Consider the following 115,343-nt stretch of genomic DNA (forward strand, 5'->3'; position numbering starts at 1 on the left):
GGGGCGGGGAGGAAAGTGGGGGTGGGCAAATAACCCCTAAAACCCGTTACCTAGGAATCTGCCGAGAATTGTCCCGGCGCCTGTTAATGTCAATTAAAAGAAAAAAGAGGTGCAACCCCACAAAGGGTTACACCTCGAAAACAAAAATCTATCCGTCGGACTGGTCCCGCTTACGCTGGTTCCATTTCTCTTCCAAACCGCTCATGAACGGCGAATTTCCTGATCCCGATGGCTTGGAATTGGCCGGAGCTTTGATGCCACCGACTTTTCCTTCCGCCGATTTAGCAAGGGCCAGAAGAACGCCAGCGAACATGGCTGCGAATCCGATAACACCGACAATGATCAGCTGCTGGGAAATTCCAAAGATGAGACCACCGAGTCCCACGATGACCAGGAGCGCACCAAGCGCAATGTTGCGCGTTGAAAGACGACCAGTACTTGCTGGAGCCTTCATGCTGGAAGCGAAGCGACGATCCTCGTGCAGTTGCTTCTCCAACTGCTCCAATAGACGTTGCTCATGCTCTGATAGGGGCATCGCCTTCTCCTTCCAATCACTTCCGTAGCGGTCCACCACCGCCTACAGGTATAACGCACAACCACTTGGAATCGTTCCCAATCGGTATTTGCTACCTACTTATTAGGATAGTCTCTTTTGCCGCTCCCCTGCTAGTTGATCTTCAGCACTTTCAGGCAACTCCATCATTGTGAGTGGCAGACCTATTTTTCTTTAGGGCGCAAGAACCGAGCTGGAGACAAACCGAAGCCAGGAAAACGTTGGCTTATTTCGTCAGCAACTCTTTCAGCTTCACGGGTTTTGCCTTCTATAGGGTCCAGACTCAACTGTATTCCCAGTTCAGGATCGCTTAGCCTTTCCGCTTTGACACCCACCAGCCTGACGGACTGAGATAGCGGAGTCATGCGGCGCAACAGTTCGACGGCATGTTGACTTATAGTCGCCGAGGAGTCTGTCGGTACCGTCATAGCCCTACTTCGAGTCACTCCGGTAAAGTCCTGATACTTCAGTTTTAGCCCCACCCCTGACGCGGCCTTTCCAGAGGCCCTTAGGCGCTGTCCAAGCCGGTGGCCCAACCTCAGCAGCTCCTCCTCCAGCACCTCGACATCTTTCACATCACCAGCAAAAGTATGCTCAGCTGAGATACTTTTCTCCTGCCGGGTAGTTTGCACTTGACGGTTATCGATACCGTGGGCCAGCAGATGCAAAGAACGTCCATGTTCTCCAAAGCGTTGGATCATTCGGGATTGTGGCTCGGTGGCCAACTGCTCGATGGTTTCAATTCCCAGCGCGTGCAATTGTTCCCCGGTTTTCTTTCCCACTCCCCACATCGCTGACACCGGGAGCTGATACAAAAATTCTGTAGTTCGCTCTGGAGCGACGACAATGAGGCCATCGGGCTTCGCATGCGTCGAGGCGAGCTTTGCCACGAACTTGTTTCTCGCAATGCCCACGCTCGCAGGAAGATGCAGTTCTTCTGCCACATGCGCACGGATCTTATGTGCGATTGCTACCGGCCCACCATGCAATCGCATACTTCCAGTCACATCTAAGAAAGCTTCGTCGATACTTACCTGTTCGACCAGCGGCGTAATGGTCTCAAAATAGTTCATAATCTGTGCCGAAACTTCGGTATACACGCTATGTCGAGGTTCAATGATCGTGGCCTGAGGCATCAAGGCTATGGCTTGGCTCATTGGCATGGCCGAACGGACCCCACGTGCGCGACAATCATAGGAAGCCGAAAGTACTACGCTACGACCGCCAGGGAATCCCACGATGACTGGTTCGTTAAGTAGCTCTGGTCGGTCGCGAAGCTCTACCGATACGAAAAACGCATCCATATCCACGTGCAAAATTGCGCGATTTTCCAGATCTGCCATATCCCTAGTCTAATGAGCGACCCGACGGTTCTGCGGACCACGAACAATCCTGAGAAGTCCGCCGATCCAGTCTCCGTGAGCGCGGTACAAAGATGACTGTAGAGTTGACAGTATCCGTTAGTAGTTCACGCTTAGAAAATGGTTTTTCATGTCCTCGCTTGAACCTCTGTCAGCTCTGATATCCAAAGCTGAACAGATGAGTCGTACTTATACCGATGCGGTCGCCAAGCTTCTGGAACAATTCTTGTCTTCAAAAGGTGACGAAGTTGCTCAGATTACCTCCAGCGCCACTGAAATTGTCAGCAGCATCCAAGACTTAGTACGTGGCGGTAAACGCCTGCGTCCGCTCTTTGCATACTGGGGATACCTCGGTGCGGGAGGAAATCCAGATGACGAGAATATCGTTCGTTTAGGCGTTTCTCTGGAGCTCTTTCAGGGTGCAGCCCTGATCCACGACGACATCATTGACAACTCCGACACTCGTCGCGGACAGCCAAGCGTTCACAAGAGATTTGAAGCGCAGCACTCATCACTCGGTCTAACCGGTGACGCCGCCGCTTATGGAATGGCAAGCGCCATCCTAACTGGCGACCTATGCCTGTCTCTGAGTGAAGAAGTATTTGCGGAGATTGATGGGCTCAATTCAGCGACTCGATCCATTTTTAATAGGATGCGACTGCAAGTCATGGCCGGGCAGTACCTCGACGTCCTGGAAGAGTCAGCCGGCTCTGCCTATGATCCGGCAGAAGCCGTGAAGCGCGCTCGAACTATCGTGCGCTTTAAGTCTGCAAAGTACTCGACAGAGAACCCGTTTTTATTAGGTGGGGCATTAGCTAATGCCGGTGCAGAATTGCTAGAAAACTATAGCGCGTTTGCATTGCCGCTAGGTGAAGCCTTCCAACTTCGCGACGATGTTCTTGGCGTCTTCGGTGACCCTTCAGTGACTGGGAAACCAGCGGGAGACGATTTGCGTGAAGGTAAACGTACCGAATTGATCGCCCATGCGTTGGCAAAGTCCGCCCCAGCGGAACGAGACTTCATCCAAGACCGCCTCGGCGCCTCCGATATGAGCGACGTTGAAGTAGAGAAGATGAGCACAATTTTGAAAAGCTCGGGAGCCCTTGTGGAAACCGAAGCGAGTATTAGCGAACTGACGGAGCAGTCTCTTACCGCACTCAAACGCATCACCGCTGCGGACTTGTCGCTGGCAGGGATGCATTACCTCAGCGACATCGTCACCAAACGCAGTAAGTAAACAACCTTAAATTCATACGCATTTGGCAGTGGCCGACCACGAACTTCTTGTTCGTAGTCGGCCACTGCTATTTCCAGCTTCGTTTGCCGGGCACCGTCGATGTGTTTTCGCAAATACCCCAGCACGAACTAAGGTCCCGAACATGTGGTTATCAACAACACGTTCGAGACCTAAGTTTTATGAAATCTTTACGATTAGTTCTGCTCAATTACCAAGCTAGAGCTTGAGCCCTGCGTCGGATTTCTGTCTTGCGCCCAGTACGAAGGGCATTCATTGGAGTCCCTGGAAGCGATTCGTCTTCGGTGAATAGCCACGTGATGGCTTCTTCATCCGAGTACGCAGCATCCAGCAGGACTGACAACGTTCCCTTAAGACTTTCCACGACTGCACCATCAAGAACGAAGTCAGCGGGGATTGACCGCACGTTTCGCTCTCCGATTCGCACAGAGATAATGGCTCGTTCATCGAGTAACCGGTGTATTGCCCGGATATCGACATCAAGAATTTCGGCTAAGTCCGGAAGAGTCAGCCACTGGCCAACGGTTTTTTGAAGTTCATTCACCTCTTAAGGTTCCCACAAAAAGGTAAACCGTGCAGAAACTTCTTCCCGACTCGCCACAATGGTTTCCTTGCGCCCCACTAGTAGTGTAAATTTTCATGTATCACTTTGATAACAATTTCAACACGAACCACATTGGCCCCGTTGCCAACGAGGACGTGCGAACGAAGTTGTTACCTACTCCACTGATTTGAGGATTCACTCCATGCCCCACGAATCGAGCAATGCAGCTAAGCATGCGCTAGGCGTCGTAGCTGGCGCCGCTATACCTGCCGCGGTGATCGGCAGTCTGGCGTTAGCTCCAGCGGTACACGCGGCACCTGTTTCAGTTCCACAGAGCCCGAGCGTGCTTGCACCTAAAAGCGTCTCGCCAGCAAGTCTAAAAATTGCTGAAAGCCAAATCAAAGCTCACTTACTCGCTTCACGAGTTTCAACTCTTGGTCTGCCTGCGCAGCGCAGCACCAAGGAAATTAAAGTTGAACCGGGAGCTTCCTTGTGGAGCATCGCCAAGGAATACAACACTTCGATCTCCGAACTAAAGAAGATCAACAATCTCAAGAATGATGTGATTGTCGCCGGGAAGACGCTCAAAGTCCCTGGCAATGCGTCATCCTCGAAGAAAAAGTCTGCTCCGCAAACCCAGCAGAGTTCTTCTTACACCGTGCAGAACGGCGACACCCTAGGTGGTATCGCTGCCAAGCACGATATGAGCCTGTCTAGCCTGTTGAGCAAGAACGACATTTCTGCCAGCACTTTGATCTTCCCTGGCGATAAGCTCACCGTTGCAGGGAGCTCTAAATCATCTGCGCCAAAGAAAGATTCGCAGCGCAATAGCTCGAACTCGGGTCAGGCAACATATACCGTCAAGGACGGCGATACTCTCGGAGCCATTGCAGTCAAGCACAATATGAGCCTGTCGACTCTGCTTAGCAAAAACAATCTCTCAGCTTCGAAGTCGATTTTCCCCGGTGATAAGCTCACCGTTTCTGGCAAGTCAACAAGCAACAACTCAGACTCTAAGTCGAGCTCCCCTAAATCAACATCGGGTTCCTCGACCTACACGGTCAAGAGTGGCGATACCCTCGGGGGAATCGCAGTAAAGCACGATATGAGCCTGTCGACCTTGCTCAGCAAGAACAACATTAGCTCCGGTAAGCACATCTTCCCAGGCGATAAGCTCGTTGTTTCAGGCGGTTCCTCGGAATCGAAAAACACCGAAAAGAAGAGCTCACCGAAGAAGTCGGGCAACGCAACTTACACTGTCAAGAGTGGTGACACCCTCGGCGGCATCGCCGGTCAGCACGATATGAAGCTGTCTGCGCTGCTGAACTTGAACCCTCAGGTAAGCTCGCAGACTGCGCTGAAGATCGGTGAAAAACTTCGAGTCTCAGGTTCTTCGGTATCGCCTAATGGAAACATTGAAAAGAAGAAGGACCGTAAGATCGGTAATTCTTTCTTGGGCCGCACCTACCCAGATGCCACCGTGAACAGTGCCAACGAGAATAAGAATTACCTCGATTCCGTCTCGGTCCCAAGCCGCGACGAGATGAAAGCAATAATTCGTTCCACTGCGAACAGCATGGGAGTAGACCCGTCGCTCGCAATGGCACACGCCATGCAGGAGTCTGGCTTCGACATGCGTGCTGTATCCCCTGCTAACGCCCTTGGCACCATGCAGGTCATTCCAAGTACCGGCGAGTGGATGTCATCTCGTCTAGGACGCGATCTGAACCTTCTGAAGCCTCAGGACAACGTCGCAGCCGGTGTTGCTACGATTCGTTTCAACTTGGATAACACCAACAGCCTGGATGAAGCAATCGCATCCTACTACCAGGGCTTAGGTGGAGTTCGAAAGTACGGGATGTTCGAAGACACCAAGCGCTACGTTGCTAGCGTCAAATCTTTGATGAAGCAGTACAGCTAGACATAAGAAAATGCGGGTAGGTTCCTTTCGGAACTTACCCGCATTTTTTGTGCTCAGCCAAATTGTTTAGACACTATGATGATCTCTGCGATGTCGATGTAATGGCATCTCAATGACGACCTTGGTCCCTTGCGGTTCCGACTGCATCCACTGGATTTCACCAGATAATTCGCTAGTGACCAATGTGCGGACGATCTGTAGGCCCAAGCCTTCACGCCGTGGACCTGCCGGCAAACCATGCCCGTCATCCTGGATCACAACTCGTAGCCAGTCTTTACCATCGTGTCCGCTGTAGCGGTTAGCTAGCAGCCCGACCTCACCATCACGGTTCGCTAACCCGTGTTCAACCGCGTTTGTCACCAGCTCGTTGATGACCAGCGACAATGGAGTGGCTAAATCGGCGTCCAGCATCCCGAATTCACCTTCACGCCGGGTTGCTACACGCTGGCCGGGCGAGGCAATTTCGACGATCAGCCTGAATTGACGATCCATAAGATCATCAAATTTTACGGTTTCGTTCAGACCCTTAGATAGGAAGTCGTGTACCGAGGCGATGGTCGAGACACGACGCATTGCTTGTTCAAGGCCTTGTTTACCCTCGTCGGAGCTCATACGACGTGACTGCATACGCAGTAGGGCGGCAACCGTTTGCAAATTATTCTTCACCCGGTGGTGAATTTCGCGAATGGTGGCGTCCTTGGTGACGAGTTCTTTCTCCCGACGCCTAAGTTCGGTGACGTCTCGGCACAATACCAAGGCACCCCAACGTTTGGAATCATCACGAAGTGGAATGGCACGCAACGAGAGCGTCACTCCGGAGAACTCTACTTCGGTACGCCACGGCATTTTCCCTTGGAGTACTAAGGGCAAAGTTTCATCGACTACACGACGGTCACTAACCAGTGCCATCGTCAGATCTGCTAACGGTTGTCCTTGGAGCACTTCGGCTGCTCCCAAACGGCGGAAGGCCGACACAGCATTGGGGCTCGCATACTCCACCACACCGTCGACATTTAGTCGGATAAACCCGTCGCCCACTCGCGGCGCACCGCGACGCGACCCAGTGGGGCTTGCAAAATCGGGCCACAGACCACGAGTGCCCATGGTCAATAGGTCATCGGCGCTCTGCCGGTACACCAGTTCAAGATTTGAGGGGGTTCGAGCTTGATTTGGATCGAAGTGTGAAGTGATCACCGCAACCGATCGATGCTGACGCACCAATGGGATCGCTTGGACCGAGGTCAGGCCGGAGATCAGTTCTGCGCTTGGTTGCTCGGCAGATTTCTGCACCTTTTGGCTTTCCCAAGCCTGATCAACCATCATTCGCAGATCCTTGCGGATCCGTTCGCCCACAAAGTCGGTATGGAATACCGTGTGGGACGTTGACGGTCTTACGTGCGCGAGAGCCACGTAAGAACCGTCCCCGGTGGGGAACCAGAGAACCAAGTCTGCGAATGCTAGATCCGAGATTAGTTGCCAGTCCCCCACCAGTAGGTGCAGCCAGTCCTCATCACCGGGCCCGAGATTTGCGCGTTGACGTTGTTGCTCGGTAATGAGGGCCATTAGCGGGTGTTACCTCCGGACGATGGAACGCAGAAGGCGAAGGGCTACAGACAGCGACGCCATGTCGTCGCGTCCGAGGCTGTTTACTTCAGCAAACATTGTCTTCGCACGATCAAGGTTAGCCGCGTTTGCCTCTTCCCAGGCCGCAACACGCTCTGCCGGGTCGGCAATCTGTGCGCCGTTATCCAACACATTGCCTGTGAGGTCCACAAGCGTCGTGTACAGATCATCACGCATTGCCGCACGAGCCAAGGCCTGCCAGCGGTCTGAACGAGGCAACTTGGTGATTCGGTTCAGCAAATCATCGGCACCAAATTCGTTGTAAAGCACGAAGTAGGTCTCAGCGATCTGCTGCGCTGAATACTCTGAGCGACCCACTAGATCGGCAATATCTAGCAACGTGTAGGACTCAAACTGCGAGGCCCACATGCTGGCCCGATGCTCATCGATTCCATTGCTGACGGCGTCTAGCTGCCATTCGGTGTATCGCTCAAGATCCGAGCCCACAAGGAAGGTCGGCAAGCTTTTACGCAGCTGGCTGACAATCGGCTCGTAGGTGTGCACGATGTCATCTACCGGCTGCTGCTGATCGACGCGGTTGATGAACCAACGGGTCGTACGATCGAGCAGACGGCGCATGTCATGGTGCTGACGTCCCCAGTATTCGACGTCCGTGCCGGCCCGCTGGACGTTGATCGCAGCGAACTGACGGTCGAAGCCGTATACATCGCGCAGTGCGGTGAACATCTTTGCGATCTGGACCTCATTGGCACCAGTCTCTTCCATGGCACGGAAGACATAGGTGACGCCACCGATATTGATCATGTCGTTGGCGACAACCGTCGCAATGATTTCACGACGCAACGGGTGCGTCTCCAACTGGTCCCCAAAACGCTCAACGAGCTGTTCTGGGAAGTAGCGGCGCAACGTTGCAACGTAGTACGGATCATCTGCCAGGTCTGATTCGGCTAACGCGTGGGCGAGCTGAATTTTAGCGTAGGCGGCGAGCACCGAAATTTCTGGTGCAGTCATTACTCCACCGGAGTTCTTGCGCTCTTCGAGTTCCTCGTTATTTGGAAGGAATTCCAATTCACGATTCAGATCCGCGTGCTCCTCCAACCACTGCATGAGTCGTTCGTAAGCTGGAGCCCAAACTTTCGCTGCATGCTTCTCGTTGAGTAGCAATACGTTCTGATCGAAGTTGGTCTGCAAGACCAGGTCGCCTACGTTGTCGGTCATGGACAAGAGGAACTCGCTTCGTTCCTCAGCGGTCAGCTGGCCGGCCTTGATCTGGCGATCAACGAAGATCTTGATATTCACTTCGCGGTCAGAGGTGTCAACACCAGCCGAGTTATCAATCGCGTCGGTGTTGAGCACAACACCATTTTGCGCGGCTTCGATACGGCCAAGTTGGGTCATACCAAGGTTTCCGCCCTCACCGATAACCTTGACTCGGATGTCTCGTCCATCAACGCGGATCGCGTCGTTTGCACGGTCTCCAACCTGCCCATGAGTTTCGGCGCTAGATTTCACATACGTGCCGATACCGCCGTTATACAACAAGTCGGCCGGGGCCGACAAGATGGCCTTGAGCAATTCGTTAGGGCTCATCTTGGTCACCGAAGCGTCCAAGCCAAGAACTTCACGAACCTGTGCGTTGATTGGGACCGATTTCAGGCTGCGGGAGTAGACCCCGCCACCCTCGGAGAGCAAGTCCTTATTGTAATCAGCCCAGCTAGAGCGAGGTAGATCGTACAAGCGCTGACGCTCGACAAAAGCTGCCTCTGGCTCAGGATTTGGATCCAAGAAAATATCGCGGTGGTCAAAGGCTGCCACCAGCTTCACCGTGCGGGTTCGCAGTAGGCCATTGCCAAAAACGTCACCGGACATGTCGCCCACGCCTACGGCGGTGAATTCTTCACTCTGTGTGTCTACACCCAGCTCGAAGAAGTGACGCTTGACCGATTCCCATGCACCACGAGCGGTAATTCCCATGCCCTTGTGGTCATAGCCCACCGACCCGCCGGAGGCGAACGCGTCGCCTAACCAGTGGCCCTTATCTTGCGAGATCGAGTTTGCGATATCGGAGAAGCTTGCAGTTCCCTTATCCGCTGCGACAACAAGATATGTATCGTCACCGTCGCGACGCACTACATTCTCCGGGTACGCAACGTGTTCTCCGTTTTCATCGGTGATCAAGTTGTCCGTCAGGTCCAACAAGGTTTTGATGAAGATTCGGTAGGAAGCTTTGCCTTCTTCCATCCACGCTGCACGGTCCACGGCAGGATTAGGCAGTTGCTTAGCGTAGAAACCACCCTTGGCACCGGTTGGAACTATGACTGAGTTCTTTACCATCTGTGCCTTGACCAGCCCCAGCACTTCGGTGCGGAAGTCTTCTCGACGATCCGACCAGCGCAGGCCGCCACGTGCCACCGCGCCGAATCGGAAATGAACGCCTTCTACACGCGGCGAGTAAACCCACATTTCGTGTTTTGGACGTGGGAATGGTGCGAAGTCAATTTCTTCTGGAGCCAACTTGAAAGCGAGCGCCACACCATCAGTGAAGTAGTTGGTGCGCTTGGTTGCTTCGATGACCTTTACGAACCGACGAAGAAGGGTGTCGGCGTCCAGAGTCGGTACGTTCTCCAGTGCTTCGGTGATCTGCGCATGTGCTTGGTCGCGTGCCGAAGTCGAAGCCTCAGCGGACAAGGAAGGATCAAAGGTTGCCTGGAACAGTGCAACGATTCCGTGAGTTACCGCGGAATTGTTCACCAGAGTCGAAGCAATGAACCCCGTGGAGTTCGAGACGCCCAGCTGCAACAGGTAGTGAGCGTAGGCGCGAAGCATCGCCACTTCTTGCCAGGTGAGGCCTTCTCGCAGTACTAGTGCGTTTAGCTTGTCCGATTCAGCTGCCGAACGAACCACTGCCGAATATGCGTCGGCAAGTTTGCCTTCGATGGCAGAGAAATCAACGTCGGGATCAACCTGCAAGCCCATGTCATAGATATAGCGTTCCCCCAGACCGTCTGGGCTCAACTCGAATGGTCGTTCGTCGACGACATCCAGTCCCAGGTCTTGAAGCACAGGCAGGATACGCGAGAGCAGCAATGGACGATCAACAAAGATCTTCATGCGCTTGGTGACCGGAGAGCTCTCATCAAAAGGTGCGTCGTAGAACGAAACTACCGGACCCTGATGCTCCGGGGCATTCAACTCGGTGAGCAAGTCGATGTCGGCCAGTGCGTCTTCAATTTCGAATTGCACCTTGTAGGCCTCGGGGAAAGCACCGGCCCAAGCATTTGCCAGCTGGTTAGCGTCTCCCGAAGAAAGGCTCAGACGTGCGGTGTCGGTGATCGCATCGCTCCACGAACGAACAGCCTTAGCGATACGGTCTTCCAGCGCCTTACGGTCCACGACCGGGGCAAGCCCGTGGTGCTGCAGGCGCAGGCGGTAGAAGAGACGAACCAGCGCACCGGCACCAAGTTGTGCCTCGTATTCGGTGGATACCGGGTTGAAGCTTGAGGCAAGTTCCTTTTCAATACGCTGACGCACATCGGTAGAGAACCTGTCACGAGGCAGGTACACCATTGCGGTCACAAAACGCCCGTAGGAGTCGGTGCGTAAGAATACCGAGGTGCGTCGGCGTTCCTGCAGTCGCAGAATACCCAAAGCTATCTCGGTTAGCTCTTCAATCGAAATCTGGAATAGCTCATCGCGAGGGTACGCTTCCAGAATCGTGACAATGTCCTTGCCCGAGTGTGAATCGCCAGCAAAGCCAGTGTTTTTTAGTACTGCCTCAACCTTTTCACGAACCACCGGTACGGACTTAACGCTTGAGGTATAAACCTTCGAAGCGAAGAGGCCGATGAAACGACGTTCACCGTTGACCTCACCGTTAGCATCAAAGCTCTTCACACCCACATAATCGAGGTAGACCCCGCGGTGCACTGTGGAGCGTGAGTTGGCTTTGGTAATGATCAAAGCGCTCTTATCGCGGGCCATGGCACGTCCGCGTTTAGTCAAATGCTGTGGACCCTGATTCTCCACTTCACGCATCAGACCTAGACCGCTGCCTTCTCGGGCAACCAGAACATCTTCACCGTGCTCGGTGCTGAGATCGTAATGGCGGTATCCCAAGAAGGTGAAGCGGCCATCAGACATCCAGTTCAGCAGCTCAACGGCCTGATCTAGTTGCGCGATGTCCCCCGCATTAGCGGTCTGTGGCAACGTCGCAGCGATTTCTTTGGCACGATCAAGCATGGCTGGCCAGTCTTGGAATGAGATACGCACATCCGACAAAACCTTATTAAGGTTTTCGACGATGGTCGCGGCCTCTTCGTCGCTCAGGTCACGAGCGACCTCCACCGAGATCCACGATTCAACCTTGGTGTGCGTATCAAGTGAGGTCAGCGCGCTGAGGTCTGACAGTGCGGCAGTATCTCCACTGGCAACGTGCTGTAGTCCTGAGTGTGTCAGCTTCTTGATGAATCCGCTTTCGCGGTCACGCGAGACCACGAATGTCGGGTGAACAACTAGCTGGATAGGCGCCGAAAGACGAACCAGTTCCGCGGTGACGGAGTCAACCAGAAAGGGCATGTCATCGGTGACGATATGTACCACCGAAACGCCGTTGTTGCGGGTGATAGATACGTTAGCTGTGTCAACGTCACGGCCATATCCAATTTCTAGGTGTGCAGCCACACGCGCTTCAAGTTCATCGGGCGTATACGCCGCAACGTCCTCTTGCGCTGTTTGGCCATAGTACTCGCTCACCAACTGCGTGGTGAGTGTCGCATCCATAAATGATTCTGACATGTTGGATTCCGACGAGTTCAAGTGAACGCCTCCAAGAACGAAATTCTTATCAATCCGCGTCTTTGCGGATCTCCGATGTAATCCACACTACCGTGTTTTCGTTTGGTCAAGTTCATGCCTTTAGCCAAATCGACGACTCAACCGTTTCTTCCTCTTATCCAAAGATTTAATGCCCACCAAACCCTTGATTTCAGTACGCAATGCACTTTTAGGGGCGATTTCAGCCAAAGGTGATCCAGCAAGCAACGCGGCGTTACAGCTCACGATGTCCTGTGGAAGATAACCGGCAATAGTATGACGCGGTCCAAAACGGTCCCATGCCTCCAAAAGACGGCGTTTGGGACTGTGACCAGTATTGGCAGTGCCGAGCTTGTTGAAAAGAATTTGAAGATCAACACCTGGTATTTGTTCTTCAAACTCATCGATGGCTCGAAGTGCGCGAGGAATTCCCACGCTATCGGCAGCAACAACCATGAACACTTCATCGGAGCTACGCAGCATTTCTACGGTTACCGCATTGCGTTGGGGTGCTTGCGTGTCAAAGCTGAGTTGCTCGTCTAATTCGATGGGAGAGGCCACGTCCAGCACCACCAGATCATGATGTTCGCGAAGCACTTCGGTGGCACGGCGTAATGCAGACGCACGTACTTCTGGCCACCTGCTTGCACGAGGTAATCCGGTAGCCACTTTGATAACTACCGCGGCAACCTCAACACTAAGACACGTTGCAGCTAAACGGGCTGGTTCTTTGGATCCCGAATCAATGACTCGACACAATTGGGCGATAGACGCAGACTCATCCAACAATCCCAGCTGTATTGAGATCGAGGCGGCAAAAGTATCCGCGTCAAGTATCACCACTGATTGCCCTACCAAGGCTGCTTCGACCGCATAGTTCAAGGCAACGGTGCTTCGCCCTGGCGAACCTGGCGCTCCCCAAAAACACACAATTTTTCCGTTTGTACCATCGGAGTCCGTGCTGTTTGACGCTGCGATCCCAGCATCTGCTCTTACCGGATGGGTCAGTTCACGAAGTGTTCTTAGGACAAGTGGTTCTAATTCAATCATCGAGATGTTTGGTTCAACTTCCAGAAGACCGGTAATCATGTTCTCTGCCCGCGGAGTCTCGTCAAGGAGCACCAACACAGTGTGTAAAGCGGCTATCGCATCAATCTGTTCAACTGGGGGCAAAAGCTCGCGGCCCGACACCAATAGCACGTCGACCGCACCAACAGCACATACTGCGATTGCTTCAGCAATATCTTCACACACGCGCGTCACCATAAGTTCGCCTCGGTAGCCCTCGATTTGGCGCACCACATGCTCATCGTTTCCTAAGACAACAACGGTGATACTCATTGTTGGGTTCCGGCAGGATTGTAGATAACAATAATTCTTGATTCATTTGCTAGCGCTTGGAGCAAAGGTTCAAGGTGGGTCGGCTCAACGAGCAGTTCCAGGTTGGTTCCGGTTTGGTTCACCAGCCCGCCGGCTCTGGCCACCCTGGCAGATACCTCAACCATGCTCGCTAGTTGTTCCGGTACCCCATAGGTTGATCCTGCTTTTTCACGTTGCGCGATCCACACGTCCACAAAACTGCCTGGAGTGATAGCGGGCGTTAGGTCAGCGGGAAGTTCAATATTAATTGGACGGCGCGAGCCTAAGTCATTATGCGTGATCGAAGAGTTCGGGATGAACTCTCCTTCACCAATAAACGTATTGGCGCGTGCCTCACTGATCAATTCCGGGTTCGCTGCTAGATATTGTGTGCCTGACTCACCAAGCTGGACGTTTTCAATCCTGAGGTTTTGAAGCGTTAGCTCCTCCCCTAGTGTGATGTTGGCACCTGCGACATAGACCTCTGTCGTATGGTTCAGCTCGCGGACCAAATATACGGTACCAACCACCGAAGCGACCACCAGTACTGCACCCAGAGCGAGTCGAGGATCCTTCCAAGTAGGGCGTTTGACCCGGGCCGCTGTTGTTGAACGAGATGCGCTACTACTCTGTTCACCAATCATTGTTTATCCTTTGACCGCGCTAGTTGCTTGTTTCGCGAGCCTACGACAACTTGCGCACGCTGTGAACCCTTTGCCGTGAGGGTGTGGATTAAGTCGGCCCGGCGACTTGGAGCCATCCTATGGTTTCCAAAGGCAAAAGTTGATAGCCAGTGATACTGCGATCACGTGCATATTCATCGCGCGGATGAATAGCGATGATGAGGAAGTCTGCGCCTACCTGCGACAATGTTCCTTCGGCAACCAGCTGGCCGCTGACATCGTAAATAACGACTCGTTGCCGATCGCGTAAAACACCGCGAACTACGGCCGCAAATTTTACCGGGGAAAAGCGGCCACCCGGATTCAATTTCATCGATGGCATTCCAAGCGACCGTAATGCTAGCCAGCGAACCAACCACCGCGTCCCGTCGCTTTCCAAACAGAAGTACTCGGCGGCAACCGGTCCGAGTCTCGCATTGAGCTCTACTCCCCCGGTCAGCTTGACGTCCACGGTTGAGCTCTGCATCTCCAACAGCCGGTTGTGCATGCGTTCGGTAGCGCGCTCAACTCTGATACCTTCAGCTACTTCATCGCGTAATTGCGCTGCATGTTGCGCTTCCGCTTGCGCCTCAAGGTCTTCAAAGAAAGATTCCCACCGCATGCGCCAACTGTACGAGAGAAGAGTTTTTTGCGAAACCCTCTTCCTTAAATTCGCTTAAAGTGTCATGATCTATATCTAATGACATCAAATTGCATCTAATTCAACCTAACGAGGCAAAGCAATGATTCGTCACCGGAGGACCTTCGTCATTTGTCTGCTCGTCTCTGCTTGCTCTGTGCTCACCTTTGCAGCGCTCGATTGGGTGCGTTCCGCCCGTCCGCGCTTTGAAGGGAACGGGGATCTCTTGCAAAACTCACTAATTCTTTTTCTCTGCGCCGTAGGCATCTGTGTGTTAACGGGTCTTCTCACCTACGTGACGCTACGCATCGCCGTCTTCGCAGCACGACGCGGACATACCGGACTCTTAGCGCTCTTTTGCCAGATATCCCCCACGCTGACCCGCCGGATCTTGGGCTCGGTTGTAGGCACTAGCTTGGCTTTCGCCTCTACCGGGCTCGCCCAAACCGCAACCTCTGCTATTGCGCAGGTTTCCGCTTCTCCGAGCCAAGAACTTGCCGGATTTTCAGATGACAGATTGGCAGTGAACGCACAACCCAATACGACGGTCCCCACCCCTGGGTGGTTGCCCGGTTCGCTAAGTATTCAGATGAATCGGTTGATGGGTCCGGGAAAAGAACGCGACCGGCCAGTACCCGATAACGAAGTTGTGATCGTTACTTCGGGGCAAACGCTGTGGAGCATTGCCCAACAAATGTTGCGTAGCGGCGAGTCGTCTGCAGAGATCGCCAATTTGTGGCCGCAAATATACGAGATGAATCGCGAGGTGATTGGAGACGATCCCAATATGCTTCAGCTCGGTCTTGAGCTGAAACTGCCCGTTATCGATTAAGGAGGAAACCAAAGTGAGTATTCAATTAGAGACGGTCGCCGAGCCCAGGACTGAACCGGTGAACAGAACTTGCGCCAATGTTCCGATACGTATCGCTTCAGGACATCGTGAGAATAATAGAGCGAGATCGCCCCAACAAATTTCGTTGGCCATGGATCGAATCTTCCGCCGCCCTGCGGTGACTGCCTCGGAACGCAAGACCGTACTCGAACTTTCACACGCTGTATCTCGCGCCGTCTTTGAGATCATCGCCGGCTATCGCTCGGTGGGCCAACTAGCGTTTGTTATGGAACCCGAATGCGTGAAGAAACTTCGTGCCCAAGCGATTTTGCAAACCGGAGGATATACACTTCAACCCGAGCCCGGCACGAGCCATGGGCAGGTTAGGTCGCTACACCTTTGGCCCACACTCTCCGGAGCTTATGAATGTTCGGTAATCGTTGCGTTTAAACACCGCGTCCGCGCCGTAGCTCTCAGAATTGAGCCATGGCACGGACGGTGGCAGATCACAAACGTCGAAATGATTTAGCGGCGCTTGGCTTTCTTGTTTTTCTTGGCTGCCTTAGCAGGATTAGAAGCTTGTTCAGCCTGAGTACTAGCTTCACCGTCTTCGTCGGGCCCAGTGAACTGCAAGTTCTTTGGAGAAGCTGGCGCTTGCACGGGCGCAGGGCCGCTCGTGTTGGCCTCGCTACCGGCAGGAACTTCAAGGTTGAACAACGTTCCGATGCTTTCCTCACGAATGGATTCCATCATGGTCTGGAACATTGTGAAGCCCTCGCGCTGGTACTCAACCAATGGGTCACGCTGTGCCATGGCTCGAAGGCCGATGCCTTCCTTGAGGTAATCCATTTCGTAGAGGTGCTCTTGCCATTTACGCCCAATGGTGGAAAGCACTACACGGCGTTCAAGGTCACGCAGGACCTCGGAGCCAATGGCGTTTTCACGAAGTTCATACTGGTACTTAGCATCGGAAAGAATTTCCGTCTCCAAGAACTTAGGCGTTAGATGCCCCAGGCCATTGACCTCTTCAACAACCTCATCAATGGTCAAACCGATGGGATAGAGCTGCTTGAGGTTTGTCCATAGCTGCTTCAGATCCCAGTCATCAGGATTACCAACCAGAGTTACTTCATTAACCATGGCGGTCACAACATCTTCGAGGAAGTGACCTACCTTCTCATCGATATTGGCACCTTCTAGGATGGCACGACGATCAGCGTAAATTGCTTCACGCTGACGGTTCATCACGTCATCGTATTTCAGCACGTTCTTACGCTGTTCGGCGTTTACGCCTTCAACCTGAGCCTGAGCAGACTCGATTGCCTTAGAAACCATTTTTGATTCGAGTGCCACGTCATCTGGCATCGATGGGTTGTTCATGATGCGTTCGGCCATACCGGAATTAAAGCGTCGCATCAGGTCGTCGGTCATCGACAAGTAGAACCGTGATTCGCCCGGGTCACCCTGACGTCCGGCACGTCCACGAAGCTGATTGTCGATACGACGCGATTCGTGACGCTCGGTACCGAGTACGTAAAGCCCACCGAGTGAGGTGACCTCTTCTGCTTCGCTGGCAACGGTCTTTTTGGCGTTCGCAAAGACCTCGTCCCACAACGTGTTGTACTCTTCGGGATTATTCTCTGGATCGAGTCCGCGACGTTCCATCTCCGCCACGGCGAGGAACTCGGCGTTACCACCGAGCATAATATCGGTACCGCGGCCAGCCATGTTGGTGGAGACGGTAACGCCATTTTTACGACCTGCCATAGCAACTACGGCCGCTTCACGGGCGTGCTGCTTAGCGTTGAGTACCTCGTGGCGGATGCCGCGCTTGGCGAGCAGACGTGAGAGGTACTCACTCTTTTCCACGCTGGTGGTACCAACAAGGATGGGCTGGCCACTTGCGTGACGTTCAGCAATATCCTCGACAACGGCGTCAAATTTAGCAATTTCATTCTTATAGATCAGGTCGGCCTGATCGTTTCGAATAGCCGGGCGGTTAGTGGGGATTTCCACCACGCCGAGCTTGTAAGTGCTCATGAACTCCGCGGCTTCGGTCTGAGCCGTACCGGTCATGCCCGAAATCTTTTCGTACATGCGGAAGTAGTTCTGCAACGTAATGGTTGCCAAGGTCTGGTTTTCAGCCTTGATGCTGACATTTTCCTTGGCCTCGATGGCCTGGTGCATACCTTCGGAATACCGACGACCTTCAAGCGCACGTCCGGTATGTTCATCAACAATCATGACTTCGTCGTTGACGACGACGTAGTCCTTATCTTTTTTGAACAGTTCCCTTGCCTTGATGGCGTTATTCAGGAAACCGATCAGTGGGGTGTTGTTTGACTCGTAGAGGTTGTCGATGCCTAGGTAGTCTTCGACTTTTTCGATGCCTGCTTCGAGCACACCGATGGTGCGCTTCTTCTCATCAACCTCATAGTCGTCATCGCGGTCAAGGCGCTTCACGATTTTAGCGAATTCGGTGTACCAACGGTTGACGTCACCCGAGGCCTGACCCGAAATGATCAGTGGCGTACGCGCCTCGTCAATCAGGATCGAGTCGACCTCATCAACGATGACAAAGTTGTGGCCGCGCTGAACAAGTTCTTCCTTGTTCCAGGCCATGTTGTCGCGCAGGTAGTCAAACCCGAATTCATTGTTTGTACCGTAGGTAATGTCGTTTTCGTACTGCTTACGACGGGCCGCAGGATCCATATTCGACAGGATGCAACCGCAGCTCAAACCGAGGAACCGGAACACTCGTCCCATAAGCTCTGATTGGTATTGCGCGAGGAAGTCATTGGTCGTCACCACGTGGACGCCCTTACCGGTCAGCGCATTGAGGTAAGCCGGTGCTGTCGCAACCAAGGTCTTACCTTCACCGGTACGCATTTCAGCGATATTACCCAGGTGCAATGCGGCGCCGCCCATGAGCTGCACGTCAAAGTGCCGCATGCCAAGGACTCGGTCGGAGGCTTCTCGCACCACGGCAAAAGCTTCCGGAAGCACAGCTTCGAGCTTTTCGCCTTCGGCTAGACGAGCACGGAACTTATCGGTTTCGGCTTTAAGCTCCTCATCCGACATTTCGCGAAATTCGTCTTCCAACGTATTGATCGTGTCGGCGTAAGTTCGAAGAGTCTTTAAAGTCTTCTTGTCGCCGGTACGTAAAATACGTTCTAGCAATGATGCCACGTGGTAGCTCCCAATATCTCAAGCACAGTAAATTCTGGCGTCTTTAGTCTACGTGAGGAAAACAGCACAATCTGCTATTTCCCGGGGCGGTTTGATGTTCTACAAGCGAACAAGAACTGCGCTGACAGCCTGTTCACAGAAAATATTTCACTTCGCCTAAGCCGAGCCAGCGGGCCATCCGCGCAAGTTCAAAATCGAGGGCAGCAGAAACGTCAGTCGGTGCATGACTCTCGTAATGCACTGAATTTACCTGCAATCGCCCTCCCGCGCGGTCCGCTTTGAGATCGACCCTACCAATGAAGCGGTCACCGTAAAGCATTGGAAATACGTAGTAGCCATACCGCCGCTTCTCTTTGGGGACATAGATTTCGACACGATATTCGAAATCAAAAAATAGTTCGAGACGTCGCCGGTTGAAAACCATGGAATCAAATGGGGCCAATAAGCGCAGATCAGGCAGGATATTTCGCTGAATTTTTGTCTCTGGCAACAGATAGCATTGTTCAGTAATGTCCTGAACTTGCACCTTCTGGACTAGTCCTTGCTGTGCTAGAGATTCTAAAGCACTTCCTACTTCCTTTAGCGGGAGTCGGAAGTACTCTGCAATGCAGTGCTTGGTTCCGATCCCCTGGGCCGAAAGGGATTCCAAGACTAGCCTTCGCAGTGCTTGTTCTCTAGCTCTGTTTTCAACATTCTGAAGAGAAGGCAGGACTACTTGTCCTAAAGCGAACAATCGTTCAAATCGTGAGTTTCTGCCTAGTGCGAGAATTTTTCCCTGAGCGAAGAGCGATTCGGTGACAATCTTGGTGTCATTCCAATTCCATCCCCAATGTTCTCGATCTTTCATCGTCGCTACGTCCAGAGCAATACTCAATTCACGAGCACTAGTACCTGGATGTGCTTCGAGGTAGATAAGCACTCGGTCTGCCAACGCTCTGAGCTCACTATCAAAACTCTCAGAACGGTCTACCCAGCGCCGGCGTTGCCACGGTATAAGGTCTGGCACCAGGTCGCTACGCACATAACTTGCCTCATGAGCCCAGTATTCGGTGATTGAACCATGCGGTTGCGACACAAGCGTGTCTAATAGCGTGGTGTCGTAATAACCTAATCTGGCGAACAGTGGAACGTAGTGCGCTCGTTTGACCACATTGATGGAGTCAATCTGTAGTTGCGCAATTCTGCCAAGTGCTCTCTTGAGATGACTCGAGGAGATTCTTGCTTCGGCGCGGGGACGAGACAGACCTTGGGCGGCCAACGCGATTCTGCGGGCTTGAGGTAAGCCCAAAATGCGTTGACCGCCCAGGTCGTTCGAGTTGTTAATGACTAACCCTCGGTTGCCAAAGCCTTATCGCGGTAACCGCGAATTTCGGTTGGCAGTTCGTCGCTTTCACTCAATGACGGGTCAAGGGTGATCACACCGTACTGGTACTGGGTGCGTCCGTAGACTACCGAGTGCGCACCGGATGCTTCATCGATGAACAGGTAGAAAGGGTGCCCAACGAGTTCCATGCGGTCTACTGCATCATCGACGCTCATGACTTCTGCTGGGAAGACCTTGCGACGGATGACAACCGGTGAGTACTCCGCTTCCTTCTCGTTAGCCTGAGCCTCAGCAGTGGCCTGTGCTTCAAGAGTCTCTTCAACCAGCGACTTGCCGCTTTGCACTACGGGCAACGAACTAGTCGCCTCGTGAACAGCGATCGGCGCATGGTTTCCACGATGCACTTTCTTCTTGTCACGTGCCTTGCGCAGTCGTTCAAGGAGCTTTGCGAATGCAATGTCGAATGCCGCAAATTTATCGGCTCCACGGGCTTCGGCACGAATCGCCGGACCCTTGGAAACGACCGTCAATTCGACGCTGAGCGCTGTGCTCTGATTGCGTGCATGTGTTTCCTGGACAACTTTCACATCGATGCGCTGGACCTTACTGGCCAGCTGATCAACTTTCGTGATTTTCTCGTCCACGTACTCACGGAATCGATCCGAAACGGTGATATTACGTCCGCTGTAATTCAGCTCCATGGTGTCCTCCAATAGGGAGTCGGGTGACACAACAGCCCGGGGGTTTCCTCCCCCAAAGGCTGAAGATGGGCCTTCGCTGCATCTGTGATGCAACCCATACTTCACCCTATGCCACTTCCGCCAAGATTCAAGTACCCAACCGCTAGATTTCATATCGCGTTCAGCGAAATCGCTTAGTCCTCTTCGTCGCTAGGGGGCTTCGTATAGGCAAGGACTACCGCACCAACTACGTCATAACCGGCGTGAAAACAGGCAACTGCAGCTTTACGCAAGGTAGCGCCGGTGGTAGTTACATCATCAATGAGGAGGATCGGCTGCCGCGGTTCTGTCGGAATTTCGGCAATCAACGGCGAGTCGCCACCGCGCCTGGCCGCACCCGATTTAGATTTTTGCGCTCCGCTCAAAAGATGCCCGAACCGATAGTGCAACAAGGGCGCCGTTCGAGTGTGCGCGGCCAGAAGGCCCCTGCGCTGCGCCTCCTGCAAGATCACCTGGACCGGACGATAGCCACGAGTACCTATGGCACGCACCGAGCTGGGCATGGGCACCAACAACGTGGGTTGGTCAAATAGTCGAGGAGGGCAAGCAGTGTTAATTGCGGCGGCCAGAAACGGCGCAAAGTCTTGTGCTAAAAAATAGCGTTGCTGATTCTTGAAGGACAAGATCGCGCGGGCCAACTCGTTACGATAAATTCCGGTCGCGCTAACCGGTAGCTGCCATTGAAGACTTGGTAGCTCAACATAAAACTGGAGTTGTTCACCGAGCGGGGGCAAAAATAATTGCTGATGAATCTTACGTCGGCATTCGGGGCACAGCCGAAAATCGACACGCTCGCAAATTGCGCAGCTTGCAGGCAATAGAAGGTTTATCGTTTCGCGCACCGCAAACATCAGCCACCCAATACTGCGCGAATGTACTTGGGTGTCCAGAAAATCCAGTAGGCGTAAGGGAATCGGCATAATTCAAGCATGGTGGTGCTAGGTGCGCATGCAGTGAACTATTGGCGCTTTGTGGACTCAGCCCGGGTAGGCGACGTCTTTGGCATAGTCATCTAACGCATGCCACGAATTACCCACGCGCGTGTAAAGTTCCTCGCTGGTTTCGGCGTACACCGGACGGAGATCGCCGACACCCGAAGTTATACCGGTCATTCCCAAGAGAAGTCCCAAGCGTTCCGAACCATGTTCGAAGGTGAGCTGCTCGGCGGCTACCTGTTCGGTGGTGCTCAGCTTAGCCACGATAATTGACCGGTCTGAGTCCCAGACCGCCGTTGATACCGGGACGGAGGGGTAGACCTTCATTGGTTCATCGCTCAGGCCACGCGGGACGCCATCTGCGTCACGTACAATTCCGGCGATATAGACGGTTGATTCGCTGTCCTCCTCCGCGACAATCAACGCCCTGGCTCCATCGCGGGAGATCGATAGCGAGGTTACTTTCTTACCCTCAAGCCACGACACGCTAATCGGGCGGGGTTCGCCTTGCCCGGCCACATCTTCCGGAACTACTAGTAAGGGATGTTCCGCCGCGTTGTCCGCTGTCCAGGTCCAGCCAGCCACATCAATCGATGGCCGGATCAAGGCCCCGCCTGTAGCGGCCAGCCTGACTCGTCCACTTTCATTGATTGTCATCAACTGAGTGGATTTTCCGTTGAGGAAAGCGTATCTGTTGCCCACTGCTGACATAGCCGGGTTGCGCGGGTGATAAGCCGAGATGTCTGGCACGCCTCCGACGGGAATAATCGAACGTCCCTTGACGTACACCAGCGACTCGTTAGAGATCGCGATGAGTGTGTCTGGAGTACTTGGATTAATTTGCGCGGTAACAAAGTTCGCTGCTGGAGCGCCCAGGGTTACTTCGGTTTCCTCTTGCAACATGCGCACAGTACTGACCGAGGACAAGGCGGTCAGCGTTTGCTCTAGTTGTTGCTGCATCAATTGCTTCGCACGGTCGGAGGATTCCCGAATGCTTTCGGCGCTAAGGTCAACCGTCGCCACACCGTCTTGTACCGGCACTGCTGAACGCACAAGAGTGCTAGCTGGAGAAAAAGCAGAAACTACAGCGTTCTGCAGATAGGGTGCGGGGCCGGCCAGCAGCGCTTCCACCATGGAAGTCGTGGTGCCGGCGCCAGAGGTGAACCACCGGACGTCAGGCACCAAATAGTTGAAACTGGAGTCGTAAAAATAAATAGTCTGGGGCGAGAAAATCTTGCTGAAGGAGCTTGACTCAAGCATGATGCCGTCTGGGGCCTTTGAGATCCGCCATTGGTCTTCGACCTTGGACACTTCAACATCCACCGCACGCGTGGAGTGCTCTGGTTCCTGGGTATAGACGCCCATCGCATCTATTTCGCCTGATATTTCAAGCTGTATCGTATACCGATTGCTGTCTGCCCCGGTCAGCACGTTCATTGCCTCGTAAATCAGGGTGCGGCTATCACCTCGCCAGTCGGCACCCAGTTCGGGAGTCATGAATTCGCGTGAGAGCGCATAATCTTCAAGGACGGAACGCCCGGCCTCAACAAACCCCTCAACGATACGTCGCGCGTCCGATCCCTCAGTGGGGCCTTGCGCGTCGAAGCGGAAGGGCTGGGACTCTTCCTGATTAGACTCGGCCTCGATCTGTTGCACCATCGAATTGCGCGGAATAGTAGCGCAACCGGCGAGTACTAAGAGTCCGGTCAGTATGAGTGCCAGAAGCTGAGGTAGACGTAGGCGCATTATTTACTCTCCCCTTGGCCGTCTGTTGGATCCATAGGTTTGAGGGAAATTTCATCCTCAATCAGAATATCTTCGTCATCCAAAATCAGTGGGGTGTAACCAATCTTTGGCACTTCGCCGGTCAGCGGGAAGGAATCCCCAAGCAATCCAACGATTTCTTCGGTCACGGACGGTTCCAGGGGAAGCGGTGAGGAGGAAATGGAATCGAATTCGGTTCGAGGTAAGGTGAGCCGGAATACCGATCCAACACCCTTCTTTCCCCAGGTTTCCAAACGTCCATCATGCAAGCGAGTGTCTTCCATAGAAATGGAAAGTCCCAGGCCGGATCCGCCCGTGGTGCGAGCGCGAGCCGGATCTGCGCGCCAGAACCGATCAAAAACGTGCTGGCTGGCTTCGGGACTCATACCGATGCCGTAGTCACGCACGGTGACCGCAACGGAAGAGTCATTCTGTCCGATGGTGATATCAATGGGGTTCTGTTCACCATGCTCCACCGCGTTTAACACCAGGTTTCGTACAATGCGCTCCACTCGACGCGGATCAAATTCTGCGACACAGCCCTCCGCCGGGGCGTTAAATCGAATGATCGAACCGTACTCATCAGCGACCGGAGTGGCAATGTCGATCACCTTACGAACGATGACGTTTAAATCAGTAGATTCACGATCAAGCACCGCGACTCCTGCATCGAACCGGGAGACTTCAAGCAGATCGTTGAGCAGGTTCTGGAATCGCTCGATTTGTTCGTACATCAGCTCCGCAGAACGAGAGGTGAGCGGATCAAAGTTCTCACGTGCATCGTGAATCAGCTCGGCTGCCATGCGCACCGTCGTCAGCGGGGTCCGCAATTCATGAGAAACGTCTGAAACAAAACGTTGTTGCATAGCCGAAAGATTATTGAGCGCCGTGATCTGTTCTTGCAGCGACTGCGCCATGTGGTTAAAGGCGGTTCCCAAACGTGCAACTTCGTCTTTACCCGCAACCTTCATTCTGCGATCAAGATCGCCGGCGGCAATACGTTCCGAAACATAAGCGGCATCGGCCACGGGACGAACTACGGTGCGGGAAACAGACCAAGAAATGAACCCAACGACCAACAGGAGCACTAGGCCGGTGAAGACCATGGCACGGTTGATGAATTCTAAGGTGCTTTGCACGCTGGACAAGTCATAAACCAGATAGAGTCCGTATTCACGGCCTGGCGGGATGAGTACCTTAGTGCCGATAATAATCCCGGGTTGCCGTTCAGAGTCCACGCCCAGCTCAATGGAACGCCAGAAAATCCCCGAATTGTTCTGAACGCTTTCGGCAAGATCGTCGGGAACAACGCGAGTTGTCAGGGAGCCTGACGCCGTTGGTCCTACATACAGGTTCTCATCGCCGGCCACCGGAACTGGTTTGAGCACGAAGTCACGGATCACCGTGGCTCCATCGCCTTCAAGCGTGGCCAGTGTCGAGTTGACCAATGACTGGGTAGAGACACGGTCGGTGGTTGATGCCGATTCCAAAATAGAACGCGCCTGGGTCAGGCCACGTTCAGATTCTTTGGAAATCTGGTTGAAGCGTTCGCTGAAAAGCGCAGAGGAAATCTGGTTGGAAAGAAAGGCGCCGGCTGCTAACAGCGCCAATGAGGTAAAGAGCAGGGTGGAAATCACCGTGCGATACATCAAGTGTCGTTGCCAGCGCTGGCGAATCCATTCGATTGGTCGCCGAATCCAGAGCTTCAGGCGCAAGAATGCAGGAGCTACCGGAGGGACTTGGGCACGCGCATCGACCGGCACAATCTCGTTTCCGGTCGTGGCGTGTTCACTCAACTTGCCGTACCAGCCTTGTAACCCACACCACGAATGGTCTGAATGACCTGTGGCTTCTCGGGATCTACCTCAATTTTTGAACGCAAACGCTGCACGTGCACGTTGACCAGACGGGTGTCGGCAGCGTGACGGTAACCCCAGACTGCCTCCAATAGCTGTTCACGGCTAAAGACCTGCCAAGGCTTACGTGCCATGGTGACCAATAGGTCAAATTCCAAAGGAGTTAACGAAACTTGTTTATCCGCGCGGGTCACTCGGTGTCCGGCGACGTCAATGGAGACATCTCCTACGGTCAGGGTTTCTGCCGCATGAGTCTCATTCGGGCGTAGGCGTGCACGGACGCGCGCTACCAGCTCGGCTGGTTTAAATGGCTTGGGTACGTAGTCATCTGCGCCAGACTCTAGTCCGCGCACTACGTCGGCGGTATCTGATTTGGCCGTCAGCATGACTACCGGTACATCAGATTCAGCACGGATCTGCTTGCATACCTCGATGCCGTCAATTCCAGGCAACATCAGGTCCAACAAGACCAGATCTGGATTTGATTCACGGAAGGCTTCCAATGCTCCGGATCCGTCGTAACAGAATGATGCGTCAAAGCCGTCATTCTGTAGGACGATGCCGATCATTTCCGACAGCGCCTCGTCATCGTCGACGACTAAAATCCGAGCCTTCATACAACATCCCCCTGAAACCGAAAGCATTGGCATAAGCCACGTGACCTAAACGGGTACTTTTACTTTCCCCACTCTTCCTAAGATACATGACGCACCCCCACTTTCGTGGTGTGACCGCACGAATCAAGACTTCTTCTATGCATCCACTCGGGTTTGCTCCAGAGCTTGGGCATAACCGGTGAGGTGTTGCAGGCACTCAATGACCTGGCTAGAGCTAGAGTGAGCGAAGCTCGTAGCCGGCATGAGTGTTAGTTGGCCTAGGCGCGTCAACGGAAGACCTAATTGCTGCCACGGACGCAACACGTGATGCACGCCTTCGACCACGCCAGGTGCTCGCATACCCGGGGTTAAGAGTTGCAAATAAATTTGTGAACCGGATTCGATCAAAGATGCCATCCGCTCCCATCGCGGGTGGTTCATCGATGGTGGGTCAATCAAATACCCGTTGACACCTGCCTGATGCAGAATATCAACGCGTTTGATCCAGTCAGTATCGGCTCCGGGCAGGTTAACGATCACGCTGGTGCCCTCAATCTGTGCCATGGTTTGCACAAATTGAGCATAAACTTCGCGGACTTCGGCGCGCGGGATTGAACGCAGCGTGCGATATCCACTGGCGGTGGGAAGCGTTCCATCAAGTACGCCGGGAAGCTCAGGCTCGTCAAGTTGAACCGTGAACTGTCTAATCGAGGTGCTTGAACGCAGGCGGAGAAGATGTTGCTTTACCCCGTCTGCATAGGCCTGAAGAATGTCTCGTCGGGCACCGTGATCAATCAGGATTCGTTCACCATGGCTCAAATACAGCCCAGCGGCTAAGGACCATGGTCCCAGCACCGAAACTTTGAGGCGTTGAGCTGGCTTCTTCTCGGCCCCCAGAACGTCGGCAAGCAGGTTTTCGTCGCTTCTAAGGAAACTACGAGCTCGGCGGGCATCGATGCCATCGCCAACTCCGATGCGCCAACCATGAGGCTGCAAATCGAATCCCATGTCGCTGACCATCGAGGTACTTCGCCCCAAAGGATCTGCGCCTACTCCACGTTCGGCCAGCTGTGGCATGACCGCAAGATTTGGTTCGCCTAGTTCCCCACGAACAACCTTGTGGATCTCCATCGGTTCCTGCCCCGGAAAATGGCAGAACGAAGTGACGAAAACATCCGAGCGGGCGAAATCGTCACCGGTTTCAGTCATTTTTATGCGCGTCAGAAATGTTTTGGTGGTGTCGGATTACTTCGGAAATAACGAAGTTCAAAAACTTCTCCGCAAATTCCGGGTCAAGGTGCGCCTCATGGGCTAGCGAACGCAGCCGCTGAATTTGTGCTTTTTCACGGTTTGGGTCGCTTGGCGGCAGATCGTGGCGAGCTTTCAGTAGCCCCACACGCTGGGTGGCTTTAAAACGTTCGGCAAGCAGATAGACCAGCTGGGCATCAAAATTATCGATGCTCCCGCGGATTGCATATAACTCGTCGAGGACTGCCTGCTCAACCTCTCCAGGCAGGGAGCTGGCATGCGGGTCGAATTCCTCGCTGGGCACAGTATTGTTCGGCTCGCTCATGGTCTTTAGTTTACGTGTTCACCTCCTATATTTCCCATTAAGTGACGATGCCCCGACAACCAAGATCGGTTGTCGGGGCAAAAACGTTAACTACGCCTAAGCGCGGTTCAGTTCTTCAATCAGCTTGCGTCGCTCGGCCTGTTCGCGGGGGTCCGGAACCGGCAGGGAAGCGATCAAACGCTGGGTATAGTCGTTCTGCGGATTCGAGAGAACTTGCGAGCCAAGACCCTCCTCGATCAATGAACCGCGGTATAGCACGCCCACCCACGAGGCCAGCATGTCAACGACTGCTAGGTCGTGGGATACGAACAAGGCTGCGAAGCCAAGCTCGGTTTGAAGCTCACGGAACAAATCCAAAACCTTCGCCTGTACCGAAACGTCCAACGCACTGGTTGGTTCATCAGCGATCAACAATTTTGGTTCAAGTGCCAAGGCACGCCCCAAAGATGCACGTTGACGCTGCCCGCCGGAAAGCTCATGCGGATAACGGTCTGCATAAGCACCTGGCAATTGAACCGCTTCTAAGAGCGAAGCAACTTTTGCCCGAGTCTGTGATGGATTCAGATCTCGGTGCACGTTCAGCGGTTCGGCCACGCATTCACCCACGGTCAGATGCGGGTTAAAGCTTGCCGCCGGATCTTGGAACACAAACCCAATCTGCTTACGCAGTGGTTTGAAGCTTCGTTCTTTGTACTGCGCCATTTCATAGCCCAACACATTAAGTGAGCCATCGGTGATCTTGTTCAGACCCGCGATACTGCGACCAATGGTCGTCTTACCGGAACCTGACTCACCGACCAGTCCATAGACTTCACCGGCATGAATTTTTAGATCCACTCCGTTGACCGCGGTAAAACCTGGGGCACCCATGCGCCCTGGGAAGTGCACGCGTAAGCCCTTGGATTCGACCAGTACCTCAGCCTGAGAATGTGGTCGTTCGTTCAAACCTTCGGAGGCAGAATTGCGTCCCAGGTGCGGGACTGCCGCAAGCAATGACTTAGTGTAGTCATCTTGCGGGTTTTCGAAGAGCTCAACCGCTGGCGCTTGCTCCACGACCTGCCCGTGGTTCATCACGATGACCCGATCGGCAATATCGGCAACCACACCCATATTGTGCGTAATGATCACGATTGCCGTACCCAACTCGTCCCGAAGGTTGCGTAGTAAGGCCAAGATTTCTGCCTGTACCGTGACATCCAACGCGGTGGTCGGTTCGTCGGCAACAATCAGAGCTGGTTTCAGTGCCAGCGCCGAAGCGATAACCACACGCTGTTTCTGTCCGCCGGAGAACTGGTGCGGATAGTAATCCACCCGTTGTTCGGGATCCGGAATACCGACCTGGCGCATTGCCTCGATGGCGCGTGCTTTGGCTTCCTTCTTCGACACCTTGGTGTGCGCGCGGATACCTTCCATAATCTGCCAGCCCACGGTGTACACCGGGTTCAGTGCTGTGGAGGGCTCCTGGAAAATCATCGACACATCGCGGCCTCGCGCTGCGCGCAAGGCTGAGCCACTAAGAGTGAGCATATTTTTGCCCTTGAGGTACACCGCTCCATGCGAAGCACCATTCTCGGCCAAAATACCTAGCGCAGTGCGCGCGGTCACCGATTTACCGGATCCGGATTCGCCAACGATGGCCAGGATCTCCCCCGGTTTGACGCTTAGATCAACACCGCGAACCGCCGGGACTGCCCCGGCATCGGTGACAAAGTCGATGTTCAAGTCTTCAATGCGCAACACATCATCGTTGCTTTGCGGATCTGTATTCAGTTTCTTGTTCACCGGGTGACTCCTGCCTGCGTGATGCGCTGTGCTTTTTTGCGGCTAAAACGGCGCAACCGTGGATCGTTCAAATCATTCATTGATTCGCCCACCAGGGTCAGGCCCATCACCGTTAATACGATGGCAAGGCCAGGGAACAATCCGGTCCACCAGATGCCACTGGTGGCGTCAGACATCGCGCGGTTGAGGTCGAAGCCCCATTCTGAGGCAGCAGTCGGTTCGATGCCGAACCCCAAGAAGCCCAACCCTGCCAAGGTGAGCAGCGCTTCGGTCGCGTTCAAGGTGAAGATCAATGGCAGTGTGCGGGTGGCGTTACGCAATAGGTGCGTGAACATCACTCGCCACGGGCTTGAACCAATAACCTGTGCCGACTCCACGAATGGCTCTGCCTTCAGTCGCATGACTTCGGCGCGAACCACGCGGAAATACTGCGGGATGAAGACCACGGTGATGGAAATCGCCGCTGCCATGATGCCGCCCCACAGGCTTGATTGCCCCTGAGAGATCACAATCGACATAACGATGGCAAGGAGCAAGGAAGGGAAAGCGTAGATCGCGTCAGCCAGGACCACCATGATGCGGTCAAACCAGCCACCGAGGTAACCGGAAATCAGGCCCAGCAGGACACCGATAAATAAGGACATCAGCACGGCGGCGATGATGACCCAGATCGCGGTACGGGCACCAAACATGGTGCGTGAAAATACGTCGTAGCCGGTGACGGTGGTGCCCCAAATAAATTTGTCATCGGGTGCCGATTGACGCGGGAAGTCACCTGACATATCGGAGGATTGCGCAAAGTCGAACGGGGCAATCAATGGAGCAAAAAGCGCCGAGACAATGAACAACACCGAAAGCACGAGGCCGGCTATGAGCATTCCGCGTTGCAGTCCAGAGGACATGCGCAAATGCGAAACTACCGGGAGCCTAGCGAACCAGGGCTTACGGGCTGAAGCTAGCGAAGGGATACTCATGGTTAGTACCTGACTCTCGGGTCGATCAGGGCCGCAAGGATGTCAACAATAAAGTTGGTGACAGCCACGATAATTGCTAGCACCACCACGATGCCCTGCACTGCGACAAAGTCACGGGCGGTGAGATACTCAGCCAGTTTAAAACCGAGTCCGGCCCATTCGAAGGTGGTCTCGGTCAGCACCGCACCACCGAGCAACATGGCGATTTGCAGACCCATCACGGTGATGATCGGGATCAACGCCGGGCGGTAAGCGTGCTTGGTCACCAAGCGGAATTCACTGACACCACGGGAGCGTCCGGCTTCCACATATTCGCGGCCCAGCGTTCCGATCGCATTGGTGCGCACTAGGCGCAAGAACACGCCACCGGTGAGCAGGCCCAAGGCCAAAGCAGGAAGTAGCGCGTGGGCAGTGACATCGCCTAGGGCGGCCATATTGCCGCTGCGTAAGGCATCCAACCAGTAAATTCCGGAAGGGTTCTGCAGTCCAGTCAACGCTAATTCGGTCTGCCAATCGGCGCGACCACTAATTGGCAGCCAACCGAGCCAGACCCCAAAAATTAGCTTCAGCAACAACCCGGCAAAGAACACCGGGGTGGCGTAGGAAAGAATTGCCAAGATGCGCAATACTGCATCGGGGTAGCGATCACGGAATTTTGCGGCCACGAGGCCCAAGGGAATACCCACTGCGAGAGCGACGATGACCGCGTTAATAGCCAGTTCTAAGGTGGCCGCGCCGTAGGTGACCAGTACTTCGGTCACTGCACGGTTATCGCTCATCGTTCGTCCGAGGTTTCCGGAGAATACTTGACCTAGATATTCAATGTATTGAATAAAGACTGGACGGTCGTAGCCAGCCTCATGGATTCTTATAGCTAGTTGGTCAGGGGTTAGGCGTCCACCCATGGCCGCGGTAATTGGATCACCAGTGACGCGCATGAGGAAGAAGACCACCGTGATGAGGATAAAAACGGTGGGAATGATCAGCAGAAAGCGGGTAATCAGATAGCGGAGGAAACCTCCGCCTTTCTGCTTCGCTGGTTTGCGCGCAGGTGTCGGGCTAGGTGTTGTGCCCGTTTGCGACGTGATTGTCATCTTTTGTCCTTAGTATCAGGATCAGAATTTTGGTGCTTGGTCCAAAGTGGACATGCCAAGGGGATCTACCTGTGGAGCAGAAACTTCTGCACTTGGGTAGATCCCCTGGTCTTAGGTGTTCTTATGGCGAGGCAGAGACTACTTGCTCAGCACGCCAAGGCGGAACTTGAAGGATGCGTCCAAGGTCTTTTCAACACCCTGAACATCCTTGCCCGCTACTGCTACCTGCGAGCCCTGCAACAATGGCAAGGTCGATAGATCTTCGGCGACCATGGTCTGTAGCTTCTCGATCGATGCGGTACGTTCTGCAACGTCGGACTGACCGCGCTGCTCGGAAATCAACGAGTCGACTTCCTTATTGTCGTAGCCATTGGACAGGAAGTTGTCGGTGGCGAAGAACGGCGACAGGTAGTTGTCAGCATCCGAGTAGTCAGGGAACCAACCCAGCTGGTAGGCCGGGTAGTCGGTGACACGCTGCTTCTGGTAGGTAACCCACTCGGTCGACTTCAGGTCAACATCGAAGAGTCCATCTGCTTCAAGCTGCTTTTCAACCAGTGCGTACTCGTCACCGGAGTTCGGTCCGTAGTGGTCCGGGTTGTACTGCAACGCTAGCTTGACCGGAGTCTTTACTCCTGCGTCTTCTAGAGCCTTCTTGGCCTTGGCAGCATCTGGCTTTCCATCGGTACCGTACATGTCCTTCAACGGCTCAATTGCACCGGTGAAGCCCTGTGGAACGTAGGAGTAGGCCGGAGTGTAAGTGTCCTTGTAGACATTCGTGGCGATTGACTGACGGTCCACTAGGTGTGCAGCAGCCTGGCGCACTGCCAAGGACTTAGCCGGATCAGCATCGGCGGTCTTAGCGCCAAACGGCATGGAGTCGAAGTTGAAAACAATGTAGCGAAGCTCGCCACCGGGGCCCTTGTGGACCGCCAGGTTTTCTTCCTTGCCTAGGTCTTCAATGTCGGTTGGTGTCAGTGAACGCCAAGCTACGTCGATCTTGCCCTCTTGAACCTCGAGCTTGAGGTTATTGGCATCGGCGTAGTACTTGATTGCCGCTTTGGAGTTTGCCGGAGCACCCAGCACGCCTTGGTATGCATCATTGGCAGCGAAGGAGATCAAGTTGTTCTTGTTGTAAGAATCGATGATGTACTGGCCACCGAAGGCCTTAGCGTCAACGATTTCTTTGTCATCCAGCACCTTGTCGGCTGGGAAAACCTCATCATCAACGATGGGTCCAACCGGCGAAGTGAGCACCTGTGGGAAGGTCTGGTCTTCGGCTACCTTGAGCTTGAAGACCACGGTGGTGGCATCCGGAGCTTCAACCGATTCCATGTTACCCAACAGCGAGGAAGGACCGTTCGGGTCAGCAATCTTTAACTGGCGGTCGAAGGAAAACTTCACGTCCTTGGAGTCCAAGTCGTGGCCGTTAGCCCACTTGAGTCCCGACTTCAGCTTCACCGTGAATTCGGTGGGGCTGGTGTACTCGGCCGATTCGGCCATGTCGTTGGAAGGATCAGGAGAGCCTGGCTCCGAGTTCAGTACAAATGGGTAGATCTGGTTCATGACCATGAACGAACCGTTGTCGTAGGAAGCCGCTGGGTCAAGCGACGTTACCTTGTCAGTGGTACCCAGGGTGATAGGGGCACTGCTGGCTTCATCGGATCCGCCGTTGCCCGCGTCATTCGACGATGGACCGGTACAACCGGTCAGGGCGAGGGCGGAAATGCCGATAACGGCAGCTGCGAGTCGCATACCGTTCTTTTTGCTGGCCATGAGCAATCCTTCTCTTGTTGTAGAACATGTGCGGAGTGATAGTTAGCACATGCTTCATACAGCCTAGGTGATTGAGGTCACCAAAGGCGAATGAATAACCCGATTTTCGCACATAAATTGAGATCTGGCTCGCACCATCAGGTGACCCGCGCCTCGCTTTGACTTGTATGTAGCGCAGCCGAGAGCAAAGACATATACCGAACAAAGTCCCCGTACTCTAGGCTTGGACACGATGATGACACGTAGAGACGCAGCAATTGCGTTGGATATTCCCATGGAAATGGCCAAGCGCCATGGCATTGCCCCGCGCATGAGCGAGAAGGAATTTGCCGAGCTCAATGCAAACCCACCGGCCTGGTTAGTGCAGTCTCGGGCGAACCGCAAAGCCGGAGCCCGCCCAGTATGGGTCCACCTCACCTGCATCGTCTGCGGGCAGGACGAATACGAACGTCCCAAGAAATGGTGGCCGAACTTCGACTTCGTGCACTGCGCCATTCACTCTCCAGCACAACTTCCGGCACTAGACTCTGGGAAAACCCGCGTGGAGTACCAAGACATTTCCGCACGCATGTTTGGCATCGTCGACGAAGACGGCAACTAAGCTTTCGCAGTAGATCAAAAGGCTGGGCTCAAGAATCATTTATGGATTCTTGAGCCCAGCCGTTTGTATTTCTTAGAAGATTTCTTGGCTCATGCCACACTTCTGCGCTTGCTAAGTTGCACCGATAAAAGCCAGTTCTGCCTGACCACCTGCATATCCCATAACCCGGGCATTAGGCAGTGAAACCCGAATATTATTCGGGAACAGCAATTCCTACTTGCTTCATTTCTGGACGAGGCCCTTCTGCGCAGGATTCAACGGCTATCCCCTGCGCCGGCGCTTCGCGTGGTGTCATGATCGCAAAGTCAAAAGGTTCTTCATCAGGAACCCGCAGCTCTGAACCAGCAAACTAGCTGATGGCTCCTACCCTAGGTCACTTCCGAAAACTCAATTGCCTGCTGTGGACAACCCATGCGTCAAACGACCTAGACAGCACCGTCCAATCAAAAACGTAACTACCCTGAGGTTCATTGTCTAAGTAAAGGAAAAGCTGACGTCAATTGCCCCAAAAAAAATCTCACCCTGATCCAGAATGGATCGTTGTATTGAGTTCGGTTCTGAACCATTCGTTCACCCCACATGCCAGGTATCAGTGATCAAAACTTCGAGCTACTACTACCGTTCCTAGCGTGAAGGAGTGTCGCAGTATCACCTGTTCCTAGGCAGATGCCTCTAGGGGCAGGTGTGCCCCGTACAGTAGATCCTTCTTGGCTGACTCGCTGACCAGCAAAAGTAGAAAAATTGTCTTTGGCTGTACTGACATTGAATAGTTACTCAACTTTTCGCATTATTCGTTCCATAAGCAATAGAATCTAGGCATGTCGCCACAACGTCTCGGTCTAATCTTGGCAGGTGTTCCGCTCTTAATCTTGGGAGCCATCGCAGTGATGCTGGCCGTGCAAGGCGACTCCATTAACGCCCGGAGTACGTTCGCGGTGGGGGTGATAATCGCTGCTACAAGTGGCGCTTCTGTGGTTTATCAAGTGGACCGCTGGACACTACAAATCCAGTCTTTGATCCATTTTGTAATCATGCTTTGTACAGTCCTACCCGCACTGTATTTGAGCGGATGGTTCGTTCTTAATGGTCCCTTAGATTACCTGTCGACATTTGGCATATTCTTGATAACCGGAGCTGTACTCTGGACATTTTTTTATCTGATCTTTGGAATCATTCAACCAAGAATCCAAGCCAAACGCCTTCGCAACTAACGTTGCCCCTCATAGTTCCTTAGCCCTCCTAGGACTGGCATTCCTGTTAGATGACAGTTGTCGCACCACGGTACTCAATGAGCGAGGAGTTTGCGTCCAAGGTACTTTTTGATGCTGCTGGAGGGAAGTTCGAAGAAGCTAAAAATGCTTCAAGGCCGCGCTGATTGCCATCACCCAGAGGTCTCTGCCGCTTCGACAAGGTAATCAACGAACTACCTCATGAACTCCAACGTCGTCTAGGACAACGATCCGTCGAAGCACACCGGCGCCCGTTCTTTTCGGATCCACAGCTGAGCATGCCTGCTCCCAAGCAAGCGAGCCAACAGGACTACCCGGCTAGAGCATTCACATTTTCTTTCTGAGAATTGTTGGAGACTATAAGGCACGGGCATCTTAGGCCTGTACCCAAACGCTTTGGACCGGTATCACGGGCGACAAACAGGAGCGACAAATCCAGCACGTACTGCGTACTCGCTGTGCGCAGGAAACCGCCTACAAGCAAGGATTGCTCCGGAGATCCGGCCCGTATCCCAAACGCTTTCGACACCGGCGCTCCGCTTTGCGAAGCAGAACTATGGAACATCAAAACCTCACGCAGGTCATGAAAAAACGCCTCGGAGAAGTAAAATTATTTCGCTGCTCCGAGGCGTCTATTCTTACTAAAACCTAGCTAACCTTGCTCGAATCCCATGAGGTAGAGCGTGCTTTGTCGATGGTGGCCTGGCCCAGCACACGAGTACCTTGGTAAACCACCATGGTTTGTCCAGGTGCCACTCCACGCATGCCTTCGGGCAGCTGGACTACCAAGACGTCAGATCCTTCGCTACGCTCCATATGTGCCTTGGCATCCACCGGATCGCCATGGGCGCGAACCTGCACCATGCAATCAAATTCTTCGCCAGTGATGATCTCCGGAATCGGAACCCCGGCCCAGGAAATACGAATACCGCGCAGCTCGTCAACGGAGAGTAAAGCCTCTGGCCCTACGATCACCTTGTTGTCCTTGGGACGGATTTCCAGCACAAAACGAGGCTTGCCATCAGCTGCTGGCCGGCCCAAGCGAAGCCCCTTACGCTGACCAACGGTGAAGGCTTGCGCGCCACCGTGTTCACCCAGCTGGTTTCCGTCTTGATCAACGATCTCGCCTGGCTTCATGTCGATACGCTCGGCCAACCAGCCGCGGGTATCACCATCAGGAATGAAACAAATATCGTAGCTGTCTGGCTTATTCGCCACAGTCAGACCGCGAGCGGCCGCCTCGGCACGAACTTCGGCCTTCGAAGGCGTTTCAGCCAGCGGGAACATGCAATGATCTAACTGCTCATGGGTGAGCACACCAAGTACGTAGGACTGGTCCTTGGCCCAATCGGCGGCGCGGTGCAATTCCGGGTTGCCTTCCGTATCGCGCAAGACCTTGGCATAGTGACCGGTGCATACCGCGTCAAAGCCTAAGGCGAGTGCCTTTTCCAGCAGTGCGGCAAACTTGATCTTCTCGTTACACCGCATACAAGGGTTTGGCGTGCGGCCGGCTTCATACTCATCAACGAAGTCCTGGACTACGTCTTCGGCAAAACGATCCGAAAAGTCCCAAACGTAGTAAGGGATCCCTAGTTTGTCGCAGGCACGCCATGCGTCATTGGAGTCCTCCAACGTGCAACAGCCACGTGAGCCGGTGCGCAAAGTTCCGGGCATGCGAGAGAGCGCTAGGTGGACGCCAACCACGTCGTGACCGGCTTCAACCGCACGTGCTGCGGCTACCGCCGAATCGACGCCACCGGACATCGCTGCTAGTACCTTCATCTTGTAAAACCCGTCCCTGCTGTGTGAATACTGCTTTCGTCTGCCGCCATACCGGCTTTCTTAGCCCGTTGATAGGCATCTGGCAGAGCTTCTAAAAGTATGTCAACGTCTTCATGCGTTGTTCTATGCCCCAAAGTGAAGCGTTGCACACTTCGGGCACTGCGCGCATCCCGGCCCATGGCCACCAAGACGTGCGATGGTTGCGGTACTCCTGCGGTACAGGCAGAACCGGTGGATGAAGCAATTCCCACCATGTCTAAGAGAAATAGCAAGGAATCGCCCTCGCACTCGGGAAAAGTGAAATGCAGATTTCCTGGAAGTCGCAGACCTGCATTGTCTTCATCTCGTGGGCCATTGAGCACCGCGTCGGGAACAAGCCGGGTAATATTTTGGACCGCATATTCGCGAAGCTCGCTCAATCGCGCGCTTTCTGCCACCAACGTCTCATGAACCGCAGTAGCGGCCGCAGCAAACCCAGCCGCGGCCACGGCGTTCAACGTTCCTGAACGGAGTTTCCGTTCATGTCCGCCACCGTGCTGGATCGGCATCAGTACTACATCACGGCGCACAAAGAGCGCTCCGATTCCTACCGGACCACCAATTTTATGGGCGCTCACCGCCATGGTTGCCAAACCACTGGTAGCAAAATTTGTGGGTACGGAGTCAAAAGCCTGCACCGCGTCGCTATGCACTGGGATGCCATATTTTGCGGCCAGCGCGGTGAAAGCAACTACCGGTTGGATAGCACCTACCTCGTTGTTGGCCCACATGATGGTCCCCAGAGCGATTCGCTCATGGTGTTCCTCGATTAGCTCCTTCGCCGCTTGCAGATCAAGCACCCCATCGGCATCCACCGGCATCCATAAAGCCGTGGCATCTTCATGAGCTTCTAGCCATGAGACGGTATCGAGCACTGCGTGATGTTCGATTCCGGCAACCAGGATGCTGCGTGCTAGCGGATTCTTCGCAGTCCTGTTCCAGAACAGGCCTTTGAGCGCCAAGTTATCCGATTCGGTTCCACCGGAGGTGAAGATCAGTTCTGTGGGGTGTGCACCGGCAACCTTCGCGATGGCAGTGCGAGCCTCGTCTACTACACGGTTAGCCCGGCGACCGGCCCCATGAAGCGAGGAGGGGTTGCCGGTTTGCGAAAATTGCTCGGTCATAGCCGACAACGCCGCTGGGTTCAGGTCGGTAGTTGCCGCGTGATCTAGGTATACCGCGGAGTTGTTCATCGTTTTAATGGTACGAGCTTTCCCTACCTAGTTTGAATGGCCAATGCGTGTGAATTGCCCGACTTCAATGGCTTCCAATGCAGGGTCTTGCAAAATAGCTTCAATAAGTTGAGCCGACCCACCGATCAGTGTGCAGTCGTCATAGGGCTCGGTGGAAAGCATCCAGCTGTGGTCTTGCGGAAAAGCCAAGGATGGGCGCTGACGCTGCTCGCCATCTGCCGTTGTGGCCCACACCGGGTTAGCCAGAAATTCGACGTCTACTTCGAAAAGTCGATAATTTCGGTAGCCTCCACCAAGTTCTAATGCGGGAGTTGCCAAAACGTCTGTTGCAAACGCTGGACGTTGAGCCTCGGCGAGCGCCGCAGCTTCGGCGGCCCGGTTCTCTTCTTCGCTGAGCTCTAGGTCATCCTCATAATCAATCTGGATACGTTCCCCACCCTCGATAAAGGCATAACCACTCCACAACCCAGCGACAAAGTGATCTTTGGTGTTGGTGGCGCTCAGGATCTTGACCAGTGCCTGCCACTGTTCAACAGGTAGTTCGTCAACCGGCAGGTCAGTTTCTTCCCAAGCATCTTCGGTGGCTGGATTGCCCTGGGCATCCCAACCGGCAATGGTTTCAAAGAGATCTGCGGCGGTGAAAATGTGGCCGCGACTATTGGCAACAGTCCCCCAGCGCACTGCCTGATCATCTTCGTCATAGGCCGGATGGAGGATCCGCGCGTATCGTTCATAGCCGACCGGGATCTGTGCGACTACTGTCAATGGATCGGCGGTGGCGCAGGAATCAACGATCCATTGACCCTGAGTGGCTGAGACATGGGAAAACTGCATGTTACAAGCTTAACCAGCAAAAGCTCATATCCCGCATCGGTGATGCGTCCAGTGATATGAATGGAGGAAGCACAGCTCAGCGGCGCGTCCGCGGATCGAGGGAGACCAGCTCAATGTTTATGCCCGAACTCAAGGTTCCGGTTCACCACTTTTCGCGTCGAAGCATCAACTTTGCACGCGAAATCGCGGTGATGGCAGTGATCAACCGCACTCCTGATTCGTTCTATGATGCCGGATCTACCTTCGGTTTGGATGCGGCGGTGTCCTCAGCGTTGCAGGCTGTCCAGGCCGGTGCACACTGGGTGGACATTGGTGGGGTGCCCTTCTCCCCCGGACCAGAATTACCTTGGCAAAAAGAAGCTGAGCGCATCGTCCCGGTGATTCGGGCTGTACGTGAGCACAGTGATGTGGTGATTTCGGCCGACACCTTCTTACCAGAGGTTGCCCAAGCGGCCATCGATGCCGGAGCCGATGCCATCAACGACACCACGGGACTGGCTTATCCGCAGCTGGCCGAGGTAGTTGCGCGGAACAATGTTCATTTAGTGCTGACCCACTCCCTAGCCAAGCCACGCACCATCTACCCACACCCGCATTACCAAGATGTTGTAGCGGAGGTACGCGATTACCTAGAACAAAAAGTGCAGTTGGCTTTGGACGCTGGCATCGATGCGTCAAAAATTATTATTGACCCGGGTCATGATCTGAACAAGAACACTCGGCACACCTTGGATATCACCGCGAATTTCGAAGCGATTGCCGCGTTGGGCTATCCGGCGCTTGCGGCGGTTTCAAATAAGGACTTCATCGGTGAAACTCTTGACCTGCCAAAGCCTGAGCGGTTAGTCGGCTCAATGGTGGCGGCCACCATGTGCATTATGGGTGGGGCAAGAATTATTAGAATGCACAATATCGTCGAGTCGGTGCAGACGATTCGGCTGATCGAGGCGGCTCAAGGCTGGCGCGATCCTGCGTACCAAATTCACAATATGGGCGAGGTTAATCCACCGGCTCATCCAGAACGAGAAACCAGCAGATAGGATCCCCCTTGCGTTCACTGCTTCCTGAGTCATTGCCCATCGTTGACGAAGCGCATCTCTTAGCGCGGTACGCCACATCGCAACGTCCGTTCATCCGGTTTAATTTCATCTCCAGCGTGGATGGAAGTGCGCAGCGTGAGGGACTATCTGGAGGTTTGGGTAGTCCCGGCGATAAACGCATCTTCGGTTTACTTCGTCGTTTAGCCGATGTCATTCTCGTCGGTGCCGGAACTGTACGTGCCGAAGGCTACGCAGGAGATCTAGTCAGTGCCGAGGACATTGCATGGCGGCAAGCGCGTGGGATGTCGGCTCAACCGGTATTAGCCATCGTTTCCCATGGGCTCCATCTGAAACCGGATAATGAAGTCTTTACGCTCAGCCCGGTGCCGGTATTGCTCTTTACCAGCGCAGAGATTACGCCGGAGCACCGTGCGCAATTCCCCGCACAGGTTGAAGTTATTGAAGTTGCTGAAGTGAATGAAGGCTGCGACCCGCAACAAATCGTTGAAATCCTCACCTCTAGGGGACTTGAATTCATCCATGCCGAGGGTGGTCCGCATTTGCTGGGCCAGTTCATCGCAGCAGACCGACTCGATTCGTTGTGCGTGAGTTTTTCCCCCATGGTGCTCGCCGGTTCCGGTCAAAGGATCGCCCATGGCCCACAGGAAGCGGTCCGGCACTTACGCTTACATTCGTTGTGTGAAGAAGATTCGATGCTCTTTAGCGACTATCGGCGCCGGGAATAAGCAAGAGCGCATGATGTAGCACCGAGAGTTCAAAATCTCCGTGCCCAAGAAGCTCGCCATCCGCATAGCTGGCTTCCGTAGTTTGCACGTTGACCTGTGAGCTGCGAGCAATTTCTCGGTACGGATGCTTTCTGCCGCTGAGGATATGTCCTACGTAGGGCAACACCTTATGTAATCGGTTTCCGCTCACCAAGGAGATATCCGCTAGCCCATCGGTGTAATCCGCTTGGGGGAACAAGGTGATCCCACCACCTACCGAGCGAATATTGGCAATGCTGGCTGCATAAATTTGCCCTCGGAAGTCGAATTCTTCGCTGTGCACCACGGTCCGGTGAGGTTGCAACTTCGGTAGGCTGAGCACCAGTCCGACCAGATAACGCAGGGCACCAAGACTTCGCGGCAATTCATTGGCTCGTCCATTTACCAAGCCTTCAAAGCCCCACGACACGGCACCGATGGCAAGCTTGGTCTGCGAATCTTGGTTGGCATATTTCAGTTCAAGCAAATCTACTGGCCTTGCTTCGATTCCTCCGGTCAGGAAACGAACAACGTCCTGTAGCGTTTGCTCGACCGTCCGGGCCGAGGACATTCTCCAGGTGTCGTTTCCGCTGCCGGCTGGCACGATCCCCATGGGAGTGCGTGTTCGGGCCAGATGCTTGATCACATGGTGGATCAGTCCATCCCCGCCGATAACGACTACGGCGTCGGCTTGGCCGAGCGCTTCTCCAAGCGCACTGCCCGAAATCTTCGAAGTATCTAACCTTCGCGGACGCAATCCCATGGAGAAAAGCAGTATTTCAAGTTCGGTGACGCGACGCGCGCCCAGCCCCTTACCTGAATTGGGATGAAAGACGAGGTGGATACGCTGATATTCAGCCGGTGGGACCATAAGAATAGACAATACCCAGCAAACATCATGGTGCGAAAAAGCTGACTACTATTAGTGGAAGCTAAAATGTTCTAATGGGGTTTTGATCCAATGACATCGGTCGTGGAAAACACCCCATTTGAGAGGAAATATCCGCATCATGAGTTCGCCAAGCCCCTACGAAATTCTTGGCGTGCCTCAGAGTGCAAGCCTTGAAGATATCAAGATCGCGTATCGCAAAGCGGCTCGTGCTTCTCACCCCGACTTAGGTGGCAGTGAGGAGCAATTCAAAACGGTCCAGCAGGCCTATCAGATCCTTTCAGATGAACATGGCAATGCTAAGTTTGAAAAGTCTTTTCAGGCTCCTGGTCAAGCGCCACGGGCAGGTACCTCCTCACGTGCCTATGATGAGAAACTTCGTACCTCTCCTCAGCATCCCAAGGCGCAGTTGGCAACTGAGTATGAACCACGGATCGATGATGCTTCGTTTACATTGCTCGATAGGGCTCGCTCAATCCAACGAGTGCATGGTGAACCGCGTAAGCGAGGATTGTTTAGTTCACGGTCGCGGATGTCTCGGGAGACGCACACCATCAACTTGCTGACCAAAAACGTACTCAACATTCTTCCCGCTGCACGTTTAGTCAACGGACTCAACGCCCCGGGTGGTGGACACTTCGACCACGTGTTGGTTGCCGGCTATCGCATGGCGGTGCTCAATACGATGACTCTGCCTGAAGGCTACTACTCGTTTGATGGCAACGTCTTACGCCATGGAAATAAGATGACGCAGCCGCCGGCATTGAACATCACCGGCATGCAGCGCTCCTTCATGCAGATGAACGTCGTGGCTTTTACTTTGGTACTTGCTGGCAACGGAAACCCGCATGAGCCGGTCATTGAATATCACCGCCGGGCAGATCCTACGTTATCCTCCAGTCCGAACGTGTTGAACGCTGCTGGACTGATTCGTGAGTTGAAACTTTTCCTCGGTTCGGGCCCTTCACCGAACATTGTTGATCGTCCGGTACTTGCTCGACTCCTCGACAGAATGTACTGATACCAGTTTTCCGGCACTTAGAGCTTAAACTGGTTGATGTGTTCCGTATTCTTTTTAATGCTCCCGAAATTCCTGGCAACTCCGGTAATGCCATCCGTCTAGCTGCCATCACTGGCGCCGAGCTTCATTTGGTCAAGCCCCTAGGCTTCAACTTTGAAGATGCCAACCTCCGACGTGCCGGCTTGGACTATCATGATCTTGCGGTGGTTACCGTGCATGAAAATCTTGATGCGGCTTTTGAAGCCCTAGGTGAGGGCCGCGTTTTCGCATTCACCTCTGAGGGCAACACAATGTACACAGATGTGGCATATGACCCCAGTGACATTCTCATGTTCGGCAAAGAATCAGTGGGACTCAGCGCCGAAGACAAGGCGCACCAGCGAGTGACTGACCTGGTTCGACTCCCTATGCTTCCCGGGCGACGATCATTGAACCTAGCCAATACTGCTTCCGTTGTTGCCTATGAAGCCTGGCGCCAACATGGGTTTGCCGGAGCTTAAAATACCAGCACCACCCGGTCTAGTACACAGCTTTACCCAATCTTTATAAAGTAAGCTTTTGAGTATGTTCGCTTTGGCGCGCATGACAAAAAGACCGACAACTTCTCGGGAGATTCCAAAACAATGAACCGTAGCCCTTCGCAGCACAGCGACGAGCCTCAGGACGAAAATCTAGGTCTGGACCTGGTCAGTCAAGTGGCCCAGAGCTCCCGTGCCGAACGGCGCGTCCGGCCAAAACGCTGGATCTTTGCACTAATCGGTCTGATCATCGTAGTCGTCTTGGCGTTAGTAACGTTCTCCCTGCTCAATGGGGGAACCAAGGCTACTAAGGCCACCAAAGCTTCTGATGTTGTCAGCCAGACCGTTGATTTGCGCAGTGGCGGTCAAGCGACAATCAGCACTTCAAAGCAAGAGAACGCTTTGGGCGTTGAGCTGTCCTCGCTACCAGCACTTGATTCGTCAGAACAGTACGTGGTGTGGGCCATTCTTGAAGAAGGTGGCATCAGCGTGGTAACCAAGACCACTGGTGAAGACGTCAAGGGTGGCTTGTCCCCCATCGATGATGTCGTCGCCGTACACATCACCGTAGAAGGCTCCGAAGTTCCAGCATCACCCTCGGAAGAAACCGAAGCCTCTGTTGATTTGCCGCTGAACCAAGCTGAACAGCCACAAGAGTAACGATCTCTCGTTGAGTTACTGAGAGCTCATACAAAAGTTCAGACGATTAAGGCGCTGGTTCCCGAAACGGAACCAGCGCCTCAATGTTTAAACCGGCAATCTACCTTAGAAGCCAGCGATCGTGTCGTCGGCATTGACTGCTACCAAATGGAAAGCTTCAGCCAGTGACCCTACTGGCTTTTTTCCACGCTCTGCATTCGCCTGGCATTGTTCTAAGACGAACTTCTCCATGGCGCCAACATCTGGATGTTGGGTGAAGTGGGCTCTCAAGGCATCCATCTTTGACTCAAAAAAGTTGCTGATATCCATGAAGGCATTTTCACGTTCTCTCGGAGCGCCATAGAACCAAAGCCACGGCACTTTATAGGCCTGCAGACCTTCTTCAGCTATAAGCTCCGGATAAGAGAAAGGGTTTTCCACGGCTGGGTAAATAGCACGCGTTACCGCTTCGCCACAGGCAAGGTGGTCGGGATGTGAGCGTTGTATCCGATCCCAGTTGCGTTCGGGATGCATGGCCATGACAATCTGCGGCTTAAACTGGCGAATTAGGCGTACAACTTGGCGCATCACGTGGTGGCTAGGTTCTAGGAACCCGTCGCGTTCACCTAAAAAGTGCACCGTGCTCACGCCCACCCGAGCAGCGGCGACACGTTGTTCTTCATGTCGCAAGCGAACCGTTTCGGCCGGATCCCGGTCATCAAAACCTCCAGCGTCGCCGTCGGTCATAATGCAATATTGCACTTCAATACCAGCTGCGGTCATGGCCGCGACCGTACCGGCAGCACCAAAATCTAGGTCATCGGGGTGTGCAGCAAATGCCAGCACTCGCTGAGTTGCCGGGTTTATGAAGTCATTCGGATCAAGCATGCGTCGCATCGTCACATTTCTGAGGCTGCCTTGGGCAGGATAATTTTAGGGTTCTTATAGCTTCGGAGTTGCATCAAGCATGATTGCTTGACTAAGCATTGCTCCGTGCTCCGCCTACTATCGTATCGATATCGGCCAATGACTTCGATTTTAAGGCAGAAAATATGGTGTGATGCGAAAATTCTCTGCTCCACACCATATTTAGTAGCTTGCCGTGTACCTGATTGGGCTACTTCAGTGAGCCGACTTCTACGCTCACCTTGTGTTCAGCACCATTACGGGTATAAGTAATATCGGTTTTACGGCCAGCTGGTACTTCACGAATGGCAGCAGTCAAGGTTTGAGAATCTTGAATGGCTCGGCCGTTGACACCTGTGATGATGTCTCCGGACTTCAGCCCTGCTTTTTCGGCAGCTGAGTTCGGTGAAATTTCCTGGATTGCTGCGCCTACGCTGAACTGGGACGCATCAGAACCGGTGGAGGCCGCTTGGGCTTGCACCGTTGCTCCCAGGAGACCGTGGGTGGCCGAGCCATTGGCAATTATCTCGTTGGCGATGCGCTGTGCGTAATCGATGGGTATCGCAAAGCCAACACCGATGGAACCTGACTCTGCCCCACCGGAACCGCTGGACGCGATCGCCACGTTCACGCCAATAATTTCGCCCTTGTCGTTGACTAGTGCGCCGCCCGAGTTGCCGTGGTTAATCGCGGCGTCTGTCTGCATGACGTTAATGTAGATCGACCCTTGGCTGGATTGATTATCTTGTTTAGGCATCCCTGGGAACTCGAAGTTGTACTGGCTGTCACCGCCACCATTACCATCGCTTTGTGCGTTTTCCTTCGGCACTGCCGAGGAAGCCACCGAGATGGTGCGGTTAAGCGTGGAAATAATGCCGTCGGTTACCGTTCCGCTCAGCCCAAGAGGTGCACCGATGGCCACCGCGGTGTCGCCAACATTTAGTGCCGAGGACTTGCCAAGAGTTGCTGGAACAAGGTTTGACGCATCAATCTTGATCACTGCCAAATCTGAGAGTGGATCGGTACCCACCAGCTTTGCTTGGTGCACTTTTCCATCACTCAGACGGACGCTCAAGGTTGGATTGGCTGTTTCTCCACCAAGGGTCACGACGTGAGTGTTAGTAAGGATATGACCTTCAGTATCCAGGATAATTCCTGAGCCCGATCCCCCACTGCCATTGCCCGAGGCCTCGATGGTCACCACGCTCGGCGAAGCCTTTGCCGCTGCAGCAGTTACCGCAGTGACGGACTCAGGATTGTTGATGACCACGCCATTTTGGGGTGTCTGCACCGAAGTGCTGCTGGCGTTGCCGCCATCATTCATGAAATATGTGGTTCCAGCCGCTGTCACGCCACCAATTAAAGCTGCAGCGACCATTCCGGCAATTAAGGTACTGCCAGCAAACTTCTTCTTCGGCGCACGCTCAGGCGGTACTGGATAGTTTGAGTGTGGCTCAGAGTGCCCATATCCTGCTGAACCATAAGGTGACCCAGTAGCTGCTGAATGGTGTTGCTCTGAGGCCTGTCCATAGACGCTTGTCGCAGGCTGCGGTTCAACGTGATTTGCCGGGCGAGAATACACATCGGTCGGCTGATCACTTGCGTTACCACTGTCGCTGACGCGCTCATGATTGCGAGTTGGCTCGACATTTGAAATCGGTGTGGTTTCAGGACTCTGAAGTGTACCGTCGGAGGGAGCGACGCGTGGCTCTTGAGCATGATTCGGGGTTTGACCGATATCTTCGGGCTGCTCGGGTTGGCCCAAGTCGTTGTTTCGTGGTTCATCTGGTGACTGGCTCATCGTCATACCTCTTTCAAATATCGTATCTCTTGAGTTTTATTATTCACGGTCGAACTGTGGCGGTTGAGAGGGATAACTTAGCGCTGGCTGTGAGTTAACTATTCTCGCAGCTGAATAGCATGGACGCTGGCATGCGCGCCAAATAGAATCAAATTGAGCTAACAAAGTAATCGTAGGTAAAAGCGGTTGGACGAGTGGCTGTTTTATTCGTTCGAATCAGCAATTCAGGTGAGGACGACAATGATTTCCAAAGCGCGGCGAATAACTGCTGCAGCATTAACGGTGGTGGCATTATCACTGGGAGCATCAGCACCAGCTTTTGCAGAACCCCCTGTCACCATCCCACCTGGGGACTTTGTTGTCGACAACGCCCAGGTACTCGGTGGCAATGAAAGTAAACTCGAAAACGACATTAAGAAACTTCGTGATGACACAGGCATTAGCCTGTTCATCGTTTACGTTGACGAGTTTACCTCCCCTTCAAACCCGGGCCAATGGCTTGAACAAGTTGCTGCGAATAAGAATATGGGCAGTTCCGACGCTATCTTGGTGGTGGCAACCAAACAGCGTCAGGCAAACTTTGCCGGACATCAAAATGGTCCGCTTTCCGCTTACACCCAAGAAATCTATTCGAAGCAGATCTCCCCAGCCCTCGCGAAGAAAGATTGGTCGGGCGCCGCTGAAGGCGCAATTGAAGGTATCGCAAATGTTGCCGATAGTGGCAGTGCCACCAGTTCGTCAAGCTCCGGCGGTGGCGTTTTCTGGGTTCTTCTCATTATTGGCGGCGTAGCTGTAGCCGGCTATGTCATTCTTTCGCGCCGAAGCAAGAAAAAGACTAACCAAATCCCTCAAGGAAACCCAAGCACTGGGCAGCCCCAGCAGCTTGAGTCATTGGAGAGCCTGCGACTGCGAGCGGACCAATTACTTGTTGCCGCCGATGATTCAATTCGTTCTTCCGAGCAGGAACTAGGATTTGCTGAAGCTCAATATGGCGCAGACTCGGTCAAGGTTTTCTCCGGGGATCTGGCCGAAGCCAAAACACACCTAGTGGAATCCTTCCGCCTGCAGCAACAACTTGACGATCACATTCCCGACACCGAGGAAGATCAGCGCTCCTGGCTCGGCGAAATCATCAACCGATGCGGTCAAGTTAACGACACCTTGCAAAAGCACGCCAGTGAATTCAAGGATCTACGTCAGCTAGAGCAAAACGCTGAGACTCGAATTGAAGAAGTCGCCGCCGAGAAGGAACCTCTTGCGCAGCAACTTTCACAGCGAGTCTCCGAGCTTGAGGTGCTGACGACGAAGTATGAGGACAGTGCGGTCTCACAGATCACCGATAACGCCGAGCAGGCCTCGGAACGGCTAACCTTTGCGGCGTCCTCGCTGAAGCAGGCACGTGAAAAGCTCGGCACCGATCGTGCACATGCAGCCCTGTTGATTCAGAATGCTGAAGAAGCTCATGATCAGGCCGAAGTCCTGCTGGCAGCAATCAGTAAGTCCGCGACCGCTCTTCGCCAAGCAGACAATGATTTGGAATCAGCTGTTGCCACAGCCGCTCGGGACCTCGCACAGTCTAAAGCGCTGGTCGCTAATGGTTCACAGCCTAATCTGGCGGGTCCCATCGCCGGGGTTGAAAGCACCCTGGCCCTGATTCAACAAGCGCTACGTGCAGATAAGCATGATCCGCTGGCATTGATCTCTGCGCTCGATGATTCGACGACTCCGTTAGCTTCTGCTTTGGGCTCGCTTCGTGATCGCGCCCAGCAGGACCAGGCCGCTCGTGATCAGCTGCAGTCTTTGCTTAATACTGCTGCTTCGCGGATTCAAGGCACTGAAGATTACATTCGCGCTCGTCGTGGCGGCGTCCGCTCCTCGGCACGTACCCGTCTAGCGGAGGCACAGCGCGCCTACGATCAAGCACTGTCGTTGGCATCGCAGAATCCCGCTGAGGCAGTTGCTTCAGCACAGCGTGCCAGCCAGCTTGCTGATCAGGCTGCTCGCATGGCCGAACAAGACGTCAATGGCTTCGGTGGCGACGGTGGGTTAGGGAACTTTGGAGGTTCCAACCGCGGTCGTGGAGGCATGTTCGACGGAATTGGTGGCGCCGTTCTTGGAGGCATCCTCATCGATTCGATTCTCGGCGGAGGAAACCGCGGAGGTGGAAACCACGGTGGCGGCGACGGTGGATTCTTCGGCGGTGGCGGCTTCGGTGGCTTCGGCGGCGGTGGCGGAGGATTCGGTGGCGGATTTGGCGGCGGCGGAGGTGGTGGAGGCTTCGGCGGAGGTGCCGGCGGCAGTTTCTAGAGTTACGCGGTTTTATCTCAGTAGTACGCAATTTTCAGCAATACTATTTCGTATAGAAAGGTCTACACATGACCAAGCAATCACTTTTTGGACGCGTTGCCCAGCTCGCAAAGGCCAACATCAACTCAATCCTGGATTCTGCCGAAGATCCAGAGAAGATGATGGATCAAATGGTTCGCGACTACACAGACAACATTGCAGAAGCTGAACAGGCTGTCGCCCAGACCATCGGCAATCTACGCATGTTAGAGGACGACTACCGCGAAGATGAGCAAGCAGCTGGCGACTGGGGAACCAAAGCCCTGGCTGCCTCGAATAAGGCTGACGAATTCCGCAGCGCAAACGATGCGGACAACGCCGGGAAATTCGACAATTTGGCTAAGGTCGCAATTCAGCGTCAGATGCAGGCCGAAAGCGAGATGAAAACCGCTAACCCGACCATCGCCTCGCAGCGCGAAATCGTTGAGAAGCTGAAGACCGGCCTGAACCAGATGAAGGAAAAGCGCAACGAACTGGTCAGCAAGCGCGACGAACTCGTTGCTCGTGCCAAGTCGGCAAACGCGCAGAACCAGGTCAACGAAGCCGTCAAGTCCGTGAATATGATGGATCCGACCAGCGAGATCAGCCGCTTCGAGGAAAAGATCCGCCGTGAAGAAGCTAAGGTGCGAGGTGCCTCTGAACTGGCCTCGTCCAGCCTGGACGCTCAGTTTGAGTCATTGGAAGACCTCGGTGAGCAGACCGAGGTTGAGGCGCGGCTGGCGGCTTTGAAGGCTAATCAGACCGGGGCGTTGGAGAGCTAGACTCCCTACATGGCAATAGGCGCCGGATTTGTTCATCGTGAACAGATCCGGCGCCTATTATTCGCTCAAAAATAAAAGCTTAAACCAAAAGTGGAGATCCAATTGGATCTCCACTTTTTCTCTGTGGCGGGGAGAGGATTTGAACCTCTGACCTCCGGGTTATGAGCCCGGCGAGCTACCGAACTGCTCCACCCCGCGTCGGTAAATACAACATTACCAACTCATAAACTCCATGGCGAATCGACAGGCCATGTCTTGCGTCACACCCCTGATTTTGGACCTACTTATGGGTTCACTAGGCGGATATTCAAGCCCACTCGCGACGCCAGATCACGTCCACCCAGGAATTCGAAGTTACCCATCGAAAATGCCGTCCTCGCGAATGATCTATCGCGAACAGCAACATCAGCTCCAATCGCCGGGGCCGAGTCAATGTTGCAACGGTCAGCCACGACCTGCTCGCGCTGCCGCACGCGTGCACCCGTAAGCCCCACGGAGGATGACCAAAATCTGGGTTCCTGCTAATACACGTTTAGCCGTTTGTCCGGAAACCATTGGGGTCAGGGCGCCCCGCCGCTATCCGTAGCCGCCTGCAGACAATCGGTTAAGGAAACATACGGTTGAGACCTTGTCGGTCCACGCGGACGCGTCTAAGCAGCGCACGGCGCGTACATTGCTTGCCACAGAGCATAAGAAACCTGCAACTACCTCGCTAACCAGCCGCCGCCTCCGTTTTATAGGTCGTAGGTACAGCCAAAGAAAATCTAAAACCATCTCCAACTCCCCTAGTCAATATGATTAGAGGTTGGGTAATTATGTACGGGCTTTTCTGTTCCACAGTTGATGTGTCAGGCCGCTGGCAGTGCCAATCGATTCGACCTCGAAACGATTTTCCATACCTTGTAGTTGATCCCAGATTTGCACACCAGAGCCCAGCACCACCGGGACTATCGCCAGGTGAAGGAAGTCAATCAAGTCCGCGCGGAGAAATTCATTGACGGTCGATGGCCCACCTCCGATGCGAACGTCTAGCCCGGCTGACGCTTCTTGCGCCATGCGTAAGGCATCAGTTGGAGTGGCATCGACAAAATGGAAACTTGTGCCGTTAGGAAACTTGAGCGTTTCCCGCGGGTAATGAGTCAAGATAAATACCGGGGTTCGAAAGGGTGGGGAATTTCCCCACCAGCCATTCCATCCATCATTGGGCCATGGTCCTGATTGCGGGCCAAACTTGCGGCGCCCCATAATCTCGACTCCGACTCCCTGCCCCCACATGCTGAATAATGCGCGATCTACCGTGACGGGATCACTGAGCCCCTGAATGCCGTGAATGACGCGCCCATCGAACCTTGCAAAGAGTGCACTCGCTCCCCCGATCGGCTCATCAAAGGTCACTCGATCTCCTGCAGCGTAGCCATCTAAGGAAATGAAGAGGTTATGCACTCGTGTCCGAACCATGTTGGCCTCCGCCGTTGAAACCAGAAACTGGTTGAACCCTAACGCAGAGCAATTTCATTTGACAAGGATTTTCGAACCATTGGCCGGCGCAGACTTATGGGAACACTTCTTGGCAAGCTTGGCGCCACCGAACAATGACTTAAAACAAAAGTGGAGATCCAATTGGATCTCCACTTTTTCTCTGTGGCGGGGAGAGGATTTGAACCTCTGACCTCCGGGTTATGAGCCCGGCGAGCTACCGAACTGCTCCACCCCGCGTCGGTAAATACAACATTACCAACTAGTAAACTTCATGGCTAATCGAGCTGGCATGTCCTTCGTCACAGGTCATGTTGGATACCTCTGCACTCGATTGCGAGCGCCTTTCGGGCCTGGCCCCGAAGAACTAGAGTTGAAGATTCCGCAGACAGTAAAAAGAAATCCTCCCAGTCAAAAGACTGAGAGGATTTCGTTTTGGTCACCGCCGAATTATTCTCGACTTGTCCCATAAGTGGCGGGGAGAGGATTTGAACCTCTGACCTCCGGGTTATGAGCCCGGCGAGCTACCGAACTGCTCCACCCCGCGATGACTAGACTATTCTTCATCATCGCGGAGCAGAATGCAAATCGGAGACTTGAGAACAACTATCCGTTGTTCCCATCGGCTGGCGGCGCCGACTCAGTCGGTGCGGCTGGGGCTTCGGAGTTCGTCTTGACCTCGCCCTCCGGAGCGGCTTCACCGTTGATCGATGCATCGGCTTCCAGTGCCCGAGACAAGGCATTCTGAAGCTCAGTCTGCGCCTTGCCGTAGGCAGCAAAGTCGCCAGCCTTCAAAGCTTCATCAGATTTCTTGATCGCTTCATTTGCAGCGTCCAATGCTGAAGTTAGCTTCTGCGTCTCAGACTGGGTAGGAGCATTGCTCTCCCCTGGCTGATCCTTCGGCTTGGTACCGTCCCCGGTTTCACCGGTTACGGCGCCGGAGTCGCCACCAAAGACTTCGTCAAGAGCTTCGGCCAGCGTATCGGCGAAGCCGACCTGATCACCGAAGGCGACCAACACCTTACGCAAGGTTGGGTAACTTGTCTGGCCCGAAGACTGCACGTACACAGGCTGGACGTAGAGGATACCGCCACCGACAGGCAGTGACAGCAAGTTACCGTTCTTCACTTCGGAAGCACCCTGTCGCAACAGGTTCAGCTCCGTGGTCACCCTAGGGTTGGTATCGAAGTTCTGCTGGGCTTGGCCTGGACCAGGTACAGCAGTATCGCGTGGAAGTTCGAGCAAACGCAGCTTGCCGTATTCATCGCTCTTCACACCCTCTTTACTACCCGCATCTGCATCTGCCGAGAGGAATCCGAACAGCACGTTACGCTGTTGGCCGTTAGCGGCAGCCTGTGGGATGAAGGTCGAGGTCAATGAGAATGACGCAGCATCCTGGGTTGGCATCTTCAACGAGAGGAAGTATGGAGGCTGTTTCACTCCCTTGGTCGATGAGGTCGGATCATCTGGCACTGCCCACGCATCGTTCGATTCGTAGAATGCACCGGCATCATCAACGTGATAGGTCGTGAGGACCTCGCGCTGAACCTTGAACATATCCTCTGGATAACGGACGTGTTCCATCAGTTCACTAGAGATGTTGTCCAGTGGCTGCACAGCAGTTGGGAAGACCTTCTGCCATGCCTTCAGGATCGGATCTTCGGTATCCCAAGCGTAAAGATCAACCTTGCCGTCGTATGCATCCACCGTCGCCTTGACCGAGTTACGCATGTAGTTCACACGGCCTGACAGACGATCAAAGTCTGACGCGTTGGTCAGAGAGTCAGAAACAGCCGATTCAATCTGCTGTTGCTGTGCATAGGGGAAGTCGTTCGAGGTGGTGTAGCCATCAATGATCCATTTGACGCGACCGTCAATAATTGCCGGGTAGGCATTGGAATCAAGTGTTAGATACGGTGCAACCTTGCTCACGCGATCGCGTGGATTACGGTCATAAAGAATCTGCGATTCATCGTTGACCGCGTTCGATAGCAACAGGTCAGTCGAGGCAAACTTCAACGCGTAAACAATGCGGTTGAACAGGTTGCCAACGTTTGGACCACCATCACCCTGGAAGGTGTAACGGGTATCTTCACCCTCACCGCCAGCGCTTGGGCGGTCTAGTTCCTGGTCCGTCCAACCTTCTGGACCGCCAACCACCGAGTAGTCTGGCGAAGTTTCGCCGAAGTAAATACGAGGCTCGTAATCAGCTTCAGTGATCAAGTCACCGGTGGACGGGATGCCACCGAGCATGAAGTCGGGGCGTCCACCCGCAGCAACGCGGTTACCGTAAGCGGCAACCAGTCCATAACCGTGGGTATAGGTCACGTGTTGGTTGACCCAGGTGTCGTTAGGGTTGACGCTTACTTCACGGGCAGCGATCACCGTATCCTCGATTTTGCCATCAATCTCGTAACGGTCAACGTTGAGGTTTTCGGGGAACGTGTAGTATCCACGGAACTGCTGCAGCTGTGCGAATGCAGCGGAAACCAAGTTGGGATCCAGCAGACGAATATTTGCGGTGGTTTCGGTTTCCTTGGCCAACGCGTTCTTCTCGGTGCTCACCTTCGCGTCATACGGAGTGACCTCAATGTCGCTTAGCCCGAACGCTTGACGAGTCATCTCAATATTTCGATCGATATACTCGCTTTCCAAGGCACGCTGCGATGGAACGACCTGGAACTGCTGCACCAGGTAAGGGTAAACGCCGCCGGCAACGATCATTGTCACCACGAGCATCGCGGTGCCAATCAGCGGTAGACGCCAGCGTCCGTTGATCGCAGCAATGATAAAGGTAATAGCGATCAGAATCGCGACGATAGCCAGGATCATCCGTGCAGGAATAACCGCGTGCACGTCCTTGTACAACGCACCGGCAACTCGTCCGGATTGGTTATTCAAAGTTTCGTACTGTGAAATCCAGAAGTTCACTGCCTGCAACAGCAAGAAGACTGCGACAACTATCGCAGTATGCACGCGAGCGGCCTTGCCCACAGTGATACCGCCGCGTTCTTCAACGCGAATGCCACCATATAGGTAATGAGTCAGCAGTCCTGCCACACCACCAAGCAGAACCACGGAAATCAAGAATCCGACGATTAGCCCAATAAATGGCAAGGTGAAAACGAAGAATCCGAGATCCATATTGAACTGAGGATCGTTGGAACCGAAAGGCACCCGGTTGATGAACAACAAGATCGTCTGCCATTGCCCGGCTACAGCGATAGCCGAGAAGATTCCGACCACCACGGGGATACCGATCATTAGGAACCGACGAATTGGTTCCAGCTGCGCTTGATAGCGCGACATGGAGTCTTGGTGGTTGCCTTCCGGAGCGTACACCGGGCGGTGCTTATAAGCACTTCGCATGGAAAGCCACATCGGAACCGCCATCACGACTAGCGCGATGACGAAGATGATGAGTTTAGCTATTCGCTCGGTCCAATAAACGTCCGAGAACCCGAGCTGGTTGAACCAGAGGATGTCTGCATAGAAGTTTGAGAGGAAAACAAACACAGCCACCAAAATGACCACAGCAAATACCGTGAGCGTCAGTGGTGACGCTTTCTTATTTGCTGGTTTGGAAGGTTGTCGCGGCCCTTGGGGCCGCGGTGGGCCCCCGAACGGACTATCCGATCCGTATGACACTATTTATTCCTTACCTAGATGTCCCGCACGCCTTTACTAACGCCAGAACTCGTATGACTATCACTGTACTTACTAAGCTGCAGACACCAAGTTGTATGAACGATGCCTCGCGAATCTATGAACAGGACTCCAGCGTGGCCGGGTCCGTACCTTGAGCAATCTGCTCTAATGCCTGTCGTGCTTCATGCAACGTTGCAATCTTGACGACGTTTAGTCCTTTGGGCACTCTCCCGGCGACATCGGAACAGTTATCTGCCGGAGCCAGGAAGACCGTGGCACCGTCTGCCTTAGCGGCGACCATCTTCTGAGCGATTCCGCCGATTGCTCCGACTTCCCCATCCGCGGTAATTTCTCCGGTTCCGGCGATGTGATGGTCACCTGCCAAGGATCCTTCGGTCAGCCGGTCGACGATGGCCAGCGCAAACATCGTTCCGGCGCTCGGGCCACCAACTTCCTCAACTCCGAATTTAACGTCAATCGGGAAGTCAAACGAAGTACTCAGAAAAACTCCAAGCTGTCGGGTTCCTTCAGCACCTGGAGCGGTGGAAACCTTCACATCAACTTTCTCAGTCGAGCCCTTCCCGGAGGAACGTTGGACCGTCATCGTGCTGGTTTGATCGCCACGATCGTCTAACTGTGTTTTAAGTTCATCCAGACTCGTGACGGGTTTCCCCTCGAAGGCGAGCAACCGGTCCCCCGGCTTCAACGAGTCTTTGTTTGTATCCGTGGAAAAATCGGCAACTTCCAGCCAGGTTTTATATTCGTGACCGAGCTCGTTCATTGCCGCAGCAATCGATAGTTCCTGGGACGAAACCATCATCGAGTCATTGGCCTGGCCACGTTCCTCGCTGGTCACCCCACGTGGAATCATCGTCTCTTCCGGAACAATATCTTTGTTGGGATTAAAAAGCGCTTCGAGAATGACAGGCGTCGAGACTCGGTTCTGCCCACCACCTTGGACGTAAATGGTTGTCATGTCCAAGATGCTGTCGGACTGATAACTCTTTTCTCCGCTGATAGTGATGAGTTCTTTGTCGTTGTACTCGCCCAGTGTGTTCAGTACCGGCCCGGGCGTGCGCACCACAAAGTTAGTGGGCAAAAAGAGAATCAAACCGACTAGAAGGAGAGCTAGGGTTCCGGCAATCGTGGTTTTCACGGGCTTGGAACTAGGAACTGACGCGCCGAGAGTCGGGGCGTCATCCTTTGTGGATGATGGTTCCTGTTCGTGCACTGGCCTTGCTCCTACCGCTTAAAATTATTTCAGGAGCGTTTTCACAAACGCTACCCTCCTAGCCTACTGAAGGCCTACCCCGATCTTCATCAGCTATAAGGAGTATTCGATGTGCCGAAAGCGAACTCTGGTGTTCATTGATGTGAACTCTCAGCCTCAGAGGGTACTTTAAGTACATGGCACAGAACCCTCCGAATAACCGACCTGACGGTGACGACGAAGAAAACAATCCGCAGGATCCGATGTCCGCAATGTTCTCTCGGCTCTTCGGTGACGGTTTCGATCCAAATGACCTTCCGCCTCAGCTACGGGAAGCCATGGGCTCCCAAGATCCTGCCGCTATGCAGCAAATGATGCAGCAAGCGCAAGCGATGATGTCCGCAATGATGCAAAATAATTCCTCCGACGGCCCAGTCAATTGGAAGCTTGCATCTGACACTGCGCTGCAGGCTTATGCCGGCGAAGATCCGGAACCTTCCGAATCTCGGCAAGGTGCAATCGTTGATGCTTCCTATCTGGCAGACCTGTGGTTGAACAACGCCACTGTTTTTGAATCCAATGGCGAAGCCACCGAAGTATGGACCCGCAAACGCTGGTACGACAAAACCTTAGGCGTCTGGAAAAAAGTGACCGAGCCGGTGGCCGAATCGGTAACCCGAGCGATCACCAGCGCTATGAAGGATCAGATTCCTGAAGAGATGAAGGGAATGCTCGGCAACTCCGATGCCATGTTCCATAATCTCGGTTCGAGCATGTTCGGTATGCAGCTAGGAACCGCGTTAGGCGGACTGGCCAAAGATGTTCTCGGTGGTACCGACATTGGGCTTCCGCTGGCTGGCACGACGCCCGGTTTGGTGTCCGCCAACGTTGCAAACTTTGGTGAAGGGCTGGAAATCCCCGAACAAGAAGTGCTGCTCTACGTCATTCTTCGAGAAAATGCGCACACACGCCTGTTCAACCGGGTTCCTTGGCTTTCCTCAAAGCTAATTGGCGCAGTCGAGTCCTACTCCCGTGGCATTCATATCGATATGTCACGAGTTGAAGAGGCCGTACGCGGAATCGATCCGTCCAATCCGGAGAACCTGCAGGAGCTCCTCGGAGAGGGGCTCTTCACCCCACAGCGCACGGGCGAGCAGGAAAAGGCTCTAGAAAATCTTGAACTGACTCTAGCTCTCATCGAAGGTTGGGTTGACCACGTGGTTTCCCTGGCAGCAGCGAACTTGCCGTTCGCCGCGCACCTCCGCGAGACCATGCGTCGTCGCCGCGCTTCGGGTGGACCAGCCGAGTCGGCTTTTGCCTCATTGGTCGGGTTGGAACTGCGCCCACGTAAGCTCCGCGAAGCTGCAGCGTTGTGGGAACATCTTCATGAAGAACGTGGCACCGAAGGCCGAGACGCGATCTGGGACCACCCAGACCTCATGCCTACAGCTGAGGATCTGAGCGACCCGGCCGGATTCACCAAACGTCGAGAATCAGCTGCTTCAGAGTACGACGAGTTTGATGCCGCGTTAGGAAAGCTTCTAGACGGCGGTTTTGACGATGTCGCTCCGGAAGATGACAAACCGGATGAAGAGAACGAAGACCCGAAGAACTAAAATCTAGTCCGCTAGGCAACAGGAGCTAGGCAGCTTTAGCTGCTTAGCTCCTGTTGTGCTTTAAAGCTGCATGACGCACAGATCAATTGTCTTCTAGGTCATCGAAGCCACCGGCTTCAAGCTCGGTCTGACCATTTTCTTTGGCATATGCGTTGAATCCGGCACTAAATCCGGCTAAGAATTGGTCGGCTTCCACACGCCGTTCAAAGCGATCCAACAGTTGCTGAAATTCGTTTCCATGTCCTTGACCGGGCGTTGCCAGATGCACAAGCTCATGGACCAACACATAATCTTGAACCCAGATCGGCACATATTTCAGCTTCGCCGATAACCGAATACTGCGTTGGTATGGCGTAGCCGAACCCCAACGTTTGTTCTGGTTATTGACCCACCGTACCGATAAAGGATTAGCGATTCCGCCCAGGTACTTTGCATCGAGCGCTTTGGCTCGATCCATCAAGGAGTCTTCGGTGGATAACGCGGACTCACGGTTTTTACGTTGCCGATACTTTTTGAGCATCTCGTCGACGAACACTCGCTCGGTACTCTCGTTTAGTGCCGCTGGCACCTGCACTACAAGCCGATTATCCCGCCATTGTGAGGAGATGGTTTTCTTGCGCTTATTTGACCGTACGATACGGACAGGAATGTCATCAGCCGCAATAAATTCTACGGTCTGTGGGAAATTCGGCATCGGGTGCCTCCACTTCTATCCTTCGCACGTGCACGGGGGTTACTCGGCTATCCAATTAGCTTAGATACCTTGCGAACGGCACAGCATCCGTGCCTCGCCAACTGTAGATAACTAGCCCGCGTACTCGGCCAAGACTGCCAGCATGGCTTCACCGTAGCGTTCGAGCTTGCTACGCCCCACCCCTGAGATCTTAGCTAATTGCGGAAGCGTAGAGGGGCGATGTTCGGCAATAGCCATCAGCGTTGCATCGGTGAATATGACGAATGCAGGTACTGAATTGCTCTGTGCCACTGCCGCCCGCCAACTGCGCAACGATTCGAAAAGCGCTTCGTCGTATGCGGCCGGGCAGGATGAACAGCGCTTGAGCTTTCGCTCTTTGGCCGTGGTCAAGAAGGAACCACAACCGGCGCACACCAAAGGAGTCAGTTTCTGTGGCTTGCGACGTACCGGAGCTTGCTGTCTACTGCTTGCTTGGCGTACTGATTTGATTCCATCTAGGAATCTGGAGGGGTAACGGTGCGCTCTACCACCGGGAGTGCGAGCCAAAGACCATGAAAGGTATAGATGGATTCTCGCTCTGGTGATTCCAACATAAAGAAGCCGTCGCTCTTCGTCATACCCCGCTTGGTCCTTGGCATAGGTAATTGGAACGAGTCCATCGCTGAGCCCCGCCAAAAACACTACATCCCATTCCAGCCCCTTAGCTGCGTGGAATGACGCTAGGGTGACACCATCCAAGGTGGGCGCATGCTGCGTTGCAGCGCGATCTTCGAGTTCTTTCACCACATCACGCAAGGTAACTTGATCGCCTTGCGCTCCCCTACTGGCGACCAAATCGTCTGCTAGTCGCACCAATGCTGAAAGTGATTCCCAGCGTTGACGCACGGCACCAGTACTGCCCGTTGGCGCCTCTGGCGCATAACCGTGGGAAGCGAGGACATCGCGCACCAATTGTGAAACAGGCTGGTCCCCGGCGACGTTCAGCGCAGCACGTAGCGCGAGCATGCCTTCTTTGACTTCTCTTCTCGAGAAGAAACGTTCGGCGCCGCGCATCACGTAGGAAATTCCGCGTGCAGTTAGCGCCTGCTCAAATGCTTGGGACTGTCCGTTAGTACGATAGAGGACCGCGATTTCAGAAACGTCTTGACCATTTTTGAGCAGTGCTTTGATCCGCTGGGCCACTTCTGCGGCTTCTTGTTCGTCGTCGGCGGCCTCAAAAAATTCTGGGCTTGGCCCATGGTCGCGCTGCGCGATAAGTTCAAGTGGTTCGGGCCAGGTCACCGTCGGATCCGGCATTGATGTTTCAATCCGACGAGTGGAAAGTACCTTATTGGCCAGGTTAACTACCTCGGGCGTGGATCGGTAATCACGCACGAGTTTGACGACCGTCGCCTCCGGGTATTTTGCACCGAAGTTCAACAAATAATCCGGCTTCGCCCCGGTAAACGAATAAATAGTCTGGGATGCGTCACCGACCACACATAATTCGTCACGCCCACCGAGCCACAGGTCTAGGAGCCGCTGTTGCAGCGGCGAAACGTCCTGATACTCGTCCACAACAAAGTGCCGATACTGCGACCGTACATTTGCCGCGACTTTTTCGTTGTCTTCCAAAATTGCGCTGGTTAGGAGCAAGACATCTTCAAAGTCGATAACGCTACGGTCGTCTTTGAGCTCTTCATAAGTTTGGAAAATTCGGGCCATGCTGACCGCTTCGAGCCCATTGGGCAAATCCCGGCTGGAAGCGACTTTGGCGTAACTCTCCGGTGAATGCATCGAGACCTTGGCCCACTCAATTTCTGAGGCCAGGTCACGCACCATCGCGCGGTCACTTGAAATCCTTAGCCGGCGAGCAGACTCGGCGATTAGTGGTGCTTTATGCTCCACCAAGTTTGGCAAGGTTCCACCAATTGACTGCGGCCAGAAGTATTGCAGCTGTCGTAGTGCGGCCGCGTGGAAGGTTCGAGTTTGAACTCCGGGGGCGCCTAGTAGACGAAGCCGGGTTCGCATTTCTGAGGCGGCTCGCGTAGTAAAGGTCAACGCCAAGACGCTGGTGGGGTTGTAAACACCAGTATGCACTCCGTGCGCGATCCGGTGCGTAATCGCTCGGGTCTTACCCGTGCCGGCCCCGGCAAGGATACATAGCGGGCCACGAAGAGTTTCTGCTGCAAGACGCTGTTCCACATCAAGACCAGAAAGAAGATCTGGGGCCTGAAAGTTTTCTTGCTCGCTCACTTGTTTGGGGCCTCCGGAAGGGGTTCTCCGTACCAATTACGGATTAATGCATGCGAAATAGACACTCCGCGGGGAATTTGAAGGCTTCCGGCGCGTAGTTCGGCACCGAGCTCTTCTCTAGTAAACCAACGCAGGTCAAGGATTTCGGCGCCATCAGGAACGAGAGTCGTACTCAGCGCTTCACCAGTAAATCCAAGCATCAACGAGCGTGGCAAGGGCCAAGGCTGGGAACCGAGATAGGCCACGTCACCGACGTGCACCCCGGACTCTTCAAAGATTTCCCGGCGTACCGCCGATTCCAATGACTCCCCTGCCTCAACAAAACCGGCAAGAACCGAATACATTTTGGATTTAAAAGTGCTGTTGGCACCAAGTAGCAGCCGGTCTTGGGAATCGATAATTGCCGCGATTATGGCAGGGTCGGTCCGTGGGAAAAGCTCATGGTTATTGGTGACGCAGCGTTGCACCCAACCTGAGGTTGACGCGCGAAGTTCGGAACCACAGCGCGGGCAGAACACTTCATTGCGTCGCCAATTTGTGATGGCTTGAGCTTCAACAAATAATTCGGCTTGTGCTTCGCTCAGGGAACTAAAAGCCTCGCGAAGAGTAATCCATGAAGCATCGGCAATATTCTCCAGCACCGACTCATCAACAATGGCCAATACATACGAATGTTGTTGGTCGCGTCCCAGATAAACGAACTGCTCGGTGCCGGAACTTTGATATTCCGGACCGGGCGTAAACATCAACGATTCACCTCGAAGAGCGGCTCCACGCGAAGATATCAGCATGACCCGGCTTAGCGGGTTGGCCATAACTTGCGGTAAGAGGTCTGGTTGATCGTGTTCGGTAACCGGACGCTCATACACCGATCGTGCAAAGCTCAGCGAGGTAAGTGGTAAACGATATTTTTCTGCCAACGACATACTCCTAACCTAGTGCAATTCGCTGAGCAACAGCTTGGTTTGGAGCCCCTGTGGAAACAATTGACAATGATCTCAATCGCATCTGCCCGATTGAGTGCCGAAACAAGCAATCTTCCGTGCGTCATTCACGAAAGATACTGCCAATCTCGCATACGGTGGAGGGTGTGAAACGCTCTGCCATGGAACTCGCCGCAATTGCCACCGCCGCCGTACCGGGATTAACTCCGGTCGGGTTCGCCGCGTTGTCCGATGATGCAGAAGACTTCGATTCAGCACTCATCGTGGACGCTCAAAAGCACCGCTGGCGTGTACGCTCACCGCGTCATGATGAAGCAAGTATGCGCTTGGAAGCCGAACTCTCAGCCTTACGCGCATTCTCAGCGAAGGTCCGAGCGGCTTTGCCGTTCTCGCTTCCCTCGGTGGCTGGCACCGTACGCCAAGGACCACTACGTACCTTCGTATACAAAGATTTGCCCGGAAGGGTGCCTACCCTCGAAGAATTGGTCGAGGAAGGAAGCAAGCTTGCGGTGGCTCTCGGCCAGTGCATGGCAGCGATCCATCAGATTCCCGACGAATCCGTTGAAGTTGCTGGCTTGCCCACCTACACCGCCGATGAGGTGCGCCAGCGAAAGCTCAACGAGCTCGATACCGCGGCCGCAACAGGTCGGGTACCTAGCGGTTTACTTCGTCGCTGGGAACATGCCATGGAGGACGTCTCTCTTTGGCGTTTTAACGCCACCGTAGTTCATGGAGACTTTGACGAAGAGCAACTTCAGGTTTCGCATTCGAGCATTACCGCGGTTAAGGGCTGGACCGACCTGCATGTGGGAGATCCTGCCGACGACTTTGCCTGGCTTTCAGCCATCGATGATCATGGCTTTAGCGAGCGAGTCTTTGCTGCCTATGTTGAGGCACGCGGTAAATCCGCTGACCCACACATTATGCGCCGTGCCGCTTTGGCCGCAGAGTTCGCGCTGGCACAGTGGCTGGTGAAATCCTTGGACAGCAAAGACGCAGAGCGTATCGCCGATGCCGAAGAGATGTTGCAGGAATTAGATACCAATATCGCCGAGTACGGTGGACAGCCACTGTCGGTGGTCGAAGCTCCTCGTCCATTGGCCGCCCCTGCCCCGGTACTTGCGCCGGAAGTTCCAAGCGAGCCAAAGAAGGCCAGCGCTCCGGCAATCAACACTTCGAAGGTCACTCAGCTTGAGGAAGATGATGATCTAGAGGCGCAGCCATCACCACAGCCTGCCACTGCTTCGGCTGTGCCTGTACAGCAAAAGCCAGTAAGTCAGGAACCGGTGCCACAAACCAGCGACGAGTCCACTGACGCAACGCCTGAGCCTGTCGCAGCAGCTAAAACCGAGGACTCGGTGCCTGCGAAGGACACCGAGTCAAAGGAAGAGACTAGCTCGTAGTTCCCTTAGTTTCTTTCTCTGTCAGGGTGACGAAGGCGTTGGCAATCATTAGTTCAAGTTCTTCTTCGGAAGCCAAAGATTCTGCGTGAATTGTGATGCCGGCGCTGACATAGTAGAACGCTGCTTGGATCTGTTCTAACGCAATCCCATGAAGTCGTGACCAGCCCAAGCGGTACACCGCTAACTGAACCAACTTGCTCTTCAAGTCTTTTCCGCTTGGCACCCGGCCGGTTTTCCAGTCGAGCATCAACCAGGTGCCATCTTCGAGTTGAAATACCGCGTCGATACGGCCACGTACCGCAACGGGCCCGACACGTGTTTCAAGTGGCACCTCCACATACGCTGGCTGTCGATCAGCCCATTCGCTCGCGAGGAACGCTTCCTTCATTGATTCAAGATCCAGCACATCGTCAATATAACGATCCGCTGGTTCCACGATCTCCCCTAAGTCCAGCATTTGGGTTTGTTCGTAAAACTCTTCAATCCACGCATGGAACGCGGTACCTCGCCGTGCGGCTAAACCGGGACGGCGAGGGATGGGGCGGCGAAGGTTTTCCAATACTTCAACCGGGTCCTCAGCAAGCTCCACAAAGAGCGAAGCTCGCACATGTTCGGGCGCTTCAATAACACGTTCACGATTGTTGAGGAACTCGCGTTGTGCCAACAATCGGTTCGCTTCATCATTCCAATGTTCACCAAAACTGGTGAGCATTTGATCGCTGTCTTTGTCCGCAGTGACGTCCTCGGCCACAAGCTGTAGGACTTCTCTGCGCGAGTATGGATGCGGTGTTTTCTGCACGGCACCGCTAATCACCGGACCCTCCAACGGGTCATAGGGCCAGAGTGCTTCTAACGGTTGGGAACGTACCGGGTTCTCTTCCGGGGCTTGCTCATCTTCCACCCATATCCCGATTTCGGCATGTGGGTTTTCCAGATTCACCAATGGAAGTAGTGCATTCATAAATACCGAAGGTTCACAGGGTTTGGTCCGCGAACCCGACCAGACGCTACTAGAACAGATCAGTAACGATTTCGCTCTGGTCACTGCCACATAAGCCAGCCTGCGTTCCTCGGCAATATGGTGATCATCCACGCGGTCTTTGAAGATTGATTCGGCTTCAATCAGTTCTTTGAGCGCAGGCTGGTCGGTATCCCACTGTGGCAAATCGCCGTTGTCCCCGCGTAAAGGCCACGGCAGTGCTTTATCCCCGCTGGTCCAACGATCTGATTTGGCGCCCGGAAACACTCCCTCGTTTAATGACATCACCGCGACGGTGTCCCATTCCAGTCCCTTTGAGGCGTGAATCGTCAGAAGTTGCACTGCCTTCGGGTCTGCGTCTTCCGATGGTAGCGGCAAGCCCTTCTCTTTCTCAGCTGCTTGTTCAAGCCACATTAAGAATCCGGCCAGCTCTACTCGTGGGGCGTTGCGGCAATATTCGCGCACCACATCGGCAAAAGCATCAAGGTTGACGCGATATTTATCCGTGGCAATCCATGGTCTTGACGCCACCTCAATATCCAAATTCATCGCTCTTTCGACCTCACGGATTAACGCTTCTAAGTCATCATTGGCGATCAGACGCAGCTGACGTAGTTCAGCGCGCAAGGCTTCAAGACGTTCAAACCCAATATCAGAGATACTGCGTCCGTCGGCACTCGTCCACTGCGCCCGTGGCAGGTAATCGAGCGCTTCAACAAGGCTGGCCGCATCGTTTAATTCGGCGCGGGCCGCTTCCTGCCCGCTTTGCTGTTCGGTCAGCGCTTCAGCGGGATCCAGTTCGGGGTTTAGTCCCTTTTGCCGGCGGCGGGCCAGCGAACGTGACCAGTCAGCAAATGCTGCTAGATCTGCGGCGCCAAGCCTCCAGCGCGCTCCAGCCAGTAGCCGCATCAATTTGTCTGAACGTAACGGATCAACCAGCACCTGCAAACAGGACACCAGGTCGGTTAGTTCGGGGGTGCTCAGTAACCCAGATAGTCCTACTAGCTGATAGGGGATTCCTCGTTCACCTAGCACCTCCCCCATCACCGAGAGATTCGCTCGGTTGCGGCTGAGCACGGCGCTGGTCTTGAGCACAGTATCGGTGCCTGGCTTGTTCTGCGCCACAATAAGATCTGCAATTTTCTCAGCTTCGTCGCGCACGGTGGCGCAACGGTTGAGCACTACTCGTCCCTGCTGCGCAAAAGCAGAAGGTTCCAGAGGTTTAACCGACACCGGTCCACTAACTGGTTCCTGCCCACCGGCGGTGATCTGGTTTGCCGCTTCCAAAACGTTGACGGTATTGCGCCAGGCGACCGTGAGGTGTTTAACGTGGGCAACTTCCCTGTCAGTCTCACGCACAATAGGAAACTCTTCGGGGAATCTGAAGAGCTGTCCCGCACTGGCTCCGCGGAAACCGTAGATGGACTGATTCGGGTCACCGACTGCGGTGACTGGATGACCGTGGCCGTACAGTTCGGAGAACAACACCATCTGGGCATGCGAGGTATCTTGGAATTCGTCGAGCAAAACCACCTTATGGTTGGCTCGTTCGGCGAGCGCCGCCGCGGGAACCTGCTGGGCAATATGTGCCGCGTGAGAAACCAGGTCACCGTAATCCATGACGCCCAGCTTTTGCTTCGACAGCGCATATTCTTGGGCTAATTCAGCAATCGTTGCCCGAGAGGCGAGCTTGTCTAGTAACTTTTGAGCCGGGGCGGTTCGGTTCTTTTCCTTATCAGCCTGCATTGGGAGAACGTTGAGTTCTTCGATGAGCTTGTCGAGCCACTGTTGGGCCCGCGGTGGTGAGACCAGATGCTCTGAGGACTCGGAACTAAAAGAGACGATCGCATCGATCAAGGTGCTGGTCGCCGAACCTAGGTGTTCGTAACTTCCCGTGTAGCTCTCCAAAACCTGATGGGCAATCTGCCAGGATTGGGCGGCCCCCAGTAGTACCGTGTCTTCTTCAATGCCCAGCCGTAGCCCGTAGTCCTGGACTAGGGTATTTGCGTAGGAATGATAAGTAGAGACGGCCGGGTCAAGGAAGTCGCGGGTTTCTTCCTCACTCAACAACCCCGTAGCGACAAGCTGCGCAATCTTGGCACGGATACGCACCGAGAGTTCTCCGGCAGCTTTACGAGTAAAGGTCACACCAAGAATTTCTTCCGGGCGAACCAGCCCATTGGCAACCAGCCAGACCACTTTATCGGCCATAGTTTTGGTTTTGCCCGACCCAGCGCCGGCGATCACCAGCATTGGTTCTAATGGCGCGGAAATGATCTCCGCTTGTTGCTCGGTGGGTGGAAACTGCTCTCCTAAAGCTTCGGAGAGTTCTAGTGGGGAGAATCTAATATTGCTCATGGTTCGGTGACCTGTCGTCCTTCTTCGCACAATGGGCAGATTTCGGGCAGTGTGCAAGAGCCTCGGAGCCCCTCTGAACCAACCGTGTGGCGGGTAATGAATTCACTCTCGCCCATCAGTTGCGCGGCCTGCAGAATCAGCTCACGAGCCCAGGTGTCCTCCCCTAGCGCTGGCTGGTCTCTCAGCGAAGCCGACTTTGTTGAGGTGCCCACGTATACCAGCGAGGCACCTGCCGGTTCGGAGGATAACTGCGCGGTTTCTTCTTGGTCCTGCAGTGCGCCGAGTTGGATTGCCGTTTGATAGACCGCAAGCTGTGGATTAGTTTCGGTGAGCTTCGCTGAGGGCGCGGTGCCACCGGTCTTCAGATCCACCACGGTAACCCTGCCGTTTTCATCCGCTTCGATTCGGTCAATGACACCGCGTAGTTGAATGTTTTTTCCTTCGTGTGGGACATCGACTTGGAACGGTAGTTCGATGGCAGCCAACGTCCGTCCAGAAGTTCGCATGGTGATGGAATACTGTGCGAGTTTTTTGAGCATCTCTTCGGCTCGGTCAAAATCTCGTTGGCCTTCCCAATTGGGAAGCTTTTCCAGCTCTGGCCAGCGCTGTTCCAAGATCTGTGCGTATTCGGTGCCGCTGGCTTCGGGGTGTTCCTCGGCGATTGAATGGATCAGGGTACCTAAGGAGGCGGCAAAGTCATGGGCTGCCTGCCCGCCGGCGCTTTGCACAAACCAGTTCAGCGGTGATTTCACTAGCGTTTCCACCTTGGACGGCGATACGCGAAGTGGCTGGTCTTCAGGAACCACAGGAGCATTTGTGCTCAATGGTTTCAGCCCCCACCAGCTCTGCGGATGGGCACCGCGCACCGGATAGTCATTTCGTGCCAAGCGGTTAAGGACCGAGGTGGCATCGTGATAGATCTCTTGAGCTGAGACGTCCACAGGTTCTGGAATGGCTCCGAGCTGCGCAGCCTTGGCTCGTTCGGCCATGGAGCGCAGTTCTGCCACCAAGGTTGATAGTGCCCTGATACGAGGGACCTCGGTGAGTTCTCTGGCCGCCGCGTCATGTGGATCTACAAGGTCCAGGAACGAGGATGGTTGGAAGTCTTCGTTGTCTACCGCGGTACAGATCAGCATTTTTGACGCGCGAGACACAGCGTTGCTGAAACTTCGTGTTTCATCACTGCGAATTCCACGTATCAATTGGGTCGGGGTTCGAGTGCTTAAGAAGGAGATCCCATGCTCAACCGCGTCAGCCAAGGCATTTGAACCTAGCAATTCTCCACGGAGGCGGAGATTTGGCCAGCTACCTTCTTGCAAGCCTGGGATGAACACCACCGGCCATTGTTTTCCTGCCGCGGCAGCGGTGGTTAGTACCGTTACCGTTTGGGTACCGGTGGCCCTAGATGCCAGCGAATCCATAGGAAGGTCTTGATGCAAAATATGGTCTAGGAAAAGCTCCACGCTGGCGCCTGGTAGCTGGTCCACGAACCGCTCTGCTGCTTGGAATAGCGAGAGCACCGCGTCCAGATCATGGTCGGCCCTGCGCGCGGTATTGCCCGTTCCCAAAGCTTCTTTACGCCAAGCGTTGGCGCGCCCCGAGGCTTCCCACAGAGCCCAAAGGGCCGTTTCTGGTGTCGCTTGTCCGGTGGCTAGTTCCGTGCGTAAGGCATCAAACATGGTCAGCAAGCGGTTAAGCCCGAAGGCCACAGGGCCCAATGATTCGGTCAACTCTGGTTCGTGAAGGGTGGCTTCGAGAAGTTCTTGGCTGGAGCGTCGCCCACCTTGTGAGCTTTCGCGTTGGCGCAGCATCTGACGCAGTCGGCGAATTTCCAGAGCGGTGCTCATGCCATACCGCGAGAGCAATAAGTTCTGCATGAGTAACGGGTCATCGCTGACACCGTCTGCTAAGGCAAGCTGGACCAGATCCAATAACGGCCGTACTGCTCCTTCATCCTTCAATGGGATTTCGGCAGGCGGGACCTGTACCGCAATCCCCTGACCTTCGAGGAATCGACTGAGTGAACGCACCTGTGAACCGTTGCGGACCACAATGGCAATATCCGAGAGTGGGAATCCTTCATAGAGGTCCATCTGCACGATGCGCTGGGCAATATAGCGCTCTTCCAAAGTGGAGTTTTCGAAACACAGCGCCAGAACTTCGCCATCCTCGATATCGGGAAGTGCGTGTAAGGCGCGGCCACGTTGACCTGCTGCCAAAGGGATGCGGCGCACCACGCGCTGCCACGCCTCCATGATGGCGGGCGCCATGCGGAAGCTGCTAGTTAATTCGAAAAACTGAATATCGTCATTTGCACTATAGGACTGTGCGAACCGGCTCAGTTCATCTGCCCGGGCACCACGGAATCCTTGGACAACATTGTCTGGAGCAGCAAAAGCGACCAGGGAGCGCTCGCGTCCAATCATGCGCAGGAGCCGGTGCTGGGACAACGTCGCTTCTTGAAGGTCATCCACTAAAATTAGTTGCAGTTTTTCGTGCTCTTCGTTCAGAAATTCTGGATTTTGCTCAAGAATCTGTGCGGCGCGGGTCATCAGCCCCGCAGGGTCAAAAGCCTCGGCACTGCCCAAATCAAGCAGGTCACGATATTCCTGATAAAAACGAGCCGCGGCAACCCATTCGCTGCGTTTAGTTTGTTCACCTAGTTCGGCAATATCCACCGGTTCAAGACCAAGTTCCGAGACCCGATCAAAAAATTCACGCAGTTCTTTTCTAAACCCTCGAGTCTCTACGGCCAGATCCAGATCTGCTGGCCAGCCCGGACCTTCGGTAAGACCTTGCCGGTGTCCTTCGAGCAGGTTGCCGATCAGTGTGTCTTGTTCTGGTCCCGATAAAAGTCGTGGTGCGCGCTCTAAAGCAGGCAACAAACCTTCTAACCGTGCCCGGCGAATCAGGTCGAATGCGTACGCTGACCAAGTTCGAACTACCGGTTCGGTAAAGGTTTGGTCTGCCCGGCGGCTAAGTTCATCTCGAATTCCGGCGGCCGTAAGGCGAGTTGGAGCAATGATCAACAGTTGTAGCGGATCTAGGCCAGCAGCAAGTTGCGCTACAGCCAGATCAATTAGGGCTGTAGTTTTTCCAGTGCCAGGGGCTCCAGTGACTAGCGTCGGTTTTTCTACCACTGACAATTGCTCAAGCAATAAAGTGGTACCTAACGGTGCCGAGTCGGTCGATTCTTCCATGTTCATAGTTGATCATCCGCTGGCGACAAGTAGCTTGCTTGCAACGCCGCTTTCAAAGATTGAATTTGCTCCCACTGTGCATCATCTGGTTGCCACCGTGCTTGGCTCATATCGACGCGTTGGCCCTTGCGCGGGGTATCTTCGCTTACCCACGCGGTATTGCCTTGCTCAGCTAGGAGAGGTGGCAGCGTGCCATCGGCGCGGATTATTCGCCACCAAGGTGTAGCTGACGGTGAAGATGCCATAGCTTTTCCCGCTTGCCTTGGGCCACCACTACCCAGCAGCTCTGCAACGTCACCATAACTAAGGACCACGCCTGGTGGAACTAATGCCGCGAGCCGGTGAACGGCTTCGGCGTATTCGAGACTTGCGGGTGTGGGTACGGTGCTCATGTCACCATTGTGCCAACTTCAAGTTCCTCATCCACAACCGGAGCGTCAGTGGAATAGTTGTAGGAACGAACGGGTAGCGTTGTTTCTATGAATGAATGGCATAAGGGTCTTGTCGTTGGCTTTGATTTGGAAACCACAGGAGTCGATACCAACACCGCTCGCATTGTCACCGCGTCAGTGGTTCTTCTCGATGCTCAAGGGCAGGTAGTGAATCAGCGCGAGTGGCTCGTTGACCCTGGAGTTGAGATCCCCGAGGCAGCGACCGCTGTGCACGGTGTTTCCACCGAAAAGGCACGTGCTGAGGGAATGCCTGCCGCGCAGGGTGTTTCCGAGATCATCAATTTGCTTCAATTTGCTGCCCAGCAGTCCCCGATTGTGGCGTTTAACGCGTCCTACGATTTTTCGGTTCTGCATGCCGAGGCGTTGCGCTATGACCTAGTACCGCTCATTCCGGGGAACGTGATCGATCCGTTCATCATTGACAAGCAGGTGGACAAGTTTCGCAAGGGAAAGCGCACACTTGCCGCAGCCTGTGAGCATTACGGTGTAGTTCTCGAAAATGCGCACACCTCGTTTGCCGACTCTGTCGCATGTGTTGGTGTGGCTCGCGCTATTGCGGAAAAATATCCACAGCTTCAGGTGGACCCACAAGACTTGCATGGTTGGCAGATTGGTTGGGCTCGGGATCAAGCCGCGAGCTTCCAGGAGTACCTACGAAAGCGTGATCCTCAGGCTGTTGTTGACGGTGCTTGGCCGATCAAAGACAGCTAACGGCCTGATTTTCCACTAATTGTTGTTCACTTCACAATCTTTAAAATGACTCTTCCGAATTGCCGGGCAAGTCAATCGTTCATCTTCAGTCACAATTCAGCGAATCTTCTTCGACAGCATCGTCAATTACACCCGAAATTAAGAATAGTTACCTTATTCTAAGGGGCGTTAGGGCGATATTGTTCGATGATGATTCAATGGAGGGTACTCTCTATACCCCTTGAGAATTGAAGGAACGCGCCTAGTGATCACAATTAGTGACCTGCGTAAGGTCTACCGCCAAGGCAACAATGACGTTGTTGCCCTCGACGGTGTGAGCCTTGAAGTCCCCACCGGGAAAATTCACGGCATTGTTGGGCACTCCGGAGCTGGTAAATCCACGCTCGTTCGATGCCTGACATTGCTTGACCAGCCGACCTCCGGCACCGTTGCAGTTAACGGCAAGGAGTTAACTAACGTCAGCGACGATGAGCTGCGTAATGCCCGCCGTCGTATCGGTATGGTCTTCCAGCATGCGAACTTGTTCGATTCGCGCACCACCGAACAAAACATTGCCTACCCACTAGAACTGGTAGGTACACCCAAGAAAGACGTTGCGAAAAAAGTTTCGGAACTTCTTGAGCTCGTGGGCTTGACCCAGTTCGCTAAGGGCTATCCCTCGCAGCTTTCCGGCGGTCAGCGCCAACGCGTAGGTATTGCCCGCGCCCTGGCCACCGACCCCGATGTGTTGCTCTGTGATGAGCCGACCAGTGCGTTGGATCCACAGACCACCGATGAAATTCTTGAACTTGTCAAAGAACTACGCAACCGCCTGAACATCACCGTGTTGATCATTACCCACGAGATGCACGTAGTGAAGCAGGCCTGTGATTCGGTGTCCCTTCTTGAAGCCGGCAAAATCGTTGAACACGGCGACATTGAAGCGGTCATTACAAACCCTTCAGGACGTTTGGCTGCAACGCTACTTCCGCTTCCAGGCGACGCACCGCAGGTCGAGGGTGCCGGACCGGTGGTAGATCTGCTCTACACCGGTGATCAGGCAACCGAACCTGTCATCTCTGGTATCGCACGTAAATTCAACACCGATGTCAACGTTTTGGCTGGCTCTGTTGAACACTTAGGCGACCAGCAGTTCGCCCACTTGCGCGTGCAGCTTGCCCCTGAGGCAGATCTTGGCGCAATCGTGGAATATTTGAAGTCCGCTGGAATCGCAGTAACTGTGAAGGAGGCCAAGTAAGTTATGGATTTCTTCACTGAACTCTTGAACAACCCAGGTATCACCAGGGCTATGTGGCCGGCCACCGTGGAAACGCTACAGATGGTCCTGATTGCTACAGTCTTCACCATTGTCATTGGTTTACCGTTGGGAATCTTGCTGCATAACACCGGCAAGGGCGGACTGCTACCCGTTCGTTGGCTGAATGTGGTGCTTTCGGGCATCATCGTCAACATCACCCGTTCGATTCCGTTCGCCATTCTGATGGTGGCGCTGATTCCCTTGGCCAAGGCCATCACCGGCGAGTCACTCGGCCCGGTGGCGGCCTCCGTGTCATTGACCATCGGTACGGTTCCTTTCTTCGCTCGACTTGTTGAAACTGCGTTGCGTGATGTTTCATCAGGCAAGGTTGATGCGGCATTGGTGATGGGATCCACCAAGATGCAGGTTATTCGCAAAGTCTTGGTACCCGAAGCGATGCCAGGACTTATCGCCGCACTGACTACCACCGTGGTCACGCTCATCGGTTATTCGGCAATGGCCGGACTCGTCGGCGGCGGCGGTCTGGGGCGCCTAGCTTACAACTATGGCTTCCAGCGCTACGACATGGGAATCATGTTGGTCACCATGGTTATCATCCTCATCATGGTCCAGATCGTACAGATTGTTGGCGACATCGTCGCTCGCAAGATCGATCACCGTTAGATAATTTTCCGTCGGTCACCCGACGGGCTTGGTAGGCAGTACTGCCATACCAAACCTCCCCTTTCGTTACCGGCAACGGTTCGTATTCAAAGGAAAACACTCACAATGCGTACAAAGCTCGCACTTGCCATCACTGGTGTCGCTACTCTCTTTGCGGTGACCGCCTGCGGTAGCACCGGATCCGCCGAACCATCGGCAGCACCTAGCCTCGACCCAGCAAACCCTGTAGTCGTCAAGGTCGGCGCAAGCCCGGTCCCACACTCACAGATTCTTGAATTCATCGATCAGAACTTGGCTAAGGATGCCGGTATCGACCTGGAAATTCAGGAAATTGATGACTACCAGACGCCAAATATTGCTTTGGCCGATGGCACCATCGATGCTAACTACTTCCAGACCGAGGCGTACCTGGCACAGCAGGTTGCCGACAAGGGCTACGAATTCGAACACGGTAAGGGCGTCCATTTGGAGCCACTGACCGTTTTCTCGAAGAATTTCGACAAGCCTGAAGACGTCGCCGACGGCTCAATGGTGCTGCTCAATAATGACCCGGTGAACCAGCTTCGCGGGTTGCGCGTACTGGAAAGCGTAGGACTGCTTTCGGGTCTCACCGACGATGATTCAGCACTGACCCTTGACGGTGACGACACCAAGAACCCGAAGAAGCTCACTTTCGATGAAGTGAACTCGGAGCAGGTTCCAAAGTTCTACGCCGAAGATGACAACATCGGGCTGGCAGTGATCAACGGAAACTACATCGTTCAGGCGAAGCTGAACCTGGATGAAGTACTTGCGCAGGAGTCCTCCCAGGACAACCCGAACTCGAACTTCCTGACCTGGCGTGCAGACGAGGAAACTCCAGCCATTGCCAAGCTTGACGAACTGCTGCACTCCGAAGAAGTAGCCGCATACATCAAGAAGACCTGGACCGACGGAAGCGTTATCCCAGCTTCATAAGGACTCCACAGTGCCTTACGTAGCGCTCCTTTGCCCACCGGCAGAGGAGCGCTACGTTGCTTAAGCTCAAGAATCTGCCTCACCAGATAAACCTAGTAGCTTGGATCCATTGCCCCAAAGCACCGCTCTGAGCCAGGCTCTCCCAAGCCCTAAACGGGCTAGTGCCTCGATTTGGTGGGCGTAGGCATACGGAATATTCGGGTAGTCCGAGCCGAGAATGATCTTGTCCTGTAAGGCTGGCAAGCGGTTGATATAGCTATCTGGCATCGGCGCAAATTCATTGGTGAAGTCAGTACCTACCATGGTGGTGTCTAAATGTACGCCCGAATATTCCTCGGCTAAATCCGCAAACTCGTGATATTCGGGCATGCCCATATGCGCAATCACCAGCACCAACTTGGGGAAATTCTCCATGAGTTGGCGGACATGTTGCGGACCGGTGAAACTACCGTCGAGGGGTGCGGATCCGGCGTGGATTACCACCGGGATTTGCGCTTGTTCAAGCGCTTTCCAAGCTTCATCGAGTTGTGCATCATCCGGTGCGAAGCCACCGACCTGAATGTGGAGCTTAAATAGTTGTGCTCCGGCGTCGATTGCGTCTTGGACGTAGGTGCCAGCTCCGGGTTCCGGATAAAAAGTCGCACAGTGCAAGGCCCCGGATACGCGAGTGCTGAAGTCTTGTGCCCATTTATTGAGCCACATCGCCATGCCTGCCTTATGGGCGTAGGACAATGCAGGAATAGCTGCTAGCCCGATCTCGCGAAGCCGTCTAATACGCGATTCCTCGTCCATTCGATACTTAATGGGCCACGGGCGGCCATAACTTTGTTCTGCCCGATCAAAGTACGCCCAGACTTTCTGCAGCATTGGTTCTGGGAGGAAATGCACGTGAATATCGGCGAGGCCCGGGATACCGAGATGCTCTAAGAATTCGGGGATCTGTTGATCTGTTTTTGGTACCAGATGTTCCGAGACGACGTCTGACATATACCGTTCCTCATATTTCTTGCAACTATTGGTGTTCTTGCCAAGCTATCAAGATCGACTCTACAAGTCCCCCTTGAAATCTCCAGGGTATAAAAAACCGACGTACCAGCTTCCCCATTGCGGAAAGCTGGTACCTCGGTTTTTAGGGGGTTACGCGGTGGCAGCAGCGGCAGCCTGAGCAGCCGCAGGCAGTGCTGCGTAGATCTTCTCCATGGCAGCATCATCATGCGCTGCAGAGATGAACCAAGCTTCGAACACACTTGGTGGCAGGTAGACACCTGAGTCAAGCATTGAGTGGAAGAACGGTGCGTAGCGGAACGCTTCCTGAGCCTGTGCATCTGCGTAGTTATGTACGCCCTTGGCCGAGGTGCCAAATGCTACGGAGAACAAGGAGCCTGCGCGCTGGATCGAGTGATCTACCCCTGCCTCGTTGAAAGCTTCGCTGAGCTTCGCCTGCAGAGCGTTGGACTGCTTGAGAATGTGAGCGTAGACCTCATCGGTGGCGTGGGTCAGCTGAGCGATACCGGCAGCCATCGCTACCGGGTTACCCGAAAGCGTGCCAGCCTGATATACCGGGCCCAACGGAGCTAGGTAATCCATAACATCGGCGCGACCACCTAAGGCAGCGGTCGGAAGGCCACCACCGATGACCTTACCGAAGGTGTAGATATCCGCATTCCAGCCTTCATCCTTGCCACTCAGACCCCAGTAACCGGAAGATGATGCGCGGAAGCCGGTGAGTACTTCGTCAAGAATCAGCAGTGCACCGTACTTGGCGGTGGTGTCCTTGAGGAACTTGTTATAGCCTTCCTCCGGGGTGACTACGCCCATATTGCACGGTGCTGATTCGGTGATCACGGCGGCGATATTCGCCCCGTGCTCAGCGAATGCGGCTTCAACCGCTGCACGGTCGTTGTATGGCAATACGAGGGTTTCGGCCGCAGTGGCCGCGGTGACTCCAGCGGAACCTGGTAGCGCCAAGGTTGCAACGCCCGAGCCGGCATCGGCCAAGAGGCTATCGAGGTGGCCGTGGTAGCAACCAGCAAACTTGATGATCAGTTCTCGACCGGTGAAGCCGCGGGCCAAACGCACCGCGGTCATCGTCGCTTCGGTACCGGTGGAGACCATACGTACCCGGTCTACCCCTCCGACTCGATCCTTGATCAGCTTCCCAAGCTTCGCCTCATCCGGGGTAGATGCGCCAAAGGACAGCCCGCGGTCAACAGCTGCGTGAACCGCCGACTGAATTTCGGGGTGAGCGTGACCCAATAGGGCTGGACCCCAGGAGCAGACTAGGTCAACATATTCTTTGCCGTCTGCGTCGGTCAGGTAAGCACCCTTGGCGCCGACCATAAATGGTGGCACGCCACCGACGGAGCCGAAGGCACGAACTGGCGAGTTCACGCCACCGGGCATGACTTCTTGAGCCTCGGCGAAAAGCTTCTCGGAATTCGACATTTATTTCTTTCCTTCGTTCAACCAGCCGGCAACTTCGGCTGCGTAATAGGTCAAGATCTGTTCGGCGCCCGCACGACGAATCGACAGCAAGGACTCCATTACGGAGGCCTTACGGTCAATCCATCCATTGGCCGAGGCAGCTTCGATCATCGCGTATTCACCGGAAATTTGGTAAGCGGAGACCGGTACCGGCGACATCTGTGCGATGTCCGAGACGATATCTAGGTAGCTCATGGCTGGTTTCACCATGACCATATCGGCACCTTCGGCGAGGTCCAGCTCAACCTCTAGCAGTGCCTCGCGGCGGTTCGACGCGTCCATCTGGTAGGTGCGGCGATCGCCTTGCAACTGCGAATCGACGGCTTCACGGAACGGTCCGTAGAAGGCGCTGGCGTATTTTGCCGCGTAAGCCAGTACCGCAACGTCTTGTTTGCCGGCCTGGTCGAGGGCCTCGCGAATGACGGCGATCTGCCCGTCCATCATTCCCGATGGGCCGAGGATATGCGCGCCGGCTTCAGCCTGCATCACTGCCATTTCGGCATAAATTTCTAGGGTGCGGTCATTGTCCACCGCGCCCTTTTCATCAAGCACGCCGCAGTGTCCATGAGAGGTAAATTCGTCCAGGCAGACATCGGACATGATCACTAATTCGTCGCCCACTTCTTCGCGGACGGCGGCGATGCCCCTATTCAAAATCCCCTTCGGATCGATCCCGGCGCTGCCGGTCTCATCGCGATTCTCTGGAATACCAAAGAGCATAATGCCGCCCAAGCCACGCTGCGCTGCATCCGCCGCGGTAGCCTTGAGCGAATCCATGGTGTGTTGCACGACGCCAGGCATGGAGGTGATCGGGTTCGGCTCGGTGAGTCCCTCACGGACAAAGGCGGGCAGGATCAGCTGTCGCGAGGAGAGCTCAAATTCTGCCACGAGTCGACGAACTGCAGGATTCTGCCGGAGTCGGCGAGGTCGGTGCTGAGGGAAACCCATGTCACTTCTTTCTAGAATTGATAATTCACTTTTTGATTAGTTCTTGGGCAGCTATGGCCAACCCCGTGGGGGTTGGCTCACTGGCAATCGCGTCCGCTGGCAAACCTGCCTGGCGCAGGGCCTGCGCGGTTGGCTGGCCAATAGCAATGTTTTTCATGCCTTTGACCGGCAAGTCACCGGTTAGTTCAACAAAACGCCGCACGATGCTTGGTGCGCTAAAAACCACTAGGTCAAACCGTCCAAGGTTCGCTGCGATCTCCTGCGGTGCAAGTACTTGTGCCGCGGCTGGCACTTCCCTGGTACGTAATGGGACTGCCCCACTGGGCGCGCCAACGGTCTGGTAAGCCACAACCTCATCGAGCCGATGGCCGGCCAGTCCTGCCGCAAGAGTAGAGCTGGCAAGATCCCCATGTGGATAGAAGATTTTCTGTCCTGGGTCCAAGTGCCATTGCTCCACCATCCCGGCCGCGGATTGATCCGTGGGGACAAAATCGGAGTCAACACCCAAACGCTGTTTGGCTACCGCCGCGGTTTTTGTTCCAACCGACGCAACCTTCAGTCCGCGTGGCAGCTGATCTCCGTCGAGGATCGTAGCGATGACCTCAACGGTATTAACCGAAGTGAGCACCAACCACTGATACTCCCCTGCGACTAACCATTGAATCGAGCGGCGCAATTCGCGCAGATCCTGCGGCCAGACGGTTTCGATCAGCTGGGCAGAGAAAGATTCAATGCCCAGCTTCTCAAATTCCCGCACGGTGGCGGCGGCTCGCGCCGCCTCGCGCAAGATGAGTGCCTGGTGCTTCATGTAACCGCTTAGACCAAACCCGCGACGACAGCTGCGCCGTCGGCGATCATCGACTCGGCGAGGCTTCGTCCAAGTTCTTGGGCGGCTTGCACCGAAAGCCCGTCACTTTGAGCGCTACGGCGCATGGTTTCGGAACCGTCCGGGTTACAGGCGACGGCTTCCAAGATCAGTCGCTGCCCCTCCACTCGAGCCAGTGCACCAATCGGAGCTGCGCACCCTGCCTCCAAGGCAGCCAATAGTGCGCGTTCGGCTTCCACCTGCATACGTGTGGGCAGGTGGTCCAAGTCCGCAAGTGCCTGGTCCAAGGCCGGATGATCCGAACCGGTGCTGCGCACTTCCAAGGCGAGGGCGCCCTGCCCGGGAGCTGGCAACATGATCTTTGGGTCCAGATATTCGGTGATGTGCTTGTCCAAACCTAACCGGCGCATCCCGGCGGCAGCCAAAATCACCGCGTCCAGATCGCCCTGCACACTACGTCCGACACTGCCGTCATCATGGGTATCACCAATCCCCTTGACCCGACCAAGTCGGGTGGGGACGTTGCCACGAATATCGACAATCTGGAAGTCTTGACGGAAAGCCAAAAGCTGGGCCGCACGGCGTGGTGACCCGGTACCGATTTTTGCCCCTTCGGGCAATTCGGAGAGTTTCAGACCATCGCGGGCGCACAATGCGTCACGCACGTCTTCACGTTCTGGAATGGCTGCCAACACTAGGCCTTCAGGCTGCTTGGTCGGCAAATCCTTCAAGGAGTGCACCGCCAAATCGCATCCGGAATCTAGCAGATGCTGACGCAATGCAGCCGCGAAGACTCCGGTCCCGCCCAGTTGTGACAGTGGGCCGGTGATCACGTCGCCTTCGGTCTTCACCAAAATGGTTTCCACCTCCAGCCCGGAAGACTGTGCCAATCGTTTAGCTGCCCACCCGGTTTGCGTAGTCGCAAGCGCGCTTCCGCGCGTTCCTACACGAAATGTCTCGCTCATGGCGCAGGCACCCCCACTTCTGAATCGACGCCGGCGATGGTGGGGCGCAAGGTTCCATCCAGCGCGCGCTTTTCACAACAATTCGGACGACACACATCAAACCATGGTCCGCCCGCCACTACGCTGATCCGTCCGTCGCGCAATGCTTCGCCATTGGCATCGGCCAAACGCTCTTCAACCAAATCCACCAGCCCAGAAACGAAGGCGTGGTGTGTGCCAGGAGTCGCAGCCCGACTAAAGGCCAGGCCAAGTTCTGCGCAGCTGTCCTTCGCTTCGGTGTCTAGGTCCCAGAGCACTTCCATGTGATCAGAAATGAACCCAATCGGGACCACAACAACGCCGGCTACTCCGGCGGCCGCATCGGCTTCAAGTGCATCATTAATGTCTGGTTCGAGCCACGGCACGTGAGGTGCACCGGAACGTGACTGGTACACCAGGCTGTGTTCCAAACCCTGTGCTTCGGGTACGTTGGCCAAAATATGTGCTGCTACTGCACGGTGTTGCGCGGTGTAAAGATTCTCGCTCGCCGCGGCGCGTAACTGCTCCGGACCAGCCGCGTTAGCGTCCGCCATCGGAATCGAGTGAGTCACAAAGACGATCTTGATCTTCGCGTCGCTTTGGTTCTTTGCGCTCAGTTGCGCACGAACCTCGGTTATTGAGGTGCCTAGTGCCTCAATGAACGGCTGCACAAAGGCAGGCGTATCAAAGAACTGGCGCAACTTATCAACTTCGAGCACGCCTTCCAGACCGGTCTCGCGTAAGCCCATACCTAAATCTTCGCGGTACTGGCGGCATGCCGAATACCCGGTGTAGGCACCGGTGCCCATCAGCAGCACCTTGCGGTGCCCGTCGGCTGCGATGTTCTTCAACGTGTCGTTGACGAACGGGTGCCAGTTGCGGTTACCCCAGTACACCGGAATATCAATATTGCGCGCTTCAAGTTCGGCTTCCAACGCGGCTAGCAATGCACGGTTCTGGCCGTTGATCGGAGAAATCCCACCGTTTTTGCGGTAATGCACCGCGACTTCTTCAAGGCGCTCGTCGGGGATCCCACGGCCGGCGGTGACGTTGCGCAGGAACGGGATCACGTCGTCTTGACCTTCGGGACCTCCAAAAGAGGACAGCAGGATCGCATCGTAGGCTTTAGGAATCATTTGACCGTTGGCGTCGTAGCCGGTGCGTGGATCGAAATCCTGGGTCACTTCAAGACCTCGATGGCCTGGGCGGCCGAGATCCGGCGTCCGGTGTAGAACGGGGTCTCTTCGCTGACGTGGTGGCGTGCTTCGGTGTAACGCAAGTGACGCATCATGTCGACTAGGTCGATCATGTCATCGGCTTCCAAGCAGATCTGCCACTCGAAGTCGCTGAAGGAGAACGCTGCCACGGTATTTGCCAGTACGTTAGGGAATTCGCGTCCAAGCATGCCGTGGTCGCGTAGCATCTTGCCACGTGCCGCAGGATCCATGGTGTACCAGTCGTGGGAGCGGACGAATGGGTAAACAGTCATCCAGCCCTTCGGATCCACACCACGGGAGAAGGCTGGCGAGTGGTCCTTAGAGAACTCGGCTTCGCGGTGCACGGCCATCGTGGAGTACACAATTTCCGTGCCAGCAAGTAACGCACTGCGACGGACCTTACGCATCGATGCCTGCAACAGTTCAGCTGCCGGACCGTGCATCCAGACCATAATGTCGGCTTCTTGGCGCATCAGCGACACGTCGTAGATGCCACGAACGACCGCACCAGAGTCGGCAAGTTCCGCGATGAGCGAGTCAAACTCTGTGGCGTCAGCCTCGCCCAGTTCCACCTTGGCGGAACGTTTGAACACGGTCCACAGGGTGTAGAACATGGTCGGGTTTTCTCCGGCGGCCTCACGGTCTCGCATGACCGGCGAATTATGCTGTGGTACGTAGCTCACTGAGGTTTTCTCCTTGATCATCTGATCTAACTTAAGCGGTTATCTCGAAAATTAGCGGGCGCTAATGGCAACGCTGCGGCGAGTGTGGCCGATGACTCTGGCCAACCCGGTGCCGGCAAGCCATGCGCCCACCACATCCAAACCATCAAAATCTTGTACTGCGGCGTTGAGCTTAGCGCGGCGTGCGCTCGCCTCCTCGCCCTGCAACGGGACCATGTCGTTGAAACGCGAAATAGCGCTGCCCACCACATCATCCTGGTTCAATTGAACACCTAAAATCTTTGAAGCATCTTTGATGGCCTGCTCAAGCAATGCTTGGGTATCGCCTGATTCAACGATTGGCTCATGTTGTCCGATACGCCCAAAGGACAGCCGAACCACATGAGTTCCGGGTCCCGACTGCTCGGCGAGCCAAGGCCATTTGGCGCTGGCGTGAGTCAGCGCCTTGGCGACAACGGGTGCGTTTTGCGCAACTAATGCCCCTGCCCCTCGCGGTGCCTCATCGAGTTCTGGCTTATCGACCACCAGCACAACCAAGGCGACGGAGTTCGACACTGCCTCGGAGCTGATGCGCTTTGAATCTTCAAACATCGGGTTGATCAGATTCAGCGCTGCTTGCGCTTCGGTAGCGATGACTACGCGGTCTGCGGTGAGTTCTTGGCCAAGGCTGTGCACCGTGTACGGGTGCTGTGCTTGGGGATCATGATCGATTTTACTGACCGGAGAGTTCGCTACCAGCGCCACTGATGCTGCAGTCAGCTGTTCGGTGAGCGTGGTGACCAGCGTGTACATGCCGCCATCAAGTCCAGCGACGCGTGATCCTGCCGGTGCGTCTCCTTGGAGTTTGGCGACCGCTTTAGCCAGCGAGCCGGTCTCTTGCATTGCGGCGCGGAGCCCAGGCGCGGCAGCGTCGATGTCGATGCGCGCTGGATCTGTGGAATAGACGCCGTTGACCACTGGGGCAACTAGGGCGTCAAGGACGCCTTGCCCCATCCGGTTACGGACTACCTCGGCCAGAGAGAGTTTTTCCGTGGCCCATTTTTTGGGCATGGGAGTGACTAGATCCGCCGCGGCGCGCACGGTGGCGGCACGGCCGATGATGCGACGCACGTCGTCGTTGCGCACCTGCGCTGGGATCCCCATCAATGAGGTGGCAGGCAATGGATTAGCTACCAGGCTTTCGCCTTCACCCTGAATCAGCCAAGCCCCGACACCGGTGGTTGGCGTGATTTTATCGCTCAGGTCCAGCTCGTCTAGGTAGGAGACCACAGTGCCTCCGCGCACCGCGAAAGACTCGGCGCCTGCGTCGATATTCAACCCGGCAACTTCTACACGGCGCAGACATCCACCAAAGCTTGATGCCGCTTCTAGGACGGTGACCCGGTATCCGGTCTGGCGTAGTTCACGGGCGGCAACTAGCCCGGCGATGCCGCCGCCGACCACGATGGCGTGTGGTGTTTGTGGATCGGTGACTCGATCTTTTGTTGTGCGGGATTCGGCCGCGGAACGTACCTTTTCCAGTAGCCGCAGTGCATGGGCCGCCGTGTCTGAGGCGAGGTCACGCCGTGCCTTAGTGGCTGAACGCTCGCTTGGTTTTTCTGACGCCGGGGAGTTGCGCTGATTCCTGGTCATATACGCTGCACCTTCCACATTCACCTCGATGTTCGCCTTATTTCTGACTGCGCCGAGATTACCGGCGCAGTCAGAAATAAGGGTGATCTGTCTATAACACCTAGCTTAGTCCTGCGTGGTTAGAGCGAATGAATGAGCTCAACCACACGAGTGAGAACCGTCGGATCGGTGGTCGGCGGGACACCGTGGCCAAGGTTGACCACATGTCCACGTGCCTTCGCGCCGCTGGCCACCACCTGACGAACATGTGCCTCAAGCACTTCCCAAGGAGCAGAGAGTAGTGCAGGGTCAATATTTCCCTGAACCGAGACGCTCTGACCTAGGCGTTCAATGGCGGTTTCCAATGGAATCCGGTAGTCCACGCCCACGGTGTCAACACCGGAATCTCGCATAGCGGTGAGCAATTCACCTGTGCCGGTACCAAAGTGAATCAGTGGCACCCCGGTGTCACGCACGAAGTCCAATGCACGCGAGGAGTATGGGGCGACAAACTTCTGGTAATCAGGCAGGGACAGGGAACCTGCCCACGAGTCAAAGAGCTGTGCGGCCGAAGCACCGGCTTCTACCTGTGCACGGAGGAACTTGCCTGAAGCATCTGCCGCCCAGGTCATCAGCCTGTCCCAGACTTCTGGTTCGGCATGCATCATGGTGCGCGGACCTAGGTGGTCGCGGCTTGGCTTGCCTTCAACCATGTAGGCAGCCACGGTGAAGGGGGCACCGGCGAAGCCGATCAGCGGAGTGCTGCCCAGTTCAGCAACGGTCAAGGCCACCGCTTCACGGATTGGGTCCAACGACTCATCGGTGAGTTCTGGCAGATTATCTACGTCTTCTGCGGTGCGGATTGCCTTGTCCAAGACCGGGCCAACACCGGGAACGATATCCACGCCAACGCCTGCAAGGCGCAATGGAATCACAATGTCGGAGAAGAAGATGCCCGCGTCAACCTTGTGGCGGCGTACTGGCTGCAGCGTAATTTCGCTGGCCATTGCCGGGTCTAGGCAGGAATCGAGCATGCTCACACCTTCGCGGAGCTTGAGGTATTCAGGCAGTGAACGCCCAGCTTGGCGCATGAACCACACCGGGTGGTGGCTCGGGGTGCGTCCAGTCAAAGCTTGGATCAAAGCGGAATCGGAGGTACGTCCATCAACGAAGGGATGGTTCTGCGACAGAGTCATGTTTCAATCATGCCAACTCTGGAGTGTAAAAGGCCATTTACTCCGTTCACCGACAGATGAAGGTGAGCAACCTAACTGCGTGAAAATACGTGATCTTAGGTTCGCCTGCGTTGTTTGGACCCCTATTTCGGCCTACTCTGGGGACATTGTGGTTTTCTTATCTCTTGTTGCATCGCATTCACAGCTCGATTTGGAGACCGTGGCACAACTTAGCGCCTCGGCCAACGGGCTAGCCGCCGCCTCTACCAATGGGTCGGCGGTGATTAATGGTGCCGTCGTGTTGGCGACATGCAACCGTTTTGAGGTTTATGCCGACGTGGAAAACGTCGAAGAAGCAACCGAGCAGTTAGTTAACGAACTAGCTGCGAATACCGAGCTCTCCGCAGATTTCCTCACTCGACGACTGACCGCGCTTGAAGGCGAACCGGTGATCAGCCATCTCTTCTCGGTAGGAGCCGGACTTGATAGTGCTGTCGTGGGAGAACGCGAAATCGCCGGTCAGGTCCGCCGTGCTCTGACCCAGGCGCAGCAAGAAAAAACCACCACCAGCAACCTCACCCGACTTTTCCAGAACGCCACACGCGCTGCGAAGGATGTTGGAAGTCGGACGCAACTTGGTTCACAGGGCAAGTCGGTTGTTTCGGTCGCTTTAGACCTCGCCGAAGAATTGATGAACGAAAACCGTAGCTGGGAAGACCAAGACATTGTCTTGTTCGGTACCGGATCCTATGCCGGCGCAACGATCGCATTGCTCAAGGAACGTGGAGTGAAGCGCATTAGCGTCTACTCACATTCCGGACGCGCCGCCGATTTTACCGATAAGCGTGGCGGTTTCCCGTTGAGCAACGAACAGTTGCCACAGGCACTGCGTGAATCGGATGTCATCATCGGTTGTTCCGGTGGCGGAAATCGCTTGGACAGTGCGGCCCTGACCGAACTGCGCGTCAAGGGCCATTCACTGATCGCCATCGACATGGCGCTCACCAATGACTTTGACCCGGCCTTGGCTCAGCTCGACGGCGTGGATCTAATCACCCTCGAATCGGTGCGCATGGCCGCGCCGACCGAACAGGCTCTGGCCGTGCATGACGCGACCAGGATCGTGACCCAGGCTGCCAGAGAGTTCTCCGCTTCTCAGCGCGAACGCGAAGCCGATCATGCGATCGTCGCTCTGCGTGCACACACCAAAACGGTTCTTGATTCCGAGGTAGCTAAGGTCCGTGCCCAGCACGGTTGTACCGCCGCTGCCGAAGAAGTTGAATTGGCAATGCGTCGAATGATGCGCCAGCTGCTCCATGTCCCCACCGTGCGTGCACGTGAGTTGGCTGCCCAAGGCCGTACCGACGAATATGTCGCGGCTCTTGAGACTCTCTACGGTCTTGACCTGAGTGAGCCACTGGGCAATACCACCGCGCTAAGCACCACTACCGTGCAATCGCCTTCGGCTGAAGATGTCAGCTGTCCGGCAGTACCTGCCGAACAAAGCGCATAAGCACAATAGACACCCTGCCTTTACCGGCGCTTTTTTCCTCGCAACGTGGAATACTACTTGCTAGTAGGAGCTGGTTTTACGTGCGGACAACTCGCATGTGGCTTTCGCACACGGCAGGTTGAAAGGTCAAAATCATGGCGGAACTTGGGGAAATTAAAAGTCCACGCACGCAACGAATGCCTCGTGAAGCGCGCCGTCGCCAGTTACTTCAAGCAGCTCACCAGGTCTTCGTAGCCCATGGTTACCATGGCGCCTCAATGGATGAGATTGCCGAAGTTGCACTGGTTTCCAAACCAGTTCTTTACCAGCATTTCCCCGGCAAGCGCGAGCTCTACCTAGCCCTCTTGGATTCGCATCTGGCCGACTTCACAAAGCTGCTCGACGATGCCATCGCCTCAACCGACGATAACCGGCAACGAGTCTTTGAGACGATTAATACCTATTACCAGTACATCAAGCGTGAGTCCCAGGCGTATCGGCTCATTTTTGAATCAGACGTACTATCCGATCCACTGATTTCGGCGCGCATCGAAGAGTTCAATAATGCTCTGGCCATTTCCATTTCGAAGGTGGTCGTCAAAGACACCGACCTGAATGAAGATGAAGGATTATTGATTGGTCGCGCGCTAGCCGGACTGTCACAGGTTTCCGCACGTTACTGGGCCACCAGCGACGAACCAGTTGATCAAGAAACCGCGGTGGATCTGATCTCACGTTTAGCTTGGCGCGGAATTTCACGGTTCCCGAAGGAAAACTAGTTAGATTTGTTTTAGAGGCCCCCAGACGGGACTCGTAATTCTTTCGAGAGGATCATTGACAATCATGGAAATCCGGATTGGCATTCAGAATGTAGCCCGTGAAGTCGTACTCGAATCCGAGCTAAGCAACGCCGAAGTGAATGAGGCCGTCTCCAAGGCGATCTCTGAGGGCAGCGTGCTCTCGATGAAGGATCCTAAGGGCCGCGAGGTGCTAATCCCAGCAGCCGGAATCGCCTATGTCGAGGTTGGTCCCGAAGAGACTCGTCGCGTAGGTTTCGCACACTAGACAACCTTTAGCTTTACCCCTCGTGGTCGTTCCAATATTTTGGGGCGGCCACGAGGCGTTTAAGCGTGCTTCACATCACACATTTGTGATAATCCTAGATATGTGACTAATCCACGGATCTATAGCCCTCGCAAACATGCCGCCGTCAACCTGGACGAGCTACTGCTCGCACTGGAAAAGGAGCTCGAAGTTCCCGCGCCCTTTGACCAAGCCGCGTTAGCCGCGGCAGAGGAAGCGGTAGCCAACTTAGCTCCTGCGCCTCATGACGATACGGCACTCCCGTTCTTCACCATTGATCCCGAAGGCGCCACCGATCTGGACCAAGCGATGTACCTAGAACGCGCCGGCGAGGGGTACGTGGTGAATTACGCAATCGCCGACGTTCCGGCGTTTGTGCAACTGGGCAGCACACTGGATGAAGTCACCAGATCACGCGGTCAGACTTTTTACCTACCGCACCGCAAGGTCAGCCTGCACCCACCGTTGATCTCTGAAGATCAAGGTTCGTTGCTTGCCGGACAGGTACGCCGAGTCTTCCTATGGCGCATCAGCCTAAATCACAACGGCGCGATCACCGACGTTGTGCTTACCCGCACCATGATCAAATCCCGTGAACAACTCGATTACCACACGGCCCAACAAAAGTTCGACGCTTCCCAGGGCGGCGAGCAATTAGAACTCCTTGCCGAAATTGGTGCACTGCGCATCAAACAAGAACGCCTGCGTGGCGGTGCGTCACTGAACCTTCCCGATCAAGAAGTCCAACCTGAGGCCAACGGTTACAAACTTGTCAGCGGCCAATCTTTGCCGTTGGAAGATTACAACGCCCAAATTTCCTTGCTCACCGGAATTGCCGCGGCACGCATCATGCTCGATCACGGCACCGGAATCTTGCGCACCATGCCCGCGCCAGATGAAAAAGATCTCGCCGAATTTACCGAGCAGACCCGCCTACTTGGCTGCCCTTGGGACCGGAAACTCAGCTACGGCGAGTACCTACGCACTCTAGACGTGAATGATCCGCGGCAACTGGTGATTATGCATCGGGCGGCATCGCTCTTTCGCGGAGCCGACTACGACGTGCTCAACGGCCAAGACGAAGCGGACCTGGAGCAGGCGGCAATCGCAGCACCCTACGCGCACACCACCGCGCCACTGCGCCGATTGGTGGATCGCTTCGTCTTGCTATGTTGTGATCTACAGGCAAACAACCAGCCAATTCCCGACGAGCTCAACGAAGCCTTAGAACAGCTGCCCGGACTAATGCGTGAAAGCTCCATCGCGACGAATCGAGTCTCCAATGCGGCCATTGATCTGATCGAAGCGTATGTGCTGCAGCACCGTATCGGGGAAAAATTTGAGGCAATAGTGCTTCGCGAAGCCACCGGCACACACAATGGTGACCCCGAGCAGAGCGAGGCTAAAAGCCGACCGGGCAATTTGCAACTGGTCAGCGAACCGATCACCGGACAGTTCACCGGCAGCGCCAAGCCAGGCACCTTGGTGACCGTGGTGCTTCGCCTCGCCGATCCGGTCACACGCAAGATCATGTTCGACATTCTGCCCTAGACCCGCCAGCCTACGGGAAACCGGTGTATACCGGCTATGCTTGGGCTATCACTATTTAGGATGCCCGGTCGCACCGTGCTGAACGACGAGAACAGTTTCGTGGTGACTTCCCAGCGGTCACCATCCCGACATCCGCCCTTGGTGGCAGATGACGTGTATGACGCGATCGGCTCCGCTGGCCCCGCACCGGTAAGGTGAGCGCCCCCTGAACGTTCAGGGCTGACAACACACATACCAGTGCCACAAATGAAACGAGAACACACACATCGTGACCGACACGACGCTATCGACCGAACAGGTCGAACTCCCCGAACCAATCGATACCGCCGAGGTTGAACTACCTAAGCAGACCTTCTCCGAGCTCAAGGTCCGCGACGACATCGTCGCTTCGCTGCTCGAAGCCGGTATTGAGTATCCCTTCCCGATCCAGGCGCTCACCCTTCCGGTAGCCCTGGGCGGCAACGACATTATCGGCCAGGCCAAGACCGGTACCGGTAAAACTCTCGGCTTTGGTATCCCAGCCCTGCAGCGTGTCATCCGCGAAGGCGACAAGGGTTACGCCGACCTGCCATTCCCCGGCGCACCACAGGCACTGATCGTAGCTCCAACCCGCGAGTTGGCCATCCAGGTTGGCGCCGATTTGGCTCAGGCTTCGAAGCACTCGAACATTTCGATCACCACCATTTACGGTGGCCGTCCCTACGAAGAGCAGATCAACGCGCTCAAGGCCGGCACCGACGTCATCGTTGGTACCCCAGGACGACTGATCGACCTGAACCGTCAGCGTGTACTGAACCTCAAGCAGATCAAGACCGTGGTCCTCGACGAGGCCGACGAGATGCTAGATCTAGGATTCCTGCCAGATGTTGAACGCATCTTGGCTGCGTTGCCACCGGTACGTCAGGCAATGCTGTTCTCCGCCACCATGCCCGGCGCCGTCATCACCATGGCACGACGCTACATGTCGCGTCCCACCCACATTCGTGCCACCGACCCCGGGGATGATGATTCGCTGACCAAGCGCAACATCCGCCAGCTGGTCTACCGCGCACACAACCTGGACAAAGATGAGATGGTCGCCCGCATGCTGCAGGCCGAAGGCCGCGGCAAGACGATCATTTTCACCCAGACCAAGCGTTCGGCTGCAAAGCTCACCGATGAACTCATCGATCGCGGTTTCAACGCTGGTGCATTGCACGGTGACTTGGGCCAGGGAGCCCGCGAGCAGTCGCTGAAGGCTTTCCGCGCAGGCAAGGTAGAAATCCTTGTCGCCACCGACGTCGCAGCCCGCGGCATCGACGTGGATGACGTGACCCACGTGGTCAACCTGCAGTGCCCCGATGATGAGAAGACCTACCTGCACCGTGTGGGACGTACCGGCCGTGCCGGTAATGACGGCATCGCCGTCACCTTCGTGGACTGGGATTCGGTACCTCGCTGGTCGTTGATCAACAAGGCGCTGGGCCTGAACGTGCCAGAGCCAGTGGAGACCTACTCCTCTTCGCCGCACTTCTTTGCCGACCTGGATATTCCTAAGGGAACCAAGGGCCGTTTGCAGCGCGCCAAGAAGACCGCACCCGCAGAGGGTGACGGCTCGCCACGTCGCGAACGCAGTGACCGTAGCGAGCGCACCCCACGTCGCCGTAGCAGTGGTAACCGCAGCCGCACGCGCACCGTCGAAGGTCAGCAGCCGGCAGAAGATGGCGCAAACCGTCACGGCCACTCCAAGGGCAAGCAAGACCGCCCGGCTCGTGAAGGCGAACGTCACCGCCACACCAATCAGCCTGAGAGCCAGTCAACCAATGACGCCGGCTCCGAGCAGTCGGCCAACGAACGTCGTCGACCACGCCGCCGCACGCGTAGCACCGAGGGTGGAACGCAGGACTAATAGGTTCTTAGTTTCTCTTCTTCTTCCGAAAGGATCGCGTACCAACGGTGCACGCTCAACCGCACAATTCCGCTTTGCCTGAAACCGGTGTGCCAGCAGTAAATGCTGGCATGCCGGCTCAGGAAAACACCGTGTTGCATGGTGACAATATGAAGGCTTTGTCGGCGTTACCCGACGAATCTTTCACCCTGATCTACGTTGACCCGCCGTTTAACACCGGCAGGAAACAGACCCGAGCACAGCGCACCATGGTGCGCGCCGCCGAGGGCGAAGGTGACCGCGTAGGTTTTAAAGGCTTGTCTTACAACACCGAGCTGGGTTCTGCCCGCTCGTACCATGACAGCTTTGATGACTACCTCAGCTTTATCGAGCCCAGGCTTTTGCAGGCGTACCGATTGCTTGCCGAAGACGGCACGCTGTATGTGCATCTGGATTACCGCGAGGTGCACTACGTCAAGGTGTTACTGGACCAGATTTTTGGTCGCGAGAACTTCTTGAACGAACTGATCTGGGCCTACGATTACGGGGCACGGGCTAAGAGCAGGTGGCCGGCTAAACACGACACCATCTTGGTCTATGTGAAAAATGTGAAGAAGTACCACTTCGATTCGGCAGAGGTGGACCGCGAACCATATATGGCTCCCGGTCTAGTCACCCCTGAGAAGCGCGCCTTAGGCAAACTTCCCACCGATGTCTGGTGGCACACCATTGTTTCGCCCACGGGCAAGGAGAAGACCGGTTACCCCACGCAGAAACCCGAAGGGATTCTGCGTCGGATTATCGCCGCATCTTCACGCCCCGGAGACTGGGTTTTGGACTTCTTTGCAGGCTCCGGCACCACCGGAGCGGTGGCGGCTAAGTTGGATCGACGCTTCGTGTTGATCGATCAGAATCCGGAAGCCATCGAGGTGATGCGTTCCCGACTACCGGAAACCACCACCTACAGCGAAGCCTGAGATCCGCTTCCAGCGTCAAGAATTCGTTGTAACATGTCCGGCTCGGTGAGATTCTCACCGAGCCGGTTCAGTTTTCCGGCCCCGTGATAGTCCGAGGAACCGGTGATAATCAGATCATTTTTCTGGGCCAAAGAAGTCAGAAATTTCTTTCCTTCCTCACTGTTGTCCCGATGGTGGATTTCCACTCCGGCGAGGCCGGCGTCGATCATGTCGTGGAAGGTTTCTTCTGGCACCACACGACCGCGCAGGTTCGCCATAGGGTGGGCAAAAATCGGCACTCCCCCGGCTTCGAGAACTAAACGCACCGCGTCGCGTGGATCAATAGACGGGTGGGAGACGTAATAGCGTGAACGTGAAGACAAGATATTGGCAAAAGCGTCATTGCGGCTTTCCACTACCCCGGCGGTGACCAAGGCGTCGGCAATATGTGGTCGGCCCACCGTGGCACCTGGCTGACAATGGGCGGAGACCAAATCCCAGCTCACCGGATAATCTTCGGCAAGTCGCTCAACAATACGCTGGGCGCGAATCACCCGTGAATTACGCGAAATTTCAAGTTCTTTGAGCAACGGCAGGTACTCCGGGTCTTGCAAATAGCACAGCAGGTGCACGCTGATCCCCTGATGGTCCTGGCAGGTGATCTCCATGCCAGGGATAAAACCCACGCCAAGCTTTTGCGCCGTCGCCCGCGCTGGGGCCCAACCGGCGGTTTGATCATGGTCTGTCAGGGCCACCACATCTAAGCCCGCCTGCGCCGCAGCCTCGATCAGCTCTTCGGGGCGCTGGGTCCCATCGGAAACATTTGAGTGGGTGTGCAGGTCAATTCGCATATGACTAGATTAGCGCGACCGGTGGCACTTTGCCCGGAGGCCCGAATCGGTGACACACTAAGAAGTATGACCAATCAAGTTTCTTCGCCTTCGGGCAATGACCAGCCGCTCGAAGATCGTGTCAACAATCGTTCCCAGCGCCCCACCTCGGATGTTTTCAAAACTTTCATGGCTTCATCTTGGGCGCCAGACACCTCACCGCTTCCAGCAGAAGATCCTGCCGCCAGCTTTGCAGCCACCCGCCGTGCCGCGCTTTCCGCACAGTTCCCAGGCGAACGCCTGGTCGTTCCTGCAGGCCCAGCCAAGGTTCGTTCCAACGACACGGATTACCGTTTCCGTCCACACTCGGCCTTCGCACACCTGACCGGGTTAGGCGTTGACCACGAACCAGACGCCGTACTGGTGTTGGAGCCCACCGATGACGGTGCCGGAGATCAGGGTGGCAACCACGCCGCGACGCTGTACTTCGCCCCGATGGCAGGGCGTGACTCCTCGGACTTCTACCTCGACTCCCGCGCCGGTGAATTCTGGGTGGGCCCACGTCCAACCCTTTCCACCATGTCTGCCCGCACCGGTATGCCTACCGAGTCCTTGGACATGTTAGAAAATGCGCTCACCAAAAACTCTGGCCCGCAGGCGCTCGGCGGCATCCGCCTACGTTTGATGCGCGATGTTGATCTCAACGTAGAAGCGTTAGTCGACACCTCCCGGATCAACACCGGACAGGACCTTGAGGCCAGCGACGCACTTGATAACGAACTTTCAGAATTCGTTTCCGAGCTGCGTCTGGTCAAGGACGAGTACGAGGTAGCCGAACTGCAAAAGTCGGTTGATGCCACGATCGCCGGATTCGAAGATGTCGTGCGCAACCTGGATGCGGCCATCGCCCACCAGCGTGGCGAACGCATCATTGAGGGCACCTTCTTTGCCCGCGCCCGCCTAGAAGGCAATGAACTGGGCTACGACACCATCGCCGCCTCGGGCAACAACGCGACGATCTTGCACTGGATCCGCAACACCGGTTCGGTCAGCGAAGGCGAAGTGCTCTTGCTAGACGCCGGCGTCGAAGCCGAGTCTTTGTACACCGCGGACATCACCCGTTCCTTGCCAGTCTCCGGTAAGTACACCGAGGTGCAGCGCAAGGTCTACCAGGCCGTACTAGACGCGGCTGATGCCGCCTACGCAGCGGTCCGTCCGGGACTCAAATTCCGCGACCTGCACGTCATTGCCACCACGGTCTTGGCCGAACGCCTGCAGGACTGGGGTCTGCTCCCCGTTTCCTTGGAAGAGGCGCTCTCCCCCGAAGGTCAGCACCACCGTCGCTGGATGCCACACGGCACCAGCCACCACCTCGGTCTGGATGTCCACGACTGCGCTCAGGCACGTGCGGATCTCTACCTTGACGCGGAACTTGTCGAGGGCATGGTCTTCACCATCGAGCCAGGGCTGTACTTCAAGAACGAAGACCTCGCGATTCCAGAGGAATACCGCGGTCTTGGCGTACGCATCGAAGACGACATCTTAGTTACCGCCGATGGCGCGGTAAATCTTTCGGCAGCGCTTCCACGCAAGCCTGAAGAAGTTGAAGCCTGGATGGCAAAACTTCGTAGCTAATCATTCGTAGCCTCGTAGTAAAACGATGGGCGGTTCAGAGTCTCTGTGAGATTCTGAACCGCCCATCGTTTTGTTATTCTTCAGCCCATCGCCCGGGAACAAGGATCCTTCTGGCAGCGTCAAAGCCCGCCATGAAATCACTCATGACGGGCTTTGATGGTGCTGAAGTTTACTGCTGTTTTGGTTCTTCTGAAGACTTAGCGTCGCCTTCCGGCTCGGCTGGTGCCTCTGCTGCTTCAGGCTTCACTGCAGGCTGCGCTGCCGTCGGCTCGGCAGCTTCAGGCTTCACCGCAGGCTGGGCTACCGTCGGCTCGGCGGCTGCAACATCGGCGTTCTGCGGCTGCTCAGGGGCTGCCGATTTTGGTTCGTCAACACGCACACCATAACGTGGGCGGCCATCGGGAAGATCATTAAACTGGCTGGTTGGCGCGGGCTGCGCCGTCGGCGCTTGTGCCGGGGCTTGTGCCGGGGCTTGCACGCCATCGGTAGTAACCGGAGGCTGCGGCTGCACCGGGGCCACCGGCGGCTGAACCGGTTGAACCGGCTGCTGCGCTGCGGAAGCCTGTTGCGGGCGCATTGGCAACTGAGAAGCCATCTGACGGGCCGCCTGTGCGTGCTCAAAGTCGACGACTACGTCGAAGCTCGTGGCGACAAATTTGCTTGAGGACGCGAAGTCACGCTTACCCCGACGGGTGGAATACGAAACCACACCGGCAATCATCCAGATCGCCATGCCTAGGCCGATGGCCGAGAGGATCTGGTACAAACCGTTTCCGGTGCCGCCAAAGAGTGAGAGCAACAATCCCACAAACAAGCCCATCATGCCGCCCTGGGCTGCACCGGCCAAGGCCACCTTAGGGTAGGACAATTTGGCGGTCACCCGCTCCACGGTACGCACGTCGTTACCGACGATGGTCACCGCAGATACTGGGAAGTTATTATCTGCAAGATAGTCCACCAGTTTCTGGGCATCCAGGTAGCTGGTGTAGCGCCCAAGTAGTTCGCCACGGGGCAAACCGTTGGGGCTGATTGAATTTACTCCATGCGGCGAGGTCATACCTATATTGTGCACGCTCTTACTGTGAGCAGGCCAAGTTGCGCACTAACTATCGCTGAGGGTGAAAGATTGGGCGCATTTCACGTGGCTCAGCACACCACCAACCGGCCTCCAGCACGCTAGGCTAGAACGGTGAGCGCACAAGTGTCTAAAATCTTTGTCGCCCGGCTTCTCGGGCTGGATGTCTTCGACCCCTTAGGCGACCGTCTAGGTCGGTTACGTGACGTCGTTGTCGTTTCGCGCGGCCCGCAGAAGGCCCCAGCCTGTGTTGGTGTCGTCGTTGAGGTGCCCGGCAAACGTCGCGTTTTTGTGCCCATGACACGAATCCAATCCATGGAATCCACACAGATCATTTGTTCTGGTCTGGTCAATATGCGTCGTTTCCAACAGCGCGGGCAGGAAATGCTCGTCGTGGCCGAAATGTTCGACCGTACGGTGACCTTCGTGGACGCGTCGGGTCGCGGACTGATCGAAGATGTCGGACTGACTCAGACCCGGCGTGGCGACTGGGAAATCAACGAGTACTACGTGCAGCGGATCGAAGTCACCAACACACTGTTGGGAATACGTAATCGACGACGCAATAAGGTGCTGGTTTCGTGGGAAGATGTGCGTCACGGTGCGCAAAGCGAACCACAATCGGCGGATAACTTCGTCGCCACTCACGATGAGATGAAGGCAGCCGACTTCGCCGACGCTCTGCACGAGATGACCGGTAAACGTCGTCTTGAGGTTGCAGCCCACCTACAAGATGATCGTCTTGCCGATGTGCTCCAGGAACTCCCGGACCGTGAACAGGTTGAAATCCTCTCCGCGCTGAGCCTTGAACGCGCCGCAGACGTGCTCGAAGAAATGGACCCGGATGACGCGGCCGACCTGTTGGCGGAGGTTTCCGAAGATACCAAACACCAACTGTTGGAATTGATGAACGAGGAAGAAGCCGAAGACGTGCGACGTCTGCTGGCCTATCCCGAAGGAACCGCCGGCTCGGTGATGACCCCGGTTCCCGTGATCCTCACCCCGGAGTCCTCGGTCGCCGAGGCTTTAGCCTCGGTACGTATGGAAGAGCTGAGTCCCGCGTTGGCATCCACCGTGTACGTGGTGCGCCCGCCGCTGGAGACTCCCACCGGACGGTACTTAGGCCAAGTTCACATTCAGGCACTGTTGCGTGCTGCTCCCCCGGAACCGCTGGGCGATATTCTTGATAAAGAACTTGAACCTATGTCTGACTTATCTAGCATTACCGATGTGGTCCGCCATTTGGCCACATATAACCTCACCTCGGTGGGCGTGGTCAATAATGAAGGTCGTCTCGTCGGTGCCATCACCGTCGATGACGTGTTGGACCACATTCTTCCCGATGACTGGCGCTCAGCGGACTAAGCCTCTCATCTTCAGCATTTTCGATCGGTAGTAAAGGAGTTCACCCCATGGCCGAACAGCGCAAGAGCAACGGACTGGATACTCCTCTTTCGGCACGGAGTCGTTTCTGGCCGAAGTTCAATCCGGATCCCGACATGTTTGGTTCCGCGACGGAGAAGTTCGCCCGTTTCATGGGCACCCCGCAATTCCTGTTCTATATGACGATCTTTTGTGCCTTCTGGCTGATCTGGAATACCGCGGCCCCCGAGGCCTGGCGCTTTGATGATGCGGCAATTGGTTTTACCGCGCTGACTCTGATGCTCTCCTTGCAGGCTTCTTATGCGGCTCCACTATTGTTGCTTGCACAAAACCGTCAGGATGACCGTGACCGTGTCTCGCTCAGTGAAGACCGCAACCGCTCGGAACGAAACCTCTACGACACCGAGTACCTGACTCGGGAACTTGCGTCGCTGCGTTTGGCCATGCGTGACGTTGCCACCCGTGACTACGTCCGTTCGGAACTGCGCAATGTGCTCGAAGAACTCTTGGAAACCGCGGATGGCGAAGAACTGCATCTGCGTGCCAAGCGGAAAAACAAGCACAGCTCACCTAATACCGGTCTGATCGACACCGTTGATTCGAACCGCTCCCAGCATCGGAAGGGCAATAACTAGTGACTGATTCGGCGGCTTTACGCCGTGCACTTGATACCGTCATCGACCCCGAGCTACGCCGACCCATCACCGAACTGGGCATGGTTGAATCCGCGCAGTTTCATGGTGGCATCGCGCAGGTCAAAGTTCTGCTGACGATTGCCGGGTGCCCGATGCGCTCAACCATCGAATCCGAGGTCACTACGGCCGTCGCAGCGGTATCCGGAGTGCAACAGGTCGAAGTCACCTTAGGTGTCATGGATCCGCACCAGCGTGCCGAACTGCGCGATCGGCTCAAGGCCAAACGCACGGTCTTCTCCGATCCAGACTCGCTAACCCGTATTATCGCGGTGGCCAGCGGCAAGGGCGGGGTAGGTAAGTCCTCTGTCACCGCAAACCTGGCCGCAGCCATGGCGGCGAACGGGCTCAAAGTTGGGTTGATCGACGCCGACGTGCACGGCTTTTCGATTCCATCACTGATGGGCATTACCCAGCCACCCACTCGTGTTGATGAGATGATTTTGCCTCCGGTAGCGCACGGCGTGAAGGTCATCTCTATCGGCATGTTCTTAGACTCAAACCAGCCGGTGATCTGGCGCGGCCCGATGCTGCACCGTGCGCTAGAACAGTTCCTCACCGATGTGTACTTTGGTGATCTGGACGTACTACTTTTGGATTTGCCCCCGGGCACCGGAGACATGGCGATCTCCGTATCCCAGCTATTGCCTAATAGTGAATTACTGGTCATCACTACCCCGCAATCTACTGCCACCGCGGTGGCCGAGCGGGCCGGGACCATCGCCTTGCAGACCAAACAAAAGGTCATTGGCGTGGTGGAGAATATGAGCTACCTCAGCCTGCCTGATGGAAGCAAGATGGAGATTTTTGGTACCGGCGGCGGTCAACGACTCAGCGAGTCGCTCAGTAGCCAATTAGAGTATTCGGTTCCATTGCTGGCGCAGTTGCCCCTGGAAGAGGCGGTCCGAGTAGGTTCCGATGAAGGTGTCCCGGTGGTATTGAGCACCCCTGAGTCTCCGGTGGCTCAATCGTTGCGTCAGCTGGCAATTAAACTAGGACAGCGACCACGCGGACTTGCCGGGCGATCGCTGCCAATGTCGTTCTAATAAATCTTTAGGTTGCTTCGGTATCGAAGGGTGCTGGCTCATTGTTAGCCAAGGGCTGCTGTTTTTGTGTAGCTATCGCCGTGCGTACCGGAGCTGCTTGCACCGCCGGGGATCCCTTGGCTGCACTGACCGCGTCATCAAATTCATCGATCAGCGCCTCTTTGATGATCCGCCGTGGATCGTATTGCCGCGGATCCAGTTTGCGCCAATCTATATCGGCAACCTCGTCGCCGACTTCTTCGCGCAGCTGTTCTTTGGCACCATTGGCCATCCTGCGAAGTTCCTTGACAAGATTCGCCAGTTTTTTGGCATACTCAGGAAGCTTCTCGGGACCCAAGATGACTACTGCGAGTACGGCGAGAATGATGAATTCTCCGCCATTAATTCCAAATAACTCCACGTATGAAAGATTACCTTGTCGGCTTCAAATGGTCGAAATCACCGCGCCATGGCTGGTGACTTATGGCTTAGCCCTGCTGTGCGGTACGCAAACCTAGTGGGATGCGTGGCAGGCTCACCGTCAGTGGGACAGGGTTTGCCGGGTTACGGTGCGCTAGAGCGTCACGCAACATGGCCCGCCCGCGGTGAATTCGCGAGCGTACGGTGCCCAATTTGACGTTGAGAATTTGTGAGACTTCTTCGTAGGAGAAACCCTCCATATCGCACAGCACAATCGCTGCGCGGAAATCTGGGGCGAGCGCCTTGAGTGCTCTGGCCACGTCCACGTCTAAGTTGTTAAATTCGAAGTCCCGCTCGGGGGTGACCGCGCTACTTGGGAAACGGTCTTCGGCGCCTTCGGCAAAACGATCAAAACGAATCTTTGACTTACGGCGTGCCTGATCCAGAAATAGATTGGTAGTGATGCGATGCAACCAGCCACCCATGGTGCCGGGAGTGTATTTTTCTAGCGCATTAAACGCGCGTACAAAGGCTTCTTGTGAAAGGTCTTCGGCGTCCTGACGATTACCGGTCAAACGGTAGGCCAAACGAAAGACCTGCTGACCATGGTCCAAGACCATCGCATTCCATGAAGGAGTTTCGGTTTCGGGACCATCGGCGGAGGCGCTGAGCTGACTTCTAAGCGTATTCACTCTTCTAGTGTCACCCGGGAAGCTGAGCTGAAGCTAAGAATCCCCTGCGCGCAGGCCAGCAATTCGGCCAACACGCACCGCTCAAGGTAGGTACGATGGTTCCCGGAGCAATCTACACTCAACCTACAAGGACCACACACTCATGCCATCGATGAATCCCGAACTCCTCGCTAGCTGGGGCTACAGCCAGAACCAGCTTCTTGAGCGCGATCATGTACTCGCGGCCCGCGAACGTGCCGCGGATCTTGGAGTTGGTTGCATCGACCCGGCAGGTCGGTCCATGCTTACGTTGTTATGCACGCTGCGCGCCCCACACAGCATCGTGGAGATCGGTTCGGGTGTCGGTGTAGCCTCGATGGCCATGCTTGAAGCCATGGGCGCCACCGGGACGCTAACAGCCATCGAATCTGATCTGGAACATGCTAATGCGATGCGCCAGGGTTTGCGCGATGCAGGCATCCTCTCAGCACGCGTCCGCATCATCAACGAACGCGCTGAGAATGTGCTCTCCAGACTCGCTGACCACGCCTATGATTTGGTACTCATCGACGCTAGTGCCGAAAACCTCTTGGATTATGTGGCCGAAGCTAAGCGCCTGGTGGGAGCCAACGGCGTTATTATCGTGAACAATGCCTTTGATGAGCACCGGTTGGCTCGCCCAGCGGTAAGGCGCGCGTCAACCGTCGCTACCCGCGACGCGCTTCGTTTGCTTCGCGAAGATCCGAAACTCCAAACTCATCTCTTCCCGAGCGAACAGGGCTTATTCGTCGCTACGGTGATTGCCGGACAACAAGCGCGGTAGATAACATCCAAAACCCGTTAACGGGAAATAGCTAAGGACCGGTCATTGAACCGGTCCTTAGCTATTTAAGTTTTATTCAGTGACCCCAACTAGACAGTTACGCAGTTCTGCAGCTTCTGCACTATTCAGCTCCACTACTAGACGCCCGCCGCCATCGATTGGCAACCGTAAGATCAGGCTTCGGCCCTCTTTAGTTACTTCCATCGGCCCGTCACCGGTACGTGGCTTCATCGCAGCCATATGAGCTGTTCCCTTCGTCCGTGGCTAACGCGCGCAACATGTATTTGCTTTGCGCACAACCCAATGTCTAAGTCCACCTTCTGCGATGATTCGTCGCTGATAAGGGACACTTATCTTCTATTATTGCTAATTTTGCGTCGTGTCGCTAATCACACGCCGTGACTCCATGTCACGAATTGTATTTTCTAACCGGGAAATCTCAGCCGAGAGGACATCCAGGGTGTCATCAACCTGATCACAGCGATAGCCTCGGAACCCGAGAGAAAACTTCACCGCATTTATATCGTTGGCTCGCGGATGCTCCGGCAACAACACCGGAGGCAAAGATGCCTCATGCTCTACTAGCCCAACGATAGGTTCATCAATTGATTCAAAGTGACGACCTGCCGGGGTGGACCTTCGCTGACTAGAAATCAGCAAGGCCACGCCGCCAACGCACAAGATTGCTAGTGCAATGAGAAAAAATGGCATAACTAACTCCGGCTCGCTGACTTCTTTTCTTTGTCCTTAACCATGTTACGCAACACAATGTCTACTGCCTCATCGGGATCGTCGGTGAGGTGGAATAGATCTAAATCTTTGGGTGAAATGGCGCGCTCTTTGGCGACAACGTCGGTAAGCCACCCGACGAGGCCGCCCCAGTATTCGGTGCCAACGAGAACGATGGGGAACCCAGTAATTTTCTGCGTTTGCACCAGTGTCAGTGCTTCGAAAAGTTCATCCAGTGTTCCGAAACCACCGGGCAGGACAATGAAGCCCTGCGAGTACTTAACGAACATTGTTTTGCGCACAAAGAAGTACCGGAAGTTGATGCCTCGATTGACCCAGGCGTTCAGTCCGGTCTCAAAAGGCAATTCAATGCCCAGCCCTACGGAAGTTCCACCAGCTTCACTGGCACCCTTGTTGGCAGCTTCCATCGCTCCGGGGCCACCGCCGGTAATGGTGATGGCGCCTGCTTGAGCCAGTCGTTGTCCAATATGGTAAGCCTGCTTGTAATAGATACTTTCGGGCTCGGTGCGTGCCGATCCGAAGACGGACACCGCCGGTCCAAGACCAGCCAGCGAGCCAAAACCTGAAACAAATTCGGATTGGATACGTAGAACGCGCCAGACGTCACTGTGCGTCACATCTTCTTGCGGGCTCTCCAGCAGGTAGTGGTCCAGTTGCTCGTCGGGCTGTTTATTTGGCCAGCTCGCTTCAACGTGGACCTTGCGCCCCGCCCGGGCATTTTCTTCACTCTTCCGCTTATGGTCCATGACCTCACTCTATCCGTATCACCCCGAGATCTGGCCCATCTAGAGACGCACGTTTAAAGAACAGTTTGATAACAACTTTTTGTGAGCTAGTCGTGACCTCGCATTATGTGCGTCACATGAAGTAATGTCTAGATTATGAAAAGCGATCATCAGACTCAAGCTTCTTCTGACGGCCCCATCGTAGAACTACGTGGGGTCAACAAGCATTATGGGGCACTACATGTTCTGAACGACATCAACCTTCAGGTCACCAAGGGCGAAGTCGTCGTCATCCTCGGACCATCCGGTTCGGGTAAGTCGACGCTGTGTCGCGCCATCAACCGACTGGAAACAATCGATGATGGAACCATCACCATTGATGGCAAGGTATTGCCCGAAGAAGGTAAGGCGCTAGCAATGCTACGCGCCGATGTAGGAATGGTCTTCCAGTCCTTCAACCTCTTTGCGCACAAGACCATCTTGGAGAACGTCACTCTTGGCCCAATCAAGGTCAAGGGCATGAAAAAAGCTGAGGCTGACAAGGTTGCGATGAAGCTGCTGGAACGCGTTGGTGTCGCCAACCAGGCTGGCAAACTTCCTGCTCAGCTTTCCGGCGGTCAGCAGCAGCGTGTGGCTATTGCCCGTGCGCTGGCAATGCGTCCAAAGGTCATGCTTTTTGACGAACCGACCAGTGCGCTGGACCCGGAGATGATCAACGAGGTGCTCGACACCATGGTTGGTCTAGCCAAGGAAGGCATGACCATGCTGGTGGTGACCCACGAGATGGGCTTCGCTCGCAAGGCTGCGGACCGCGTGATCTTCATGGCCGACGGCCAGATCGTCGAGCAGGCCACTCCAGATGAGTTCTTCACCAACCCGAAAAGTGCGCGCGCCAAGGATTTCTTGGGCAAGCTCATTACCAACCACTAAATTCCATCACCGCATTCTGTATTCAGGAGGAATCATGCGTAAGAATCGTTTAGGCGCAATCGCCGCAATGGCTGCCGTCGCAGCTTTGGCTCTCACTTCATGTGGCGGCTCTGACGCCGGTAGTGACGAGGCGGGCGACAAGGTCCGTATTGGCATTAAGTTTGACCAGCCAGGCCTGGGCTTCAAGGATGGCGACAAGTACACCGGATTCGACGTTGATGTCGCCAAGTACGTCGCCAACGAATTGGGATACTCCGAAGATAAGATCGAATTCGTTTCGGCTCCTTCGGCAAACCGCGAGACCCTGTTGGAAACCAACCAGGTTGACATGATCTTCGCGACCTACACCATCAACGATTCCCGCAAGGAACGCGTTGGCTTCGCCGGACCATACTTCATCGCCGGCCAGGACCTGTTGGTTCGCGCCGACGAAAGCTCAATCACCGGCAAGGATTCGCTTGACGGCAAGAACCTGTGCTCGGTCACCGGCTCAACCTCGGCTGAGAACGTCAAGAAGGACATCACTGGCGTGAACCTGGTCGAGCAGCAGGGCTACGCAGACTGCTTGGGTCTGTTGGAGACCGGCGGCGTTGACGCGATCACCACCGATGACATCATCCTTGCAGGCCTGGCAGCTACCGAAGCTAACAAGGGCAAGTTCAAGGTTGTTGGCAAGCCATTCTCCGAAGAGCCTTACGGTGTTGGTCTAAACAAGACCAGCGAGAAGTGCGCAGACATCAACACCGCAATCCAGAAGATGATCGATTCCGGTGACTGGAAGAAGTCGTTGGACAAGAACACCGAGGGTACCGGATACGTTCCATCGGATCTGAACCCACCTAAGGAATTTGAAGCCTGCGCATAAAGCTAAGGCAGTCATTTCATGACCAGGTGCCGCGTTCTGGCCAACGCCAGGCGCGGCACCAATGGTTTAGACCCATACCTTCTACCAAGGAGAACAAGCCGTGGAAGGCTACTTAAGTCTTTGGGATGAATATGGTGCGCGCATTATGGAGTCCTTCTGGGCTAACCTGCAGCTCACCTTTTGGGCGTTCCTGATCTCGCTAGTACTGGGTACGCTGCTTGCCATTATGCGCATCAGCCCGATCCCCAGCCTGCGTGCCTTTGGTACCGCCTATGTCAATATCTTCCGTAATACTCCGCTGACAATCATCATGGCATTCGGCGTCTTGGTGCTCTTCGGCGTATTCAAACTGCAAATCAGCAGCGACTTCAATCTGAACTTCTTCCAGATTGCCATCATCGGGTTGAGCATTTATCACGCCGCATTCTTCTGCGAAGCAATTCGCTCGGGTGTTAACACTGTGCCGTTAGGTCAGGCTGAGGCCGCGCGCGCTATCGGTCTGAGCTTCCTTCCGGCAGCTCAATTGGTCATCCTGCCACAGGCGTTCCGCGGTGCCATCGTTCCGATGGGCAACGTATTGATCGCGCTGATCAAGAACACCACCGTGGCTTTGGCTGGCTCCGTCGCCGAAATTTCGGGTCTGATGAAAACGATGATCGAGTTCCGGGCGGATCAGGGCTTCCTGATCTTCCTCACGGTGGCTTTGATGTTCGTGGTCATCGTTGTTCCCATCGGCCTGTTAGTTACCTGGCTCTCTAAGAAGTTGGCGGTTGCGCGATGAGCACTCAGTCAGTTCTCTTCGATGCGCCAGGGCCGAAAGCCAGACGTCGCATTCTCATTCTGAACATCATCGGCGCGTTGATCTTCTTAGGTCTCATCGCCTACCTGATCTACGGGTTGTATGGTGCTGGTCAGCTGACCCCAGAGAAGTGGAATGTATTTGCCACCGGGTCAGTATGGACCAACTTCATCCTGCCTGGGTTGATCAAGACACTTCAGTCGGCAGCGATTTCTATCGTTACTTCGCTGATTTTTGGTTTTATTTTCGGCATGGGTCGGCTCTCACATAACAAGTTCCTCAACTGGATCAGTACGATCGTCGTTGAGTTCTTCCGTGCGGTACCGGTCTTGCTGATGATGCTGTTCTTGTGGATCATGCTCGCCAATTCAGGCTGGGTACAGCCCCAAGATTCGCCGTTCTTCGCGGTGGTTATTGGTTTGACCCTGTACAACGGTTCGGTTGTCGCCGAGCTAATTCGTTCGGGTGTTCACGGTCTGCCTAAGGGGCAGCGTGAAGCAGGTATTGCTATCGGCCTGACCCGTACGCAGTCACTGAGCTTCATTGAGATTCCGCAGGCTCTGACGGCTATGCTTCCAGCATTGATTAGCCAGTTCATCGTGATCTTGAAAGACTCAGCATTGGGTTACATCATCAACTTCAACGAGCTGCTCTTCATGAGCAAGCTGGTCGGTACCGGTAATTCGAACACCTTCCAGTCGTTGGTGATTGCCGCGGCAATCTTCATTATTCTCAACTTTGCACTATCTAAGCTGGCCTCTTATGTTTCAGGTCGACTTAGCTCCCGAGGTATTGCCTAGGGAACTGCAGGTAACAACAAATCGGCTGGTGTCCGCCCCTCTTGGGGCGGACACCAGCCGATTTTGGTTTAAGCTCGTTGCTTTAGGGTTCAGTTGGCTTCGGTCAGCCAGAGTCGCAAAGTGTTCAGGCAATCACGGATGGCTTGCTGGCTCACATGCTCGTCATCGGTGTGCGCCAATAATGCGTCTCCTGGACCGAAGTTCACCGCCGAGATCTCTAGGGCGGAGAATCGTGAGACGTCGGTCCAACCGTATTTTGGCTTGGGCTCTTGTCCAAGAATCTGGACTAGGGAGGCCGCAATAGGCTGGTCAAGGCCCGGACGGGCCCCTTCGGCCCCATCGGTGCGTTCTACGTCAAAGCCCTCAAAGAGTGCCCGCACAGTGGCTTCCGCATCCGACAAGTTCTTATCAGGGGCAAACCGGTAGTTGACCTCGACCTCACAATAATCAGGAATCACATTTCCAGCTATTCCCCCACTAATGCGTACCGCGTTCATCGACTCACGGTAGGCAAGCCCCTCCACGTCCACGGTGGCGGGCTCATAAGAAGCCAAGCGAGAGAGAATCGGAGCGGCCTTATGGATGGCGTTCTCCCCCATCCATGCGCGTGCCGAGTGAGCCGCGGCGCCAGTAGTTCGCACCAAGAAGCGGCTCGTACCATTACAACCACCCTCAACCGTTCCGTTGGTGGGCTCAAGGAGAATCGCAAAGTCTGCATGCAATAGCTGCGCCGAGTTACGGGCCAATCTTCCCAGCCCGGATTTTTCTGCTGCCACTTCTTCATGATCATAAAAAATATAGGTCACATCAAAGCGGGGGTTAGTCAGTTCAGCCGCGAGAGCTAACTGCACTGCGACGCCACCTTTCATATCGGTGGCCCCACGCCCGTAGAGAACTCCGTCGGTGACCGTGGCCGGCACTGTGCCGCGTGCTCCGGCCACGTGCGGTAATGGAACGGTGTCTAAATGACCGGCTAAGACCACCCGTTGGGCACGGCCCAGATTGGTGCGTGCCACGATGGAATCCCCATCGCGGTGCACCTCCAGATGGCTGATGCCGCGTAGCGCCTCATAAACCTGATCGGCGAGGGCTTTTTCATTCCCTGAAACCGATTCAATGTTCATGATTCGTTCGGTTAGCTTGGCGACGTCTTCTCGAAGATTAAGTTCGCTCACAATACCCATCATTCGTCACTTTTTGATTTCGTTCCGCTGTCATTTATCAACATTACTCGCAGTGTAAACGCTACGATCAGAACATGACTTTTGAACCCGCATCAGCAACTTTTGACTCATCGGTACGTTTGGCTTCCGCCCATGGGCTGGCCACTATCGCAACTGACGGCACGGTTTTGGACGTCTGGTACCCAGCTCCCGTTCTCGGAGTGCTTTCGCAAGCCCCCGAACTATCCGGTGAATTAGCAGCAGCAGCAATAGATGACACACAACGTGGAACCACACAGAAGGTCATATCGCTCACCATTGATCTTGATGTGGCGCCGGCAGATACTGCAGATGTGTGGCTACGTTTGCACCTGCTCTCCCACCGTTTGGTGGCCCCGAATACCATCAACCTTGACGGGATCTTCGGTCACCTCGCAAATGTGGTGTGGACAAACTTCGGTCCATGTCAGGTCGCCGGATTCGAAATGACACGTCTAAAAATGCGCACGCGTGGAAACGTGGACGTGTACGGCGTGGATAAGTTCCCGCGCATGGTCGATTACGTCCTACCGTCGGGTGTACGCATCGCCGACGCGGATCGTGTGCGACTCGGAGCGCATCTGGCCGAAGGCACCACCGTGATGCACGAAGGTTTTGTGAACTTTAACGCTGGCACCTTAGGCACCTCAATGGTCGAAGGACGTATTTCGGCCTCGGTAGTTGTCGGTAACGGTTCCGATGTTGGTGGCGGCGCTTCCATCATGGGCACGCTCTCCGGCGGCGGCAAAGAACGTATCACCATTGGCGAGCGAGTTCTGCTCGGTGCCAATGCCGGCGTAGGCATTTCCATTGGTGATGATTGTGTGGTTGAAGCCGGACTTTATGTCACCGCCGGAACGCGAGTGCAGCTCGATGGCAAGAGTGTAAAGGCACTGGAACTGTCCGGAGTTCCTAACCTGCTCTTCCGTCGTAACTCGATCAGCGGCGCGGTCGAGGTTTTGCCTCGCGCCGGTCAGCGCGTGGAACTAAACAGTGCATTGCATGCTAACTAATTTTTAGCGGAACTCAACGGCGAGGGGCACACCACGGTGTGCCCCTCGCCGTTGTTGTAGAGGCTTCAGGGAAAGATGATGGTCACCATCGGCTGAATATATCCGTGAAAAGCTCGCCCATCACGTAATAATGAGGTACTGGCAACGATCGTCGCTCCCCCAATAAGCCATGCACGCGGCTCAGTCAATGGAATATCGATGACATGAATTTGAGTTTCTTTCACATCTTGGGCGTGCTCTACCCCGTGGTCGATGAGGATTCGTTCCACCTCATCCATGCGCGCAGGAATGTAGTCCTTTGACTGTTCGCTAAACTTCTCGCGATGCTGATGGGCGAACATAGTTGCTTGACCATAGTGAGCATGGGCCAGCTTAGCTAGTTCCGGATAGCAGCCGGCGCCGAGGTCCGCGAGCAAATCCATTGGATCGGTGTCAGTGGTTGGTTCGCGGGTAATCAGCGAATCCCACCACGAGGACCATTCTTGTTTAATCTGTCCCGGAGCCACCTGACGTTGACCACGGGCTTTTACTGCTGGGGCCAGAGCGGAGTTTGGTCCCACTTCCGAAGGATCTATTCCACCCAAGTCGCGAAGGTAGAGAGCCAACAGCATATTTGGATTGGTATTTATGGCCAAAGACCAATTATTGCCACGACGATAATACACGCGCACCACCTGACTCATCCAAGCAACAATGTGCTCTGTTCCCTAGGATACGCCGATACTCGGTGTTAAAACAGGAAACGGCCGGGCAAACACCTTAGTGCTTGCCCGGCCGTTTTTGAACCAGTTATGCGAACTATTTTAGGCTTAGACGCCTGGGTAGTTACGCTCGGTCTCGCCCATGTACAACTGACGTGGACGGCCAATCTTAAGTTCTGGGTCCTTGATCATTTCGCGCCACTGGGCAATCCAGCCCGGCAGGCGACCGATAGCGAAGAGGACGGTGAACATCTTCTCCGGAAAGCCCATCGCGGTATAGATCAGGCCGGTGTAGAAGTCGACGTTCGGGTAGAGCTTACGCGAGATGAAGTACTCGTCGTTAAGCGCAGTCTCTTCCAGCTTCATAGCGATATCAAGCAACTCATTCTTGCCCTGCTTAGCCAGCAAGTCGTGAGCGGTCTGCTTGATGATCTTTGCACGTGGATCGTAGTTCTTGTACACGCGGTGGCCGAAGCCCATCAGGCGTACGCCGTCTTCCTTGTTCTTGACCTTCTCCATGAAGTCTTCTGGAGAAATACCCGAGGACTGGATCTCGCGCAGCATCTTCAACACAGCCTCGTTGGCGCCGCCGTGGGCAGGACCGGACAGTGCGTGGATACCAGCCGAAACGGAAGCGAACATGTTAGCTTCCGAAGAGCCAACCAGGCGCACGGTGGAGGTCGAGCAGTTCTGCTCGTGGTCTGCGTGCAAGATCAGTAGCAGGTCAAGAGCCTTGACCACATCTGGATCCGGAACGTATGGCTCCGCTGCGGTGCCGAAGCACAGGCGCAGGAAGTTCTCGACCATGTTCATCGAGTTATCTGGGTACAGCAGTGCCTGTCCGATGGACTTCTTGTGCGCGTAAGCGGCAAGAACTGGCAACTTTGCCAATAGACGCAAGGTTGAACGCTCAACCTGTGCGTCGTCCTTTGGATCCAAAGAATCCTGGTACCAGGTCGACAGCGCCGAGACGGCCGAGGAAAGTACCGGCATCGGGTGCGCATCGCGTGGGAATCCGCCGAAGAAGCCCTTGAGTTCCTCGTGCAGCAGCGTGTGGCGGCGCAGGGATCCGTCGAAGGTTTCTAGCTGATCGGCGGTAGGCAGCTCGCCGTTGATCAGCAGGTAGCTGACTTCGGTGAAGCTCGAGTGCGCGGCAAGCTGTTCGATTGGGTAACCGCGGTAACGCAGGATGCCTGCGTCGCCGTCGATGTAGGTAATCGCGGACTTCGTGGCCGCGGTATTCATGAAGCCCGGGTCGTAGGTTACGTTCCCGGTGGTCTTCAATAGTGGCGCTACGTTAAAACCATCATTGCCCTCGGCAGCCGGGATAACCGGTAGCTCTAGGCTGGAATCACCAAATTGTAGCTGTGCAGATTTAGTATCTGTCATTGCATCTCCTAACCGGAAAGGCTTTAGTTCCGAAAGGTCAGTCGTCACGGTAGAACATACCGCTAATTGACCCATTCACGCTAATTCAACTGTCATCTTCACCGATTGGCGGAAGAGTTTAACCGCTCAACTGCTGCGGCTATCCGTTCATCGGAACCGGTCAGCGCTACACGTACGTGTAGTTCTCCGGCAGTTCCGTAGAAAGCACCTGGGCCGGCAACAATTCCAATTTCAGCCAAACGCTGTAGCGTCTGCCAACTGGACTGTCCTTCCGTGCACCATAGGTATAAACCTGCCACCGAGTCTTCGATGGTCAAGCCAAAGTTTTCGAGTGCCGGACGCAGCATTTCACGGCGCGCCCGGTATATCTCCCGCTGTGCTACGACATGCTCATCATCGCCCAAGGCAACAACCATCGCATGCTGAATTGGGCCCGGAACAATCATTCCCGCGTGCTTGCGACTGTTAACCAAAGTCGGCATCAGATTAGGGGCACCGGCGACAAAAGCGGCGCGGTACCCTGCAAGGTTTGACTGCTTAGACAAGGAGTAGAGCGAAAGGAGATTATCCAAATTTCCGTCGTTAACACGGGGATCTAAAACGCTAGGTACTGCGCCTTCGTATTCATCCCAGCCAAGTTCTGCGTAACACTCATCGGAGGCGACTACCGCGCCAAGTTCACGCGCTTGGAATACAAGTTGGCGTAACGATTCGAGGTCACGCACCTTACCGGTGGGGTTACCCGGGGAATTCACCCACACCAGTTTGACCCGCGCACGTTCTTCATCGTTGAGCTCATTGAGATCATCGGTAGCGATAGCGGTCGCACCGACCAATTTCGCACCAATGTCATAGGTCGGGTAAGCGATCGAAGGGCGAACCAAGATGTCCTGTGGACCCATGCCAAGAAGTAACGGAAGCCAGGCGACCATCTCTTTAGAACCAACGGTTGGCATGACATCATCGATGCTCAGCCCCGTGACCTGACGACGGCGTGCATACCAATCGACAATGGCCTGACGTACGTCTGGTGTCCCATGAGTGGTCGGGTAGCCGTGAGAGTTTGCAGCCTGCGCGAGAGCCTCTTGAATAACCTGTGGCGTGTCGTCAACGGGAGTACCGATAGAAAGGTCGACCACACCATCTTGGTGTTTGGCCGCCAGTTCACGGTATGGCGCTAACTGGTTCCAGGGGTAATCGGGGAGCTCAAGCATATATGCGGAAACCTAGTCTTGATTCTGAGGTGGCAGAGCACTGATCAGCGGGTGATCAGTTCCTGTATTTCCAATTTTAGCGGCGCCGCCCGGGGAACCAAGTTCGTCGAAAAAGTCGACGTTTGCCTTGTAATAGTCGGCCCACTGATCAGGCACATCGTCTTCGTAATAGATCGCTTCCACCGGGCAGACCGGTTCGCACGCACCACAATCGACGCACTCGTCGGGGTGAATATATAAGGAGCGCTCGCCTTCATAAATGCAATCCACCGGGCACTCTTCGACGCAGGCCTTATCTTTAAGGTCGACGCACGGTTGGGCGATGATGTAAGTCACGGGTACTGAGACCTTTCCTAGCGCAAATTCTAAGATTTCACTTCAGTTTCACGGATTTAACCTCTGGTCGTTGAATCCGCAATAAGCTCTAGCTACAGTCTAGTCCTGATACCCAAACAAGCGATCTCGCACACCCACCCTGTGACGTAATCGACGATTCACATTTCGCCCAAGGTTAACGAAGATGAATTCTTGTGCACTTAGATGACGGAAAATATGCTCAAATTTGAAGATCTTAACCCCGGCGACCGCATCGTGGTGCGTTATCGTCTGGCGCAGACATCCCCAGTGACCGGAAACGAGATCAGTAGCGATGCCCTCGGAGAGGTCCTCGCGGTCACCGCTGACACCGTGTCCATCAATACCAAGCGTGGCGCGCTGGACGTTGCCCGTCAGGCTATTACGCACGCCAAACGAGTCCCACCGCCACCGGTACGACGCTCACGACCGCCAACGCTGAAGTAGTTCGCTGAACGGTGTAGAAAACGACTTGCGATTTGAAAATACCAATCACTAGCTAATTTTCGCGTATGCTGGCAATATGCCGACAGACGATCTAGTCCAAGCCCGCGCACGAGCATTAAGCTCACCATTGCGGCTTAGAATTCTGCGCTTATGCCTGCATGAGTCCCGCACCAATAAGGAAATAGCCGACATTCTCGAGCTAAATCCAGCGACTTCATTGCACCACGTACGCACCCTAGTGGGCAGCGGTTTCCTTGCTGCGGAAGAGCCCCGCCGAGGTAACCGCGGAGCCAAGGAAGTGCCGTACCGTAGCACACGGCAGTCCTGGGGCACCCGAATTCCGGACGCCGCTCCCCTGCTGGTAGATACCTTCCTGCAGGAAATCGATGGACTTGAGCCACAAGAAATTCAGGTCATTCGTGTGGGTCTAAAACTTACCGAAGAGACACAAAAAGAAATGCTCGGCCGTATTCGAGAAATTATCGAAGACTACGCAATGCGTGAAGCGGAACCTGGGGGCGTAGCAACCTCGTTGTTCCTCGCCCACCACTTAGATGTCACCGGCAACAAATAAGCGTTTTAACCAAGAAAAACCCCAGCAATGCTGGGGTTTTTCTTGGTTAACGCTGACGTTTGCGAAGTACGCGCAATGCCATAAATAGCGAGATCACCGCGGGTACGATCATGCCATACATCCATAACAGCGAGGCGATGGTCGGACCGGGTAGATATTGCAGGTACTGCAGCGGCAAAATCATCGTGTCGTTTCCAAAATAGGAAATCGACCCGACAACCAGGTAGCAGCCGATAAAGCCCACCGCGCCGGCCCAGAGTTTGCCCGAGGCAACCACCGACCAGTACACCAGTAAGCCCAATAACAGCCAAGCCACCAGCACTCCCCAAACTAGCGGGATATTCCCTGCATAGCTCAGCGAGGCATGGATGGCGGTGCCCAGTAAACCGGAAACCACGGCAGCAACCAGACCGCGCACTAGCGCGCTGAGGTTACTGCCGACGGTAAGCGGCTGGTTAGCTCTTTGCTCGCGCACGAGTTGCCTTGGCACGATCGCTAGCGTTCAACAGAACCTTACGGATACGCACGGCATCCGGGGTGACCTCAACGCACTCGTCTTCGCGAGCGAATTCGAGGGACTCTTCAAGAGTCAGGTTACGTGGTGGGGTCATGTTCTCGAAGCTATCCGAGGAAGCTGCACGCATGTTGGTGAGCTGCTTTTCCTTGGTAATGTTCACGTCCATGTCATCGGCGCGCGAGTTCTCGCCAACGATCATGCCCTCGTAAACCTCGGAGGTAGGCTGCACGAAGAAGTTCATGCGTTCCTGAAGCTTGATCATCGCGAACGGGGTGACAACGCCGGAGCGGTCAGCCACGATCGAACCGTTGATACGGTATTCGATTGGACCGGCCCATGGCTCGTAACCTTCGGCCAGCGATGCTGCGATACCAGCGCCGCGGGTTTCGGTCATGAAGCGGGTACGGAAACCGATTAGGCCACGAGCAGGAACGATGAATTCCATACGAACCCAGCCGGTACCGTGGTTGGCCATATTGGTCATCCGGCCCTTGCGTGAAGCCATCAGCTGGGTGATTGCGCCCAGGTATTCTTCTGGCACGTCGATGGTCATGTGCTCCATTGGCTCATGAACCTTGCCGTCAACAACCTTGGTGACAACCTGTGGCTTGCCAACGGTCAGCTCGAAGCCTTCGCGTCGCATCTGCTCCACGAGGATGGCCAGAGCCAATTCGCCACGACCCTGTACTTCCCAAGCGTCGGGACGCTCGGTTGGCAAGATGCTCAGCGAAACGTTACCGATCAGTTCCTTGTCCAGGCGATCCTTCACCTGACGAGCGGTGACCTTGGCGCCCTTGACCTTGCCGGCCAGCGGCGAGGTGTTGATACCAATGGTCATCGAGATCGCTGGTGGATCAACGGTGATCAGTGGCAGTGGCTTCGGGTTCTCAAGGTCGGTGAGGGTCTCACCGATCATGATGTCTTCGATACCTGCAACTGCAACGATCTCGCCCGGTCCGGCCGATTCGGCTGGAACACGGGTCAGACCCTTGGTGGCTAGCAGTTCGGTGATCTTGACCTGCTTCATGGTGCCATCCTGGCGGGCCCAGTTAACCTGCTGGCCCTTGCGCAGCGTGCCGTTGAAGATACGCAGCAGTGCCAGACGGCCAAGGAATGGCGAGGCGTCAAGGTTGGTCACGTGGGCCTGAAGAACTTCACCTTCGGTGTAAGTCGGGGCTGGCACGTGCTTGATGATGGTCTCGAACAGTGGCTCAAGATCTTCGTTGTCTGGCAAGGTGCCATCGGCTGGCTGAGTCATCGAAGCGTAACCGGCCTTGCCGGAAGCGAAGACGATCGGGACGTTCAAGACCTTGTCTAGATCCAGATCTGGAGCTTCGTCGGCCAAGTCCGAGGCCAGTCCGAGCAGCAGGTCCATGGAGTCAGAGATGACGCCATCGATGCGGGAGTCGGGACGGTCGGTCTTGTTGACCACGATGATGACAGGCAGATCGGCGCTCAGTGCCTTACGCAGCACGAAACGGGTCTGTGGCAGCGGGCCTTCGGAGGCGTCGACAAGCAGAACCACACCATCAACCATGGACAGGCCGCGCTCGACCTCGCCACCGAAGTCAGCGTGACCCGGGGTATCGATGATGTTCATGGTCATGTTCTTGCCTTCGGCAGCTGGGCCGCTGTAGAACACGGTGGTGTTCTTAGCAAGAATGGTGATGCCCTTCTCGCGTTCCAACTCGCCGGAGTCCATCACGCGATCTTCGGTTTCACCGTGGCTTTCGAATGCACCAGTCTGCTGGAGCATTGCGTTGACCATGGTGGTCTTGCCGTGGTCAACGTGCGCAACGATAGCTACGTTGCGCAGGTCGTCGCGACGGATGAGAGTTGTATCTGACATACGGGAAGGCTCACTTCGTGTAGAGAATTTAGGGTCTCGGAGGCGGGGCCACAGTCGACCCAACATACTATTTTACGCGCTTCGGACAAGTACATCGTTTATCTGTGGTGGAACATACAGAAATAGCTTCATTAACGGCTAATAGCGCGCCGTTGAAATCCAATAACGCAGTTTGGTGTTTCCCCCGGTTTCATGCACCGTGGGGCGATTTTCATCGGCTTGTCCGCCGCAGGCGATGATCGTTGCCTCTGAAGCAACGTTCTGCTCATCACAGGTTACCAAAGCCGAGCGCACACCGTGGAATTTGAGCTCTTCTAGCGCAAATTCGCACAATTGTGTAGCGAAGCCTTGGCCACGATATTCCGGGACCACCGCATACCCCAGGTGTCCGCTGACCTCGCTCAGAAAATCGTTGAGCTCGTAACGCACCGAGATACGTCCTACGAGCTTTCCTTCGTACACCCCGACGAATAAACCGCTGCGCACCCACCCCTCGGGGATGAATTCGCCACTACGTCCTTCGCTCATGCGCTGTACGTAGCCGCTCCAGTTTTGCCGGGCTGACCAAGTGGGGAGAAAATCAAAATCATCGTCGAGCAACGCGTGATGAGCGGCAATTGCTTGCTGTTCATCGCCTTGTGATAGCTCTCTGATCAGTAACTTTTTGGTTGACTCCATAGCTTCAGTATGTCAGCACGACCTAGTAGTTCACGACCTGACCACGAATCTGCGCTAACCAGCGCAGCGTTCCACCTTGCAGGCTGAGCACCGGGGCAAGCATTGCTGGTCTCGCCGCGTTGAGCGTGAGCGCGGCGCGAACCGAGCGTGGCCCAGTTTTACAAACCGTCACCACCCGGGTTCCTTGCTCCCAATGAAATTGCTTCCAAGAGTCACCGGACAATTGATCCAGGGGTAGATGAATGCTGCCCTCAATAGTTGCCAGGGCACGTTCCCAGGGTTCTCGCACGTCGAGCAAGACTAGCTGGCCTTCGGCTCGCAACTTTTCTACTTCGCTCACGTCGATTTCCTCGCTCGACAAATTCACCGAGCAAGACTGGGGTTCATCATCACCAAGTTCTCGGACCGGCTCACGTTGCGGGTCGCGACCAAAATTCAAAATCTGCACGCCTGCGGTGAGCGCGTCGTAGAGCCACAGTTTCCCGGTTAACGGTTCTCCCACTTTGGTGATTGTTTTTAGCGCTTCGGTGGCCATCAACGATCCGACCACTCCGCACAGCGCACCTAATACCCCACCTTCGGCACAGGACGGTACCGAATCAGCCTCTGGCATCTCCGGGAAGATATCGCGCAGCATCGGACCGGATTGTGGATCAAATACCGAGACCTGACCCGAAAATTGGAAAATCGTTCCCCAAACCAACGGTGTACCGGTAATTTCCGCGGCATCGCTGGAAAGGTAGCGCGTCACAAAATTATCGCTGCCATCGATCACCACATCGTGTGCGGCAAAAAGTTCCACCGCGTTTTCTGGTGCCAAATATGTGGCATGACAGTGCACCGTAACCTCACTGTTGAGCTCCTGGGCGAGGCGTTGCACCGACGCAACTTTCAGTGCACCTTGGTCCTGTTCACGGTGCAAGATTTGGCGTTGCAAATTTGAAAGTTCCACACTATCCGGATCGATGACGCTGAGCTGTTTAACCCCGGCTGCGATCAGATAACTGGCAATAGGACTACCCAATCCCCCGGCGCCAATAATTAAGACCTTGGCGTTAGCGATACGGTTTTGTCCGGGGATTCCCACTCCCGGCAGAGTCAGATGTCGAGAATATCTAGCTAGTTGCGCCGCGGTTAGCTCTCGGGCTGGGCGCGGTTCGGCGCTCACGAGAAGTCACCGACGAGCGCCTGCATCATCCCGGAATCTGGGGAGGAAGCCAGAGCAAGGTCGCGTTGCACGATGCGTCCGGCCAACCTTGCCGCGCGACCGGCACGGACGGCATCACGCATGGCGGCGGCCATCAATGGCGCGTTATTGGCTCGGGTGACCGCGCTGGCTAACAGTACGGCGTCACAACCCAGCTCCATGGCTTTGGCCGCATCCGAGGCGGTACCTACCCCGGCATCTAAGATGACCGGCACCGAGGCTCGCGCGGTAATAGTGGAAATATTATGTGGGTTGAGGATCCCTAGGCCCGAACCGATCGGGGCGCCAGCTGGCATCACCGCGGCCACACCCAGCTGCTCTAATTTCATCGCCATGACCGGATCGTCATTGGTGTAGGCAAAAACCTGGAATCCGTCGTTAACTAGTTCCTCTGCAGCGGTAAATAGTTCAATCGGGTCCGGGAGGAGGGTGTGCTCGTCGGCGATGACTTCAAGTTTGATCCAGTTTGTCTCTAGAGCTTCACGCGCTAGCTGAGCGGTCAGTATCGCGTCCCGCGCGGTGAAACAACCGGCGGTGTTCGGCAGTGGGCGCACGGAATTACGTGCTAAAAGTTCATACACGGACCCGGAGCCAGCAGCGGCGAAGTGC

Annotated in this window: 99 protein-coding genes and 3 tRNA genes (1 of these 102 running past the window's edge); 37 read left to right on the plus strand and 65 right to left on the minus strand. The window is 55.0% G+C overall.

Features of this window, described 5'->3' with window-relative positions:
• Positions 1-148: 148 nt before the first annotated feature.
• Together CQ011_RS04320 and dinB are read right to left on the minus strand one after the other, a co-directional pair.
• Positions 149-535: an SCO2097 family morphological protein gene (locus CQ011_RS04320; protein ID WP_096257139.1), complete on the minus strand. Its 387-nt coding sequence runs from the start codon at positions 533-535 to the stop codon at positions 149-151.
• A 182-nt stretch (positions 536-717) separates the two neighbouring features.
• Entirely contained in the window at positions 718-1,896 is a 1,179-nt protein-coding gene (dinB, locus tag CQ011_RS04325; protein WP_181147990.1) for a DNA polymerase IV, read from the minus strand.
• 196 nt (positions 1,897-2,092) lie between these two features.
• On the opposite strand from dinB, the gene CQ011_RS04330 reads away from it, so the two are divergent.
• On the plus strand, positions 2,093-3,151 hold the full coding sequence (locus CQ011_RS04330) for a polyprenyl synthetase family protein (protein WP_105676096.1): 1,059 nt from the start codon (positions 2,093-2,095) through the stop codon (positions 3,149-3,151).
• A 208-nt stretch (positions 3,152-3,359) separates the two neighbouring features.
• Here CQ011_RS04330 and CQ011_RS04335 read toward each other — a convergent pair whose 3' ends face one another.
• Positions 3,360-3,713, minus strand: coding sequence for an Rv2175c family DNA-binding protein (locus tag CQ011_RS04335; protein ID WP_096257140.1), 354 nt, complete (start codon positions 3,711-3,713; stop codon positions 3,360-3,362).
• Between the two features lie 202 nt (positions 3,714-3,915).
• Here CQ011_RS04335 and CQ011_RS04340 point away from each other — a divergent pair, with 202 nt between their 5' ends.
• Positions 3,916-5,634, plus strand: a complete 1,719-nt coding sequence (locus tag CQ011_RS04340) for a LysM peptidoglycan-binding domain-containing protein (protein ID WP_096257141.1) — start codon at positions 3,916-3,918, stop codon at positions 5,632-5,634.
• Positions 5,635-5,700: 66 nt separating this feature from the next.
• Here the strand turns inward: CQ011_RS04340 and CQ011_RS04345 are convergent, their stop codons facing one another.
• The 5 genes from CQ011_RS04345 to CQ011_RS04365 form a co-directional block, all read right to left on the minus strand.
• Positions 5,701-7,197: a sensor histidine kinase gene (locus tag CQ011_RS04345; RefSeq protein ID WP_105675077.1), complete on the minus strand. Its 1,497-nt coding sequence runs from the start codon at positions 7,195-7,197 to the stop codon at positions 5,701-5,703.
• A 9-nt stretch (positions 7,198-7,206) separates the two neighbouring features.
• Entirely contained in the window at positions 7,207-12,012 is a 4,806-nt protein-coding gene (locus CQ011_RS04350; RefSeq protein WP_286161088.1) for an NAD-glutamate dehydrogenase, read from the minus strand.
• Between the two features lie 120 nt (positions 12,013-12,132).
• A complete protein-coding gene (locus CQ011_RS04355; protein WP_105675081.1) occupies positions 12,133-13,371 on the minus strand; it encodes a CpaE/TadZ family protein in 1,239 nt (412 codons plus the stop codon).
• Entirely contained in the window at positions 13,368-14,033 is a 666-nt protein-coding gene (locus CQ011_RS04360) for a hypothetical protein (RefSeq protein ID WP_105675083.1), read from the minus strand. Before CQ011_RS04360 ends, CQ011_RS04355 begins: the two co-directional genes overlap by 4 nt.
• A gap of 88 nt (positions 14,034-14,121) precedes the next feature.
• Positions 14,122-14,673, minus strand: a complete 552-nt coding sequence (locus tag CQ011_RS04365) for a hypothetical protein (RefSeq protein ID WP_105675085.1) — start codon at positions 14,671-14,673, stop codon at positions 14,122-14,124.
• A 289-nt stretch (positions 14,674-14,962) separates the two neighbouring features.
• Here CQ011_RS04365 and CQ011_RS04370 point away from each other — a divergent pair, with 289 nt between their 5' ends.
• Positions 14,963-15,523 carry a LysM peptidoglycan-binding domain-containing protein gene (locus CQ011_RS04370; protein ID WP_181147991.1) on the plus strand — a complete coding sequence of 187 codons (561 nt, stop codon included), beginning with the start codon at positions 14,963-14,965 and terminating at the stop codon, positions 15,521-15,523.
• A gap of 151 nt (positions 15,524-15,674) precedes the next feature.
• Positions 15,675-16,052 carry an Rv3235 family protein gene (locus tag CQ011_RS04375; protein ID WP_181147992.1) on the plus strand — a complete coding sequence of 126 codons (378 nt, stop codon included), beginning with the start codon at positions 15,675-15,677 and terminating at the stop codon, positions 16,050-16,052.
• On the opposite strand, the gene secA is transcribed toward CQ011_RS04375, so the two are convergent.
• From secA to CQ011_RS04440, 13 genes are all read right to left on the minus strand, one after another.
• Entirely contained in the window at positions 16,049-18,712 is a 2,664-nt protein-coding gene (gene secA, locus CQ011_RS04380; RefSeq protein WP_105675091.1) for a preprotein translocase subunit SecA, read from the minus strand. The genes CQ011_RS04375 and secA overlap by 4 nt on opposite strands.
• A gap of 133 nt (positions 18,713-18,845) precedes the next feature.
• Positions 18,846-20,000: a winged helix-turn-helix domain-containing protein gene (locus tag CQ011_RS04385; protein WP_353616159.1), complete on the minus strand. Its 1,155-nt coding sequence runs from the start codon at positions 19,998-20,000 to the stop codon at positions 18,846-18,848.
• Between the two features lie 38 nt (positions 20,001-20,038).
• The gene (gene hpf / locus CQ011_RS04390; RefSeq protein ID WP_105675095.1) at positions 20,039-20,737 is read right to left on the minus strand and encodes a ribosome hibernation-promoting factor, HPF/YfiA family; all 699 of its coding nucleotides are present in this window, start codon (positions 20,735-20,737) and stop codon (positions 20,039-20,041) included.
• Between the two features lie 173 nt (positions 20,738-20,910).
• Positions 20,911-21,696, minus strand: coding sequence for a ComF family protein (locus CQ011_RS04395; RefSeq protein WP_105675097.1), 786 nt, complete (start codon positions 21,694-21,696; stop codon positions 20,911-20,913).
• A 57-nt stretch (positions 21,697-21,753) separates the two neighbouring features.
• Positions 21,754-23,457, minus strand: coding sequence for an LpqB family beta-propeller domain-containing protein (locus CQ011_RS04400; RefSeq protein WP_105675099.1), 1,704 nt, complete (start codon positions 23,455-23,457; stop codon positions 21,754-21,756).
• Positions 23,457-25,271: an MtrAB system histidine kinase MtrB gene (gene mtrB / locus CQ011_RS04405; protein WP_105675101.1), complete on the minus strand. Its 1,815-nt coding sequence runs from the start codon at positions 25,269-25,271 to the stop codon at positions 23,457-23,459. The genes CQ011_RS04400 and mtrB overlap by 1 nt, the downstream gene beginning before the upstream one ends.
• On the minus strand, positions 25,268-25,948 hold the full coding sequence (mtrA, locus tag CQ011_RS04410) for an MtrAB system response regulator MtrA (protein ID WP_096257154.1): 681 nt from the start codon (positions 25,946-25,948) through the stop codon (positions 25,268-25,270). Before mtrA ends, mtrB begins: the two co-directional genes overlap by 4 nt.
• A 135-nt stretch (positions 25,949-26,083) precedes the next feature.
• The gene (locus CQ011_RS04415; protein ID WP_105675103.1) at positions 26,084-27,136 is read right to left on the minus strand and encodes a uroporphyrinogen decarboxylase/cobalamine-independent methonine synthase family protein; all 1,053 of its coding nucleotides are present in this window, start codon (positions 27,134-27,136) and stop codon (positions 26,084-26,086) included.
• Positions 27,129-27,500, minus strand: a complete 372-nt coding sequence (locus CQ011_RS04420) for a chorismate mutase (protein WP_096257156.1) — start codon at positions 27,498-27,500, stop codon at positions 27,129-27,131. Before CQ011_RS04420 ends, CQ011_RS04415 begins: the two co-directional genes overlap by 8 nt.
• A gap of 96 nt (positions 27,501-27,596) precedes the next feature.
• Positions 27,597-29,282 carry an ABC transporter ATP-binding protein gene (locus CQ011_RS04425; RefSeq protein WP_105675105.1) on the minus strand — a complete coding sequence of 562 codons (1,686 nt, stop codon included), beginning with the start codon at positions 29,280-29,282 and terminating at the stop codon, positions 27,597-27,599.
• Positions 29,279-30,256, minus strand: a complete 978-nt coding sequence (locus CQ011_RS04430; RefSeq protein ID WP_105675107.1) for an ABC transporter permease — start codon at positions 30,254-30,256, stop codon at positions 29,279-29,281. Before CQ011_RS04430 ends, CQ011_RS04425 begins: the two co-directional genes overlap by 4 nt.
• 2 nt (positions 30,257-30,258) lie before the next feature.
• Positions 30,259-31,350 (minus strand): ABC transporter permease, encoded by a 1,092-nt coding sequence (locus CQ011_RS04435; protein ID WP_096257159.1) that lies wholly within the window; start codon positions 31,348-31,350, stop codon positions 30,259-30,261.
• Between the two features lie 138 nt (positions 31,351-31,488).
• Positions 31,489-33,123 (minus strand): ABC transporter substrate-binding protein, encoded by a 1,635-nt coding sequence (locus CQ011_RS04440; protein ID WP_105675109.1) that lies wholly within the window; start codon positions 33,121-33,123, stop codon positions 31,489-31,491.
• 232 nt (positions 33,124-33,355) lie between these two features.
• Here CQ011_RS04440 and CQ011_RS04445 point away from each other — a divergent pair, with 232 nt between their 5' ends.
• Positions 33,356-33,724, plus strand: a complete 369-nt coding sequence (locus CQ011_RS04445; RefSeq protein ID WP_096257161.1) for a hypothetical protein — start codon at positions 33,356-33,358, stop codon at positions 33,722-33,724.
• Positions 33,725-34,542: 818 nt separating this feature from the next.
• Positions 34,543-34,935, plus strand: a complete 393-nt coding sequence (locus tag CQ011_RS04450; protein WP_105675111.1) for a DUF3021 family protein — start codon at positions 34,543-34,545, stop codon at positions 34,933-34,935.
• A gap of 666 nt (positions 34,936-35,601) precedes the next feature.
• Here the strand turns inward: CQ011_RS04450 and mnmA are convergent.
• From mnmA to CQ011_RS04465, 3 genes are read right to left on the minus strand one after another with little or no spacing between them, the layout of a single operon-like run.
• On the minus strand, positions 35,602-36,735 hold the full coding sequence (gene mnmA / locus CQ011_RS04455) for a tRNA 2-thiouridine(34) synthase MnmA (protein ID WP_105675113.1): 1,134 nt from the start codon (positions 36,733-36,735) through the stop codon (positions 35,602-35,604).
• On the minus strand, positions 36,732-37,967 hold the full coding sequence (locus CQ011_RS04460) for a cysteine desulfurase family protein (protein ID WP_105675115.1): 1,236 nt from the start codon (positions 37,965-37,967) through the stop codon (positions 36,732-36,734). Before CQ011_RS04460 ends, mnmA begins: the two co-directional genes overlap by 4 nt.
• A gap of 27 nt (positions 37,968-37,994) precedes the next feature.
• Positions 37,995-38,801: a hypothetical protein gene (locus CQ011_RS04465; RefSeq protein ID WP_105675117.1), complete on the minus strand. Its 807-nt coding sequence runs from the start codon at positions 38,799-38,801 to the stop codon at positions 37,995-37,997.
• Between the two features lie 113 nt (positions 38,802-38,914).
• Between CQ011_RS04465 and folP the strand changes: the two genes are divergently transcribed.
• Positions 38,915-39,841: a dihydropteroate synthase gene (folP, locus tag CQ011_RS04470; RefSeq protein ID WP_105675119.1), complete on the plus strand. Its 927-nt coding sequence runs from the start codon at positions 38,915-38,917 to the stop codon at positions 39,839-39,841.
• Positions 39,842-39,849: 8 nt separating this feature from the next.
• On the plus strand, positions 39,850-40,587 hold the full coding sequence (locus CQ011_RS04475) for a dihydrofolate reductase family protein (RefSeq protein ID WP_181147994.1): 738 nt from the start codon (positions 39,850-39,852) through the stop codon (positions 40,585-40,587).
• Here CQ011_RS04475 and CQ011_RS04480 read toward each other — a convergent pair.
• Positions 40,562-41,476, minus strand: a complete 915-nt coding sequence (locus CQ011_RS04480; RefSeq protein WP_105675123.1) for a diacylglycerol/lipid kinase family protein — start codon at positions 41,474-41,476, stop codon at positions 40,562-40,564. The two genes, CQ011_RS04475 and CQ011_RS04480, sit on opposite strands and share 26 nt — an antisense overlap.
• A gap of 139 nt (positions 41,477-41,615) precedes the next feature.
• On the opposite strand from CQ011_RS04480, the gene CQ011_RS04485 reads away from it, so the two are divergent.
• From CQ011_RS04485 to CQ011_RS04495, 3 genes are all read left to right on the plus strand, one after another.
• Entirely contained in the window at positions 41,616-42,515 is a 900-nt protein-coding gene (locus CQ011_RS04485) for a J domain-containing protein (RefSeq protein WP_105675125.1), read from the plus strand.
• Between the two features lie 38 nt (positions 42,516-42,553).
• Complete coding sequence (locus tag CQ011_RS04490) at positions 42,554-43,015, plus strand: tRNA (cytidine(34)-2'-O)-methyltransferase (RefSeq protein WP_096253860.1); 462 nt, start codon at positions 42,554-42,556, stop codon at positions 43,013-43,015.
• Between the two features lie 123 nt (positions 43,016-43,138).
• Positions 43,139-43,693: an anti-sigma factor gene (locus CQ011_RS04495; protein ID WP_096253859.1), complete on the plus strand. Its 555-nt coding sequence runs from the start codon at positions 43,139-43,141 to the stop codon at positions 43,691-43,693.
• Between the two features lie 105 nt (positions 43,694-43,798).
• Here CQ011_RS04495 and CQ011_RS04500 read toward each other — a convergent pair whose 3' ends face one another.
• Both CQ011_RS04500 and CQ011_RS04505 read right to left on the minus strand, forming a co-directional pair.
• Positions 43,799-44,560 carry a PIG-L deacetylase family protein gene (locus tag CQ011_RS04500; RefSeq protein WP_096253869.1) on the minus strand — a complete coding sequence of 254 codons (762 nt, stop codon included), beginning with the start codon at positions 44,558-44,560 and terminating at the stop codon, positions 43,799-43,801.
• Between the two features lie 229 nt (positions 44,561-44,789).
• Positions 44,790-46,379, minus strand: a complete 1,590-nt coding sequence (locus CQ011_RS04505) for a S1C family serine protease (RefSeq protein ID WP_105675127.1) — start codon at positions 46,377-46,379, stop codon at positions 44,790-44,792.
• A 240-nt stretch (positions 46,380-46,619) separates the two neighbouring features.
• Here CQ011_RS04505 and CQ011_RS04510 point away from each other — a divergent pair, with 240 nt between their 5' ends.
• Both CQ011_RS04510 and CQ011_RS04515 read left to right on the plus strand, forming a co-directional pair.
• On the plus strand, positions 46,620-48,686 hold the full coding sequence (locus tag CQ011_RS04510) for a TPM domain-containing protein (protein ID WP_105675129.1): 2,067 nt from the start codon (positions 46,620-46,622) through the stop codon (positions 48,684-48,686).
• Between the two features lie 68 nt (positions 48,687-48,754).
• Positions 48,755-49,486 (plus strand): PspA/IM30 family protein, encoded by a 732-nt coding sequence (locus tag CQ011_RS04515; RefSeq protein ID WP_096253856.1) that lies wholly within the window; start codon positions 48,755-48,757, stop codon positions 49,484-49,486.
• 124 nt (positions 49,487-49,610) lie between these two features.
• On the opposite strand, the gene CQ011_RS04520 is transcribed toward CQ011_RS04515, so the two are convergent.
• From CQ011_RS04520 to CQ011_RS04555, 6 genes are all read right to left on the minus strand, one after another.
• Positions 49,611-49,684 (minus strand) — tRNA-Met (locus CQ011_RS04520).
• Between the two features lie 615 nt (positions 49,685-50,299).
• A complete protein-coding gene (locus tag CQ011_RS04530; RefSeq protein WP_105675133.1) occupies positions 50,300-50,944 on the minus strand; it encodes a dihydrofolate reductase family protein in 645 nt (214 codons plus the stop codon).
• Positions 50,945-51,128: 184 nt separating this feature from the next.
• Positions 51,129-51,202 (minus strand) — tRNA-Met (locus CQ011_RS04540).
• Between the two features lie 233 nt (positions 51,203-51,435).
• Positions 51,436-51,509: transfer RNA gene (locus CQ011_RS04545), tRNA-Met, on the minus strand.
• A gap of 59 nt (positions 51,510-51,568) precedes the next feature.
• A complete protein-coding gene (locus CQ011_RS04550; protein WP_105675137.1) occupies positions 51,569-54,610 on the minus strand; it encodes a UPF0182 family membrane protein in 3,042 nt (1,013 codons plus the stop codon).
• A 115-nt stretch (positions 54,611-54,725) separates the two neighbouring features.
• Positions 54,726-55,841, minus strand: a complete 1,116-nt coding sequence (locus tag CQ011_RS04555; protein WP_105675139.1) for a YlbL family protein — start codon at positions 55,839-55,841, stop codon at positions 54,726-54,728.
• A gap of 176 nt (positions 55,842-56,017) precedes the next feature.
• Between CQ011_RS04555 and CQ011_RS04560 the strand changes: the two genes are divergently transcribed.
• Entirely contained in the window at positions 56,018-57,436 is a 1,419-nt protein-coding gene (locus tag CQ011_RS04560) for a zinc-dependent metalloprotease (RefSeq protein ID WP_105675141.1), read from the plus strand.
• Between the two features lie 82 nt (positions 57,437-57,518).
• Here CQ011_RS04560 and CQ011_RS04565 read toward each other — a convergent pair whose 3' ends face one another.
• The 3 genes from CQ011_RS04565 to nudC form a co-directional block, all read right to left on the minus strand.
• Positions 57,519-58,130 (minus strand): M48 metallopeptidase family protein, encoded by a 612-nt coding sequence (locus tag CQ011_RS04565; RefSeq protein ID WP_105675143.1) that lies wholly within the window; start codon positions 58,128-58,130, stop codon positions 57,519-57,521.
• A 111-nt stretch (positions 58,131-58,241) separates the two neighbouring features.
• Positions 58,242-60,365, minus strand: coding sequence for an ATP-dependent DNA helicase UvrD2 (locus tag CQ011_RS04570; protein WP_105675145.1), 2,124 nt, complete (start codon positions 60,363-60,365; stop codon positions 58,242-58,244).
• Positions 60,362-61,291 (minus strand): NAD(+) diphosphatase, encoded by a 930-nt coding sequence (gene nudC / locus CQ011_RS04575; protein WP_105675147.1) that lies wholly within the window; start codon positions 61,289-61,291, stop codon positions 60,362-60,364. The genes CQ011_RS04570 and nudC overlap by 4 nt, the downstream gene beginning before the upstream one ends.
• 164 nt (positions 61,292-61,455) lie before the next feature.
• Between nudC and CQ011_RS04580 the strand changes: the two genes are divergently transcribed.
• Positions 61,456-62,712 (plus strand): phosphotransferase, encoded by a 1,257-nt coding sequence (locus tag CQ011_RS04580; protein WP_105676098.1) that lies wholly within the window; start codon positions 61,456-61,458, stop codon positions 62,710-62,712.
• Here CQ011_RS04580 and CQ011_RS04585 read toward each other — a convergent pair.
• Genes CQ011_RS04585 through CQ011_RS04595 form a run of 3 tightly spaced genes read right to left on the minus strand, consistent with a single transcriptional unit; the run spans position 62,702 to position 69,641 of the window.
• Positions 62,702-66,049: an ATP-dependent helicase gene (locus tag CQ011_RS04585; RefSeq protein ID WP_105675150.1), complete on the minus strand. Its 3,348-nt coding sequence runs from the start codon at positions 66,047-66,049 to the stop codon at positions 62,702-62,704. The two genes, CQ011_RS04580 and CQ011_RS04585, sit on opposite strands and share 11 nt — an antisense overlap.
• A complete protein-coding gene (locus CQ011_RS04590) occupies positions 66,046-69,249 on the minus strand; it encodes an ATP-dependent helicase (protein WP_286161089.1) in 3,204 nt (1,067 codons plus the stop codon). The genes CQ011_RS04585 and CQ011_RS04590 overlap by 4 nt, the downstream gene beginning before the upstream one ends.
• Before the next feature lie 2 nt (positions 69,250-69,251).
• Positions 69,252-69,641 (minus strand): MGMT family protein, encoded by a 390-nt coding sequence (locus CQ011_RS04595; protein ID WP_105675154.1) that lies wholly within the window; start codon positions 69,639-69,641, stop codon positions 69,252-69,254.
• 87 nt (positions 69,642-69,728) lie between these two features.
• Here CQ011_RS04595 and CQ011_RS04600 point away from each other — a divergent pair, with 87 nt between their 5' ends.
• From CQ011_RS04600 to CQ011_RS04615, 4 genes are all read left to right on the plus strand, one after another.
• Positions 69,729-70,412 (plus strand): 3'-5' exonuclease, encoded by a 684-nt coding sequence (locus CQ011_RS04600; RefSeq protein ID WP_105675156.1) that lies wholly within the window; start codon positions 69,729-69,731, stop codon positions 70,410-70,412.
• A gap of 244 nt (positions 70,413-70,656) precedes the next feature.
• On the plus strand, positions 70,657-71,649 hold the full coding sequence (locus CQ011_RS04605) for a methionine ABC transporter ATP-binding protein (RefSeq protein ID WP_105675158.1): 993 nt from the start codon (positions 70,657-70,659) through the stop codon (positions 71,647-71,649).
• A 3-nt stretch (positions 71,650-71,652) separates the two neighbouring features.
• Entirely contained in the window at positions 71,653-72,333 is a 681-nt protein-coding gene (locus CQ011_RS04610) for a methionine ABC transporter permease (RefSeq protein ID WP_105675160.1), read from the plus strand.
• 105 nt (positions 72,334-72,438) lie between these two features.
• Entirely contained in the window at positions 72,439-73,290 is an 852-nt protein-coding gene (locus CQ011_RS04615; RefSeq protein ID WP_105675162.1) for a MetQ/NlpA family ABC transporter substrate-binding protein, read from the plus strand.
• A gap of 66 nt (positions 73,291-73,356) precedes the next feature.
• Here the strand turns inward: CQ011_RS04615 and CQ011_RS04620 are convergent, their stop codons facing one another.
• From CQ011_RS04620 to hemE, 9 genes are all read right to left on the minus strand, one after another.
• Positions 73,357-74,277 (minus strand): amidohydrolase family protein, encoded by a 921-nt coding sequence (locus CQ011_RS04620; RefSeq protein ID WP_105675164.1) that lies wholly within the window; start codon positions 74,275-74,277, stop codon positions 73,357-73,359.
• 150 nt (positions 74,278-74,427) lie between these two features.
• Positions 74,428-75,735, minus strand: a complete 1,308-nt coding sequence (gene hemL / locus CQ011_RS04625; RefSeq protein WP_105675166.1) for a glutamate-1-semialdehyde 2,1-aminomutase — start codon at positions 75,733-75,735, stop codon at positions 74,428-74,430.
• On the minus strand, positions 75,736-76,722 hold the full coding sequence (gene hemB / locus CQ011_RS04630) for a porphobilinogen synthase (protein WP_105675168.1): 987 nt from the start codon (positions 76,720-76,722) through the stop codon (positions 75,736-75,738). It abuts the gene before it with no gap.
• A 25-nt stretch (positions 76,723-76,747) separates the two neighbouring features.
• The gene (locus CQ011_RS04635) at positions 76,748-77,530 is read right to left on the minus strand and encodes a uroporphyrinogen-III synthase (protein ID WP_105675170.1); all 783 of its coding nucleotides are present in this window, start codon (positions 77,528-77,530) and stop codon (positions 76,748-76,750) included.
• A gap of 8 nt (positions 77,531-77,538) precedes the next feature.
• Positions 77,539-78,513, minus strand: coding sequence for a hydroxymethylbilane synthase (hemC, locus tag CQ011_RS04640; RefSeq protein ID WP_105675172.1), 975 nt, complete (start codon positions 78,511-78,513; stop codon positions 77,539-77,541).
• Positions 78,510-79,715 (minus strand): ferrochelatase, encoded by a 1,206-nt coding sequence (locus tag CQ011_RS04645; RefSeq protein ID WP_286161090.1) that lies wholly within the window; start codon positions 79,713-79,715, stop codon positions 78,510-78,512. Before CQ011_RS04645 ends, hemC begins: the two co-directional genes overlap by 4 nt.
• Positions 79,712-80,398 carry a hydrogen peroxide-dependent heme synthase gene (gene hemQ, locus CQ011_RS04650; protein ID WP_105676102.1) on the minus strand — a complete coding sequence of 229 codons (687 nt, stop codon included), beginning with the start codon at positions 80,396-80,398 and terminating at the stop codon, positions 79,712-79,714. The genes CQ011_RS04645 and hemQ overlap by 4 nt, the downstream gene beginning before the upstream one ends.
• Positions 80,399-80,482: 84 nt before the next feature.
• A complete protein-coding gene (gene hemG / locus CQ011_RS04655; RefSeq protein ID WP_105675174.1) occupies positions 80,483-82,063 on the minus strand; it encodes a protoporphyrinogen oxidase in 1,581 nt (526 codons plus the stop codon).
• 119 nt (positions 82,064-82,182) lie between these two features.
• Entirely contained in the window at positions 82,183-83,238 is a 1,056-nt protein-coding gene (gene hemE, locus CQ011_RS04660; RefSeq protein ID WP_105675176.1) for a uroporphyrinogen decarboxylase, read from the minus strand.
• Positions 83,239-83,386: 148 nt separating this feature from the next.
• Between hemE and CQ011_RS04665 the strand changes: the two genes are divergently transcribed.
• The 6 genes from CQ011_RS04665 (at position 83,387) to CQ011_RS04690 (ending at position 90,187) form a co-directional block, all read left to right on the plus strand.
• Positions 83,387-84,730: a glutamyl-tRNA reductase gene (locus CQ011_RS04665; protein ID WP_105675178.1), complete on the plus strand. Its 1,344-nt coding sequence runs from the start codon at positions 83,387-83,389 to the stop codon at positions 84,728-84,730.
• Between the two features lie 134 nt (positions 84,731-84,864).
• Positions 84,865-85,488, plus strand: coding sequence for a TetR/AcrR family transcriptional regulator (locus CQ011_RS04670; protein ID WP_105675180.1), 624 nt, complete (start codon positions 84,865-84,867; stop codon positions 85,486-85,488).
• Between the two features lie 64 nt (positions 85,489-85,552).
• Positions 85,553-85,774 carry a DUF3107 domain-containing protein gene (locus tag CQ011_RS04675; protein ID WP_105675182.1) on the plus strand — a complete coding sequence of 74 codons (222 nt, stop codon included), beginning with the start codon at positions 85,553-85,555 and terminating at the stop codon, positions 85,772-85,774.
• Between the two features lie 102 nt (positions 85,775-85,876).
• Positions 85,877-87,343: an RNB domain-containing ribonuclease gene (locus CQ011_RS04680; RefSeq protein ID WP_286161091.1), complete on the plus strand. Its 1,467-nt coding sequence runs from the start codon at positions 85,877-85,879 to the stop codon at positions 87,341-87,343.
• A 268-nt stretch (positions 87,344-87,611) separates the two neighbouring features.
• Positions 87,612-89,231: a DEAD/DEAH box helicase gene (locus tag CQ011_RS04685; protein ID WP_105675186.1), complete on the plus strand. Its 1,620-nt coding sequence runs from the start codon at positions 87,612-87,614 to the stop codon at positions 89,229-89,231.
• 110 nt (positions 89,232-89,341) lie between these two features.
• Positions 89,342-90,187 (plus strand): DNA-methyltransferase, encoded by an 846-nt coding sequence (locus tag CQ011_RS04690; RefSeq protein WP_105676104.1) that lies wholly within the window; start codon positions 89,342-89,344, stop codon positions 90,185-90,187.
• Here CQ011_RS04690 and CQ011_RS04695 read toward each other — a convergent pair.
• Positions 90,172-91,017, minus strand: coding sequence for a PHP domain-containing protein (locus tag CQ011_RS04695; RefSeq protein WP_105675189.1), 846 nt, complete (start codon positions 91,015-91,017; stop codon positions 90,172-90,174). The two genes, CQ011_RS04690 and CQ011_RS04695, sit on opposite strands and share 16 nt — an antisense overlap.
• A 66-nt stretch (positions 91,018-91,083) precedes the next feature.
• Here CQ011_RS04695 and CQ011_RS04700 point away from each other — a divergent pair, with 66 nt between their 5' ends.
• Positions 91,084-92,631: an aminopeptidase P family protein gene (locus CQ011_RS04700; protein ID WP_105675191.1), complete on the plus strand. Its 1,548-nt coding sequence runs from the start codon at positions 91,084-91,086 to the stop codon at positions 92,629-92,631.
• A gap of 169 nt (positions 92,632-92,800) precedes the next feature.
• On the opposite strand, the gene CQ011_RS04705 is transcribed toward CQ011_RS04700, so the two are convergent.
• Positions 92,801-93,688 (minus strand): YflT domain-containing protein, encoded by an 888-nt coding sequence (locus tag CQ011_RS04705; RefSeq protein WP_181147995.1) that lies wholly within the window; start codon positions 93,686-93,688, stop codon positions 92,801-92,803.
• A 132-nt stretch (positions 93,689-93,820) separates the two neighbouring features.
• Between CQ011_RS04705 and CQ011_RS04710 the strand changes: the two genes are divergently transcribed.
• The 3 genes from CQ011_RS04710 to CQ011_RS04720 are packed head-to-tail and all read left to right on the plus strand — an operon-like array spanning position 93,821 to position 96,827.
• On the plus strand, positions 93,821-95,071 hold the full coding sequence (locus CQ011_RS04710) for a magnesium transporter MgtE N-terminal domain-containing protein (protein WP_105675193.1): 1,251 nt from the start codon (positions 93,821-93,823) through the stop codon (positions 95,069-95,071).
• A 47-nt stretch (positions 95,072-95,118) separates the two neighbouring features.
• A complete protein-coding gene (locus tag CQ011_RS04715) occupies positions 95,119-95,724 on the plus strand; it encodes a DUF1003 domain-containing protein (RefSeq protein WP_105675195.1) in 606 nt (201 codons plus the stop codon).
• Entirely contained in the window at positions 95,724-96,827 is a 1,104-nt protein-coding gene (locus CQ011_RS04720) for an Mrp/NBP35 family ATP-binding protein (protein ID WP_105675197.1), read from the plus strand. Before CQ011_RS04715 ends, CQ011_RS04720 begins: the two co-directional genes overlap by 1 nt.
• Before the next feature lie 7 nt (positions 96,828-96,834).
• Here CQ011_RS04720 and CQ011_RS04725 read toward each other — a convergent pair whose 3' ends face one another.
• The gene (locus tag CQ011_RS04725) at positions 96,835-97,227 is read right to left on the minus strand and encodes a sec-independent translocase (protein WP_096255982.1); all 393 of its coding nucleotides are present in this window, start codon (positions 97,225-97,227) and stop codon (positions 96,835-96,837) included.
• Between the two features lie 67 nt (positions 97,228-97,294).
• Positions 97,295-97,918, minus strand: coding sequence for an RNA polymerase sigma factor SigE (gene sigE / locus CQ011_RS04730; RefSeq protein WP_105675199.1), 624 nt, complete (start codon positions 97,916-97,918; stop codon positions 97,295-97,297).
• 142 nt (positions 97,919-98,060) lie between these two features.
• On the opposite strand from sigE, the gene CQ011_RS04735 reads away from it, so the two are divergent.
• A complete protein-coding gene (locus tag CQ011_RS04735; RefSeq protein ID WP_105675202.1) occupies positions 98,061-98,720 on the plus strand; it encodes an O-methyltransferase in 660 nt (219 codons plus the stop codon).
• 72 nt (positions 98,721-98,792) lie between these two features.
• Here the strand turns inward: CQ011_RS04735 and CQ011_RS04740 are convergent, their stop codons facing one another.
• The 3 genes from CQ011_RS04740 to CQ011_RS04750 all read right to left on the minus strand — a co-directional run bounded on the left by CQ011_RS04740 (position 98,793) and on the right by CQ011_RS04750 (position 100,216).
• The gene (locus CQ011_RS04740) at positions 98,793-98,960 is read right to left on the minus strand and encodes a DUF3117 domain-containing protein (RefSeq protein WP_096255978.1); all 168 of its coding nucleotides are present in this window, start codon (positions 98,958-98,960) and stop codon (positions 98,793-98,795) included.
• Between the two features lie 126 nt (positions 98,961-99,086).
• Positions 99,087-99,431: a DivIVA domain-containing protein gene (locus CQ011_RS04745; protein ID WP_105675204.1), complete on the minus strand. Its 345-nt coding sequence runs from the start codon at positions 99,429-99,431 to the stop codon at positions 99,087-99,089.
• Between the two features lie 2 nt (positions 99,432-99,433).
• Complete coding sequence (locus CQ011_RS04750) at positions 99,434-100,216, minus strand: LOG family protein (RefSeq protein WP_105675206.1); 783 nt, start codon at positions 100,214-100,216, stop codon at positions 99,434-99,436.
• Positions 100,217-100,351: 135 nt separating this feature from the next.
• Here CQ011_RS04750 and CQ011_RS04755 point away from each other — a divergent pair, with 135 nt between their 5' ends.
• The 4 genes from CQ011_RS04755 to CQ011_RS04770 all read left to right on the plus strand — a co-directional run bounded on the left by CQ011_RS04755 (position 100,352) and on the right by CQ011_RS04770 (position 103,589).
• Positions 100,352-101,125: an amino acid ABC transporter ATP-binding protein gene (locus CQ011_RS04755; RefSeq protein ID WP_105675208.1), complete on the plus strand. Its 774-nt coding sequence runs from the start codon at positions 100,352-100,354 to the stop codon at positions 101,123-101,125.
• A 34-nt stretch (positions 101,126-101,159) separates the two neighbouring features.
• Complete coding sequence (locus tag CQ011_RS04760; RefSeq protein WP_105675210.1) at positions 101,160-101,990, plus strand: glutamate ABC transporter substrate-binding protein; 831 nt, start codon at positions 101,160-101,162, stop codon at positions 101,988-101,990.
• Between the two features lie 100 nt (positions 101,991-102,090).
• Positions 102,091-102,771, plus strand: a complete 681-nt coding sequence (locus CQ011_RS04765) for an amino acid ABC transporter permease (protein WP_105675212.1) — start codon at positions 102,091-102,093, stop codon at positions 102,769-102,771.
• Positions 102,768-103,589 carry an amino acid ABC transporter permease gene (locus tag CQ011_RS04770; RefSeq protein WP_105675214.1) on the plus strand — a complete coding sequence of 274 codons (822 nt, stop codon included), beginning with the start codon at positions 102,768-102,770 and terminating at the stop codon, positions 103,587-103,589. Before CQ011_RS04765 ends, CQ011_RS04770 begins: the two co-directional genes overlap by 4 nt.
• 89 nt (positions 103,590-103,678) lie before the next feature.
• Here CQ011_RS04770 and dapE read toward each other — a convergent pair whose 3' ends face one another.
• Positions 103,679-104,773: a succinyl-diaminopimelate desuccinylase gene (gene dapE, locus CQ011_RS04775; protein ID WP_286161092.1), complete on the minus strand. Its 1,095-nt coding sequence runs from the start codon at positions 104,771-104,773 to the stop codon at positions 103,679-103,681.
• A 74-nt stretch (positions 104,774-104,847) separates the two neighbouring features.
• On the opposite strand from dapE, the gene dapD reads away from it, so the two are divergent.
• On the plus strand, positions 104,848-105,804 hold the full coding sequence (gene dapD / locus CQ011_RS04780) for a 2,3,4,5-tetrahydropyridine-2,6-dicarboxylate N-succinyltransferase (RefSeq protein WP_105675218.1): 957 nt from the start codon (positions 104,848-104,850) through the stop codon (positions 105,802-105,804).
• A gap of 65 nt (positions 105,805-105,869) precedes the next feature.
• Here the strand turns inward: dapD and CQ011_RS04785 are convergent, their stop codons facing one another.
• From CQ011_RS04785 to fdxA, 4 genes are all read right to left on the minus strand, one after another.
• The gene (locus tag CQ011_RS04785; RefSeq protein ID WP_105675220.1) at positions 105,870-106,487 is read right to left on the minus strand and encodes a hypothetical protein; all 618 of its coding nucleotides are present in this window, start codon (positions 106,485-106,487) and stop codon (positions 105,870-105,872) included.
• A 126-nt stretch (positions 106,488-106,613) separates the two neighbouring features.
• Complete coding sequence (locus CQ011_RS04790; RefSeq protein ID WP_105675222.1) at positions 106,614-107,894, minus strand: citrate synthase; 1,281 nt, start codon at positions 107,892-107,894, stop codon at positions 106,614-106,616.
• Between the two features lie 98 nt (positions 107,895-107,992).
• On the minus strand, positions 107,993-109,108 hold the full coding sequence (gene dapC, locus CQ011_RS04795) for a succinyldiaminopimelate transaminase (RefSeq protein WP_105675224.1): 1,116 nt from the start codon (positions 109,106-109,108) through the stop codon (positions 107,993-107,995).
• Between the two features lie 12 nt (positions 109,109-109,120).
• Entirely contained in the window at positions 109,121-109,444 is a 324-nt protein-coding gene (gene fdxA / locus CQ011_RS04800) for a ferredoxin (protein ID WP_105675226.1), read from the minus strand.
• Between the two features lie 216 nt (positions 109,445-109,660).
• On the opposite strand from fdxA, the gene CQ011_RS04805 reads away from it, so the two are divergent.
• Entirely contained in the window at positions 109,661-109,909 is a 249-nt protein-coding gene (locus tag CQ011_RS04805) for a hypothetical protein (protein WP_105675228.1), read from the plus strand.
• 76 nt (positions 109,910-109,985) lie between these two features.
• Positions 109,986-110,483: a helix-turn-helix domain-containing protein gene (locus CQ011_RS04810; RefSeq protein ID WP_105675230.1), complete on the plus strand. Its 498-nt coding sequence runs from the start codon at positions 109,986-109,988 to the stop codon at positions 110,481-110,483.
• Between the two features lie 46 nt (positions 110,484-110,529).
• Here CQ011_RS04810 and CQ011_RS04815 read toward each other — a convergent pair whose 3' ends face one another.
• The 5 genes from CQ011_RS04815 to CQ011_RS04835 form a co-directional block, all read right to left on the minus strand.
• Complete coding sequence (locus CQ011_RS04815) at positions 110,530-110,958, minus strand: hypothetical protein (RefSeq protein WP_105675232.1); 429 nt, start codon at positions 110,956-110,958, stop codon at positions 110,530-110,532.
• On the minus strand, positions 110,939-112,849 hold the full coding sequence (gene typA, locus CQ011_RS04820; protein ID WP_105675234.1) for a translational GTPase TypA: 1,911 nt from the start codon (positions 112,847-112,849) through the stop codon (positions 110,939-110,941). Before typA ends, CQ011_RS04815 begins: the two co-directional genes overlap by 20 nt.
• Positions 112,850-112,987: 138 nt before the next feature.
• Complete coding sequence (locus CQ011_RS04825) at positions 112,988-113,527, minus strand: GNAT family N-acetyltransferase (RefSeq protein WP_105675236.1); 540 nt, start codon at positions 113,525-113,527, stop codon at positions 112,988-112,990.
• Positions 113,528-113,549: 22 nt separating this feature from the next.
• Positions 113,550-114,695: a ThiF family adenylyltransferase gene (locus CQ011_RS04830; RefSeq protein ID WP_105675238.1), complete on the minus strand. Its 1,146-nt coding sequence runs from the start codon at positions 114,693-114,695 to the stop codon at positions 113,550-113,552.
• On the minus strand, positions 114,692-115,343 hold the 3' portion of the coding sequence (locus tag CQ011_RS04835) for a thiazole synthase (RefSeq protein ID WP_286161093.1). The gene runs 155 nt beyond the window's last position; 652 of the gene's 807 nt are visible here — the last part of the coding sequence; its start codon lies beyond the right edge, outside the window; its stop codon occupies positions 114,692-114,694. Before CQ011_RS04835 ends, CQ011_RS04830 begins: the two co-directional genes overlap by 4 nt.

The organism is Arthrobacter sp. MYb213 (assembly GCF_002979915.1).
In the GTDB taxonomy this organism is placed as follows: Bacteria; Actinomycetota; Actinomycetes; order Actinomycetales; family Micrococcaceae; genus Glutamicibacter.

Bases quoted from the DNA above. Each gene is read 5' to 3' on its own strand.
- dapE (WP_286161092.1), bottom strand. From the start codon at position 104,773: ATGGGTATTGTGAGCGAACTTAATCTTCGAGAAGACGTCGCCAAGCTA.
- CQ011_RS04485 (WP_105675125.1), top strand. From the start codon at position 41,616: ATGAGTTCGCCAAGCCCCTACGAAATTCTTGGCGTGCCTCAGAGTGCA.
- CQ011_RS04805 (WP_105675228.1), top strand. From the start codon at position 109,661: ATGCTCAAATTTGAAGATCTTAACCCCGGCGACCGCATCGTGGTGCGT.
- CQ011_RS04320 (WP_096257139.1), bottom strand. From the start codon at position 535: ATGCCCCTATCAGAGCATGAGCAACGTCTATTGGAGCAGTTGGAGAAG.
- CQ011_RS04750 (WP_105675206.1), bottom strand. From the start codon at position 100,216: ATGGACCATAAGCGGAAGAGTGAAGAAAATGCCCGGGCGGGGCGCAAG.
- CQ011_RS04560 (WP_105675141.1), top strand. From the start codon at position 56,018: ATGGCACAGAACCCTCCGAATAACCGACCTGACGGTGACGACGAAGAA.
- CQ011_RS04705 (WP_181147995.1), bottom strand. From the start codon at position 93,688: ATGACCTCGCCGCATGGAGTAAATTCAATCAGCCCCAACGGTTTGCCC.
- CQ011_RS04495 (WP_096253859.1), top strand. From the start codon at position 43,139: ATGAACCGTAGCCCTTCGCAGCACAGCGACGAGCCTCAGGACGAAAAT.
- CQ011_RS04440 (WP_105675109.1), bottom strand. From the start codon at position 33,123: ATGGCCAGCAAAAAGAACGGTATGCGACTCGCAGCTGCCGTTATCGGC.
- dapC (WP_105675224.1), bottom strand. From the start codon at position 109,108: ATGCTTGAGCTCCCCGATTACCCCTGGAACCAGTTAGCGCCATACCGT.
- CQ011_RS04360 (WP_105675083.1), bottom strand. From the start codon at position 14,033: ATGATTGGTGAACAGAGTAGTAGCGCATCTCGTTCAACAACAGCGGCC.
- CQ011_RS04445 (WP_096257161.1), top strand. From the start codon at position 33,356: ATGATGACACGTAGAGACGCAGCAATTGCGTTGGATATTCCCATGGAA.
- mtrA (WP_096257154.1), bottom strand. From the start codon at position 25,948: ATGAAGGCTCGGATTTTAGTCGTCGACGATGACGAGGCGCTGTCGGAA.
- CQ011_RS04340 (WP_096257141.1), top strand. From the start codon at position 3,916: ATGCCCCACGAATCGAGCAATGCAGCTAAGCATGCGCTAGGCGTCGTA.
- hemE (WP_105675176.1), bottom strand. From the start codon at position 83,238: ATGACTCTGTCGCAGAACCATCCCTTCGTTGATGGACGTACCTCCGAT.
- CQ011_RS04670 (WP_105675180.1), top strand. From the start codon at position 84,865: ATGGCGGAACTTGGGGAAATTAAAAGTCCACGCACGCAACGAATGCCT.
- CQ011_RS04585 (WP_105675150.1), bottom strand. From the start codon at position 66,049: ATGAGCAATATTAGATTCTCCCCACTAGAACTCTCCGAAGCTTTAGGA.
- CQ011_RS04530 (WP_105675133.1), bottom strand. From the start codon at position 50,944: ATGGTTCGGACACGAGTGCATAACCTCTTCATTTCCTTAGATGGCTAC.
- mnmA (WP_105675113.1), bottom strand. From the start codon at position 36,735: ATGAAGGTACTAGCAGCGATGTCCGGTGGCGTCGATTCGGCGGTAGCC.
- CQ011_RS04430 (WP_105675107.1), bottom strand. From the start codon at position 30,256: ATGAGTATCCCTTCGCTAGCTTCAGCCCGTAAGCCCTGGTTCGCTAGG.
- CQ011_RS04755 (WP_105675208.1), top strand. From the start codon at position 100,352: ATGAAAAGCGATCATCAGACTCAAGCTTCTTCTGACGGCCCCATCGTA.
- dinB (WP_181147990.1), bottom strand. From the start codon at position 1,896: ATGGCAGATCTGGAAAATCGCGCAATTTTGCACGTGGATATGGATGCG.
- dapD (WP_105675218.1), top strand. From the start codon at position 104,848: ATGACTTTTGAACCCGCATCAGCAACTTTTGACTCATCGGTACGTTTG.
- CQ011_RS04395 (WP_105675097.1), bottom strand. From the start codon at position 21,696: ATGCCGATTCCCTTACGCCTACTGGATTTTCTGGACACCCAAGTACAT.
- CQ011_RS04500 (WP_096253869.1), bottom strand. From the start codon at position 44,560: ATGCTTGATCCGAATGACTTCATAAACCCGGCAACTCAGCGAGTGCTG.
- hpf (WP_105675095.1), bottom strand. From the start codon at position 20,737: ATGGAGCTGAATTACAGCGGACGTAATATCACCGTTTCGGATCGATTC.
- CQ011_RS04770 (WP_105675214.1), top strand. From the start codon at position 102,768: ATGAGCACTCAGTCAGTTCTCTTCGATGCGCCAGGGCCGAAAGCCAGA.
- CQ011_RS04740 (WP_096255978.1), bottom strand. From the start codon at position 98,960: ATGGCTGCGATGAAGCCACGTACCGGTGACGGGCCGATGGAAGTAACT.
- CQ011_RS04620 (WP_105675164.1), bottom strand. From the start codon at position 74,277: ATGTCAGACGTCGTCTCGGAACATCTGGTACCAAAAACAGATCAACAG.
- CQ011_RS04745 (WP_105675204.1), bottom strand. From the start codon at position 99,431: ATGCCATTTTTTCTCATTGCACTAGCAATCTTGTGCGTTGGCGGCGTG.
- CQ011_RS04480 (WP_105675123.1), bottom strand. From the start codon at position 41,476: ATGGTCCCACCGGCTGAATATCAGCGTATCCACCTCGTCTTTCATCCC.
- CQ011_RS04355 (WP_105675081.1), bottom strand. From the start codon at position 13,371: ATGAGTATCACCGTTGTTGTCTTAGGAAACGATGAGCATGTGGTGCGC.
- CQ011_RS04595 (WP_105675154.1), bottom strand. From the start codon at position 69,641: ATGAGCACCGTACCCACACCCGCAAGTCTCGAATACGCCGAAGCCGTT.
- CQ011_RS04435 (WP_096257159.1), bottom strand. From the start codon at position 31,350: ATGACAATCACGTCGCAAACGGGCACAACACCTAGCCCGACACCTGCG.
- CQ011_RS04505 (WP_105675127.1), bottom strand. From the start codon at position 46,379: ATGAGCCAGTCACCAGATGAACCACGAAACAACGACTTGGGCCAACCC.
- CQ011_RS04565 (WP_105675143.1), bottom strand. From the start codon at position 58,130: ATGCCGAATTTCCCACAGACCGTAGAATTTATTGCGGCTGATGACATT.
- hemB (WP_105675168.1), bottom strand. From the start codon at position 76,722: ATGGGTTTCCCTCAGCACCGACCTCGCCGACTCCGGCAGAATCCTGCA.
- CQ011_RS04365 (WP_105675085.1), bottom strand. From the start codon at position 14,673: ATGCGGTGGGAATCTTTCTTTGAAGACCTTGAGGCGCAAGCGGAAGCG.
- CQ011_RS04375 (WP_181147992.1), top strand. From the start codon at position 15,675: ATGGATCGAATCTTCCGCCGCCCTGCGGTGACTGCCTCGGAACGCAAG.
- CQ011_RS04810 (WP_105675230.1), top strand. From the start codon at position 109,986: ATGCCGACAGACGATCTAGTCCAAGCCCGCGCACGAGCATTAAGCTCA.
- CQ011_RS04420 (WP_096257156.1), bottom strand. From the start codon at position 27,500: ATGAGCGAGCCGAACAATACTGTGCCCAGCGAGGAATTCGACCCGCAT.
- CQ011_RS04600 (WP_105675156.1), top strand. From the start codon at position 69,729: ATGAATGAATGGCATAAGGGTCTTGTCGTTGGCTTTGATTTGGAAACC.
- CQ011_RS04690 (WP_105676104.1), top strand. From the start codon at position 89,342: ATGCCGGCTCAGGAAAACACCGTGTTGCATGGTGACAATATGAAGGCT.
- hemL (WP_105675166.1), bottom strand. From the start codon at position 75,735: ATGTCGAATTCCGAGAAGCTTTTCGCCGAGGCTCAAGAAGTCATGCCC.
- CQ011_RS04635 (WP_105675170.1), bottom strand. From the start codon at position 77,530: ATGAAGCACCAGGCACTCATCTTGCGCGAGGCGGCGCGAGCCGCCGCC.
- CQ011_RS04515 (WP_096253856.1), top strand. From the start codon at position 48,755: ATGACCAAGCAATCACTTTTTGGACGCGTTGCCCAGCTCGCAAAGGCC.
- CQ011_RS04735 (WP_105675202.1), top strand. From the start codon at position 98,061: ATGCCATCGATGAATCCCGAACTCCTCGCTAGCTGGGGCTACAGCCAG.
- CQ011_RS04510 (WP_105675129.1), top strand. From the start codon at position 46,620: ATGATTTCCAAAGCGCGGCGAATAACTGCTGCAGCATTAACGGTGGTG.
- CQ011_RS04330 (WP_105676096.1), top strand. From the start codon at position 2,093: ATGAGTCGTACTTATACCGATGCGGTCGCCAAGCTTCTGGAACAATTC.
- CQ011_RS04615 (WP_105675162.1), top strand. From the start codon at position 72,439: ATGCGTACAAAGCTCGCACTTGCCATCACTGGTGTCGCTACTCTCTTT.
- CQ011_RS04415 (WP_105675103.1), bottom strand. From the start codon at position 27,136: ATGACTGAAACCGGTGACGATTTCGCCCGCTCGGATGTTTTCGTCACT.
- nudC (WP_105675147.1), bottom strand. From the start codon at position 61,291: ATGTCGTTGGCAGAAAAATATCGTTTACCACTTACCTCGCTGAGCTTT.
- CQ011_RS04785 (WP_105675220.1), bottom strand. From the start codon at position 106,487: ATGAGTCAGGTGGTGCGCGTGTATTATCGTCGTGGCAATAATTGGTCT.
- hemC (WP_105675172.1), bottom strand. From the start codon at position 78,513: ATGAGCGAGACATTTCGTGTAGGAACGCGCGGAAGCGCGCTTGCGACT.
- CQ011_RS04675 (WP_105675182.1), top strand. From the start codon at position 85,553: ATGGAAATCCGGATTGGCATTCAGAATGTAGCCCGTGAAGTCGTACTC.
- typA (WP_105675234.1), bottom strand. From the start codon at position 112,849: ATGTCAGATACAACTCTCATCCGTCGCGACGACCTGCGCAACGTAGCT.
- CQ011_RS04465 (WP_105675117.1), bottom strand. From the start codon at position 38,801: ATGCAGTTTTCCCATGTCTCAGCCACTCAGGGTCAATGGATCGTTGAT.
- CQ011_RS04760 (WP_105675210.1), top strand. From the start codon at position 101,160: ATGCGTAAGAATCGTTTAGGCGCAATCGCCGCAATGGCTGCCGTCGCA.
- CQ011_RS04715 (WP_105675195.1), top strand. From the start codon at position 95,119: ATGGCCGAACAGCGCAAGAGCAACGGACTGGATACTCCTCTTTCGGCA.
- CQ011_RS04590 (WP_286161089.1), bottom strand. From the start codon at position 69,249: ATGGAAGAATCGACCGACTCGGCACCGTTAGGTACCACTTTATTGCTT.
- folP (WP_105675119.1), top strand. From the start codon at position 38,915: ATGTTTATGCCCGAACTCAAGGTTCCGGTTCACCACTTTTCGCGTCGA.
- CQ011_RS04610 (WP_105675160.1), top strand. From the start codon at position 71,653: ATGGATTTCTTCACTGAACTCTTGAACAACCCAGGTATCACCAGGGCT.
- hemQ (WP_105676102.1), bottom strand. From the start codon at position 80,398: ATGCGAGACCGTGAGGCCGCCGGAGAAAACCCGACCATGTTCTACACC.
- CQ011_RS04825 (WP_105675236.1), bottom strand. From the start codon at position 113,527: ATGGAGTCAACCAAAAAGTTACTGATCAGAGAGCTATCACAAGGCGAT.
- CQ011_RS04450 (WP_105675111.1), top strand. From the start codon at position 34,543: ATGTCGCCACAACGTCTCGGTCTAATCTTGGCAGGTGTTCCGCTCTTA.
- CQ011_RS04460 (WP_105675115.1), bottom strand. From the start codon at position 37,967: ATGAACAACTCCGCGGTATACCTAGATCACGCGGCAACTACCGACCTG.
- CQ011_RS04400 (WP_105675099.1), bottom strand. From the start codon at position 23,457: ATGCGCCTACGTCTACCTCAGCTTCTGGCACTCATACTGACCGGACTC.
- hemG (WP_105675174.1), bottom strand. From the start codon at position 82,063: ATGACCAGGAATCAGCGCAACTCCCCGGCGTCAGAAAAACCAAGCGAG.
- CQ011_RS04345 (WP_105675077.1), bottom strand. From the start codon at position 7,197: ATGGCCCTCATTACCGAGCAACAACGTCAACGCGCAAATCTCGGGCCC.
- CQ011_RS04790 (WP_105675222.1), bottom strand. From the start codon at position 107,894: ATGACAGATACTAAATCTGCACAGCTACAATTTGGTGATTCCAGCCTA.
- CQ011_RS04700 (WP_105675191.1), top strand. From the start codon at position 91,084: ATGACCAATCAAGTTTCTTCGCCTTCGGGCAATGACCAGCCGCTCGAA.
- CQ011_RS04350 (WP_286161088.1), bottom strand. From the start codon at position 12,012: ATGTCAGAATCATTTATGGATGCGACACTCACCACGCAGTTGGTGAGC.
- CQ011_RS04695 (WP_105675189.1), bottom strand. From the start codon at position 91,017: ATGCGAATTGACCTGCACACCCACTCAAATGTTTCCGATGGGACCCAG.